This is a genomic window from Pseudoduganella sp. RAF19, assembly GCF_052114165.1.
Taxonomy (GTDB): domain Bacteria; phylum Pseudomonadota; class Gammaproteobacteria; order Burkholderiales; family Burkholderiaceae_D; genus Rugamonas.
The window spans coordinates 278076-391965 of sequence record NZ_JBFREF010000001.1 but is presented as its reverse complement, the minus strand read 5'-3'; the positions used below and the strand labels follow the sequence as shown (position 1 = coordinate 391965).

The following is a 113890-nucleotide window of genomic DNA, read 5'->3' as shown; positions in this document are numbered from 1 at the left end:
GCGGCTCATCATGCACCAGTGTCGCGCTGTCGGCCATTGCTTCCAGGCTGCGCGCGAACAGCAACTGAATCACGGTCAGCTCGCCATCGGTCGGCATCTTGGCCCAGTCAACGAACACCCAGTCACCCGGCAGGCCTTCCAGCATGCCATCGGCGTTGCGGCGCGCCAGCACGAAATCCATCAGCGACACCATGCGCGGATAGATGCTGCGCACGAAAGCCTCATCGCCGGTGTAGCGGTAGTAGTCCTGGATGCCGATGAACCAGTACAGCGAATAATCGAGGATGGTGTTGATGTGCATGTCCACCGGATCGGCGCCGCGCAACGCCCAGGCGGTGCGCTTGACGGCATCGCCATCGAAGAACGAGTAGTAGTTCATCAGGTAGGCCTGCAGCGCATCGCCGGACCACAACCAATGATCGCGCTTGACGCCATCGATGAAGAATTCGCGGGTATTCAGCTGCAGCGAACGCAGCGACACGTCCCAGATCCGGTTCAACTCCTCATCCGAACTGCGGAAGCTGCCGCGCTGCGTGAGCGGCAGATATTCATACATCAACGACACGTCGTCCACGCTCATGCCTTCGTCGAGCTGGATGTTCACGTAACGCATGGCGCGGGAATTGGTGGCGGTGAAATCGCCGGCACTGTGCACGCTATAGCGATCCAACGTTTCACAGGCGTCAGTAGCCTGCGCTTCCTCCAGGGATTCGCCGTAGTACAGCACGACCTTGCCGGTGCCCTGGAGGTTTTTCAGTTTGACGAAGCCGGTGGTCTCACGGCCGAAATCCACCAGCAGCCCGCGCGGGTTGCGCTGCATGCTCACGGCCGGCACCTCGCGGGTAGGCAACCGATAATGCGAGGGAGGGGTATCGGGAGCGTTGAAATTCCAGCTCGCGGCTTGAATAGGCGCACCATTCACCGGCTTGTAATGCGGTGTCGGTCCCAGCGTCCACGTAGCGTCCGAGCCGATGGTCTTGCCCCGCACCAGAATGGCAGGCGGCGACGCGGCATTGTAGACTTGGACATTGATGGTGTGCTTGCCGGCAGGTAGCGCAATGTGCTGTTGATCGCCCTGCACGAATTTGCCATCCACAACCACGCTGTATCTGCCCTCGGCAGTCAGGCTCAGTTCCTCGGGAGCGGCCAGCTCGACCTGCCTGGAGAAGTTCACCTGCGGCTGGTGGCTGTAGAAGCGCCAGAACGGCATGAAGGGCGCATCACGCTCGACGCGCTTGACCTGCATCTGGTTGCTCAACCAGATTTCGAAATCACCCGGATACCAGATCCAAGTGGCCGGACTGGCAGCGGCAGCCCAGCTGCTATATAAAAAAACGAGGGCCATCATGGCCGTGCGAAGGAAGTGCGTTCTCATAACTTCTCATACTATCCAGGCGGTCCTGCCCTCGCGATTACTTTTACTACCGAAGCAATAACCATTTCGATATCAGATTCTTTAGAATTTTTGGCCTAAGACGACTGATATCACGATTGAGGAGGCGTCGCTTGTATGCTCGCGTCTCCTCGTCACATCACCATTAACATTTCTATCTCTGTCGCCATCATGGTCTGCGTGTTGATCGCCAGCATCCGGAATACCGCGCACTTCAACGCTGCTGTCTACTTGGAGGCAACCGTCCGGAATGATCGTCACGCCGCCTTTGTCCCCAACGCTGCGCCGCAAAAGCCAGGTGCGGCGCCCCGGCGCCGGGGCCGTGCTCCAGATAATCGCGGCCTGGAACACAATGCCTGCAGGTGAGCCCTGGTCGCTACTGGGGCGAGACTGTAGCCGCCCCACGCATAAGGGTGTGCCCTAGGATGAAAACCCATGAAACCGACAAATCTGTCCGCTCCGCCACGTCAGCTGCTGGTGGTGGGCTCTCAGTCGATTCATTGAGCCCGTGGCGTAATAGAAGCCCTTGGGTAAGAGCGGATGTTTGACGCGCAATTCAAATTTGCCGCGCCGTTGGGTGATCGCTGCTATGCTGCCTCCATGACAATTGGTGGCAAATCGCCAGGTACCGCACTGATGGGTCAACTCGTATAGACGCCCAACCGAGGCCGTTTTGCGGCGGTTTGACCGCCCGAACCGGGCGGTTCTCAACGGTGTCGAGGCCATTGGAACGCAAAAAAGCCCGGAAGTTCCGGGCTTTTTCGCATGTAACCACATGATGTTATGGAGGCGAGGACGGGAGTCGAACCCGTCTAGACGGCTTTGCAGGCCGCTGCATAACCGCTTTGCTACCTCGCCAGAGAAGTCTGGGCTAGATCGGCAGCTGGTTACTTTCTGCCGTCTGGAATTCTGGAGCGGGAAAAGAGTCTCGAACTCTCGACCTCAACCTTGGCAAGGTTGCGCTCTACCAACTGAGCTATTCCCGCATTGGGTGAACTACTGGAGCGGGAGAAGAGTCTCGAACTCTCGACCTCAACCTTGGCAAGGTTGCGCTCTACCAACTGAGCTACTCCCGCTTGGAGTTACAACTATCTTTACTACTGACTGCCCCAGCGAACTGGAGCGGGAGAAGAGTCTCGAACTCTCGACCTCAACCTTGGCAAGGTTGCGCTCTACCAACTGAGCTACTCCCGCATTTCGAAGGAACCGTATTATCGCAGAAACATTCCTAACTTTCCAGCGATTGTTGCTGATGACCTGGAGCGGGAGAAGAGTCTCGAACTCTCGACCTCAACCTTGGCAAGGTTGCGCTCTACCAACTGAGCTACTCCCGCATCGCTCTTTACTGCTCGCCGTCATCAACAGCAGGCCAGCATTATAGAGGATACAGATGCCCTGTCAAGGGCAACATTGGCATTTAGCTCAAGTTCCCCGCTTTTTCTTTAATGAGCGGCCAGGCCTTCTGCAGGTAGTAGCACATCGACCATACCGTCAGCACGGAGGCCAGCCACAGCAGCTTCTCGCCCCAGTAGCGCGTGTCGATGGCGCCAAACACCACTTCGTAGTACAGCAGCATCGGAATCGCGACCATCTGGGCCGCAGTTTTGATCTTGCCCAGCGAGCTCACCGCCACCGATTTGGACGCGCCAATCTGCGCCATCCATTCACGTAGCGCGGAAATCGTGATCTCGCGGCCGATGATGATAAAGGCCAGGATGGCGTTGCAGCGGTCCAGCTGCACCAGCACCAGCAAGGCGCCCGTGACCATCAGCTTGTCGGCGACCGGGTCCAGGAAGGCGCCAAAGGCGGACGTCTGGTTCCAGCGGCGGGCCAGAAAGCCGTCAAACCAGTCGGTAATGGCGGCGATGATGAATACGAGGGTTGCCGCAAAATTGCGGTCGTGCAGGGGAAGCCAGTTTTCGGGGAGGTAAAAGACGCCTACTACCAGGGGAATCAGTGCTACGCGGAGCCAGGTCAGCAGAATCGGAATATTGAAAGGCATAGGCGATCTTATTGAATTGTAGTTATGCGCCGCTAGTGTATAACGGCGATGCCGCCAATGCCAGTTTAGTGCAGTTGTTTGTAGATTTCCTCGGCCAGCGTGCTGCTGATGCCTTCAACGGACATCAAATCCTCCACACTGGCGTTCATCACGCCGCGCAAGCCGCCGAAGCGCGCCAGCAGCTTCTGGCGCCGTTTGACGCCAATGCCTTCTATCTCCTCCAGGCGCGAGGTCTGGCGGGCCTTGGCGCGCTTGGCGCGCATGCCGGTGATGGCGAAACGGTGGGCTTCGTCGCGGATCATCGCGACCAGCATCAGCGCCGCGGACTCTTTGCCCAGCTCCTGCGGCGCGCGGCCGTCGACGAAGACCAGCGTCTCCAGGCCCACGCGGCGCCCTTCCCCTTTGGCTACGCCGACGATCAGGCTGATGTCGAGGCCCAGTTCCACAAAGACCTGGCGCGCCATTTCGACCTGGCCTTTGCCGCCGTCGATCAGCACCACGTCCGGCATCACGCCATCGCCGCCGGCCACTTTTTCGTAGCGGCGCGTGAGCACCTGCCGCATCGCAGCATAGTCGTCGCCCGGCGTGATGTCGTTGATGTTATACCGGCGGTATTCGCCGTTTTGCATCTGGTGGTGATGGAACACCACGCACGACGCTTGCGTCGCTTCGCCTTGCGTGTGACTGATGTCGAAGCATTCCACGCGCAGCGTATCGAGGTCTTCGTTTTCGAGACCCAGCACATCGGCCAGCGCGCGCGTACGCGATTGCTGCGAACCCTGTTCGGACAGCAGCCGCGCCAGCGAAATCTCGGCGCCCTTCTGCGCCAGCTCCAGCCATTGCCGGCGTTGGCCTTGCGGCTGGAAGATCAGATTGATGCGGTGGCCGCATTGCTCCTGCAGCGCGATGATCAGCTCCGGCTGATCGAACTCGATGTTCAGGATCAGCGTGCCGGGGATGTATTTCTCCGTGTAGTGCTGGACCAGGAAAGCTGCCAGCACCTCAACTTCAATCGCGTGTTCGGCCACGGCTTCCGCATCCATCACATGGGCCGGGAAGTAGGCGCGGTCCCCCAGGTGGCGCCCGCCGCGCACCATGGCCAGATTGACGCAGGCGCGGCCGCCCTGCACCACCACGGCCAGCACATCGACGTCCTGATCGCCGGTCGTCTCCATGCTTTGCTGGTGCAGCACTTTGGACAGCGACTGGATCTGGTTGCGCACCGATGCCGCCTGCTCGAACTTCAGGTCCGACGCATAGGCGAGCATCTTCTGCTCCAGTTCTTCCATCACCTCGGTCTGGCGGCCACGCAGGAAGCGCGCGGCGTTATTGACGTCGTTGCGATAGTCCTCCGCGGAGATCAGGTCCACGCAAGGCGCGCTGCAGCGGCCGATCTGGTGCAGCAGGCAGGGACGCGTGCGGTTCTGGTACACGCTATCTTCGCAGGTGCGCAGCAGGAAGACCTTCTGCAAGATCTGCATCGATTCCTTCACCGCCCACGCGGACGGGAAAGGCCCAAAGTATTGGTTCTTCTTGTCGACCGCGCCGCGGTAGTAGACCATGCGCGGGAAGTCGTCGCCCGTGATCTTCAGATACGGGTAGGACTTGTCATCCCTGAACAGGATGTTAAAGCGCGGCTGCAGCGTCTTGATCAGGTTATTTTCCAGGATCAGCGCTTCGGCCTCGCTATGCGTGACCGTCGTCTCCAGGCGTGCGATGCGCTCGACCATCATCGCGATGCGCGGGCTGGCCAGATTCTTCTGGAAATAGCTGGATACGCGCTTCTTCAGATCGCGCGCTTTGCCGACGTAGAGCACTTTGTCTTCTGCGTCGAAATAGCGGTAGACGCCCGGCAGGTTGGGCAGCTTGGCCACGGTGGCCAGCACCTGCTCGCGCGAATCGTTGCTCTGTTCAGTCATTCGCTTGCTCGACGATCGCGTAGGCGACCGCGTAATCCTCTTCATCGCTAACGGAGACATGCGCCGTCAGCCTGTGTTCCTTCATATAGCCGGCCAGCGCGCCGCTGAACACCATCACCGGCTTGCCGTTGTCCGCATTCAGCATCTGCGCCGCATGCCAGGACATCGGCGGCGTCAGGCCCAGGCCGAGCGCCTTCGAGAAAGCTTCCTTTGCCGCGAAGCGCGTCGCCGCGTAGCGCACGCCACGCACGGGATTGCGCTCGCAGCGCTCGAAGTAGACCTTGATTTCGTCCGGACCGAGTATCTTGCGCGCGAAGCGCTCGCCGCTGCGTTCCAGCGCGGCGGCAATGCGTGGAATCTTGCAGACGTCGGTGCCGATCCCGTAGATCATTTTGCTCCCAGGCGGGTCGACACCATGATGGCCTTCATCTCGCGCACGGCGTTTTCCCAACCGGCGAAGATGGAATGGGCGACGATGGCGTGGCCGATGTTCAGTTCCGCGATGTCCGGGATGGCGGCAATCGCCTGCACATTGGTGTAGTGCAGACCGTGGCCGGCGTTGACCTTCAGGCCTTTCTCGACGCCCCAGCGCACGCCGTTCTTCACACGCTCCAGTTCCTTCAGCTGCGCTTCGCCTTCAGCGTCGGCATAGGCACCGGTGTGCAGTTCGATCACAGGTGCGCCGACATCGGCGGCGGCGGCGATCTGCTGCTCATCGGCGTCGATGAACAGGGACACGCGGATGCCCTCCCCTTGCAGCTGCTTGACTGCAGCGGCGACTTCCTTGTGATAGCGGATCACGTCCAGGCCGCCCTCGGTGGTCACTTCGGTGCGCTTCTCAGGCACCAGACACACGTCGGCCGGCTTGATGCGGCAGGCGAAGTCGATCATCTCCTGCGTCACGGCCGCTTCCAGATTCATGCGGGTGATCAGCTGCGGCGCCAGCGCGATCACGTCGGCGTCCTTGATGTGGCGGCGGTCTTCGCGCAGGTGCAGGGTGATGCAGTCGGCGCCGGCCTGTTCGGCCAGCAGCGCGGCACGGATCGGGTCTGGATACACGGTGCCGCGCGCGTTGCGCAGGGTGGCCACGTGGTCGATATTCACGCCCAGGTCGATCACCGGGCCGGATGGGTGCAGGAAGCTCATATTCTTTTTACAGTTGCATCAGGTCGATCAGAATCTGGCGCGTGTTCAATGGCGCGCCACCCAAATGGTGGGCCAGCAGGAAGCGCATCAGCTGCTTGCTTTGCGCTTGCGTGGTGGCGTCGTGGTAATCCTCGCGGTCCATGTCCAGCAGGGTCTGGCCCAGCACACGCGGTGCGTTATCGCTGGCGCGTTCGGGACGGGGGCCGCGTTCGGGGTCCACAACGTACTGTACATCGGCTTGCACTTTTTCGCGCGAGTCGATGCTGCGTGTAAGGTCCGCCGCCACGCCCGTAGCCCTAAGTAAGGCCATTTCGAATTTGCGCAAGACGATGGGCGCAGGTTCGTTGTGCGCCAGCTGGTTCAGCGTGGACACGTAGTGATCGAACAATGCCGGATGGGCATCGTCGCGCGCAGTCAGCTTGACCAGCAGTTCGTTGAGGTAGAAGCCGCACAGCAGTGCGGTGCGTTCGAGGGGCAGCATGCCGCCGACCCATTCGGCATCGGTCAGCGTGCGCAGTTCGTTCTTGCCGGTCCAGCTGGCGGACAGCGGCTGGAAGGTTTGCAGCACGCCGCGCAGCTGCGAGTGCGGACGCTTGGCGCCCTTGGCGATCAATGCCACGCGGCCGTAATCGCGCGTGAACATGTCGACAATGAGGCTGGTTTCCTTGTAGGGATAGCTATGCAGCACGAAGGCCGGCTGGCCCTGAACGCGGGTACCGACCGTGCGTTCCGCGCGCGCCGGCGCCTTGCGCCTGGTCGTCGCAGCCGAGCCCGTGTCTCCTTTGGCGCCTGACCCCAGATTCACATTGGGGTCAGGCGCTAGATGGGACACGGGCTCGGCAATTGCGTCGGACATTATTCGTAGCCGTAGGCGCGCAGGCCAGCCTCGTTGTCAGCCCAGCCGGATTTGACCTTGACCCAGATTTCCAGATACACCGGACCGCCAAAGAGCTTCTCCATGTCCAGGCGGGCCTGGCTGCTCACCTCTTTCAGGCGCGCGCCCTTGTTCCCGATGATCATGGATTTGTGCGAGTCGCGCTCCACCAGGATGGCGGCAAAGATGCGGCGCAGATTGCCTTCCTGCTCGAACTTCTCGATCAGCACCGTGGAGGTGTAAGGCAGTTCATCGCCTACAAAGCGGAACAGCTTTTCGCGCACGATCTCGGACGCCAGGAATTTCTCGCTGCGGTCGGTGATGTCGTCTTCGCCGAAGATCGGATCGTTCTCCGGCAAGAAGCGCTTGATCTCGTTCTGCAGGCCGTCCAGCTGGAAGCGCAGCTTGGCGCTGACCGGCACGATGGCGGCGAAGTTGAACTTGGCCGACAGCTGCTGCGCAAACGGCATCAGCACGGCTTTGTCCTTCACGCGGTCGGACTTGTTGATCACCAGGACCACCGGCACGTTTTTCGGCAGCAGGTCCATCACCTGCTGGTCGGCCTGGCCGAAGGTGCCCGCTTCCACGATGTACAGAATCACATCGGAGGAATCGAGGGTATTGGTAACGGTCTTGTTCAGCGTCTTGTTCAGCGCATTCGAATGGCGCGTCTGGAAGCCCGGCGTATCGACGTAGATGAACTGCGCATCGCTCACGGTCTGGATGCCGGTGATGCGGTGGCGCGTGGTCTGCGCCTTGCGCGAAGTGATGCTGACCTTGGCGCCGATCAGGGTGTTCATCAGCGTCGACTTGCCCACATTCGGGCGGCCGACGATGGCAATGTATCCGCAGCGGAAGCCGGCGGGAGTAGGTGCATTCGTCATGATACGGACTCTTAAATTATTTATTCGCCAGCTGCTTCTTTTCCGCCGGCTGGTCGCTCTGGACCGTGGCGATGCCGGCCAGCTTCAGCTGCGTAGCGCGCGGCTTGGATTTGCGCGTGGTGCCAGGTGCTTTTTGCAATGCCTGTTCGGCCACTTCCAGCGCCAGCTTGGCCGCCGCCTGCTCGCCTGCGCGGCGGCTGCCACCGCGGCCATACACCTGGATGCCCAGCTTGGGTACCAGGCACTCGATCTCGAATTCCTGGCTGTGCGCGGCGCCATGGGTGGCCACGACATTGTAGGTCGGCAGCGAGATCTTTTTCGATTGCAGGAATTCCTGCAGCAGGGTCTTGGCGTCCTTGCCCAGGGTCTGCGGATCGACGGAATCGAGAATCGGGATGTAGAAGGAACGGATCGCTTTGGCGGCATTATCGAAGCCGCCATCCAGGAACACGGCGCCCAGCAGGGCTTCCAGCGTGTCGGCCAGGATCGAAGGACGGCGGAAGCCGCCCGATTTCAATTCGCCCTCACCCAGGCGCAGGAACTGCGACAGCTCCAGCTTCTGGGCGATTTCGTACAAGGATTGCTGCTTCACCAGGTTGGCGCGCAAGCGGGACAGGTCGCCTTCGTCGATCGCGTTATAGCGTTCGTACAGGATCGAGGCGACCACGCAGTTCAGAATGGAGTCGCCCAGAAATTCCAGGCGTTCGTTATGCAAACTGCTATGGCTACGGTGCGTCAGGGCCTGCTGGAGCAATCCAGCATCCTTGAACGTGTAGCCTAATTTGGTTTGCAATAACTCTAATTTCATTGTGTCTTATTGGTCGTTTTTAACTGGTGGTCCGTTCTTGGCCGTGGAACCGGAATATTCCAGCAGCAGGCTGGCAGGCCCGAACAGCGGAATTTTCTTCTCGTAAGCGAAGCTCACTTCCGTCTCGCCATTCTCGCGCGAAATGATCAGGTCACGCCCTGTCAAGGTACTGATGTAGTTTACTTCCGCGCTGCGATCGAAGGAATCCTGGATCGCCTTCGCCGAATCGCCGGCCGACTTGGCCTTGACGATTGCCGACGAAATCGCACGGTACTCGCTGTAGGTCGGCACGATCTTCATGGCCAGCACGCCGAGGAAGCCAAGAATGGCCAAAACGACGATCAGACCCACCAGAGAAATGCCCGCCTGCTGCTTCAGACCCTTAACTTGCATAAATCCACTCTCCCCGCTGATAGTGAAATTAATGAATGCTGCCAATTCGTTTGATATTGCCCAGGCTCGTGTTCATCCACACGAAAAATGCCTTGCCGACGATGTTCTTGTCCGGCACGAAGCCCCAGTAGCGGCTATCGGCACTATTGTCCCGGTTATCGCCCATCATAAAGTAGTTTCCGGGCGGAACGACGCACGTAAAGCCTTCATACCGGTAAGTGCAGGCTTCGTGATGCGGGAAATCCTTCACTTCGCTCAGATTCAGCGTTAATGCACGCTCATCGTTAAGCACGCGATGGGCCACGCCGTTCAGGTTCTCGGTGAATTGCTTTTTGTAAACAAGACTTTCATCGTCCAGATAGTCGTCGAGCGGGGTGTAGCTGACTGGCTGGCCGTTGACCGTTAACTTCTTGTTTTCATAGGTGATTTTATCACCGGGAACTCCGACCACCCGCTTGATGTAATCCTGGGTCATATCCATCGGATATTTGAACACCATCACATCGCCGCGCTGCGGGTCGTTGATCTGCACGATCTTCTTGTTGATGATCGGCAGACGAATGCCGTAAGTGTATTTGTTGACCAGGATGAGGTCGCCCACCAGCAAGGTCGGCACCATCGAGGACGATGGAATCTTGAACGGCTCCCACAGGAAGGAGCGCAGGAAAAACACCAGGGCAATCACCGGGAAAAAGCTACCCGAGTATTCGATCCAGGTCGGCTGGCGCAGCAGTGCCGCTTCGATCTGCGTGCGGCTGGCCGCGCCCTGGTCGGTCTTGATGCCATCGGCGGTCAGCTTGGCGTGGCGCGAGTCGAACTCGGCCAGCGCCTTGTCGGCTGCGGCGCGGCGCTGCTTGGCCAGGTAAAACACATCGAGACACCAGATGACACCGGTGACCACCATCAGGACGAACAGGATGAGTGCGAAATTGCCCAGGATGGATTGCAGTGTCATTTCTCTTCCACTTGAAGGATTGCCAGGAATGCCTCTTGTGGGATCTCCACAGAGCCCACTTGCTTCATGCGCTTCTTACCTGCTTTCTGCTTCTCCAGCAGTTTCTTCTTACGGGTGATGTCGCCGCCGTAGCACTTGGCCAGCACGTTCTTGCGCATCGCCTTCACGTTTTCACGCGAGATGATGTTGGAGCCGATCGCCGCCTGGATCGCCACGTCGAACATCTGGCGCGGGATCAGTTCGCGCATCTTGGCCGCCACGGCGCGGCCGCGGTATGGCGCGTTGGCGCGGTGCACGATGATGGCCAGCGCATCGACCTTTTCGCTGTTGATCAGCATGTCGACCTTGACCACGTCGGCGGCGCGGTTTTCCTTGAACTCGTAATCCATCGAGGCGTAGCCGCGCGAGGTCGACTTCAGCTTGTCGAAGAAGTCCAGCACGATCTCGGCCATCGGGATCTCGTACACCAGCTTGACCTGGCGGCCGTGATAGCTCATGTCCATCTGGATACCGCGCTTGGCGATACACAGGGTGATCACGGAACCCACATACTCCTGCGGCATGTACAGGTTCACGGTCACGATCGGCTCGCGCACTTCGTTGATGTGGCTTGGGTCCGGCATGCGCGACGGGTTGTCCACGTGGATCACGCTGCCGTCGCGGCGCTCGACCTCGTACACCACGGTCGGCGCCGTGGTGATCAGGTCCATATCGAATTCGCGTTCCAGACGCTCCTGCACGATTTCCATGTGCAGCAGGCCCAGGAAACCGCAGCGGAAGCCGAAGCCCAGCGCCTGCGAGACTTCCGGTTCGTACTGCAGCGCGGCGTCGTTCAGCTTCAGCTTTTCCAGCGAGTCGCGCAGTGCGTCGTACTGGTTGGCCTCCACCGGGAACAGGCCGGCAAACACCTGCGGCTGGACTTCCTTGAAGCCCGGCAGCGGTGCCGGAGCCGGCTTGGCCACGGAAGTGATGGTATCGCCCACGCGGGCGGCCTTCAGTTCCTTGATACCGGCGATAACGAAGCCCACCTGGCCTGCGCTCAGCGCCGGCAGGGACACGGAGCGCGGCGAGAAGATGCCGATGTCTTCCACCAGCTGCACCGAGTCGGTGGCCATCAGGCGGATCTTTTCTTTCGGACGCATGGTGCCGTTCACCACGCGCACCAGCATCACCACGCCCACGTAGGCGTCGTACCAGGAGTCGATGATCAGGGCCTGCAGCGGCGCTTCCGGATCGCCCTTCGGCGGCGGGATCTTGGCGATGATCGATTCGAGCACGTCTTCCACGCCGAGGCCGGTCTTGGCCGAGCAATGCACGGCATCCTGCGCCTCGATCCCGATCACATCTTCGATTTCGGCGATGGCGGTTGGCGGGTCGGCGTTCGGCAGGTCGATCTTGTTCAGCACGGGCACCACTTCCACGCCCAGGTCGAGCGCGGTGTAGCAGTTGGCCACGGTCTGGGCTTCCACGCCTTGCGAGGCGTCCACCACCAGCAGCGCGCCTTCGCAGGCGGACAGCGAACGGCTCACCTCGTAGGAAAAGTCCACGTGGCCGGGGGTATCGATCAGGTTCAGATTGTAGATTTCGCCGTTGCGCGCCTTGTACTTCAGGGCTGCAGTCTGGGCCTTGATGGTGATGCCGCGTTCACGCTCCAGGTCCATCGAGTCGAGCACCTGCGCTTCCATCTCGCGGTCGGACAAGCCGCCGCACAGCTGGATAATGCGGTCTGCCAGCGTGGACTTGCCGTGGTCAATGTGGGCGATGATGGAGAAATTGCGAATGTTATTCATTAAAATTCAAAACGAGCTATAGCAAAAAAGCGCCCTGGCGAGCGCCTTTTGTGACAATCGATGCAAGGGTAATCTGTCACATTTTACCGGATTTCAGAGGGGAAAGCCCGATTTCTGAGGTAAGGGACAGGAAATAATGTTGAAATACTAATTATTTCGACAACAGTGTGCGCACTTTGTCTACATCCAGAAAATAGTGGCACAGCTCAGGCTCATTCAAGTCGGCGAATAAAACCGGCACCAGCTCATCATATTTCGCCACCAGGGCCTGGTCCGCATCGACGTCGATGACTTCGACGGTAAATGGCTTTTCCGGGGTTTGCAGGGCGTTGAGGGCGTTGAACATGTCCTCGCAGAGGTGGCAATAAGTGCGCGAATAGAGCGTGAAGTGCATCAGGGTGGCTTCGGGTTCGGAGCCTGCCATTGTACCGCGCCGGGCGGGGATGACGATGACTATCGGCTGGGCCGCCGATGCCGCCGCTGGCTCTGTTTCCACTTGCTTCGTTGTCAATCTCAGGCGGTGGGATATCGGACGCCATCTTCCGACTATACGCGCGCCGCCGTGCCGCGATTTGAGGCGCGGCAAGCGGCGACGGAGTGGATTACTTCGTTGCGGCGGCTGGTTTCACCGAGATGAACTGCGACTGCTCGCCGCGGCGCACCAGCACGACGGCGGCCTTGCTGCGGTCCAGCTTGGCCACGGCGGCGTTGAACTGCTTGGCGTCGGTGACTTCCGTGTTATTCAGCTGCAGCAGCACATCGCCTTCGCGCAGGCCGGCCGCTGCCGCAGGGCCATCGGCATCGTCGATGATCACGCCACCGCTCACGCCCAGCTCCTTCTTCTGCGCGGCCGTCAGATCGCTGACCTTGAAGCCCAGTGCGTTGGCGGCGACCTCAGGCTTCGGCTTCACGCCGCGCTCGTTGCGCGCTTCCTTGGCAGGCTTGTCGGCATCGGCCTCGCCTACTACCAATGGCAGGTCGACAGACTTACCCTTGCGCCACACCGTCACATTCGCCTTGGTGCCGACTGCCGTGCCACCGACCATGCGCGTCAGGTCCGACCATTTATCGATATCGGTGCCATTGAACTTCAGGATAATGTCACCGGCGCGGATGCCCGCCTTATCGGCTGGACCGCCAGCCTCAACCTGGGACACTTCCGCGCCCTTATTGTTCTTCAGGCCCAGCGATTCGGCCACATCCTTATTCAGCTCGCTGATTTGCACGCCGATGCGGCCGCGGGTTACCTTGCCGGTTTTCTTCAGCTGCTCGGCCACGCGCATGGCCTCATCGATTGGTACCGAGAAGGAAATGCCGTTATAGCCGCCGGACAGCGTCGCGATCTGCGAATTGATGCCGATCACCTCGCCGCGCATATTGATCAGCGGACCGCCTGAGTTACCGGGATTGACCGCCACATCGCTCTGAATCAGCGGCAGGTAGTCGCCCGTATCGCGCGCCTTGGCGGAGATGATGCCGGCGGTCACCGTGCTCTCCAGGTTGAACGGCGAGCCGATCGCGATCACCCACTCGCCCACGCGAATCCTGGACGAGTCGCCAATGGTCAGATAAGGCAGCTTGCTGCCATCGATCTTCAGCACGGCCACGTCGGTACGCGTGTCCTGACCCAGCACCTTGGCCTTGAACTCGCGCTTGTCGGTCAGGGTCACGTAGACTTCATCGGCGCCATCCACCACGTGGGCATTGGTCAGCACAAAGCCATCGGCCGAGGTAATGAAGCCGGAGCCGACGCCACGCTGCACCTCTTCACCAGGGGCACGGCGCCCGCGTGGCGTCTGGCCGCGCGGAATTTGCGGCATCTGGCCGCCGAAGAAGCGGCGGAAGAATTCCTGCATCTCGTCGTCGCCCATCTGGTTATCGCGTTGCTTGATGCGCTCGGTGGTGCGAATATTGACCACGGCGGGACCAACGCGGTCGATCAGGTCAGTGAAATCAGGCAGTCCGGCAACGGCGGCGGGAGCTGCCTTGGCAGGCGCCAGGCCCGTTACAGCAGGTAATCCGAGGGAAGCTGCGCTAAGCAGCAGGACCGGCAATACTTTAGCGCCAGCAGAGAACATGTTTTTCATGGGTGCTTTTGTAAAAGTGAATGAATACGCGCAATAGTAGACCATAACTTGCGTCCGTTGCGGCGCATTTCAAGACACTACAGCAGCGGCCGGCGCGGAAACCTCCTCATCCAGCCGTGCGGCCAGACGTTCGCTGAAGCCAGGGCCAGGCGCTACCTCCTCCGCCCCGTCGCGCAAGGCTGCGCCGATGGCCTGCCAGACATCCCAGTTGGCCTGGGCCTCCTCGTCGGCAAGTGCCGCCAGAGCCAGATCAACATCGTCTTGCGGCAGCTCGCCATCCATCAAGGCCGATAATTTTTCCATATCCCCTTCCATTGAATGAGTGTTGGCTGGCTACCAGCGCTTGTCAACCGGCAAATCGAGAAGCGGACGCAGCTTTTTCGCAATCGCCTCGCGCGCCCGGAAAATCCGGCTGCGCACCGTGCCGATCGGGCAGCCCATGATTTCGGAAATCTCCTCATAGCTCATGCCTTCGATTTCCCGCAGGGCGATGGCGGTACGCAGGTCGATCGGCAAGGCATCCATGGCCGCGTTGACGGTCTCGGCGATCTGCTTGCTGGCCAGCTCGGACTCGGGCGTATTGATATCGCGCAAGCGGTCTTCGTCCGGCGGCTCCGCCCTCGCCACGGTTGGCTCGATTGGCCCCGTCGCATGCCGTTTGCGGTTCAGCAAAGCGTTCTTGGCCGTATTGATGCCGATCCGGTACAGCCAGGTGTAAAAGGCCGCGTCGCCGCGGAAGTGCGGCAAGGCTTTATAGGCCTTGATGAAGGTGTCCTGCACCACGTCTTCCGCTTCAGTCTGGTCGTTCAGCAGGCGCGCGAGCAGCCGCATCAGCCGGCGCTGATACTTTGAGACGAGCTCGTCAAATGCGGCCCGTTCGCCTGCCCGGGCGCGCTCGACCAGCAGCTGATCGCCTTCGCGGTCTGTCGTCACACTCGGTCCTTTTCTTGGATGGCCCGCGCCTCCGGAAGGTTCAAGCTTTTTCAGCCAGGGCCAGCACTGCAACCGCCAGCCGCCGCCTCGCATCGGCCGGCGCGCTATCCGGCAGCACGGCCAGCCAGCGCTGGCGGCCACCCTCTTCCGCCAGGCGCAGCAGCATCAGGCCCGGCCACACCGTGCAGCCGGGTAGCAAAACCGCAGCCCTTGTCTGCTGGTATACCGTCAGCCGGATTTGCCCGACACCGGAAATATCAATGCGACAGGGATTGACTTCGCGTCTTTGCCATACGAGCCCCGCGCCCGCCGCCAGCATCAGCGCCGGCCGCATCAGCAGCAGGCCCGCCGCCAGCACGGACGTGCACAGCCCCGCCTGCAGCAGGCGCAGGCAAAGCGATGGCCGAACGACGACAGAAGCCGCAATCGACATGGCGCACAAAGTGAAAGTGGAAAGCAAAAACGCCCGCGGCTGCGGGCGTTCTTAGCGCTCACCCCGGTTGTGACCGAGGCGAGGCAGGAAAGTTCAAACTAAATTAAACCTTGCCGAAGACCAGGCTGCCGTTGGTGCCGCCGAAGCCGAAGGAGTTCTTCACGGCGTACTGGATCTTGGCATCACGCGCGATGTTCGCGCAGAAGTCCAGATCGCAGGCAGGGTCCTGGTTGAAGATATTGATGGTCGGCGGGATCACCTGATGGTGGAGCGCCAGCACGGTGAACACTGCCTCCAGGCCGCCCGCGCCACCCAGCAGGTGACCGGTCATCGACTTGGTGGAGCTCACGACCAGATTCTTCGCATGGTCGCCGAAGGTGCGCTTCACGCCCTGCACTTCCGCCACGTCGCCCAGCGGGGTCGAAGTGCCGTGTGCATTCACGTATTGCACCTGGTCCGGATTGATGCCGGCGTTGCGCAGGGCGGCGATTGCCGACTTGCTGCCACCGCTGCCATCTTCCAGAGGCGAGGTCATGTGGTATGCGTCCGCGCTCATGCCAAAGCCATGCAGTTCTGCATAGATCGTGGCGCCGCGCGCTTTCGCGTGTTCGTACTCTTCCAGCACCATGACGCCGGCGCCTTCACCCAGCACGAAGCCGTCGCGGTCCTTATCCCATGGACGGGACGAGGTAGCAGGGTCATCGTTACGAGCCGACAGCGCACGAGCCGAAGCGAAGCCGCCCAGGCCCAGTGGCGACACGGTCGATTCCGCACCGCCTGCAACCATGACGTCAGCGTCGCCGTACTCGATCAGACGAGCCGCCGCGCCGATGCAGTGCAGACCGGTGGTGCAAGCCGTCACGATGGCCAGGTTAGGGCCACGCATGCCGTACTTGATCGACAGGTTACCGGAGATCATGTTGATGATCGAAGACGGTACGAAGAACGGCGAGATACGGCGTGGGCCGCGCTTGTCGTAGTCTTCCTTCTGCTCTTCAATCATCGGCAGACCGCCGATGCCGGAGCCGATGATCACGCCGATACGGTCGGCGTTCTCTTCGGTTACGGTGATACCGGAATCCTGGATCGCCTGGATACCAGCCGCCATGCCGTAATGGATAAAGATATCCATATGGCGCGCTTCCTTGGCGTCGAGATATTGCTCGACGTTGAAGCCTTTGACTTCACCCGCGAAACGGGTGGAGAAAGCCGACGCGTCAAATCGGGTGATGTTAGCGATCCCGGATTGTCCCTCGGTGATTGCTTTCCACGCATCGGCAATCGTATTGCCGACCGGGGAAACGCAGCCGAGGCCGGTAACCACTACACGACGGTTTTTAGAACTCAAGCGAATCTCCTGGAGTGGATCAATCAGGCGATCAGGCCTTTACGTGTGCAGTTGCGTAGTCGATCGCTTGCTGCACGGTGGTGATCTTTTCAGCCTGTTCGTCAGGGATTTCCATCTCGAACTCGTCTTCCAGTGCCATTACCAGCTCAACGGTGTCGAGGGAATCGGCGCCCAGGTCGTCCACGAAGGAAGACTCGTTCTTGATGTCTGCTTCAGCGACGCCCAGTTGTTCAGCGACGATTTTCTTAACGCGTTGTTCGATATCCGACATGTTATGGCTCCATTTTGTTTGTTACGGAAAGCGCGCATTTTAGCAGGTTTGCGCGCCGAAAAACTAATTTCAGTGATTACATTGATCTACACCGAAACTACTACTAAAAGATTCGATCACGCGGCAATTATGCCGCATGAGCTCATCAATTCATATACATACCACCATTTACATGCAGGGTGGTGCCGGTAATATAAGCGGCTTGCGGCGATGCCAGGAAGGCCACAGCTGCTGCAATATCTTCAGGCTTGCCAAGACGGCCCAGCGGGATCTGCGTCAGCAGTGCTGCATGCTGATCATCGCCCAGCACCTTGGTCATATCGGTGTCGATGAAACCAGGCGCAACACTGTTCACGGTGATGTTGCGGCTGCCGATTTCACGTGCCAGCGCGCGGGTCATGCCCTCCACGCCTGCTTTCGCCGCGGCATAATTCATCTGGCCGGGATTACCAGCCGATGCCACCACCGACGTAATGTTAATAATACGCCCGGTCTTCGCTTTCATCATGCCGCGCAGGACAGCGCGTGCGAGGCGGCCAACCGCAGTCAGATTGGTGGAAATAACGCTATCCCACTCTTCATCCTTCATGCGCATGGCCAGCTGATCCTGGGTGATGCCCGCATTGTTGACCAGAATGCCAACCGCGCCGAATTCTTTGGCGATCTCATCGATCACAGCGGTGCAGCGCTCAGCATCGGTCACGTTCAGCACGATGCCTTTGCCGGCGTCGCCCAGGTATTCGGAGATGGCTTGCGCGCCAGCTTCAGTCGTCGCGGTGCCGATTACTTTGGCGCCCTGCTTTGCCAGTTCCTGCGCGATGGCCTTGCCGATGCCGCGCGATGCGCCCGTTACCAGGGCGACTTGATTTGCCAGAGTCATTGTCATTCCTATTGTTATTTGAGTGTTGCCAGCAGACGTTCCAGCGATGCCTGGTCGGTGATCGCGTCGCCCACCAGGTTGGCATCGATACGCTTGGCCAGGCCCATCAGGACCTTGCCCGGACCGCATTCGATCACATTGGCGATGCCGTCGGCAGCGACCTTCTGCATGGTTTCAACCCAGCGTACCGGGCTTGCAGCCTGGCGCACCAGCGCATCCTTGATGGAAGCCGGATCGGTCAGCACGGCCACGTCCACGTTGTTGATCAGCTGGATCTGCGGTGCGTTGAAATGGATGTTGGCCATGTAGTCGCGCAGACGATCCGAAGCGGGCTTCAGCAGCGAGCTGTGGAACGGCGCCGACACCGGCAGGCGCATGGCGCGCTTGGCGCCTTTGGCTTTGGCGATTTCGCATGCCTTGTCGACGGCGGCGGTGTGGCCAGCGATCACAACCTGTGCTGGCGCGTTGAAGTTCACGGCCTCCACCACTTCACCAGGCACGGCGGCCAGCGCTTCAGCGCAAGCGGCGCGCACATCGTCGTCGGACAGGCCCAGCACCACAGCCATGGTGCCCTGGCCTACCGGCACCGCTTCCTGCATCGCTTGCGCGCGGAAGCGCACCAGCGGCACAGCGTCTTTGAAATCGATCACGCCAGCAGCGACCAGGGCGGAGTATTCGCCCAGGCTGTGGCCAGCCACTACGGAAGGCACGGGACCGCCGGCGGCGATCCACGCACGGTAAGCGGCAACAGCAGCGGTCAGCATGACCGGCTGGGTGTTGGTGGTCAGGTCCAGTTCTTCTTTCGGACCTTCAGCCATCAGCTTGCCGAGGTCGAACTGCAGTGCGTCCGATGCTTCAGCGATGGTCTGTTCTACGACGGGGTTGCCCGCGAAGCCGTCCATCATGGCGACCGCTTGCGAACCCTGGCCTGGAAATACGAATGCGAATTTGCTCATTGATTAGAACTCTTATTCTAAAAACGCACGAATTTTACACGCTCGGCTTACATGCGCGCCAGCACGGCGCCCCAAGTGAAGCCACCACCCACACCTTCCATCATCACCACGTCGCCTTTCTTCACGCGGCCATCGCGCACAGCGACGTCCAGCGCCAGCGGAATCGAGGCAGCGGAAGTATTGCCGTGCTGATCGACAGTCACCACCATCTTTTCAGGCGACATGCCCAGCTTCTTCGCCGTGCCGTTCATGATGCGGATATTGGCCTGGTGCGGAATCAGCCAGTCGATCTGGTCGGACGTCATGTCCGCCGCTTCCAGCGCTTCGTATGCAACCTTCTCCAGCACGCTGACTGCCAGCTTGAACACCGCCTGGCCATCCATGTACAGGTAAGCAGAGCCAGCCACCGCGCCACCAGCCACGTTGCCTGGGATGCTCAGGATGTCGGAATGGCGGCCGTCCGCATGCAATTTGCACGAGAGAATGCCCGGCTCTTCTGACGCGGTCATGACAATCGCACCAGCGCCATCGCCGAACAGCACGCAAGTGGTGCGGTCTTCGAAGTTCAGGATGCGCGAGAACACTTCAGCGCCGATCACCAGCACATTCTTGTGCATGCCGGATTTGATGAAGGAATCCGCGCTGGCCATGGCGTAGACGAAGCCGGAGCAAACCGCTTGCACGTCCACTGCTGCGCAGTTGTTGGTCATGCCCAGCTTCTTCTGCACGATGCAGGCGGTGCTTGGAAAAGAACCGAAGAAGTCAGGCGTGGAGCTGGCAACGATGATGAGATCGATGTCATCAGGCTGCAGTCCAGCCATCTCCAGTGCTTTTTTCGAGGCCAGCACGCCGAGGTCGGACGAAGCCTGTTCCGGCTCCGCATAGTGGCGCGCGGAGATGCCGCTACGCGACACGATCCACTCGTCCGAGGTCTCGATGCCTTTAGCCGCCAGCTGGGCGGCCAGTTCATTGTTCGTTACGCGCTTCTCAGGCAGGTAGCTGCCCGTGCCGATGATTTTGCTGTACAGGGTCATGCGTGTCTCTTCCGCCGTTTGACGGCTCAATTAGGTTTTCCTGTGGCATAAGTTCGGCAATCATTGCCGACAAATGCTCTTGTACGTCATTTTTTGCAGCATCATACGCCCTGCGGATGGCCCACTCATAGCCTTCCGCATCCGCCCCGCCGTGCGACTTCAACACAAGGCCACGCAAACCAAGGAGGCTGGCGCCGTTATAGCGCGACGGATTCAGGCGTTTGCCAATCATGTTCAACGCACTCTTGGCAATCAGCGCACCCAGCATGGTCAGCGGGTTGCGGCGGAATTCGGTGTTCAGCACATCTTTCACGAAACGCGCCAGGCCTTCCACTGCCTTCAGCGTAACGTTGCCGACGAAACCGTCGCAGACGACGATGTCGGTGGTGCCTTTGAAAATATCGTTGCCTTCCACATTGCCGTGGAAGTTCAGGGCGCCGCGGTCGTGGTCAGCCTGCAGCAGCTTGGCCGTCGCCTTCACGACTTCGTTACCCTTGATGTCTTCGGTGCCGACGTTCAGCAGGCCGATGGTCGGGCGTTCGATGCCCTCCACCGCTTGCACCAGCACATAACCCATGATGGCGAACTGGTGCAGGTGGTGCGGTTCGCAATCCACGTTGGCGCCCAGGTCCAGGGTGTAGGTTGGCTTGCCTTGCTGATTCGGCAGAATGGAGCAGATGGCCGGGCGGTCCACGCCAGGCATGGTCTTCAGGACGTAACGCGACACCGCCATCAGCGCGGCAGTATTACCGGCGGACACGCAGGCGTGGGCCTTGCCGTCCTTGACTTGTTCGATCGCCACGCGCATCGACGAATCCTTCTTGCGGCGCAAAGCGACCTCAAGCGGGTCATCCATGGTGACCTGTTCGGATGCGTGAAGGATGGAGATACGCGGCTGCGATTCGGCGTGGTGCTTCTTCAGTTCAGCGCGAACGACGTCTTCCAGGCCGACAAGGATCAGCTCTGCGTCAGGTTCATGCTTGAGAAAGGAGAGTGCTGCGGGGATGGTGACCGACGGGCCATGATCGCCACCCATGCAGTCGATAGAAATTTTGATTGTCATTGCTGGATTGCTTAAAACCTAAAGAAAAAGCGGCGCGACGACAGAAAACCTGCGCAGCACCGCTTTGTCTAGGCCGAAGCAAAAACGTCGATTACTCGTCGTTTTTGGTCTTCAGAACCTTGCGACCACGATAGAAGCCGTTCGGGCTGATATGGTGACGCAGGTGGGTTTCACCGGTGGTTGGCTCAACGGCCAGGTTCGGTGCAACCAGGAAATCGTGCGAACGGTGCATGCCGCGCTTCGATGGGGACTTCTTGTTCTGTTGAACTGCCATGATGACTCCTAATACTAAAGTTCTAAGATTTTAACACATCCGATGCGCAAAAACATGCGTATCGAGTATCCAAGCGGCAAATCGGCCGCCACGTACTGCTACTCCCATGCCAATACTCGATGACTACACGCGTTTTGACACGTTCTTTACATGGCGGGTCAATGACCCGCCCTACAAAATACTTATTGATCCGCTTTCAAACCCTTGAGGGTGGCGAAGGGCGACTCCTTCGCGCTTTTCGCTTTGTCGAGCAGCGAAGTGTCAGGACAGACTTCGTGCTTCGGCGCTTGCGGCAAGGCCAGCAGGGCCTCGTCTTCAATCAGATCCATCAGGTTCATCGAACGGGTGCCGACGATAACGTCGATGCTTTCGTCGTCGATGATTGCCTCGATTTCGTCGGCTTCCTCATCATCTTTACCCAGCATCAGCAGGGTGGAGGAATCCATTTCGTATTCAAACGGGGTCATGCAGCGCTGACACACCAGTCGCACTTTGCCGGCAACGGTCAGGCGCAGCTGCGGGTAACCCTGTTTGCTTGTGCCGCCTTCAGCTTTCCAGGAAATCTCACCGGAAGTGTCAGCACAATCCTTGCTCAATCGGGTCATTTCAGCCACAGGCGTTACGCCTTCGCGGGTGCTGTTGGTCCGACAGAATTCAAAAGCGTCGATCTCAAAAGCGTTCATTGGCTAAATTTTCCCTCGAAAACCTGCGATAATAACAGGATTTTCCCCGCCACGTCAAAGACTTGCGCGATTTTTCGCGGCATTTGGACGGCGCAGAGAGCATATAACATTTCCCTGATGAAAACAACTCAACTCATCCTCGCTTCCAGCTCGGCTTACCGCCGTGAGCTCTTGTCGCGGCTACAACTGCCGTTCGAAGTGGATGTGCCGGATATCGACGAATCTCCCCTGCCCGGCGAGACCCCATCCGCCACCGCCCTGCGCCTGGCGCGCGAGAAGGCAGCCGCAGTAGCAGCGCGCCATCCGGACGCCCTCGTCATCGGCTCCGATCAGGTCGCGACACTGGATGATGAACAGATCGGCAAGCCCGGTAATCACGCCGCCGCCCTGGCCCAATTGCAGAAAATGCGTGGCCGCGAAGTCATCTTCCATACCGCGCTGTGCCTGTGGGATGGACGCAACAACACACACCAGCTACAAGACATCCGGACCGTGGTGAAGTTCCGCGACCTGCCGGATGAGGAGCTGGATGCCTATCTTCGCATCGAACAGCCTTACGACTGCGCCGGCAGCGCCAAGAACGAGGCGCTCGGCATCGCGATCCTGGAACGCATCGACTCGAACGACCCGACCGCCCTCACCGGCCTGCCCCTGATCGCCCTGACCGGCATGCTGCGCGCCGCTGGCGTGCGCTTTTTCCAACCCAAGCAAACCTAGTGGCTGCCACATCGTGGCAGCCACTTTGTTTCGGTTTACCTAAATAAAAGAAATGACCGGCACACTCTTCCTGATTCCCAACACCCTCGGCGCCACCGAAGCGCTGAACCACGTCATTCCCGAGCACGTGCAGGCTCTGACCGCGCAACTGCCCTACTTCGTGGCCGAGAACGCCAAGACTGCGCGCGCCTTCCTCAAGCTGGTCGGCGCCGTGCATCCCCTCGCCCGCCCGCTGCAGGAAATCACCATCAACGAGCTGAACGTCAATACGCCGGCCAACGCACTGGCAGCACTGCTGGAGCCGATCAAGGCCGGCCAGGATGCCGGCCTGCTGTCCGAAGCTGGCGTACCGGCCGTAGCCGATCCCGGCGCGGACCTGGTGCGCCTGGCGCATCAGCACGGCATTCCCGTGCGCCCACTGGTCGGGCCAAGCTCAATCCTGATGTCGGTAATGGCCAGCGGCCTGAACGGCCAGAGCTTTGCCTTCAACGGCTATCTGCCGACCGACGCCGCTGCGCGGGCCAAACGTCTCAAGGACCTGGAAGCGCGCTCGCGTAACGAAAAGCAGACCCAGCTCTTCATCGAAACGCCCTACCGCAATGCGGCCATGCTGGAAGCGCTGGTGAACAGCTGCAATGGCACCACGCTGATCTGCGTCGCGACCGATATCAGCCTGCCGTCGGAAAGCATCCGTACGATGACGGGAGCGCAGTGGAAAAGCCTGCTCACCGCAGGCAAGGCGCCGGACTTCCACAAGAAGCCGACCGTGTTCCTGCTACTGGCGCAATAACTGGATCAGCGCACACCCTGAGCGTAGTCATTGACCCACTCAAAAGCCGCGACCTGAATCGCGTATAGCTCGGAAGGCGCGAGCTCAAGCTTGTGCAGGATGCCGGTCAGCTCCGGCCCTTCCTGCGCACGCTCGATCATCTCGATGAGGTGCAGCACATCGCCGTAATCGCCATCGCGCTTCAGCAAGGCATCGCGCACTTCATCCAGCACGTTCACGCAATCGAGAATCTCCTGCATGCGCACGGAGAACAGCGCATCCATCAGCGACATGATGCCCACCGTGAAGGCGATGTCAGCGGCAACGCGCTGCTGCGGCTTCAGCTTCTCCATCATCAATTCCATGGTTTTGCCGCGCGTGGTGGCCATTTGCAGCAAGGGCGAATCGAACTCGGCGCCCTTTACGTACAGCAGAATCTGCAGCCAGCGCTGCAGCTGCCGGCGCCCCAGCACGATCAATGCGTGCCCAACTGAGTTGATGCGGAAGCGCGCGCCGACGGCCGGCGTATTCACCAGCCGCAGCAAGTTCAACGAGATCAGGGGATCGTGCTTCACGCTGCGCTCGACCTCGCGCTGATCGGCATCCTTGCTCAGCAGGTTGAGCAGATTCATGATGGTCATCTGCGACGGCGCAATCTTCTTGCCGCTCAGGATAACGGGACGCGAAAAGTAATAACCCTGGAAGTATTCGAAGCCGAGGTCCATGCATTCGCGGAATTCCTCGACCGTTTCAACTTTCTCCGCCAGCAGTTTCTGGCCCGGCATTTTCAGCGCGCGCGCCAGCACAGGCAGGCTGCCCGGTGCGATCTGCTTGATGTCCACCTTGATCACGTCCATCAACGGACGCAGCTTTGCCACAGCTTCGGTTTCAGTGGCCACATCATCTAATGCAAACTTGAAGCCCGCCTGCTTCAGTTCGTTCAAGCGGGCCAGCACATCGGGCGTGGGCTGAACGGTTTCCAGCACTTCAAGGATGACTTTATCGTTCGGCAGGAAGCGAATGAAATCGCTCATCAGCCCCGCCGTATCGACGTTGACGAAGGCCAGCTGATCGCCCACCACCTGCTCCATGCCCAGCTCGGAGGCGTGCGCGATCACGGACGCGGTGGCGTGCGTGCCGTTGGTAATGCGGGCTTCGGAGACTTCAGCGTTGCGATACAGCAGCTCGTAAGCGACGAGCCGCTGGTTTCGATTGAGGATAGGTTGCCTTGCCAGGAAAAACTGATTGGCATAAGGCATCGGGACTGGCGCTAACTCTTGTTGCAATGTCGCTGTCATGGGTTTCCCCACTGCTGGACTCATTACCCCCAGACTAAACCCGATTTACAGTCTTGACAATGTTTTTATGCGCGCTTCGCATCGCCTTTGCGACTTGTGGTCACTTCGCCACTCTCCAGCGTGAACTTGGCGCCCGAATCGCGGCCCAGCACCTTGACCAGGTAGGGCATCACTTCCTTCAGGATCGGCTCCAGCGTGTACGGCGGATTCAGCAGGAACATGCCGCTGGTGTGCAGCGCGATGCCATCCGGCGTTGGCGTGCTGATGCACAGCGTCACGTTCAGCCACGACTTCGCGTCCAGATGCTTCATGCGCTCGGCAAAGTTGCGTGCCTCGATGCGCTGCAGCACCGGATACCAGACGGCATAAGTGCCGGTCGGGAAGCGCTTGAGCGAATCGCTCAGCATATCGGTGACTTTCTTGTAGTCCTGCTTGTCTTCATACGGCGGATCGCACAGCACGAAGCCGCGGCGCGACGGCGGCGGCAGCAGCGCTTTGACGCCCAGGAAGCCGTCCGCCTTGTTGACGATCACGCGCTTGCCGCGCGCTGTTGGACGCTTGCCTTGCGCCGCTTCGTGCCTGGCCAGGTTATTGAAATTGTCTTCCAGGATCTTGGCGTCGGACGGGTGCAGCTCGAACAGGCGGATGCGGTCTTCTTCGCGCGCCACTTTCTCCGCGCAGTAAGGCGAACCCGGATAGAAGCGCATCTTGCCGCTCGGGTTCATGTCTTTAATCAGCTTTACGTACTCGGCCAGCGGCGCCGGCAGGTCATCACGCTCCCACAGCGGCGCGATACCCGTTTCGAATTCGCCCGTCTTGGTGGCTTGCGCACTGTCCAGCGTGTACACGCCCGCACCGGCGTGGGTGTCGATGTAGGTATAGGCGACGTCCTTCTGGTTCAGGTACTGGAGCACCTGGATCAGGACGAAATGCTTTAGGACATCGGCATGATTGCCGGCGTGGAAGGCGTGGCGATAACTGAACATGAATAAGGCAGAGTGATGATTCGACCTACCATTATCTCACGAGCGGCGCTGGCGCGCGGTCCAGCCGACGAGGGCCAGCCCTGCGAGCAGCATCGCGTAATGCGCCGGCTCGGGCACCGGATCGAGCGTGCCGGAGCCCGCGTACATCCACATTTCCATCGATACCCAGCCCGCCTGCTGCTGGTCGGTGCGGTTCAACCAGGAAGTCTGCACCAGATCGAGGCTGTCACGCGTTTCGCTGAAACCGCGCGCGCTTTCCAGCCGGAAGTCCTGCAGGTCCAGGTCCACGCCCAGCAGGCCATCCGGCTGCTTGGGATCTTCAATCGCCAGCCAGAACAGGGCGAAGATATCGAACCAGTCCTGGCGCTGCTGCGGCGGCGTGACGCTGGCCTCGATCTGCACCGTGCTGTAGAAGGCGACGCCGGTATTCGGCGTCAGCGTGAAATGCGCCTGGTCGCCTTCGATCGATGTGTTCAGGCCGCGGCTTTCGCTCAGGCTGGTCACGATGTGCGCCTCGCCTTCCACGCTCTGCTTCCAGGAGTCATCCCTGCCCAGCACAGCGACGTGCGCGGTCTCAACGTTATTCAGGTTATAGCTGTATTCCCACGGCTGGGGCGTGGCGGGTGGATAGAACTGCTCCCAGTAATTGCCGCTCGGCGTGCTGGCCGAGATATAGCCGTAGTCATTCTCGTAGCGCGTGCCCACATGGGTCATGGTCAGCGCCGGCGTGATGCCATCGTTCGGATCGAGATCAATCAGCGTGAAGCCGATATTGCCCATGCGCGCCTGGCCGCTGACGTCCGCCGACGCGGCGCCATGCCACAGCAGGCCGCCAAGCAAAGCAAGTGCTGTCATTGAATGCTTCATCGTATCCTCCGTAATGTTGTTGGTATGGGAGGCATACGGTAGCAGCGCGCAACGCGCGCGAGATACACAGAAAATCACTAGTAAAAAAGGCCCGGCAACCAAGGATCGCCGGGCCTCAGGACAGGTCAGAGACCTGTCATTGCTTATGCTACTTTCTTCTTGTCGTCAAAGAATTGCTCGTCTTCAGTCGAACCATGCAGGGCGGTAGTCGACGACTGGCCTTGCTGGATGGTCTGGGTCACGGCGTCGAAGTAGCCGGTGCCGACTTCGCGCTGGTGCTTCACGGCGGTGAAGCCCTTCTCCGCTGCGGCGAATTCGGCTTCCTGCAGTTCCACGAAGGCCGACATCTGGCGGCGTGCATAGCCGTGTGCCAGGTTGAACATGCCGTAGTTCAGCGAGTGGAAGCCAGCCAGCGTGATGAACTGGAACTTGTAGCCCATGGCACCCAGCTCTTTCTGGAACTTGGCGATGGTTGCATCGTCCAGGTTTTTCTTCCAGTTGAAGGACGGCGAGCAGTTATAGGCCAGCATCTTGCCAGGGAACTTGGCGTGCACGGCGTCGGCGAATTTCTTGGCGAAGACCAGGTCCGGCTTGCCGGTTTCGCACCACACCAGGTCGGCGTAAGGCGCGTAAGCCAGGGCGCGCGAGATGGATTGCTCCAGGCCGTTGCGGACCTTGTAGAAGCCTTCCACGGTGCGCTCGCCGGTGCAGAATGGCTGGTCGTTCTCGTCCACATCGGAAGTCAGCAGGTCGGCTGCTTCCGCATCGGTACGGGCGATCACCAGGGTCGAAGTGCCCATCACGTCGGCAGCCAGGCGGGCTGCGACCAGCTTCTCAACCGCTTCACGCGATGGCACCAGCACTTTGCCGCCCATGTGGCCGCACTTCTTCACGGAAGCCAGCTGGTCTTCAAAGTGCACACCGGATGCGCCCGCTTCGATCATGGACTTCATCAGTTCGAATGCGTTCAGCACGCCGCCGAAACCGGCTTCCGCGTCGGCCACGATTGGCGCGAAGAAGTCGATATCGTCTTTGCCTTCGGACCACTGGATCTGATCAGCGCGCTGGAAGGTGTTGTTGATGCGGCGAACCACCATTGGCACCGAGTTCGCCGGGTACAGCGACTGGTCCGGATACATTTCGCCAGCCAGGTTGGCGTCGCCCGCCACCTGCCAGCCGGACAGGTAGATCGCTTTCAGGCCGGCCTTCACCTGCTGCATTGCCTGGTTGCCGGTCAGCGCGCCCAGGGCGTTGACGAACGGTTCGTTATTGACCAGATCCCACAGCTTCTCAGCGCCGCGCTTGGCGATGGTGTGTTCGATCTGCAGGGAGCCGCGCAAGCGCACCACGTCTTCCGCGGTGTACGGACGGGTGACGCCTTTCCAGCGTGGGTTGGTGTCCCAGTCTTTTTGCAATGCTGCGATTTGTTCTGCGCGAGTTGTCATGATCTTCTCCTTGGTAGCTAGATGAAAAACGAAATCCGTTAGAGACATCATATGCTTTGTTGTTCAGCGCAACAATAGTCTTATATAAGACATATGAGCAAATATTTTCAACAAATAATCAATAACTTACGTTTTAATTTCCATGATACGGAACGCCATTTCTAGGCATGAAAGCAAAATCGCTGCTTAATTTTGTGCGCTTTTCAAAGCGTGAGATCAGCATTTTGCATCGTGAAAAATGCACAAATTAAGGGCAGAAAAAACAATGCCCCGACTCGCGGGGCATTGTTTTGTGGGGGATCAAGCTCAGGCTAGTTGCTGTTCTGCGACAAGAATGCCGTCGGCATCGGCATAAATCCAGTTGCCGGGGCTCACCGGCACACCGGCGATGTCCACGCGCAGATTGCGTTCGCCCTCGCCTTTCCGATTGCTACGCTGCGGATGCGTCGCTAGCGCGCGGATACCGACCGCGCAGGCATTCATTTCATCAGCATCGCGCACGCAGCCGTTGACGATCACGCCGGACCAGCCATTGTTTTGCGCCAGCACGGCCAGCTGTCCGCCAACCAGGGCGCGGCGCAGACTGCCGCCGCCATCCACCACCAGCACGCTGCCATTACCCGGCGTTTCCAGCGTGGCGCGCACGAGGACATTGTCTTCAAAGACTTTCAGCGTGACCGCCGGGCCGGAGAACTTGATGTTCTGGCCGAAGTGCTTGAACACGGGCGGCAGCACGGCGAGGCGGCCATCTTCCAGCAGGCCGGGGTTGTCGTCGCAGATATCGGTGGTGGCGAAGCTCATGGTCAGTCCTGTTTAGCGTTAAGAATGCCTTCGATTCTAAGCACTTTTCAGGCGCGTGGATCGAGTATTGCCTCCAACGCCTACCGCCGTGGCAATCGCCATGAACTGGAACAGGGCGATGCCGACAAAGACCATGGCGGGACGTCCTGCGTCCATCATCAGGCCGAAGATCAGCGGGCCGACCGACAGGCCGCTATCCAGGCCGGAATACACCACGCCATACACACGGCCGGTCGCATTCTTCGGCGCGGCAGCGCGGATCATCAGGTCACGCGATGGACCCGCAATGCCGGAGAAGAAACCGATCAGCCCCATAAGGATCAGCGCCATCCATGCAGGCGGCGCTCCACTCGCCAGCACCAGCGCCAGCAGCGCGGCCAGCGCAAAGGCGGCAGCGATGGTGCGGTCGTGATTCTGCGTGCCTGAGCCGACGAAACCGCCCAGCACCATGCCGCCGGCGGACGCCAGCATATACGCCGTGTACGCGCTGGTTGCCATCGTCAACGACATGCCATACATCTTCACCAGTCCGGTGGATGCAAAGCTCTGGATACCGCCCAGCGCCAGCGCCGTCAGGAAGAAGAAGGCAAAGCACATCCAGACCGATGGCAGCTTCAGGAAAGCCAGCGTGCCGCCCTGCTGTTGCGAGGCGGCGTGTGCGCCGATCGGATCGGGGCGGATCGCGTCGCGGTTGATGAACAGGATGGCCAGCACAATCAGCGGCAGCGCCGCGGCGCACAGCAAGGCCAGGCGCCAGCTGCCCGCAGCCGCAATTGCCGTCAGCAGAATCGGCGAAGCGGCCCAGCCGATATTGCCGCTGATGCCGTGCACCGAGAAGCCATGCGCCAGACGCGCCTTCGATACCCGCTGGTTCAGGATGGTGTAGTCCGCCGGATGGAAGATGCTGTTGCCGACGCCGGCCACCAGCGCGCCCAGCATCAGCGCCGTATAGCTGTTGGCCGCCGACAGCAGCACAGCCGACAAACCCAGCACGCCGATACCGAAGAACAGCACGCGGCGCGCGCCGACGCGGTCCACCACGAAGCCGGCCAGCGCCTGTCCGATGCCGGACACGATGAAGAACACCGTCATCAGCATTGCCAACTCCGCGTAACTCAGATTGAAGGCAGGCTTCAGCCACGGGAATAGCGCGGCAAGAATCAGGTGGTAGAAGTGAGAGGTGCCGTGCGCCAGGCCGACCAGGCCGATCACGCGGGCATCCTGTTTGAGGAGGGCTTTATCTGTATTCATCCGTACAGTTTAGGCAAGAGCGCTGCGTCTGGTTTAAGATAGCCTGACATCATTTGTCGAGAATCTGCCATGCCAGCTGCCAGCCGCCATGTAGGAGTCGCACCCAGCCGCGAAGAGCCGACGGATACCCGCCCCGTCACTGTGGTGGCGCGCGAACTGGATGCCGCGGAATTCACCGGCGCCCACGCCCACACCTGGGGCCAGTTCACTTACGCGCTGGAAGGCGTGCTGCGCGTGTCCGCCGCCAACAGCAGCTGGATTGTGCCGCCGCTGCGGGCGATCTGGATCGAAGCCGGCACCATGCATGAGGTGACCGTGCTGGAAGCGGCGAGCATGCGCCTGCTGTGCGTGGACATGGCGCGCTCGCCGTTCGCGCGCAATCTGGAGGTGGTCGAGGTGTCGCCCCTGCTGCGCGAGTCGATCGAGGCGCTGGAGCAGATGGGCTTTGGCGACGAGTCGCCACGTTCCCGCTTGCTGTCCGAGCTGATTCTGGACGAGCTGCCGCGCAGCGCCACACGCCCGATCCGCGTTCCCCTGCCCTCCGACAAGCGCCTGAAGACGCTCTGCGCCAGCCTGCTCAACGAGCCCGGTTCGCCGCAAACGCTGGAGCACTGGGCACGCCAGGTCGGCGCCTCCGAGCGCACGCTGGCCCGCCTGTTCGAACGAGAGCTGGGTTTAAGCTTCAGCCAATGGCGCCAGCAAGTGCGCCTGGCGCACGCTGCGCCGCTCATCGCCCGCGGCGTGCCCTTGTCGCAAGTCGCCGATCAACTCGGCTACGCCAGCCAGTCCGCCTTCTCCGCCATGTTCAAGAAAACCTTCGGCTCCACCCCGACCGCCTTCTTCCACAAGCGCGCCTGAATCACATCGGCTCGATTTTAAGTGTGGTATGCAGCAGCCTGCTGAGTTGATCTTTCAGCGGCCTCGCCGCCGGCGCCTCCTTGGCAACCCGCTTTCCATCCCGAATGACGTGAAAGGCAAACTGGACGTGATCGATGAGCGGACCGCGGTCCGGTGGCGAGTTATCGCGTTCAGTAACGCTAACAATGCGGTTAGCCTGGCAGGCGACTTCTTTTGCTTGTGCAGACGTCGCCTTGATCACGGTGACCATCTCGGCGCGATTCAATTGGTCGTCTTTGACATAGCGAAAGAGCTGATTTCGCTGCGGACGCTTCGGCGGCCTGGGCGGCTTGCCGTCGTAGCTGAAACCATCGACCGCGATAAAGATGGCGCGGTCGAAATCGTAGGCCAGCCAGGTTTTGTACAGCGCCCCGACGAGCGCGATGGAAATGGTGTAGGCAATCACGCCATTTTTGATACGCGTGATTTCTGGCGGATATTTCTGCCCCTCCTTCTCCATGCGCGCATCGGCTTTGGACAGCGTCAGCGGAAATGGCCGCGGGTCGCAATCCTGCGCAGCCGCGCCGCCGCAAGCAATCAGAAGCGCCAGCGCAAAAAGCCGCATCATGTTCACGAACCGCCAACCGGTTCTTGCTGCATCTGATGATCGACCAGCTTTTTCATCGGACTCTCGCATCAACAGGACCGGATAAATATACCGGTTCGCGGACGCCAGAAGTGCGCGGATTGTCACACGTCGCGCGAGTAGCGCAGGATGGCCTTGGTGGTCTGGTGATGGATTGGCGCCGAGGTGTGCTCGTGGATGACTTGCCAGCCGTCGCCGTGGCGGCGCATGGCGACCGTGAGGCGGTTGCTCAGCGAGCGCAGGGTTTCGCCGGACGTAGAGCGCGCGGTGTAGGTCAGGATGGCGGTGCCGATACAAAGATCGGCGCCTTCGGTGCAGGAGATTTCGTTGGCCGCCACCACCACGGTCTCGTCCTCAAGCGACGAGAACCACTGCTCGGCCATGCCGCGCCAGGCTTCGATGCCTTGCTGCGACCAGTTGCTCCACATGTCAAACACTTCCACGTCATCATCGTACAGCGCGGCAAAAGCCTGGACATCTTTCGCCAGTACGGCGGCGCAGTAAGATTCGATGAATTGATGAACGGGAGTCATGCGGAAGGTTCCTTATGCTGGCGCGTACGAACGTGATGCCGCGTCTCTTCGTCGATCAGCGCACGCAGCTCATCGAACACGGGCCTGCCTGTGGTGTACTTCGTGCCGTAGCCCAGATTCCAGTCATAGTCGAAATCCGGCGGATTCGCACCCTGGTTATGCTGGAGCATTGTCTCCAGTTTGTCAAAGGCCTTCACCGCACGCGCTTCGGGCGTGGCCGCCGCTTCGTATTCATCCCATAGCGACAGGACTTCCGCGCGCATGGCTTCATCCAGCGATGAGCTTAACAATAGCAAGTCTTCGCGCTCCTGCGCGCTCTTGTCCGGATGGGCGTGCTGCTCGATGGCGGGAATATCGCCGTGAATCGCCTCACCAAGGTCGTGGACGATGCACAGCTTGAGCACCTTCAGCATGTCCAGATCCGGCAGCTGGTCGGCAAAGGTCAGCGCCATCAGGCACAAGCGCCAGCTATGTTCGGCCGTGCTCTCGCGGCGGCCACCGGAGGTGTGGCCGCTGCGCAGCACGTTCTTGAGACGCTCCGCCTCGCGCAGGAACGCGAGGCGGGCTGCCAGGTCAGGCCTTGGCGAAGACAAGCTCGTTGCCCTGGGCGTTGACGCTGATCGTATCCTTCGGGCCGAAGCGTCCTTCCAGGATCAGCTTGGACAGCGGATTCTCGATCTGCTGCTGGATCGCCCGCTTCAGCGGACGCGCGCCATACACCGGATCGTAGCCCGCCTCGGCGATCTTCTGCAGTGCGTCTTCCGTCACCACCAGGTCCATATCCATGCGCTTCAAACGCTGCTCCAGGATATGCAGCTGGATCTTGGCAATCGCGCCGATGTTCTTGTCGTCCAGTCCATGGAACACCACGATCTCGTCGATACGGTTGATGAACTCGGGGCGGAAATGTCCGCGCACCTCGGCCATCACAGCCAGCTTCACCACGCCCGGATCGGATTCATCCAGCGACTGGATCTTCTGCGAACCGAGGTTGGACGTCATGATCACCACCGTGTTCTTGAAGTCCACCGTGCGGCCCTGGCCATCGGTCATGCGGCCATCATCCAGCACTTGCAGCAGCACGTTGAACACGTCCGGGTGTGCCTTCTCGATCTCGTCCAGCAGGATCACGCTGTAAGGCTTGCGGCGCACGGCTTCCGTCAGGTAGCCGCCTTCGTCATAGCCTACGTATCCCGGCGGCGCGCCAATCAGGCGGGCCACCGAATGCTTCTCCATGAACTCACTCATGTCGATGCGGATCAGCGATTCCTCCGTGTCGAACAGGAAGGACGCCAGCGCCTTGGTCAGCTCCGTCTTACCGACACCGGTCGGGCCGAGGAACATGAAGGAACCATACGGACGGTTCGGGTCCGCCAGGCCGGCGCGCGAACGGCGGATGGCATCTGCCACCGCGTTGATCGCCTCGTCCTGCCCTACCACGCGCTCGTGCAGCTTCTCTTCGATATGCAGCAGCTTGTCGCGCTCACCCTGCATCATGCGCGACACAGGAATGCCCGTCGCACGCGACACCACTTCCGCAATCTCTTCCGCGCCCACCTGGGTGCGCAGCAGCTTCGGCTTGTCGCTGGCCTGTGCATTCGCGCCGATGGCCTCGGCCTGTTTCAGCTGCGCCTCAAGCTGCGGCAGCTTGCCGTACTGGAGTTCGGAGACGCGCTGCCAGTTCGACGCCCGCGTGGCCTCTTCCATCTGCTGCTTGATCGCTTCGATTTCCTCCTTGATGTGCGTGGTGCCCTGCACATTGGCCTTCTCGGCCTTCAGGATTTCTTCGTAGTCGTTGTACTCGCGCTGCAGCTTGGCGATTTCCTCGTCGATCAGGTCGAGGCGGCGCAGCGAAGCTTCGTCCTTCTCACGCTTGACAGCCTCCTTCTCGATCTTCAGCTGGATCAGGCGGCGTTCCAGCTTGTCCATCACCTCCGGCTTGGAATCGATCTCAATCTTGATCTTGGACGCAGCTTCGTCGATCAGGTCAATCGCCTTATCGGGCAGGAAGCGGTCCGTGATGTAGCGATGCGAGAGCTCGGCCGCCGCGATGATGGCAGGGTCGGTGATCTCCACCTTGTGGTGCAGCTCGTACTTGTCCTGCAGGCCGCGCAGGATGGCGATGGTCGCCTCCACGCTTGGCTCGTCGACGAGAATCTTCTGGAAGCGGCGCTCCAGCGCAGCATCCTTCTCGATGTATTTGCGGTACTCGTCCAGCGTGGTCGCGCCGAGGCAATGCAGCTCACCGCGCGCCAGCGCAGGCTTGAGCATATTGCCCGCGTCCATGGCGCCTTCGGCTTTGCCCGCGCCAACCATGGTGTGCAGTTCGTCGATGAAGACGATGGTCTGGCCTTCGTCGTGCGCCAGTTCCTTCAGCACGGACTTCAGGCGTTCCTCGAATTCGCCGCGGTACTTGGCGCCGGCCAGCAAAGCCGCCATATCGAGCGACAGCACGCGCTTGCCGCGCAGGGAATCCGGCACCTCGTTGTTTACGATACGCTGGGCGAGGCCTTCCACGATGGCGGTCTTGCCCACGCCCGGCTCACCGATCAGCACCGGGTTGTTTTTGGTACGGCGCTGCAGCACCTGGATGGCGCGGCGGATCTCGTCGTCACGGCCGATCACCGGGTCCAGCTTGCCCATGCGGGCGCGCTCGGTCAGGTCGAGGGTGTATTTTTTCAGCGCTTCACGCTGGCCTTCCGCTTCCTGCGAATCGACCTTGCCGCCGCCACGCACGGTGTCGATGGCCGCTTCCAGCGATTTGCGGGTGAGGCCTGCTTCGCGCGACAGCTTGCCCGCTTCCGACTTGTCGTCGGTCAGGGCGAGCAGCACCATTTCGCTGGACACGAACTGGTCGCCGCGCTTCTGGCCTTCCTTGTCCGCCAGGTTCAGCATGTTCACGAATTCGCGGCTGACCTGGGTGTCGCCGCCCGTGCCGGACACTTTCGGCAAGCGGTCCAGCGCCGATTTCAGCGCATTGCTCAGCCCCCCCACGTTGACGCCCGCGCGCTGCAGCAGCGAGCGCGCGCCGCCGTCGTCCTGGTTCAGCAGGGCGACCAGCAGGTGGACCGGTTCGATGTATTGATTGTCGTTGCCGACCGCCAGGCTCTGGGCGTCGGCAATCGCTTCCTGAAGCTTCGTCGTTAGTTTGTCTTGGCGCATCTCACGCTCCTAAATTATCTCTACGACAAAATTGGGCTGAGCGACGAGTTTTCAAGAGGAATTTGTGACGAGAATCACATTTCCCATTTTTTCAGCGCCTGATCGTCGCTGACGCGGGCGTCCACCCAACGTGCACCCTCCGGCGTCTGCTCCTTCTTCCAGAACGGCGCCTCGGTCTTGAGGTAGTCGATGATGAACTCGCAGGCCGCGAAGGCTTCTCCCCGGTGGGAAGTGGTCACGGCCACGAGCACAATCTGATCCAGCGGCTTCAGCGGGCCGACGCGGTGAATCACCAGCGCGTCATAAATCGGCCAGCGCGCTTTCGCCTGCTCGATGATGGCCTCGATCGACTGCTCCGTCATGCCAGGATAGTGCTCCAGCTCCATTTCGGAAACGTTGGCGCCCTCGTTCAGGTCGCGCACGGTTCCCACGAAGGTGACTATACCGCCAACCTTGCCGTTCCCGGCGCGCAGTTGTTGGACTTCCTGGGCGAGATCGAAGTCTTCGGTCTGAACGCGTACGGTCATCGGTTGCCCTCCACCGCACCGATGCGGCGGAAGAGCTGCTCGATGCGGCTGGCCGTGCGCGCATCGGCCAATGCAGGCATGGCGCACAGGGCCAGGAACTGGGCCGCGTGGCTGCCCGGCTTCTGGCCGGATTTGAGGGACGATTGCAGCACTTCCACCTGCATCTTGAGGCGGTCGCGCGCGAACTCCGGACCGCTGTCGATGCCGGCCGCAATTTCCAGGCGCAGCACTTCGGACAGCAGACGCGAACGATTGGCTTCCAGTTCGCCGGCATAGGCCGAGCGGGCCGATGCGCCCTCGCCTGCCGCTTTCAAAGCCGCATCGAAGCGGGAACGCAGAGTACGCTCGTAATCGTTTGGCAGCGCAGGCTGGTCTTGCCAGCGCTGGTTCCAGTCGTCGGCATTCACATCGTCCGGTGCGGCGATGGCGGTTTCCAGCGACTGAGTCAGGCGCAGTTTTTCGCGCAGCGCGTTGGCCTGAGCGGCGCCGGCCTTCTTGCGCAAGCCCTCTACCTTCGATTGCAGCGCCGATACTGCGGCACGGTAGCGTGCTTCGATCTTCTGCTCGGCGGCGCGCGGCACGCTGCCGGATGCATGCCAGGCTTGCGACGCATCCTTCAGCGCCTTGGCGATGGCGGCCTGCACGGCTTTGTCCTCGCCTTCGAAGGTGGCCGATTCCAGCCCGGCGCAAATCGCCTCGCGCTCGTGCAAGTGGGCTTTGCGTTCGTGGTCGGCAGCGTGGGCGGCTTCCTTGCGTTGGGCGAAGATGGCGTCGCAAGCGGCGCGGAATTTCTGCCACAGCGCTTGCTCAGCCTTGCGTTCCAGCGGCAGCGCGCGGGCGTGCTCCTGCCAGGCTTCCTGCAAGCCGCGCAGAGTGTCGATGGTGTGACGGTCGGCCGGATTCAGCTTGCCGACTTCTTCAATTAATTGTTCACGGCGAGCGACTTCAATGCGGCGCTGGGAATCCAGCGGCGACATCAGCGTATCCATGGCCTTGTTGAAGGCGGTGTCGAGACGCTTCTTGTCCTTGCGGTCGATGGTGCCGAGCCTGCTCCAGGCCTGGCGCAGACGCTGCGATGCGGAGGCCAGCGTGCGCCAGTCGTGCGTGTGCGGCAGCTGGCCGCTGGCCGCGTCGCGCCTGTCGGCCTGGTCGCCGCCGGCGGCTTCGCGCTGCGCGGCGTCTTTGGCGACCAGGGCGTTGGCTTCATCGACCAGGGCTTGCGCCTTGGCTGCGTTGGAATGGCGCTCGTCGGCCAGATGCTTGAAGTGGGCGGCTGCCGGTGCGTAAGCAGCGGTGCAGGCGGCGTCGAATTTTTCCCACAAACTCTTGGGCGCCGCGCCGGACACGCCATCCAGTGCCTTCCAGCGTTCACGCATGGCGCTGACCTTTTTGGCCAGTTCGCTCATCGGCAAGCCCTGCTTCGGCAGTTCCTCCACCGCCTTGACCAGCTCTTCGCGCGAGACATTGCCGCCCCAGCGCGCCCAGTCGTTCATGCGCTTCAACTCGGCGCGCACATGGGACAGACGGTCGGCCTGATGCGGGTTCAGGCGGCCGGTCTTGGTTTCCTTCAGCTTCTTGTCGAGGTCGGCGGCGGTGTGCAGATGACCCTGCTCCAGCGCTTCGGCCAGTTGCTCGACTATGTCCATAAAGTGCTTGTTGGCTTCCTTCTCGGCCACGCTCGGCTTGTGCTTTTCGCGCGGTTGGCGCGGCGCGGCAGGTGCGCCGCCCGTACCTTCAGCCGTTACAGGCGGGTGTTCGTCTGGCGCATGTTCGGCAGCGGACCCCGGCCCAGGCGTGGCTTCCACGCCAGCAAGCTCCGCGCCGGTGCGCGCAGCCGCCGGCTCATCCGCTACGTCTGCCGCAGCAGCCTCGCCTGGCTTGGCCGCTGCTGCCGACTCCACTGCCACGGCCGCTGCCGGTGAACGCTGCGCGCCGGAGGCGCCATGCGCCGCTTGCGCCGGCGCGGGCACAGGCTGGCGCGGCGTCAACGCCGTACGAGCTGCACCGAGCGCCTGCTCGAAATCATTCAACAGATGACGTGGCAGCGAGGAGTGCTCCGGCGCAGCCAGTTGCGCTTCGTGTTCGGTAGCCAGGCGTTCCAGCTCAGCCAGCGCAGCCTCGCGGTCAGCGGCTGACGATAACTTCTTTAGCGCAGCCAGCGCATCGATCATGCCGCGCTGCAGATTCACTTGCGCCTCCAGCCGCTGCGCCAGCGCCTGGCGCACCCCGGCGAACTGCGCTGCCGGTTCCGGCGTGGCTGCAATCACCTGCCATTGACGATCCAGATCCACTACCTGATTCGGCGCGAGCTTTTCCTCCTGCAACAAGCGCTGCGCAAGAGCAATGCACGCCTCGGCCTGCTTCTGTTCAGCCTGCTGGTGGCGCAGCGCATCGAGACGCCCCTGCGCCAGCTTGGCCACGCGGCGGTCCGTATTGCGCATGGCCTGCTGCACTTTTTCCAGTGCAATCTGCGACATCACATGCTCGGCCGCAGCCAGCCGCACATCGGCAAATTCGCTATTGAGGATCAGTTCGACGGCAGCGTCTTCATTGCCCGCCAGATTGCGCGCAAATTCCGCTTGTGCAGCGCGCCTGTCCGCTGCGCCGTTCGGGCTTGCCGCGCCATTCCCTGCAGCTTCCGGCCCCTGGGGCTGGGCATCTGCCTGCGCGTCGGCGCCCTTGTCGCCGGGCCGCTTAAAAAGGAATTCGAACATGATAGGCTATGGATGGATCAAAACCACCATCATAGCGCAGCGCCGGCTTCTTTGTCGGGCGCCGGGGCGCGGAACGGCCGATGGCCGTCCGCTTAGCGAATCAATGATCCGCTTGTGCGCGTTCAACCGGGCGCTGGTGACGGTGGTAGCGCAGCTCCGGCGCAGGTTCAAGCTCCTCCGATTCTTCACGCACGGCTGCCAGGGCGCGGCGCGCATCGGCCAGAGCTTTCCTGTTCGTCGGAGGCAATGAAGGCTGGCCGCTTTGACCGCGGCGCGCCTCAACCATCTGCGCATCATGCGCCAGGAACTGATTGGCGATGGCAAACCAGGCCTCGCCGCTGATGGCGCTGCGTGCCAGCGCAAACAGTTCCTTCTCTTCCTTCTCCAGCCGCTGCAGCATGGCAGCGCAGAAGGCTTCGATTGCCTCGCAAACTTCGGTCACCTGCTGCTCGCTGCGCATGCCGGCGCTGTCAAGCTCCCCTTGCAGCCGGCGGATCACGCTCAGCGCATTCTGGTTCAGGCGACTCAATTCGTCGAGCAATTGGTTGGCCTGCTCGGTGGCCTCGCGCAATGCGGGAATCAGGTAGAGTTCGATCTTTCGCCAGTGGCAGGCCTGGTACAGGCGCTCCAGGGTTTCGCATGCATATTCGAGCTGGGACAGCGTAAGGCTTTGCTGGCGCAGGAAAGTCGATTGCACGTATTTCTGGAACGATAGCAGGCTGAGGCGCACGTTGGCCTGTTCTACCGACAGGGCAACCAAGGTGTAAGTGGCCGTTAACATTCTTGCTCCCAAATGACGCTGTGGCGGAACGGAAGTACAAGTGTAAATAAGCCCGACAGATCCACCCTTGATCTAGCTCAAACTTCTGCGGGTGGCGTGCTAATAATTTACGGTGCTTTCGGCTGCAATTCAAGACGAAGATCTACCATACCAGCTTCTGCCGATGCCGTCACGCGCCCGCCGTATCTACGCATAAGCTGTTGCATTCCTGCATTCTCCGCCAGCGCTTCGCCATGCAATTCACGTGTGCCGCGGCTACGGAAATAATCGATCAACTTGCGGAACAGAATGTTGCCGAGGCCTAGTCCTTTCAGATCGGAACGCACAGCGATGGCGAATTCGGCGGCCTGATTGTCCGGGTCGGCGATAGCGCGCACGACACCTAAAGTCTCGGGCTCGCCATCAGCGCCCGTACGGGTGGCGATGAAGGCCATGGCGCGGTCGTAGTCGATCTGGGTCAGGCGCGCCAGTTGGGCGGGCGGCAGCTCCTTCATTGCTGAAAAGAAGCGCAGCCGCACATCATCCCGATTCATCTGGCTGAAGAAGCGCACGTGGGCCGGTGCATCTTCGGGACGAATGGGCCGCAGCAGCAACGGCGCGCCCTGCCAGCTGATCTCCTCTTCCTGCTCCTGCGGATAGGGGCGAATGGCCATTGCCGATTCCGGCCTTTTCGGCCCCAGCGCAATGCGTGCTGAGCGCGGCGACAGGCCGTTTTCCGCCGCCACCAGCGGATTGATTTCCAGGCTGGCGATTTCGCCGATGTCGGCCACCAGTTCGGCGACCTGAATCAGCATGCGGCACACGGCGTCGCTATGCGCGGCCAGCGCGCGAAACACGCGCGTGCGTTCGAGCATCTCGCGCGCCAGCACCATGTTCAGCGGCGGCAGGCCGACGGCACGATCGTCCACCACTTTCCCGGCGCTGCCACCGAGGCCGAAGCTGATGACGGGACCGAACACGGGATCGACGGCCATTGCGATCCGTAGCTGCAGATTGCCACAATCGATGCTTGCACCTTCTTCCAGCACGACGCCATAAGCCGCCAGCACGGCACGCAAATCTTCCGGCGCCAGCTCTTTGGCGCCGCCGGCCTGTGCTGCTTCGACTGCAGCACGTGCGGCCTGCCGTTCCGGCGCGCTCGCCACCGGCGCTTGTCCCGGCACCTCATTCAGCAGCAACTGGTTGCGGTGATAGGCCACGACCTGGCTGAAGGCGCGCACCGCTTTTTCCGGCGTGTCGTAGGCAGGCAAACCCGCATCCGCAAACACCTGGCGCGCGCCTTCAACTGCGCCACCGCCCAGCCAGCAAGTGAAGACGCTACGGTTGCTGGCCTTGATGATCGGCGCCACGGCTTGCGCTACTTCCATGCTGCCGGTGGCGGACGTAGGGCCGTGCACCAGCAGGAAGCCATCGGCCTGCGGCTCCTTCAGCAAGGCTTGCAGCGCCGCGGCATGGCGTTCGGCGCTGGCTTCGCCGCCGATGTCGATGGGATTGGTCACCGCCAGACCTTCGGGCAGCACCGTCTTCAAAGCACGAGCCACCTCCGGCGACAACGGCGCCAGGCTGCCCTTGACCCAGGACAGCGCATCCGCAGCCAGCTGGCCCGGCCCCCAGCCATTGCAGATGATGCCCAGCCGCTCGCCGCGCGTCGGCCGCGCATTGGCCAGCGTCTGTACCGCGTCGAACAAGTCGGACGAGGAAAACACGCGCAGCATGCCCGCGCGGCGGATCACGGCGTCATACACGCGGTCATCGCCGCTGCGGCCCGCTTTCAGCACCACGACGGGTTTTCCGCGCGCAGCCAGCCTAGCCGCCGACAGGAATTTGCGCGCGCAGCTCACGGATTCGATATGCATAAGGATCGCGCTGGTATCGTCATCGGCTGCGAGAAAATCCAGCATATCGGCCAGGTCGATATCGCCGCCCTCGACCAGCGACACCACGCGCGAAAAGCCGATGCCGTGCAGGCGCGCCCAATCCAGCACGGCCGTCATCACGGTGGCAGATTGTGAAATAAAGGCCAGCTTGCCCGGCTTGGCGCCGACATGGGCAACGCTGGCATTCAATCCCGCTGATGGCGCTATCAGGCCGATGCCGCCCGGTCCAAGAATCCGCATCAGATAAGGCCGCGCGGCCTTCAACAGAGATTGGCGCACGTTGTCCGATACCGGCGTCAGCACCAGCGCGCCGCGCGTGCCGCGCTTGCCCAGATCCGCGATCAGACCGGGAATGCTATCCGGCGGCGTGCAGATAATGGCGAGGTCCGGCACACCGGGCAGCGCCGAGAGCTTCGCGTAGCAAGGAACGCCCAGCAGCTCGCCATACTTCGGATTGACCGGCCAGATGGCGCCCGCGAAACCGCTGTCCGCCATATTGTTCATGACCTTGGTGCCCATGCGGTCCGGCCGCTGCGAGGCGCCAAAAATGGCCACGGAAGACGGTTCGAACAGACTGTCCATATTCCTGATGCTCATGTCTGCCCTTTCTTACCAGCGCGAGTAGTGGTCCTCCGTCACGCCCGCCAGCTGCGTGACCATGCGTTTCGGTTCATTCGGGCCGCTGCGCACCCAGCCGCTGAACGTGCCGATAGGCTGAATATAGCGGCTGGCTGCTACAACCATATTACGGTTCTGCCGGCGTGCGCCTTCCGGCGTGAAGAACAGTTCGAACTGGTCGTCTTCTGTAAAGATATGCCAGCGTTCCATCGGATCGTCGGGATCATAAATGAAATGCGCGGGCGCCAGCGGCAGCACCTGTCCATCCAGCCACAGCGCGTTTTCATTCCCGCCGAAATAGCCTGCCTGCAGATTGAAGCCCATTTCCAGATTATGCCCGGAAGCCCAGCGCCACGAGGTTTCCCGCGCCAGCAGACCGTTCGAATAGTCGAAACTGGCCACGCCGCCTTCCAGCTTGTATTCATCGCGCCAGGTGCGCACTTCGCCGGTCAGCGGCATGCCGGGCGACTTCTGCGTGCCATGCAGCGCCCCACCCTGCACCGGCCCAGTAGCCAGCAGCAGCGGGCCAATCGGCGGCCCCATTTCGGCGTCGATTTCCAGGTAGGGGCAACGCAAGGTGAGGCGGAAGCGGCCGCCGTCCAGCGGTTCGATGTCGATGCGCGTGCCGCGCGCCTTGAACCAGCTGCCACCGTCCACGTTGTCCGCCACGCCGACCGAGAGACGGCCCGGCAAGCCATCCTGGGAGAAGTTGGCAACGATGTCGCCGTCGTTGCGGTCGTAGGCGTAGGCGAAACAGGTGCTGGTCCAGCCCAGGTCCACGATGGCGACCGCCGCCATCACCTGCTCGCTGACCAGCGACAGGTAATGCCATTTCTTGTGATGGAAGCGCCGCCACAAGGCGCCGCGTGCATGAGGTTTGGACAGCAGGTGCCAGTCGAAGGCCTGGGTTGCACCGGCAAAGCGGCCCAGCGCCGGCTGGCCGTCCGCGCCGACGACCCGTAGAGGAGCTGCGGAGAGCATCATTGTTCCACCGCCTGTCCATCCAGCGCCGCCTGCAGCAGCTCGGCGAAAGGAGCAGGTTCGGAGCGCGCCACCTGCACTTGCGGGCACTCGTGCCAGTTGGCCAGCCGCTGCAATGCCCCTGCTACATCGCGCGTAAAGCGGTCCGTGACCTTGACGCCCGGCTCCAGCGCAACGAACTTCACTTCAAAGATTCCGCTGCGGCGATGCGCTTTCGCGTCCAGCCGTCCGACCAGCGCGCCGCGGCGCAGGATCGGCAAAGTGAAGTAGCCGTAGCGGCGCTTTTCGGCGGGCGTGTAGCACTCCAGCCGGTAGTCGAAATTGAACAATTCCTGGGCGCGGCGGCGGTCCCACACCACCGGGTCGAACGGCGACAGGATCGTGGTCGCGGTGGCGGACAAGCTGCCGTCGGCCGCAGCCTGCGCCAGGTCGGCCAGATCCGGATGGATGTAGACCGGCTCCTTCCAGCCGTCGACGCGGGCGCGCAGCAGCGCGCCGTCATCAACCAGCGCTTCAAGATCCAGGCGCGGCGGCTTGGTGCGGTAATAGTCCGCGACCCAGGCGGACTTCGCCAGGCCGAGCGCCCGCACGGTTTTCAGCGCCAGTTCGCGGCGTGTTTCTTCCATGGCGGGCATGCGCTTGTCGTCCCAGCCCGGCAGCACGCGCTCGGCCAGATCGTAGACGCGCTGGAAGTTGTGGCGGCGCGCGATCATCAATTCGCCGGTCGTGAACAGCACTTCCAGCGAGCGCTTTTCAGGCTTCCACTCCCACCAGCCGCCGGCCTGGCCATCCTTGCGCTCGAAATCCGAGGAACGCACCGGCCCTTTTTCGCGCACGTGCGCCAGCACGGAGTCCACTTCCTGTCGTCGCTCTTTCAGCCACTTTTCGTTATACTTCCAGCCCATTGCGGACGGGTCCACCATGCGGTGACGCATCAGACGGTAATCCTCGATCGGCACGAAGCAGGCTTCGTGCGCCCAATACTCGAACAGCGCACCTTCGGCCAGATGTTCCTCCAGCCAGGGTTGGGGATAGTCGCCGAGGCGGCTCCACAACACCAGGTAAGGACTGCGGGCCACCACGTGAATGGTGTCGATCTGCAGCACGCCCATGCAGCGGATCGCTTGCAGCACGTCGGCCTTTTGGGCCTTGCGGCGGCGGGGCTGGAGCAGCCCCTGGGCAGCCAGGTGCAGGGCGCGTGCGGCGGGCAAGCTGAGAGTAAGTTCGGTCAAGTCCGGAATCCCGTAGAAAACGAACGACTATTCTAATGGCGAACTGCCCACTTTTTGTTACTTTCTGCACAGTCCCATGGCAGAATAGGCACACTGGACACCGTTCCACGCCACCTGGGGCCAAGGTCAATTGAGTAAGATTATTTCCCCTGCCCGACGCACGCTGCGCAAGCTGTATCGCGTGATACTGCTGCCGTCCTTTACCCTGGCCTTACTGGTGGGGATGTGGTTCGACCTGTTCTATCAGCTCAACCTGGAAAAAGACGGCGCCCATCACGAGGCCGTGCAGCAGAGCCAATCGCTGGCGCGCACGCTGGCCGAACACGCCAGCTACCTGTTGCGCCAGGGCGACCACGCAACCCAGCTGTTCAAACTCAAATACGAAGAAACCGAAGGCACTCTGCGCCTGGCTGAATTCACGCGCCGCGGCGGCCTGCTGGATTCCGTGATGCCGGCGCGGCTGGAGCTGCCGATTGCGCTGATCGACGCCGACGGCCAGCTGGTGGAAAGCCGCAATGGCCTGTTCCATGACAATTTTGGCAATCAAAGCTTCTTCCGCACGCTCTCCACCAGCATGGAGGACGTGGCCCTGGTCACCAATCCCATGGTCGATCCGGTCACCAAGAAATGGCAGATCCAGATTGCGCGCCGCCTGAATAACCGCGCCGGCGCCTTCGAGGGCATCATCCTGCTGATGGTCGACCCGGCGTATTTCGTGGAGGATTACGACCGCATGCAGGTCGAGCCGGGCGGGCTGGTGATGCTGGTCAGCCGCGATACCGGCCTCGCTGTCGGCCGTGTCGACGAGCGTCTTTTCATCAGCGACACCGTCGATTACGTGGCGCCCGCCGATCCCGTGCAGTCGCCCGATGAACTGGTGCTGAAGCGCCCCATTGATGGCATTGACCGCATCTACAGCTTCCGCGACATGCCGCGCTTTTCGCTGACGGCAGTTGTCGGCAACACCACCGAATTTGCGCTGGCGCGCTTCGACCGCCAGCGCCGGCTGTATCTGGGAGCGGTGATTCTTGGCTCGCTGGTAGTGCTGGGCTTTGCCGCCCTGCTCACCCAGCAGGCGCGCCGCCTGCGCTCCAGCATGCGGGCCGCCAACGAGGCGCAGGAAAAGCTGCGTGCCGCATCGGACGCCAGCCTGGACGCCTTGTTCCTGCTGCGGTCCTGCCGCAACGGCGCCATGCAGAACGAGGTCAGAGATTATGTGCTGATGGACGTGAACGAACGCGGTGCGGCCATGCTCGGCCATCCACGCAAGGAAGCCATCGGCCAGCGCATGGGAGAAATGATGCCGGAGTGGCGCAGCGCCGGTTTCTTCGACAAATGCATCTCGGTGATGGAAACGGGCCAGCATCTGGAAGAGGAATTCGAATCGGAGCTGGGCGGCCAGATGGTCTGGCTGCGCCACCAGATCGTGGCGATTGAAGACGGCGTGGCGGTCACCATCCGCAATATCACGGAACGCAAACGCGCCGAACTGGCGGTGCGCAAGAATCAGGCGGAGCTGGCCGCCGTCAACGACGCCTCGCCACTGGGCCTGATCCGCGCCGACAGCCAGGGCATGTGCACTTATGTCAATCGGACCTTTGAAGCGATCACCGGGCTGTCGCGCCAGGCGGCGCTGGGCAAAGGCTGGCTGCGAGGCGTGCACCCGAACGACCGCGACATGCTGCAATCGGCGCTGCTGCAGCTGTATCACAGCCAGCAATCCTTCCAGGAGACGCTGCGCTGCGTGCACCCGGACGGCAAGATCGTGTGGACTTCGATCAAGGTCGCGCCCATCGTCATCGATGGCAAGATCGACGGCTACGTCGGCACGCTGGACGACATCACGCTGGTGCGCAAGTCGGTGATGGCCCTGCGCGAAAGCGAATCGCGCCTGCGCACCATTGCCGACACCCTGCCAGCGATGATCGCCTACATCGACTTCGAGGAAGTCTACCGCTTCCACAACCTCGCCTACGAGCGCGAATTCAGCAAGACCGGCGTGCACGTTACCGGCAAGACGATTCACGAAGTCGTCAACGAGCAGCGCTACGCCTTCCTGCAGCCCTATATTGCACGCGCACTGTCCGGCGAGACGCTGAATTTCGAGGAAGACGACGACAGCGAAGGCGCCACACGCACTTTCGAGGTGGTCTACATTCCGCAGTTCGACGAGGACGGCATCACTGTGATCGGTTTCCACGTCATGCGCCAGGACATCACGGCGCAGAAGCGCGAGAAGCAGCGCCTGCTGCGCCTTTCGCAGGTCGACGCGCTGACGGGCCTCACCAACCGCGCGGGTTTCCTGCAAAAGCTGAACGACAGCATGGCCTACTGCCGCGACAACGATGCGCTGATGGCTGTGATGTATCTGGACGTCGACCGTTTCAAACCTGTCAACGACACCTACGGCCACGCGGTGGGCGATGCCTTGCTCAAGGCTTTCTCCGCTCGCCTGTCGCATGCCATGCGTTCCAGCGACACGGTGGCGCGCCTGGGCGGCGATGAATTCACCGTTATCATGGAGCGCATCCACAAGCCGGAAGACGCCATGGCTGCCGCCGCCAAGATCGTAACGACCATGCAGTCGCCGTTTGAGCTGGACGGCATGATTGTCAATGTGTCCACCAGTGTGGGGCTTACCTTCTATCACAGCGAAGACGTGAGCGCGGCAGAACTGCTGAAACGCGCCGACCTGCTGCTTTACGAAGCCAAGCAGGCCGGCCGCAACACCTTCCGCAGCGGGAAGCTGCTGCCCGAAGGGCGTGCCGCGTAGGGCGGACCATCGATCCACCGCAGCGTGCCGCCCACATTGGCAAAGATCAAGCCGCGCGCAATCCGGATGCGTTATATTGTGCGCTTCCTACGCGATTCGAACTCCCATGCGTCTGCTGCACACCTCCGACTGGCATCTTGGCCAGTCGCTCCACAATTTTGACCGTCACTACGAGCACCAGCGTTTCCTCGACTGGCTGCTCGATACGATCGTGGCCGAGAAGGCCGACGTCCTGCTGATTGCGGGTGATATCTTCGACAACGCCAATCCATCGGCGGCGTCGCAGAAGCAGCTGTACGGCTTCCTGCAACAGGCCCGCGCACGCGCGCCGCAGCTGGAAGTGGTCGTCATCGCAGGCAATCACGATTCGCCGGGACGGCTGGAGGCGCCAGGTCCGCTGCTGGAAGTGCACGGCACGCAGGTGATCGGCGCCGTGCAGCGCCACGCCGACGGCGCAATCGACGTATCACGCATGGTCTTGCCGCTGAAGCGCCGTAACGGTGAAATCGCCGCCTGGTGCCTGGCCGTTCCCTTTCTGCGCCCCGGCGACGTGCCGCGCATCGCCCCCCCGGCAGCGGAATCCACCGGCGATGCACCCCACACCGCCGCACTGACCGCAGGCTCCGCAGAATCCGCTGAATCCAGTCACGCCGATAATGCGCCACTGGCCGCCGATCCTTACCTCGCCGGCATCGCCGAGCTGTACCGGCTCGCGCTCTCGCACGCGCAGACGCTGCGCCAGCCGGGCCAGGCCATCGTCGCCATGGGCCACTGCCATATGGTCGACGGCCAGATGTCGCACGATTCCGAGCGCCGCATCGTCATCGGCGGCACCGAGATGCTGCCCGCGGGGATGTTCGCGCCGCCGATTGCCTATGCCGCCCTGGGCCACCTGCACCTCGCCCAGCAAGTGGGCAGCCACGCACATCTGCGCTACGCCGGCAGCCCGATTCCGCTGTCCTTTGCCGAAGTCGATTACAAGCACCAGGTACTGCGCATCGAGCTGGATGGCGAATCCGTCCGCGAGATCGCGCCAATCCACATTCCACGCGCCGTGCCGCTGCTGCGCGTTCCCGCGCGCCCTGCGCCGCTGGCGCAAGTCCTGGAAGCCCTAGCCGCGCTTGAGCTGCCGGACGCGCCAGCGGAAGCCCAGCCTTTGCTGGAAGTACGCGTGCGGCTGGACGCCCCGGAACCCGGCCTGCGCGCCCGCATCGAAGAAGCCCTGCAAGGCAAGCCGGTACGGCTGGCAAAGATTGAAACCTCCAGTGCGGCCCGCGCTACGCTGGAAGAAGCGGCCGTCTCGCTCGACCAGTTGGACCGGCTGAAGCCGGACGACATCTTCCGCCGCCTCTATCAGCAAAAATACGGCAACGAAGCGCCGCCCGACCAATTGAGCGCCTTTGCGGAGTTGATGCAGCCATGAGAATCCTGCGCATTGGCGGCAAAAATCTCGCCTCGCTGGCCGACGAATTCTCGGTCGACTTCGAAAGCCAGCCGCTGGCATCGTCCGGCCTGTTCGCCATCAGCGGCCCCACCGGCGCCGGCAAAAGCACGCTGCTGGACGCCCTGTGCCTGGCCCTTTACGACGCCACACCTCGCCTGCTGAACGCCACCGGCAAAACACCGGACGTCGGCGACCACATCTCGTCGCAAGATCCACGCACCCTGCTGCGCCGCGGCGCGGCCGAGGGTCACGCCGAAGTCGACTTCGTCGGCAACGACGGCCTGGCCTACCGTGCGCGCTGGAACGTGCGCCGCGCCCGCACACGCGCTGCCGGCGCGCTGCAGCCGACCGGCATGTCGCTGCATAAGCTGCCGGAGCTGCAACCGATTGGCGGCACCAAGACTGAGGTGAAGGCCGAGATCGAACAGCGCATCGGCCTGTCGTTCGGCCAGTTCACGCGCGCCGTCCTGCTGGCACAAAACGAGTTTGCGACCTTCCTTAAAGCGGCCGACGATGAACGCGGCACCCTGCTCGAAACGCTGACCGGCAGCGCGATCTACAGCGATATATCGATCCGTGCCCACGAACGCGCCAAACAGGAGGCCCAGGCCTTGCAGCGCCTGTTGGGACGCCTGGCCGACCAGAAGCCGCTCGATGCCGACACGCGCGCGCAAACCGAGTCGCAAAGCACGTCCGCCGAAGCCGCACTGGCCGCTGTCGACCAGCGCAAGGCCGTGCTGGAGGCGGAGCTTCGCTGGCACCAGGAAGCCGCGCGCCTCGCCACCGGCGTGCAGCAGGCGCACGAAGCGCTTGTGGCCCGCTGCGCCGGCGCGGAAGCTGCAGCACCGCGCCGCGCGCGCCTCGCAACGCTGGAAGGGGTGCAGGAAGCGCGTCCGTTGAATGACGCGATTATCCGCATCGCCGCCGAGCGCACGACAGCGCACGCCGCGATGGAGCAAGGCCAGCACGATGCCGCCCTCGCGGGAGAACGCCAGCAGCAACTGGCAGCGTCCGCCGCGCAAGCCGTTGAAACACTGGCCGTAGCCGAAGCAGCCCAGCGCGACGCCGCGCCGCAGCTCGACCAGGCCAAGGCACTGGATGTCCGCATCGACGGCATGCAAGCCAATCTGCGGCAACTGAATGCCGCGCGCGACACCGCCGCACAGGCCGATGCCGGCGCACTGGCGGCCCTGCAAGTCAAACAGTCCGTGCATGCAACGCTACAGCAGGAACAAGCCGCCGGCGATGCCTGGCTCACCGCACACGCCGGCTGGGCGCTTCTGGCGCAGGAATGGCCGCGCTGCGAGGTCCTGTTCCAGCAAGCGGGCCAGGAGGCGGCGAAAGCCGGCAAGCTGTCGCAAACCCTGGACGGCGTCGCGCAAGCAGGCGCGCGCCTGCGTACGGACGAAACGCACGCCCGCGCCGGCGCCGCCTCCGCCACCGAGCGATTGCAGTTGGCCGAGCACCAGCGCCAGCTTGCCAATGACGCGCTTTCCGGCTTCGATGCAGATGCGCTGCAAAGCGAGCGTTCCTCGCTTGAGCAGCGGCGCGAATTGCTGAGTGATGCCGAGAAGGTTTGGCTGGAACTGTCGGCGGCGCAGTCGCGCCAGCAGGCGCTGGACGCACACGCCGTCCAGCTGGAGCAGGCGCGCAGCAAGGCCGATCAGCTGGCGTCCGAAGCGCAGCGCGTCAATCTTGAACTGGTGGCCGCGTCCACGCAGGCCGAGCGCTCGCTCAAGCTTGCCGAGGTGGCGTGCGGCGAAAGCGTCGAAAAGCTGCGCGCTTCGCTGGAAGACGAGGCGCCCTGCCCGGTTTGCGGCGCGACCGACCATCCCTATCGCCACATGGACAGTGCGCTGCAATCCATGCTCGACACCTTGCGTGCGGACGTCGCGTCCACCCGCGAGCGACTGCACCGGAACACGCAGCATGAAGCCAGCCAGCTCGCAACGGTGCAGGCCAGCATCGAGCAGCTGGCCACCATCGCCAAAGAGCGCCACACGCTCGACGACACCCTCGCCCGCCTCGCCCCACGCTGGCAATCCGCCGCCGACGCATTGGCCGCGTTCGCGCCGCTGCCGAGCGTCGCCAAGGTCGCCAGTGACGACGCCAGTGCCGGCGCTGCATCCTTCGCCGCGGCGGAGCGCGGGCCGTGGCTGGCCGGGCAGTTGAGCGCTGCGCAAGCCGCACTGCGCGATCTCGAATCGCGCGAAAAGGAACATCGCCGCGTCCTGGGTCAGCGTGAGATCGCCCAGCAGGCTTGCGAACAGGCTGCGTCCGAACTTGGCAAGCAGCAGCAAAATCTGCACGCTGCCCATACCGCGCTGGCGCAGAACACTGCCCAGCGCGAGGCGCTCGAAGGCCAGCGCACCGATACCGCCCTGCACCTGGCCGCCTTGCTCGATGAGCTGGACACTGCCTTCAACCACGCCGACGCGCCGCACGAAGGCTGGCAGGATCAGTGGAAGGACGGTCCCGCGCGATTCTACGAGCAGCGCAAGGCCGAAAGCACGCAATGGCTGGCCCGGCGCGCCGCGCACGCCGAATGCGCGGCCGCCATCTCGGCCGCGGCCATCGAGCTGCAAGCCTTGCAGACGGCCCAGTCGCGCACCGCAGCGGAATTGTCCGCCACCCAAACCGCGCACGACACCGCCGCCGCTGCACTGCGCGACACGCAGTCGCAACGGCTGGCCTTGTGGCACGGCGAGCCGGTGCAGCAAGTCGAAGCACGGCTGCGCGACACTATCACAGGAGCACGCAACGCGGTCGACACGCAGCAAGCGGGCTTGCAACAAGCGGCCCAGCAGCGCGTCCGCGCTGACGAGGCACTGGCACAGGCCCGCACGCGCATCGCCACGCTGGACGAAGCGGCAGCCAGCGCCAGCGGACAGCTCAGCGCCTGGCTGGACGCGTTCAACGATAGCCAGCGCGGTGCGGCAGACGATCAAGCGGCGCTCTTCGCGAGTGGCGAGAACGCCTTTACCGGCGCGGGCGGCACGCTGACGCAGGTGGTCGACGCGCGCGACGCGACGAACATCACAAGCGGCGCGGGCTGCAAGTTGACGCTGGACGGGCTGGGTGGCCTGCTGGCAGAAAGCCAGGACACCATCCGCGCCGAGCGGGAAGCCCTGCGCGCGATCGATGACGCACAGGCCACCGCGCGTACGGTGCTCGCCGAGCGCGAGGCGCAGCGCGCGCAGCATGAACAAAGCGCAGCCCCGGGCGAACGCCGCAGCGCGGACGACGTCGCGAGCGCCGTGGCAGCCATCGCTGAAGAGCGCAAGCAGGCACACGACCAGGCAACAGCATTAAAACTCCAGCTGGCGCAGGACGATGCGCGCCGCCACGCGGCTGAATCGATGATGGAAGAAATCGGGCAGCAACAGAAAATCGAGCGCCGCTGGGCGACGCTCGATGAGCTGATCGGTTCCTCTGACGGCAAGCGTTTCCGCAACTACGCCCAGCAATTCACGCTGGACGTGCTGCTCGGCTACGCCAATGCCCACCTGGCGCACCTGGCGCCGCGCTATCAGTTGCAGCGCATCGACAATCCCGCCCAGCCTTCGCTTGGGCTGCTGGTGCGCGATCTGCATATGGGCGACGAAATGCGTTCCGTGCACTCGCTGTCGGGCGGCGAATCCTTCCTGGTATCGCTGGCACTGGCGCTGGGACTGGCGTCGTTGTCCTCCAACCGCGTGCGGGTGGAATCGCTGTTTATTGACGAAGGCTTCGGCAGCCTCGATGCGGAAACCCTGCGCGTCGCGATGGACGCGCTGGATGGTTTGCAGTCGATGGGACGGAAGGTCGGTGTGATCTCCCACGTGCAGGAGATGACGGAGCGGATCTCGACACGAATCCTGGTGCAACCCGCGGCCGGCGGCCGCAGTGTGGTGTCAGTCAGTTAGACGGTACGGAGCTTCGCCCCGCTCCTCCCTGCACATCTCCCACCCGAGCTCACGCCGGATCTGCTGCGGGTCTGGCGGCGGACGATGCTCCACGAGCCGCGTCTGCAGCCATTGGCGGACAGCTTCCTTGCTCGGTTGCTTGCTTTGATCCATGTCGTACTCCTTGCGGCTCACTGGATAAGCCTTCAACGCGGGCCTGTGGCTTCAGTTGACGTTTGCGCGGCGTCAAATTGAAACAATTTGCTATAGTGGTTTCATGAGCATTGGCGCCATTTCATCTGCCGGAAGCAATCCGCAGGCGGCCCTTCAGGCCTCCGCTTCGGTGACGCGCGACTATTCGAAAGAGGACCAGGCCAAGCTTGATGAACTCAAGGCCACCGATCTGAAGGTGCGCCAGCACGAACAGGCCCACCTTGCTGCCGCGGGCGGACTTGCGACTTCCGGCGCCAGCTACACCTACACACGTGGACCGGACGGCGTCAGCTACGCCGTAGCCGGCGAAGTCAATATCGACACCTCGCCCGGCCGCACGCCGGAGGAAACCCTGGAACGCGCCCGCACCATCCAGGCTGCCGCTCTGGCTCCGGCCGATCCGTCGGGGCCGGACCGGGCCGTGGCCGCCCGCGCGGTGCAAATGCAGCAGGAAGCGCAGTCCGAACTGGACGCCAAAGTCCGCAGCGCCTACGGGGTTAACCAAAAGCAACCGACAATCAACGTCTTTGCCTGATAAAATCGTCCTTTTGCCGCAAAAAAGATCATGCTGAAAGCTCCCCGTACCCTCACTTTCAAATGCGTAAAGTGCTCCAAAGCAGTTAAAGTTTCCATGCAAAAAGTATCAGCTTGCTCACACATTACGCCTTACTACGGTGTATGCACCTGCGGGGAAGTCAAACTGCACGCCATCGGCCAGGCAGATGCAGTAAAGTCCTACCTCGAATCCAACGGTTTGTGGACGCACCACCATTGATCTGCCTCAAGAAATTCGCAGGTCTGCCGTAACTGACGGTATGAACTCTCTTAATCCTCTGGGCACCCGCCCCTACCAGAATCTGACTCCTGCGACGTCGCAGGATGCTAAACAGACACGTACGGCTCCGGTGAAGAACGCGGACGCGGGCAGCGCTGTGTCGCTGTCGAGCCAGGGGATCGATATGCAAAAGCGGGTTGCCGACCTGGGCAATTCGACCGTGGACCTGGCGCAGAATCTGCTCGGTTCCTTCGCCCAGAACCTGTTCGGCGACCAGGCCAAAGGCGCAACGATTTCTTTCGATTCGGTGACGCTGGAATCCAGCTCGACGCTCGCTGCGGGCGTGATGCACAGCGAAGATGCGAACGGCGTCACCGACGCCGCTGCCATGAGCCTGACCGACAGCTCGCATTTCCTCGGCAAGGGCACGATCACCACGGCCGACGGCCGCAAATTCGACTTCGAAGTCGAGATCAAATATCAGGCGTCGGCACAGGCAGGCGCCGCAGCGACCAGCGTGCCTTCGCGCCGCGCCGAGATGGCCGACCAGAATCCGGCCATGCCGCTGCCGACCGTCGAGTTCCCGGACATCGACTTCCCAGGCTCGCTGGCCGACCTGTTCAAGCTGATGGAGCACAATCACGACGTCTCCATCCAGCAGAAAAAGGACAGCGGCGATGGCGCCGACGAACTGGGCAAGCTGTCCATGCGCCTGCTGAAGCTGGTCAACAGCGACAGCAAGCTGGATACCTACGCACCGGCGAACAAGGCCAAGGAAGTCGCCAACGCCTATGGCGCCACCGCGCAGAAAGCCGACGCCCCTGCCGCGGCGCCAGCCCCGGCACCAACTCCTGCACCGGCTCCAGCGGACGCAACGCCAGCGCCCGCCCCTGCCCAAGCTGCGGCGCCCGCACCGGCAGCCGAGGCGGCGCCAGCCGCAACACCGGCCGCCGGCCAGGCCCAGCCACCTTCTGCATAAAAAAAGCGGCTCCGGCCGCTTTTTTATTGTCACAAATCCGGTGGCTTGCACGTCTTAGGTGCATGAACCCTATCCTGATCTACCGCCATCCGGACTGCGAGCGCTGCGCGCAGTATGCTGCCATGCACCATCGCTTCGACTGGCTCCGGCTGGTCAGCGACACCACCGAGCCACCGCCCGGCCGGCCGCCCTTGCGCAAGGGCGAGATCGTGGTGCGCAAGAATGGCTGCCTGCTGGAAGGGCTGGACGCCGCGCGCGCCATCATGCGCGCCATCCCACTTTACTGGCTGTTCGCGCCGCTGCTGCTCATCCCGCAAGCACGGCGCAGAATCGATGCCGATGCGCGCGGAGAGCTGGGCGCCTGCGATATATCGGCTGGGCCGGGAGGCGACGCAGGCGGGTGCGTATAATGGCGCCCCATGCAAGCATCTCAAGAACAACTGATCCACTGGACCGAACAGGGCGAACCGCGCTCCGCGCGCTGGCATTCGGAAGCCGGTAATCCGCCGCCCAAGCGCGTGCAGGTCGCCGATGACACCATGAACGCCGACACGGCTTATCGTCTTGCCTGCGAAGGCACGGCGCTGCTGTGGCGTGGCGACTTCCAGAACGCGCGCCAGCTGCTGCAGGCGCTGGCCCGTCGCGCCGACCACAAACACGGCAAGGGCAAGAAGAAGGCCGCGAAAGCGCCCGCCTCGCCCACCGAAGCTTTCCACCTGCATCGCCAGGCGCAGTCACAGCGCGCGCGCACGCTGGCCATGCTGCTGATTCCTTTCGAACCTGGCTACGTCATTCCGCTGCGCCGCGCGCCGGACGTGAAGCTGGCCTGCAATGAAGCCTACGGGCGCGGCGAAGACGCCTTCGTGATTTCGCTACGCGAGCTGCAAGGCCTGATCGGCGCGCACGAATGGCGCAAGGCCGGCGTGGCGATTCCCGCGCTGGACGGTGAGCACATTCACCCGCACTACGGCGTGTTCTCGCCGGTGCGCGGCGAATACGTGCAACTGGTAGCCGATGCGCCGCTGCCGAAAAATACGCAACTGGCCTTTGATATCGGCGCGGGTACGGGCGTGCTGTCCGCCGTACTGGCCAAACGCGGCATCCCGCACATCGTGGCCACCGATATGGACCAGCGCGCGCTGAGCTGCGCCCGCGACAATATCGCCCGCCTCGGCCTGCACGACCAGGTCGAGTTGATCGAGGCCGACCTGTTCCCGGAAGGACGCGCACCGCTGGTGGTGTGCAACCCTCCCTGGGTGCCGGCGCGCCCCAGCTCATCGATCGAATACGCGGTGTACGACCCGGACAGCAAAATGCTGCGCGGCTTCCTCGCCGGACTGAAAGACCATCTGGAACCTGGCGGCGAAGGCTGGCTGGTCATGTCCGACCTGGCGGAGCATCTCGGCCTGCGCCCGCGCGAACAATTGCTGGGATGGATCGCCGCTGGCGGCTTGAAGGTGCTGGGCCGCACGGATGTGCGTCCGGTGCACCCGCGCGCTGCCGATCCGTCCGATCCGCTGCATGCCGCCCGTTCCGCTGAACTGACCTCGCTCTGGCGTTTGGGCATTGCCTGAAATCCGACCTTGCGGAAGCTGTGAGCACGGTATATAATGCTTGCCTCAGACGCGGGGTGGAGCAGTCTGGCAGCTCGTCGGGCTCATAACCCGAAGGTCACAGGTTCAAATCCTGTCCCCGCAACCAAATTCAAAAAGCCGCTGGTTTCAGCGGCTTTTTTCATTTCCAGCAACCTTGGCAGGAAGCAAGCTTGTCATATAATGGCCAGCTCACCGTATCACCAAGGACCCGCAATGAATGACCAGCCAAGCAAGCCTTCCCGGCGCCAGATTTTCCGCGCCGCAGCCGCCACCGGTATTGCCACTGCCCTGCCAAGCGCGATGGTGGAAGCCAAACCGGCGCCGAAGCACACTTCGCTGGACGCCAAGCTGAAGGCCAACGTCAAACATGTGGTGGTGATCTATCTGGAAAACCGCAGCTTCAACAATCTGTTCGCCGACTTCCCTGGCCTGGCCGCGCCGATGTCCGCACTGAAGCCGGCCGACTACCAGCAGCGCGATTACGATGGCAGCATCCTGCCTACCTTGCCGAAGATCTGGGGCGGTCTGGTGCCGACGCCGCAGGACATCGGCGGCAAGCGCTATGAAGTGAAGGAAGAGCACATCCAACATCTGCCGAACGCGCCGTTCAAGCTGAGCGATGCGGAAGGCAAGCCGCTGCCGGAATCCGTGATCACGCGCGACCTGTGGCACCTGTTCTACCAGAACCAGATGCAGATCAACGGCGGCAAGAACGACGGCTTCGTCGCCTGGGGCAATACCGGCGGCATGGTGATGGGCCACTATGGCGAAACCAGCAAGAACCTTGGCCTGTGGCAGGTGGCACGCGAATACACGCTGTGCGATAACTTCTTCATGGCGGCATTCGGCGGATCTTACCTGAACCACCAGTTCCTGATTTCGGGCCGCACACCGGAATATCCGGACGCGGCAAACAGCGTCGCGAAGAAAAAGATTTGCGCACTGTCCGATGGCCCAACCGGCACGCGTCTGGCGGTTTCGCCCGACAATCCCAAGTCCGCACTGGATGGCAAGCCGGTGTACGTCAACGACGGCGCCATCACGCCAGACGGCTTTGCGGTCAACACCATGGCCCCGCCCTATCAGCCGAGCTATATTCGTCCGGCTGCGGGCGGCGATACCACGCTGGCCGATCCGAACGATCCGGCCGTGCTGCCGCCACAGACTTACGACACCATTGGCGACCTGCTGTCGCGCAAAGGCGTGAGCTGGGCATGGTATGGCGGCGCCTTCCAGGCTGCGCTGGACGCGAAAGGCGGCGGTCCCAAGCCGAACTTCCAGTACCACCACCAGCCCTTCAATTACTTCAAACAGTTCGGCCCCGGCACATCGGCCCGCTCCGAGCACCTGCGCGATGGCGGCCTGGGAGACAGCCCGATCTCGAACAAATTCCTGGCCGATGTGGTGGCAGGCAAGCTGCCTGCGGTCACCTTCTACAAGCCGCAGGGCAACCTCAACCTGCACGCAGGCTACTCGGATGTGGAGTCCGGCGACCAGCACGTGGTCAATGTGCTGGAGCATCTGAAGAAATCTCCGCAGTGGAAAGATATGGTCGTGGTCGTTACCTTCGATGAAAACGGCGGCTGGTGGGATCACGTGGCGCCGCCGAAGGGCGACCGCTGGGGTCCGGGTTCGCGCATTCCGGCGATCATCGTGTCGCCGCATGCGAAGAAGGGCGCGGTGGACCACAGCTTCTACGACACCACGTCCATCCTGCGCTTCATCACGCGCCTGCACGACCTGCCGCTGCTACAGGGTCTGGACGTGCGCAACAAGGCCTTCGCCGAGCGCAGCGCCCTGCCACCGGGCGACCTGACAGGGGCGCTTGCCTTCCGCTAAAGCAGTTGCCTGTGTTACACTGCGGTCCGATTTTGTAATCGAATGGCGGCGATACCCAGCGCAGTAAATGGGGACGTCACACATTTCAGAAAATGTGTGACGTCCCCATTTACTGCGCTGGGTATCGCCCCATTTTGTTTTCTGTGGCGGCAAATGAGAGATAAAAAAGACAACGCGACCTTGGATTTGCCGGGCTTTGGCCCTGCTGAGCCAATGGAGCCGGAGCTTAAGCGTCCGCCGCCGCCGCGCAAGCGCAGCAAGGCGATGAAACAAGAGCAGATGGAACTGCTCGAACCAACCGATACCACCGGCCTGCCAATCTGGCAGAATGATCCCAATCTTGACTTAACGGGCCTACCTGTCTGGCGCCGTGACTAACGCCATGACTTCTTTCTCTACCCTGCCCCTGTCCGATGCCTTCCTGGCGAACCTCGATTCGCTGGGCTATAAGGAAATGACGCCAATCCAGGCGCAAAGCCTGCCGCCGGTGCTGCAAGGCTGCGACCTGATTGCCCAGGCGAAAACCGGCAGCGGCAAGACCGCCGCTTTCGGTATCGGTCTGCTGCAAAAAATCAATCCCGCGTGGTTCGCGACCCAAGGCCTGGTGCTCTGCCCTACCCGCGAGCTGGCGGATCAGGTGGCAAACGAACTGCGCCGCCTGGCGCGCAGCGTGGGCAATGTGAAGATCCTGGTGCTGACGGGTGGCGCGCCAATGCGTCCTCAGATTGCCTCGCTAGAGCATGGCGCGCATATCGTGGTCGGCACGCCCGGCCGCATTCGCGATCACATCTCGCGCCAGACCATCGATCTCTCGACCGTGCAGATGCTGGTGCTGGATGAAGCGGACCGCATGACGGATATGGGCTTCTACGATGAGATCGCGGGCATCGTGAGTGCCTGCCCGAAACGCCGCCAGACCTTGCTGTTCTCCGCCACCTATCCGGACGATATGCGCGCGGCCACCGAAGCCTTCCTGTATGAGCCGGTGGAAGTGATCGTGGAAGCGCAGCACACTTCTTCGCAGATCGAACAGCGCTTCTATGAAATCGGCTTCAATGAACGCGACGCTTCCGTAGCGCGCCTGCTGGGCCATTACCGCCCCGCCTCCGCCATCGTGTTCTGCAATACAAAAGCGCACTGCCGCGAGCTGCTCGATACGCTGCGCGCCGACGGCTTCTCCGCGCTGGCTTTGTACGGCGAACTGGAACAGCGCGAACGTGATGAGATCCTGGTGCTGTTCTCGAACCGCAGCTGCTCGATCCTGATCGCGACCGACGTGGCCGCGCGCGGCCTCGATATCTCCGGCCTGGAAGCCGTGATCAATGCGGACGTGTCGAAGGACAGCGAGGTGCACATCCACCGCGTGGGCCGCACCGGCCGCGCCGGCGAACAGGGCCTGGCGCTGACGCTGTGCGCGCCCAACGAGAAGAAGTGGGTGAAAGCGATCGAGGAGTATCAGGGCTCCACCGTCGAATGGCGCGATATCAAGGAACTGTCGGCCGAAGATGAACATGGCGATCCGGCGCCGATGATGACCCTGTGTATCGCGGGCGGCAAGAAGGACAAGCTGCGTCCCGGCGACGTGCTGGGCGCCCTCACCGGCGACGGGAAGCTGATGAAGGAGCAAGTCGGCAAGATCAATGTGACCGAGTTCCAGACCTACGTCGCGCTGGACCGCCGCATCGCTTACGACGCCTTCTCGCGCCTGAACGCCGCCAGCCGCATGGGCGGTGATTTCGGCTCCTTCAAGGGCCGCAACTTCAAGATGCGCTTCATCGAAATCTGATCATGCTCATCATCACCATCAAACAGGGCAAGGAAAAAAGCATACTTGCCGGCGACCCGCTGATCTATGTATCGGCCATCGAAAAAGTCGATGGCAAGCCGCAGGAGCGCAACAAGCCGGGCGCCACGGCGATCGTGCAGACTTCGTCGCGCCAGTTCCTGGCCCGCGCAGCGTACAACGCCAAATCGCAGGTCGCGGCGCGCGTGTGGAGCTTGCACGAGGATGAGCCGGTCGATCACGCGCTGATCAAGCGCCGCGTACAAGCGGCTGTGCAGCTGCGCGCCGATGCGCTGAACAGCGCAGATCCGCAGGCGCTGATTCAGCTGATCGATGGCGACAAGGACGGCCTGCCAGGCCTGCTGGTACACAGCTACGGCGGCACCGACGGCTATCTGGTCTGCCAGTTCAATGCCGGCGGCGTCGACTTGTGGAAGGTCGCTATCGTGCAGGCCCTGCTCAAAGCCACCGGCTGCCGCAACGTCTATGAACGCTGCGATCAACTGATACGCAAAGGTGAAGGGTTGCTTGTCGCGCCGGGTGCGCTGGCAGGCGACGAGCCACCCCAGCGGCTGATGGTGCGCCAGGGCGGCAAGCTGCTGCCGATGGATATACGCACCGGCTTCACCTACCCTCGCTAAGACAGCAAGGCCACCAGCGCGGTTGGGTGGAAGGGCAAGCCAAACAGACCGCAAATGCCCATGAAGATGCCAAACGCCGTAGGCACCATCGACAGCCAGAATAGCCAGCGCTGCCTGGTCAGCGTGGTGATCGCCAGCAGCGCGATCGCGATCGCCAGCATGGCGTCGGACAGGTCGAACTGGTCGTCCTTGAAATTCAAGGCGTCGTAGGTCTTATCGTCCTGCTCGGCCTGGGCTTTCAGCTCGTCCTTCTTGCGCTTCTGATCCGCAGCCAGCTTGACGTAATTGGCGATGGCCTCGTCGTAAGCCGGCTGCTCGCTCGCCGGACGCCCGCCCTTGGCCAGTTTGAGCTGCACGATCGTCGCATTCGCGACCTCTTCACGGATATTGCGCGCCTGGTAGAAGGACCAGTGGTCCACCTTATTCGCCTGCGCCTGCTGCATGGCCTGATTGATGTTATCGTCCTTGACCTTGCAGATGCCCATGAAGGTCGCGAGGATGGCGACCACCACGGCCACACGCATATTGAGGGGATTGTTGTCGTCTTTCTCGTCCATGCCCTAGTGTTACCAAAAGACCTTAAGCCCTCATTAATTACTTCACTGCCAGTGATACGGAGGCGCGAAATTGTGGGGCGCGGCGGGCCATGGTGGCTTGTTCGTAGGCGTAGGCCATCCCGATCAGCGAGGCTTCGCTGAAGGCGGTGCCCACGAAGCTCAGGCCGACGGGCAGGCCTTGCACGTGGCCCGCGGGGACGGTCACGTGGGGATAGCCAGCAACGGCGGCAGGTGAAGAGAAGCTGCGGCCGTAATGGTCGCCGTTGATGAAGTCAGTCAGCCATGCGGGGCCGTCGGTGGGGGCGATCAGCGCGTCGAGGCGGTGTTCTTTCAGGACCTGGTCGATACCCTCTTCGCGCGAGTAGCGGCGGTTGTTGGCCAGCGCTTCAATATATGCCTGGCTGTCCAGGCCTTCTTTGGCTTCGGAGCGCTCGAGGTATTCCTGGCCGAAGTATGGCAGTTCGAGTTGCGCGTTGCGCTTGTTGAAGGCGATCAGGTCGGCCATGTTCTTGACCTGCGCGTCCGGCGCGTAGTTCTTCAGGTAGGCCGCGAGGTCGGACTTGAACTCATACAGCAGCACTTCGGTTTCGCTGTCGCCGTATTTCTCGGTATTCGGCACCTTCACGTCGATCAGCTCCGCGCCGAGCGATTTCAATGCGGCGAGCGCCTTTTCCATTTCCGCGTCGATGGCATCGCTGCCGCCGAAGAAATTGCGTGCGATGCCGAGGCGCTTGCCCTGCAGGGCGTTCTTGTCCAGGGCCTTGGCGTAATCGGAGACTTTGCCTGCGCCGTCCTGCGTAATGGGGTCGTTCGCATCGGCGCCGGCCATCACGCTCAGCATGAAGGCCGCATCGGCTACATTGCGCGCCATGGGGCCTGCCGTGTCCTGCGAATGTGCGATAGGAATGATGCCGCTGCGGCTCACGAGTCCGATCGTGGGCTTGATGCCGACCAGGCCGCAGATCGACGCGGGCGATACGATGGAGCCATCCGTCTCGGTGCCGACTGCCAGCGTGGCCAGGCCGGCCGCTATCGCAGCGCCGGAACCGGAACTGGACCCGCTGCAGTTGCGGTCGAGAGAATACGGATTGCGCGTCAAGCCGCCGCGCGCGCTCCAGCCGCTGACGGAATGCGTGGAGCGCATATTCGCCCACTCGCTCAAATTGGTCTTGCCGATGATGACCGCGCCGGCAGCGCGCAGTTGCGCCGCTACATGCGAATCCTTCGCGGCGCGCACGCCAGCCAGCGCCAGCGAACCGGCAGTGGTGCTCATGCGGTCTGCTGTCGCAATATTATCTTTCAGCAGAACGGGAATGCCATGCAGCGGACCGCGCACACGGCGCGCCAGCCGCTCGCGGTCCATTTCGCGGGCGATCTTGAGCGCTTCGGGATTGATTTCAATGATGGCATTGATGCGGGGGCCGGCTTTATCAATGCTGTTGATGCGGGCAAGGTATTGCGATGTCAGCGAATGGGAGGTCAGCTTGTTCGCGGCCATCAGCTCCTGCTGCTGCTGCACGCCGGTGTCGAGAATGCCGCCTGGACCGGGCTTATTTGCCGCGAACGTGCTTTCTGTGCGCGCAAGCGTCGCCGCCCCGCCGACGGCCAATCCCATCCGAACAAAATTCCTGCGATCCATGCCATCCCCGCTGATGAATGATCCTGCAATATTGCCGAAAAGTCGCAAACCGGTAGCATACCAGTGACTGTAGGTAAATTGCTATCAAAAAACTAAAAATATTTCTTGACAGCATATTTCTGTGGGGAGGACACTACCAACCATCTATGCTTGTACTCTTTGCAATATGACCCCGAACCGGCTTACCCTCGTTGAACCGCAGGTCAAAGCGACTAATGCGGCAACTGCCATTTCCGGCAATGGACGCTATTTTGTCTTTACGAGCTCGACCCCACTGGCCGCCTCGGACACAACCATTGGCGACGACGACATCTATATCCACGACCTGCAGACCGGTACGATTAAGCATGTGTCGACGCCAGCGACGGGAACGCTGGGCGGCGTCAGTGGCGAACCCGCGATCAGTAACGACGGCAACTTCATCGCATTCGAAAATACTCAGCCGCGCGCAGCTACCACACTTCAACTGAAGAATATGACCAGTGGCGCGATGACCGCCATTTCGACAGATAGCACCGGGGCCATCGCCAATGGCAAAAGCTTCGTCGCACCAGGACCTGCTGCTGGCGTTTAGCGAAAGCCCTGAAAACAAAGCCGCTCTGGTTGGAGTGATGGACGCCGGTTTCGCCTATCTGCGTGGTTGATTGAACTGAACAGGCAATAAAAAAGCCCGCGGTTGCGGGCTTTTTTGCGTTTCGGGGATGCCGAAATTAGTTGCGAACAACTTTCTTGAATTCGTTGGTACGCGTGTCGATCTCGATCACGTCGTCCTGGCTCACGAACAGTGGCACCTGGATGGTGAACTGCTTGGCTTCGATCGCGTTTTCGATCTTGGCTTCTTTCATCACGTTACCGGAGGTGTTGCCCTTCACTGCTGGCTCCGAGTAAACGATCTGGCGAGCGATGGTGATTGGCAGTTCAACGGAGATTGCCTTGCCGTCGTAGAACACGGCTTCGCATCCCATGCCATCCTTCAGGAAGTTGATGGCTTCGCCCATGTTTTCTTCTTCGATTTCGTACTGGTTGTACTCTTCGTCCATGAAGACGTACAGCGGATCAGCGAAGTACGAGTAGGTCACTGGCTTCTTGTCCAGAACTACAACGTCGAACTTGTCGTCGCCGCGGAACACGTTTTCCAGCGGAGCGTTGGTCAGCAGGTTCTTCATCTTCCACTTGTAGGTGAAGCCGGTACGGGAGGAACCGTTGACGTCGGAGCGCAGCACGATGAACGGCTTGCTATCGACCATGATGATGTTGCCGACACGAATTTCTTTTGCTGGTTTCATAAAAACTCTACGCTTATAAAGGGGGGTTGCAGTAACCGATCATTATAGCTCACTTTTCTCATTAGGCGTACTGGAGGGATCGGGCAAACTCCAGTAAATTAGTGGCGAGGTCCCCATGGGACCGCATCTGTTGCTGCCAGTCGACAGCGCGCTGGGACAAGGGTCCCAGGTCGCCCATCAGGGCGCTCCACAGCGCCTGCCAATCGTGGCCTTCGCTGGCGCCGTTCCAGGCAAGTGAGAATTCCGGCAGGCTGGCATTTCCAGCCGCATAAGGTTGCAGGAAAGCCCGCAGCTTCTTGTGGTGCAGATTTTCGTCCTGGAAATATATGTGCCAGACAAAGGGATGACAAGCCCACTGCGCGCGCACCCAGGAATCTTCCCCACGCACGAAGTTCAGATCGCACGACCACAGCAGCTTGTCGTACTCAGTCTGCGGCACGAAGGGAATCACACGCACCGTCAGCGCGCCATGCGTGCGTGCTGCGCCCGCGCTGGCGTCCCCACCGAGGTACTGGCGCACGGCCGCATCGGCCACGCCTTCAGGCACCAGACAAGTGATGGCATCGCCGCCCGCCGCCCAGGCAGCGAACAACTCAGCGACCGGCGCGTGCGGATAGCAGAACAGCGAGACTTTCAGCGCGGCCTGTTCTTCCGACGTAACGCCTAGGCGCGACAGCAAGGCGGTCGCGTCGTCGGCCGACCAGGCGGCGCGCTGCGCAGCGAGGTCACGCTCGACCAGCAGCCCACCGGTTTTATCGGTAAACCCGGGGAAGAAGAAATGCTTGGTCAGCGGGAAGCGCGGGTGCATGGACGGCAGGCGGTGGCAGCCCTCCACCCACTCCTCAGCAGTCAGCCCTTCCAGGTTGAACCAAACGGGCTTGCTTGCGCGCTGCGCCATGGCTTCCACGTAGCCGGGCGGGATATCGACGGCAAAGAATTCGATGACGATGTCGGCCACATCGTCCGGCGTGAAGACGCCATTCTGATCAAGCCAGTGGCGCACGGTCACGCCATGTACGGTTTGCGTTTCAGCGGCGGTATCGACTTCCGGGCAGATGCGGCGAAAGCTTGCCAGATCGTCCACCCACAACGTGACGGCAACGCCGTGCTCATGCCGGAGCTGCTTCGAGAGCCGCCAGCAAATACCGATGTCGCCAAAGTTGTCGACAACTTTGCAGAAAATGGCAAGAGTGTTGGTCAATGCGAGAGGAAGGAAGTGTTTTGGCGTCCCCACGGGGATTCGAACCCCGGTACTCACCGTGAAAGGGTGATGTCCTAGGCCTCTAGACGATGGGGACCGGGACGTGCACTACGCTGATAGATTTGACTTGGCGTCCCCACGGGGATTCGAACCCCGGTACTCACCGTGAAAGGGTGATGTCCTAGGCCTCTAGACGATGGGGACGTCGTAAAAGCGTGGCGGCATTGTAGCAGCATGCCTCCCGCAAATCAAGATTGCGTTCAATCAGCTGAAGAACGCTTGCCGGATCAGATAAGTGTAATCGGATTCCATTGCCATCAGCGCGCATAACACCAGCAGCGCTGCCGGCGGGACGAGAATCACACAGATCAGGGCGACCCGCTCCCATTTCAGGTGCATGAAGAAGGCGACAATAAAACCCGCCTTCAGCACCATCAGAATCAGGATCAAAGTCCAGCGCAGATAGCCCTGCACGTGAAAGAAGTCGACCAGGTAGGAGAAGGTGCTCAGCACAAAGAGCAGAATCCAGATCTTGAAGTAGATGCTGATCGGGTGCTGGGTTGTCGTTGCGCCGGACATGATCGCCTCCTACCACAGATAGAACAATGCAAAGATGAACACCCATACAAGATCGACAAAGTGCCAATACAGGCCCGCAATCTCGACGATGTCATAACCCCGCTTCTCGTAATAGCCCGACATCACGCGCTTCGCAACAATCGACAAATAAATCACGCCCGCCGATACGTGCAGCCCGTGGAAGCCGGTAATCATGAAGAAGCAGGAACCGAATTGCGCCGCGCCCATGGGATTACCCCACGGCCGCACGCCTTCGTGAATCAGCTTGGTCCACTCGAAGGCCTGCATGCTGACGAACATTGCGCCGAACAAGGCCGTCACCAGCATCAGCACGCCCGCTTTCTTGCGGTCGCGCCGGTAGCCATAGTTGACCGCCATCGCCATGGTGCCGCTGCTGGTGATCAGCACGAAGGTCATGATCGCAATCAGCAGCAAAGGCAAATCGGTGCCGTTGATGTTGAGCGAGAAGACTTCGCTGGGATTGGGCCAGGCCGCCGTTTCCGCCATGCGCACCGACATATAGCCGGTGAGGAAAGTGCCGAAGATGAAGGTGTCGCTGAGGAGGAAGATCCACATCATGGCCTTGCCCCACGGGACGTGGAACGCGACCTTGTCGCTCGCCCAGTCGTTGACAAAGCCCTGCCAGCCGCTACCGGCCTGCGTTTGCGGTTCCATGACTCACCTCACTGGAATGCCAACCGTCGTGCAGAATGCCCGGACCACATCGGGCGTCACGTAGAACAGCAGCGCGAACACTGCCAGCCACAGGAAGAACAGGAAATGCCAATACTGGGCGCACAGTGCAATGCCCTCGCCTACCCGCTCGGTAGCGCGGCCGCTCAGGAACCCGCCTGCCACCAGCAGGCCAGCCAGCATGCCGCCCATAACGTGCAAGCCATGCAGGCCCGTGATCAGGTAGAAGAAACTGTTGGCGGGATTGGCACGCAGGCCGTATTCGGCAGCCGTCATCGCCTGCCACGCGGCGAGTTGCGACGCGATGAAGGCCAGCGCCAGCAGCAGCGCCAGTGCACTCAGCTTGCGCGCGGCTTCGCGGCGTCCACTCGCAGCATTGCGGCGCGCCACTTCCCAGACCAGGCTATCCGCCAGCAGCAGGCCGGTGCTGAGCCACAGCTGCCACGGCACATACGTCAGATTGCGCCAGTCCTCGTACGCCATACGCATGACGTAGGCAAAGGCGAACAGCAGGAACAGCGAGCTGACCACGGCCATGAAAACCCACAGCCCGACCTTGCGCGTGCCGTGCGGCGCATCCGGTCCGCCGTTGCGGGCGCCCCGCCCGTCCGGCAAGCCTGGGAAGCCATTGGTGGTGCGCAGCGTCGCGCCGCTCATTTCGGCACCTCTTCATCTTCGCGGTGCGGCACTTGCGGCGGGCGTGGCGGCGGCGTGTGCGGCGGTGCGCCATGCTCGTTTTCTTCCGGCCCCACACTCTGCGGAATGTAATCTTCGCCATTCGGCGCATCAGCGCGGCCGTAGTCGTAAGCGCCGCGATAGGCCACCGGCAGTTCCGGCCCCCAGTTGCCGTGCTGCGGCGGGGTCTGCGGCGTGAACCATTCCAGGCTGGCCGCGCGCCATGGATTGCCTCCGGCCGGCTTGCCGCCCTTGATGCTCCAGAACAGATTGAACAGGAAGACCAGCTGCGTCACACCGACAATCAACGCCGCCACTGTGATGAAGGCATTCATCGTATGCGCGGATTCGGGGATGAATTTGTAGTTCTCATAGGCGTAGTAGCGGCGCGGCATGCCGAGAATGCCCAGGTAGTGCATGGGGAAGAAGATGGCGTAAGCGCCGATGAAGGTGACCCAGAAATGCAGCTTGCCCAGCACTTCGTTATACATGCGCCCCGTGGCCTTCGGATACCAGTGATAAATCCCGCCAAACACCGCCAGCACAGGCGAAACGCCCATCACCATGTGGAAGTGCGCCACCACGAAATAAGTGTTCGACAGCGGAATATCGATACCGACGTTGCCGAGGAAGAGTCCCGTCAGGCCGCCGATCAGGAAGGTCGAGATGAAGCCCAGCGCGAACAGCATGGGCACGGTCAAGTGGATGTCGCCGCGCCACAAGGTCAGCGTCCAGTTATAGACCTTCAACGCGGTTGGGACCGCGATAATCAGCGTAGTGGTGGCAAAGAAGAAGCCAAACAGCGGGTGCATGCCGCTCACGTACATATGGTGCGCCCACACCACAAAGCTCAGTGCGCCGATGATCACGATCGCCCACACCATCATGCGATAGCCGAAAATCTGTTTGCGCGCATGGACGCTGATCAGGTCCGAGATCACGCCAAACGCAGGCAGCGCTACGATGTAGACTTCCGGGTGGCCGAAGAACCAGAACAGGTGCTGGAAGAGCAAAGGGCTGCCGCCCTTGTAGCCCAGCTGCTGCCCCATCGACATAATCGCCGGCATGAAGAAGCTGGTGCCCAGCGTTTTATCGAGCAGCATCATCACGCCGCTGACGAACAATGCCGGGAAAGCCAGCAGCGCCAGCACGGTGGCGATGAAGATGCCCCATACCGTCAACGGCATACGCATCAAGGTCATGCCGCGCGTGCGCGCCTGCAGCACGGTTGTCACGTAGTTCAGGCCGCCCATGGTGGCGGCCACGATGAACACGATCAGGGAGATCAGCATCACGACGATGCCGCCCTCCACGCCGGGCGTGCCGGGCAGAATCGCTTGCGGCGGATACAAGGTCCAGCCCGCGCCGGTCGGCCCGCCGGGCACGAAGAAGCTGGCGCACAGGATCACCACCGCCAGCAGATAGAACCAGTAGCTGAGCATGTTCAGGAAGGGGAATACCATATCGCGCGCCCCCACCATCAGCGGGATCAGGTAGTTGCCGAAGCCGCCGAGGAACAGCGCCGTCAGCAGATAGATCACCATGATCATGCCGTGCATGGTAATGAACTGGTAGTAGCTGACCGGATCAATGAACTGGAACTTGCCGGGGAAGCCCAGCTGCAGGCGCATCAGGTCGGACAACACCAGTCCGATCATGCCCACGAAAATAGCCGTCATCGAATACTGGATGGCGATGACTTTATGGTCCTGGCTCCAGACGTACTTGGTCCAGAAACTCGTTGGGCCGTGATCGTGCTCATGCTCCGTTGCATGCTCTTCGCCGTATGCCATGCGCTCTCTCCTCAGCGGACCGTCTTGATGTAATCAACCAGCGCCGTCAGATCTTCTTCGCTCATTGGTGTCGTCGGCATCACCGGCGCGAAGCCCTTGACGATCTGCGCCTTCGGATCGGTGATCGAATGCTTCAGATAGGCTTCATCGGCCGTGACGATGCTGCCGCCTTCCAGATTTTCGGTTTTACCGAACAGTCCTTTCCAGCTTGGGCCTACGCCTGGCGTGCCGTCCACGCTGTGGCAGGCCACGCAGCCTTTGGACTGGGCAATCAACCTGCCCTGCTTGCCCGGCTCGGCGGGACCGCCAATGCCGCCCGGCGTTCCGCCTGCAAAAGTCGGCTGCCTGGCGAGCCAGGTGGCGTAAGTCGCCGCGTCTTCCACCACGACGGCGCTGCGCATATTCGAGTGGCCCACGCCGCACAACTGGGCGCACAGCACTTCATAGCGGCCTGCCTTGGTTGGCGTCAGCCAGAAGTGGGTGACCAGGCCGGGCACCATATTCATGCGGGTACGGAACTGGGGTACGTAGAAGTCGTGCAGCACGTCCTGCGAGCGCAGGTTGGCTTTGACGGGTTTGTCGAGCGGCAGGTGGATTTCCTGGCCCTCGACCAGCACATCATCCTGTCCATCGGGATCGTTGGGGTCGATGCCGAAGGGATTGGTCGGATTCATGAAGCGCACGTCCGTCTTGCCCAGCTTGCCGTCCTTGCCCGGCAGCCGGTAGTGCCACTGCCATTGCTGGCCCATGACTTCGAACACCATCGCATCCGGCGGCGGCGTAATCAGCTTGGCGTACACCGACAGGCCCGGCGCCAGCATCGCAATGATGCCGACCGAAGTGCCGCCGATCAGCCACCATTCCAGCTTGCGGTTGTGCGACTCCGCCGCAGCGCGATGACCCTCGCGGTGCTTGAACTTGACCACGGCGTAAGCGACGAAGATGTGGAGGACGACAAACAGCGCGGCCGTGATGACCAGGGTGATCATCAACGCATCATCCATCGCCTGCCAATTGGAGGCGATAGGTGTCAGCCACCAGGGGCTGAAGAAGTGAAAGATAAGCGCGCCAAGGACAATCAGAATGAGTGAAATTGCCAACGCCATGATGAATGAGCCCGATAAGTTATAGGGAAACTACGGGAACGCCCCGCTCGCAGGCGGGGCGCAAGGGGCTACATTTATTCAGGTCTTATCTGGCCGTTCCAGCAGTCGGTAGAACCAGGCGGCGCAAGCGCCAAACGCGATATGGCCAATAAAGACAGGCCAGCCGCGCAGATCGGCAAACCAGGAGAAGGCGCCGGACATGCCATAGAAATTCAGTACGTACAGCAGAACGCCGAACGCTGCGCCTGTGATGATGACCATGCGGTTGCTCGAATCCAGATGGAAGGGAGCGATGATGGCCGCCAGCATCAGGGCGAAGGTAATGCCAAGGACGTAGTGCACAACAAGGGCTGCAATCACAATGCCAAGACTGTATCCGGAGGTTTGCAGGACTTCCCAGCCCATCACCATGGCTGCAACCATGCGTGACACGAGCCAGGGGTCGCCTTTATTCATGGCGGTGTAGAACAGCTCCAGCAACATCAAGATACCGCCGGCTCCGAAACCGGCGATGGCAGCGGCGGTCCAGTCTCCCTGGCGCGCCACCCAACGATGCGAATGCATGTGAAGTTCCATGACTTCCTCCTCTGCGGGTCCGTTAGATCATCTTAGTACGGATTTCGCAACATGCAAAGGAAACAAGCTTGATGATAATTTAGGCAGCTTTGCGGCAGACCAAAGGCCAATGTAGGAAGGAAAAAGCTGGCGTCCCCACGGGGATTCGAACCCCGGTACTCACCGTGAAAGGGTGATGTCCTAGGCCTCTAGACGATGGGGACCTGATGGACTGTTGTCTCTGTGCCGCATTTTTGGTGGAGGTAAGCGGGATCGAACCGCTGACCTCTTGCATGCCATGCAAGCGCTCTCCCAGCTGAGCTATACCCCCGCTGGCACAGAATAATCTAACTGGCGTCCCCACGGGGATTCGAACCCCGGTACTCACCGTGAAAGGGTGATGTCCTAGGCCTCTAGACGATGGGGACCTGTTGGACTGGTGCTACACACTACTTCAATCCGTGCTGCTTGGTGGAGGTAAGCGGGATCGAACCGCTGACCTCTTGCATGCCATGCAAGCGCTCTCCCAGCTGAGCTATACCCCCGTATGCGGGCACAGATTGTTACTGCTCTTGGCGTCCCCACGGGGATTCGAACCCCGGTACTCACCGTGAAAGGGTGATGTCCTAGGCCTCTAGACGATGGGGACCCTGGACTTGCTATTACTTACTCTTCGCTGAACTGGTGGAGGTAAGCGGGATCGAACCGCTGACCTCTTGCATGCCATGCAAGCGCTCTCCCAGCTGAGCTATACCCCCGTTTTGCGAAGAGACAGAAGTATAGCAGCCCTTCAGTGAATTGCAAATGCCAATTTGCAAGATTGACTAAAAAATTCAAGCCCACTGAAAACCAGCGGCGTAAAGCGAGTGGCAGGCACATCGTGCCTGCCACTTGGTTTTGCTTTGGGGGTGAAGATTAAACGTAAGCAGCCAGTCGCGCGGACACGGTTTCGCGCCCGAACAACTGCAGCACGGCGTCGATGGCCGGCGTCTGCAGCTGGCCGGCAACAATCAGGCGCAGGGGCATCGCCAGCTGCGGCATCTTCAGGCCGTTTGCGGCCAGCACTTCCTTGATCATGGCGGCGATGGCTTCCTTGCTCCACTCCACGGTCTTGATGCGGTCAGCAAACATCGCCACGGCAGGCTTCACCGCGTCGGTGTAGTGCTGAGCCAGCAGCGCGGCATCCGGTTTCGGCTCCCGGTAGAACAGCATGGACGCATCGGCCAGCTCGTTGATGGTATTGGTGCGGTCCTTCAGCAGCGCTAGCACGGACGCCAGGTCCGGGCCGATTTCCAGCTTGCCGCCGTCAGCCAGCAGCTTCGGCTTGACCAGTTCGGCCAGGCGCGCGTTGTCGGACTGCTTGATCCAGTGGTTGTTCAGCCAGGCCAGCTTTTCGTTATTGAACTGGGCCGGCGACGCGGTCAAGCTCTCCAGGTTGAACCACTCGCAGAACTGCTGCATCGAGAAAATCTCGTCGTCGCCGTGCGACCAGCCCAGGCGGGCCAGGTAGTTCAGCATGGCTTCCGGCAGATAGCCCTGCGCCGGATATTCCATCACGCTGACCGCACCGTGGCGCTTGGACAGCTTGGCACCATCGGACCCCAGGATCATCGGCAGGTGGCCGTATTCCGGCAGCGGAGCACCGATCGCGCGCAGGATATTGATCTGGCGCGGCGTATTGTTCACGTGGTCGTCGCCGCGCAGAACGTGGGTGATTTTCATATCCCAGTCGTCCACCGCAACGCAAAAGTTGTAGGTCGGGGTGCCGTCCGGACGCGCAATCACCAGATCATCCAGCTCCTTGTTGGAGATGGTGATCGGGCCTTTGACCACGTCATTCCAGGTCACATCGCCGTCCAGCGGATTCTTGAAGCGCACCACCGGCTTGCGGTCGGCAGGAATCGCCGGCAGGGTCTTGCCCTCTTCCGGACGCCAGGTGCCGTCATAGCGCGGCTTTTCGCCGGCCGCGGTGGCCTTGTCGCGCATGGCCTGCACTTCTTCCGGCGAAGAGTAGCAGTGGTAAGCGGTACCGGCGGCCAGCATCTGGGCCACGACTTCGCGGTAGCGGTCCATGCGCTTCATCTGATAGAACGGGCCTTCGTCGTGGTCCAGGCCGAGCCACTGCATGCCGTCCAGGATGGCCTGTACGGCTTCCGGGGTCGAACGTTCCAGGTCGGTATCCTCGATGCGCAGCACGAAAGTGCCGCCAAAGTGACGGGCATAGGCCCAGGAATACAGCGCCGTGCGGGCACCGCCCAGGTGCAGGAAGCCGGTCGGGCTCGGTGCGAATCGGGTACGGACTGGAGTAGCTGGTGCGGTCATTTCTATCAGCGTGAGAAAAGATGTAAAGGCGATATTTTACCCGCAAAGCCCTTATACTCGAACCGGACAATAAAAAGGAGCCCGACTTGAAACATTCCTCCCGCCTGATCGCCTCCGCCAGCCTGCTGGCCGCCCTCCCCGCCTTCGCCCAGCCGGACCGCGTTGCGGCCGTCGAACAGGGCTTGCTGCCCGCCGTTGTGATCCAGGGCACGATGCCGGTCAAGCGCAAGCTGGCCGACGAGATGGCACGGCTGGGCGTTCCGGGAGTGAGCGTGGCCGTGATCCACGGCGGCGGCATCGAATGGGCAAAAGCTTATGGTGCGGTGACGACGGGCGGCGCGGCCGTCACGCCCACCACACTATTCCAGGCCGCTTCCATCAGCAAGCCGGTGACGGCGATGGCCGCGCTGAGCATGACCGAACATGGACAGTTCGCGCTGGATCAGGACATCAACAGCTACTCCCAGCACTGGAAACTGCCCAACAATAGCGTGACCGGCACACCGGCCACGCTGCGCGAGCTGCTGTCGCACACCGCCGGCACCACGGTACACGGCTTCCCCGGCTATGCGAGCGGCACGCCGGTGCCAACGCTGGTGCAGCTCCTGAACGGCGCGCCGCCATCGAATACGCGCGGCGTTCACGTCAGCACCCGTCCCGGCAGCGTCTGGCGCTATTCCGGCGGCGGCTATGAAGTGGTGCAGTACATGATGCAGGAGCGCAGCAAATCCACCGACTTTGCCGCGCTGATGGATGCCGCTGTGCTGAAGCCGCTGGGCATGCGGGACAGCACCTACGCCCAGCCGCTGGCGCCGGCGCTGTTGTCGCGCGCAGCCCTGCCGCATGACGGTAAAGGCAAACCGATTGCGGGCGGTCCGCACACCTATCCGGAACAAGCGGCAGCTGGCCTGTGGACTACGCCAAGCGACCTCGCGCGCTTCGCCATCGAAACGCGCCTGTCGGCCGCTGGCCAATCGAACAAGGTGCTGTCGCAATCGATGACGCAGCTGATGCTGTCGCCGGTCATGTCCGGCTTTGGTCTTGGCCTGCGCATCGACGGCGATGGCCAGAGCCAGACCTTCAGCCATGGCGGCTCCAACGCCGGCTACCGCGCCACGATGGTCGCTTACACGGAACGTGGCGATGGCGTGGTCGTGATGACCAATGGCGAAAACGGCGACGAGCTGGCGGGAGAAGTAGTGCGCGCCGTGGCGGCTGAATACAACTGGCCTACCCAGCGCATGAAAGAGAAGCGCGCCTTGCAGCCAACGGCCGAACAGCTGCGCGCCCTGCCCGGCAAATACGAAGTTGCGGGTGCTGGCGACTTCACCATCCGCCGCGCCGGCGACGGCCTGGTGGTCGAGCTGACCAGCGACAGCAGCGAGCCAATCTACGCGGGACCGGGCAACAGCTGGTTCATCCTGTCGCGCGATCTGGAAATGCAGTTCGAAGGCGCGGGCAACGGCCGCATCGTCGGCAACGGCGTCGACATGCCGTTCACCCGCACCAAATAAGGCTTACTTGACCGTGACGTGAATGGTCTTGCTCAGGCCTTCGCCGTAGGACTGGTGAGCGCCATTCGCGAATTGCATGGTCAGCTTGTACTGGCCGGGCGGCAGTTTCACTTCGGTTTCGGTCTGGCCTTTGCCGAAATGCATATGCTGCTCGTCGACCGGGATCACTTCGCCCGACTTCATGCTTTCGGCGTTGATGAACAGGTGATGATGGCCGGTGTTGGCGCTCATGTCGCCCGCCGGCTTCACATCCATGCCATTGACGGCGAACTTGACCTTGAACGGGCTGGTCACGGTGGCGCCGTCCGCCGGCTCGACGAAGGATACGGATTGCTGCGCGGACGCCGCGAAGGCAATACCACTCAAGGCCATAGCCAGCATGGCGCGCTTAACGATTGCTTGCATGTGTCTCTCCAAGAATTGATGGTCCTACGTACTTCATGACGAGCCCCTTCGGGCCAACTACCCAGCCCGCGCCAGGCGACGCGAAACTGACTGCATTGATTGGCGTGGTATCCAGAACCGTCCAGCTCTTGCCCGCGTCGCGCGAGATGCCCGAGCCGGCAAGGCCGCCAGCCACGAAGACCTGCGGCGCGCCAGGCACCGCGGCGACCGCCGACATATAGCCGACCGGTTGCACCGCAGCCGCTTGCCAGGTCGCGCCGCCGTCTTCGCTGCGCGCGCCGTTCAGCGTTCCCAGCGTGGTTTCCTTGTAGTCGCCGCCGACCGCAAAGCCGGTGCGCCCATCGCGGAAGCCAATAGAGAAGCCGCCTTTGGTCGATGCGCCGGCAGGAATCGGCAGCGCCGAGGCGTGCCAGTGCTGGCCGTGGTCGGTGGAATGAAACACGCGCGAAGTCGCAGCCGCGCCGCCGGTGACGAACCATGCATCGCTGCTGCCTGCTACGGTCAGGCAGGTGCCGCTGGCAGCGAAGGCGCCTTCGTCCTTCTGCGCCGCAAGGCCTTGCGGGTCGGTCACGCGCTGCCAGGAATCGCCGCCGTCTTTGGTGGTGAAGATGGTGAAAGCGCCGTTGACTGCGTCGCCGAAGACGATGCCGTTGCGGGCATCCCAGAAAGCGATGGCGTCCCAGAAGCCGGTCTTGTCCGGATTGACAATCAACTGCTGCCAAGTCGCGCCGCCGTCTTTGGTTCGGTACATGCGAGATGCTTCGCCAGGACCGGCGGACATAATGATGGCCGTGCTCGCATCGAAGGCCTGGATATCGCGGAAGTCCAGCGCATCCGCATCAGGCACGGGGAGGCGCTTCCAGGTCTTGCCGCCGTCCAGCGTACGCAGCACCGTGCCTTTGGCGCCACTGGCCCAGGCCACGTTGGCGCTGATGGCGGAGATGCCGCGCAACTCGGCCTCGCTGCCGCTGGTTTGCGGCGCCCACGACAGCGGAGCGCTTACCGGCGCCGGGCCGGCAGCGGGAGCCTGCTGCGCCTGGACGTGCCGCGCAAGCCCAATCACGCCGGCCATCGCGGCAACAAACGTCGCCGCCACGGCGGCCACCCCATGATGCAAGCGGCGCGCGCCCATCAATCGTTTTTAACCACGATGGAGGGGAACTTGCTGGTCATGTCTTTTGCCTTCTCCGCGACCTTCACGGCGATCTTGCGGCCGATCTCTTTATAGATTGCCGCCACAGGACCATCCGGATCCGCGACCACGGTCGGCGTACCGGAATCGGTCTGCTCGCGGATCGACAGCTTCAGCGGCAGCGCGCCAAGGAATTCGACGCCGAAGTCCGCGCACATCTTCGCGCCGCCGCCTTCGCCGAAGATCGCTTCGGTATGGCCGCAGTTCGAGCAGATATGGGTGCTCATGTTTTCAACCACGCCAAGGATCGGGATACCGACCTTCTCGAACATCTTCAGGCCCTTGCGCGCATCCAGCAGCGCGATGTCCTGTGGCGTGGTCACGATGACAGCGCCGGTAACCGGCACTTTCTGCGACAGGGTCAGCTGGATATCGCCGGTGCCCGGTGGCATATCGACAATCAGGTAATCCAGGTCGCGCCAGTTGGTCTGTTCCAGCAGCTGCTGCATGGCCTGGGTCACCATCGGACCGCGCCATACCATCGGCTCGTCCGGATCGATGAGGAAGCCCATCGAGGTCACCTGCACGCCGTGGTTCTCCATCGGTTCCATGGTCTTGCCGTCGGCGGTGGTCGGACGGCCGCTCACGCCCAGCATCATCGGCTGCGACGGACCGTAGATATCGGCATCCAGCACGCCAACCGACGCGCCTTCCGCAGCCAGCGCCAGCGCCAGGTTGACCGCCGTGGTCGATTTGCCAACGCCGCCCTTGCCGGAAGCGACAGCGATGATGTTCTTCACGTTCGGCATCAGCTTCAGGCCGCGCTGAACGGTGTGAGAAATGATTTTGGTGTAGACGTTCAGCGTCACCTTGCCGCCCAGCGGCGCCAGGGCGGCCAGCACGGCGGCGCGAATGCCGTCGATCTGGCTCTTGGCCGGGTAACCCAGCTCGATGTCCAGCGAAATATCGCTGCCTTCGACCTTCAGGTTGCGCACGGATTTGGAGGACACATAGTCCTTGCCGGTGTTGGGGTCCAGGACGTTGGCCAGTGCGGCCTTCACGTCTTCTACAGTGATGCTCATGTGATTCTCCGTAAGTGATGCCGCAGTCTAGCGCAAAATGGACAGAAATACATCGCAAGACCCCACGAGATGCCCGGGAGTCCCGTCCGCTGGTAGAATGCTCTTTTTAGCCACCTTATTAGCGCATTAACCATGACCCGCAAGCTGTTTGTCACTACTGCCCTGCCTTACGCTAACGCTGCCTTCCATATCGGCCACATGATGGAGTACATCCAGGCCGACATCTGGGTCCGTTTCCAGCGAATGCAGGCCGAGGGCAATGGCCTGCGCGAGGTGCATTTCGTGGGCGCCGATGATACGCACGGCACCCCGATCATGATCGCCGCCGAAAAGGAAGGCATCACCCCACAGGAGTTCGTGGCCAAGATCGCTGCCGGCCGCCCGCAGTACCTGGATGGTTTCCATATCGCTTTCGACAATTGGTACTCCACCGATTCGCCGGAAAACGTTGAACTGTCCCAGGGCATCTACCGCAAGCTGCGCGATGCGGGCCTGATCCAGACCAAAACCGTTGACCGCTTCTTCGATCCGGTCAAAGGCATGTTCCTGGCCGACCGTAATATCAAGGGCGAGTGCCCGAAATGCGGCGCGAAGGACCAGTATGGCGACAACTGCGAAGTGTGCGGCGCGGCTTATCAGCCGACCGACCTGGTGAATCCATACTCGGTGTTCACCAATGCGACGCCGATCCTGAAGCCTTCGGAGCAGTATTTCTTCAAGCTGTCCGACCCGCGCTGCTTCGAATTCCTGCGCGACTGGCTGAACACGCCGGGCCGCCTGCAGCCGGAAATGGTGAACAAGGTGTCCGAATGGCTGGGCGAAGCCGGCGAGAAGCTGGCCGACTGGGATATCTCGCGTGACGCGCCCTACTTCGGCATCCCGATTCCGGACGCACCGGGCAAATACTTCTACGTCTGGCTGGACGCGCCGGTGGGCTACCTGGCTTCGCTGAAGAACTACTTCGGCAAGAAAGGCATCGACTACGACGCCTTCCTGCGCGATCCGAGCGCCGAGCAGATTCACTTCATCGGCAAGGACATCGTATCCTTCCACCTGCTGTTCTGGCCTGCGATGCTGAAGTTCGCCGATCATCCGACCATCGAGCGCATGCGCGTGGCGGTGCACGGCCACCTGACTGTGAACAATGAAAAGATGTCCAAGTCGCGCGGCACCGGCATTTCGCCGCTGCGCTACCTGAACCTGGGCATGAATCCGGAATGGCTGCGCTACTACCTGGCTTACAAGCTGAACTCGCGCGTCGAAGACCTGGACTTCACCGGCGACGACTTCGTGGCCCGCGTGAATTCGGACCTGATCGGGAAGTACGTGAACATCGCGTCGCGCTGCGCCGGCTTCATCGCCAAGAAGTTCGATGGCAAGCTGGCTTCTTCGCTGTCCGATTCCTCGATGGAGTGGATCAAAAAGGCGCTGCTGGCTGCCGACGGCACCGAGCGCCAGGCGACCATTGCCGCCAACTTCGAGTCCCGCGAGTTCGGCAAGGCGCTGCGCGAGATCATGGAAATCGCCGACGTCGCCAACCGCTTCGTGGACGAGAACAAGCCGTGGGTGCTGGCCAAGGACGAGTCCAAAGTCACTGAACTGCATGACGTCTGCACCACCGCGCTGATCCTGTTCCGCCAGCTGTCGATCCTGCTGTCGCCGGTGCTGCCAGGCGTGGCCGCCAACGTGCGCAGCTTCCTGAACGACGCGCAGTTCGTTTGGGCGGATACCGATTTCGCTTCCGGCGCTGCCTGGAAGCCAATGCTGGGCCGTACCATCGGCGCTTACAGCCACCTGATGACCCGCGTTGACGCCAAGATGATTGAAGACCTGTTCGAGCCGGCGCCTGCCGCTGCTGGCGCACCTGTTGCCGCTGCTCCGGCCGCTGCCGAAACCGCAGCCACCGCACCTGCCGGCATCGAAGAACTCGCGCCTGAAATCTCGATCGACGATTTCGCGAAAATCGACCTGCGCATCGCTAAAATCGTTAACTGCGAACTCGTGGAAGGCGCCGGCAAGCTGCTGCGCCTGACGCTGGACGTGGGCGAAGGCCGCCACCGCAACGTCTTCTCCGGCATCAAGTCCATGTACAAGCCGGAAGACCTGGTGGGCAAGCTGACCGTGATGGTTGCCAACCTGGCGCCGCGCAAAATGAAGTTCGGTATTTCCGAAGGCATGGTGTTGGCCGCTTCCGCAGCCGATGAAAAAGCCAACCCGGGCATTTACATCCTGAATCCATGGCCTGGCGCCGAACCGGGCATGCGTATTCGTTAAGCCATGGACTTATTGGTTCGGGAAGCGACTGCCGACGACTGCCAGTTAATTGCCGACCTCACGCGCGCCGCGTGGGCCGGCAAAGTCAGCGTCACTTCCAGCGGACATCGTGAAACCGCCGTCGTCGTTTCGGATCACCTCCGGGACGGCGGCGGTTTTATTTTGCAGGACGGCGACTGCCCGATTGGCTCGGTACGCTGGCTGCCCCTGGATTCCGAACCCGATGTGTGGGAAATCCTGCGCATGGGGGTGTTGCCCGACTACCGCGGCACCAATCTGTCCCAGCATCTGCTGGAAGCCATCATTCACCATGCGCTGGCGATCGGCGTCGAGGAAGTACGCCTCGCGGTCCGTAGCGACCAGCCGCAGCTGATCGATTTTTATACCGCCTTCGAATTTCAGCTGGCCGAGGAGCTCGAATACTCCCACGCCAATCCGCTGGAGCCGCCACCGCTGGTGATGCGCCGCCGTCTTCGTTAGATCGGCTCAATCGGCCACTGGAAATGGCGCAGCAGGACCGACTGGAAGGGATTGGGCTGCGGGCTTAGCCCAATATATGAGTCGCCCTCCATCTCGATATCAAGCCTGACCTCCAGATCGACAATAATCTGCTGACGCTTGTCGGCCAGGGCCATCTCCAGCAGGGGCATGGGAACGAAGCCCGGCAGATCGACGTGCACGGCGCGCGACTTGTTTTCCTCGTTAATCAAGGTGCGTAACTCCGTATTCGATCCAAGAATCGTCGGAACGGATGAATTATTGAGGAACTGCAGCGCAGTCTGGCGCAGGAAAAGATGGCATTTAGCCCATTTATCGTCGGCGGCCCAGATCGAATCATAAAAGCCGGTCCAGCCATCAATGCGCCCAAACAATTCCACCCAAGGCCGGGAACGCCAGCGGTTATTTGCGGACGATGGTAATCGGCTTGGGTCGAGAATAAAGGTCGCAATGGCGCCGATATTCCGATGAATAAGCGGATCGCCGCCATAATTAATGTTTCCGAAGAGATGCAGGCCATCCGATTCGAATTGCCTCTGCAAGCCACCATCATTGGAAAAGGCCTCGGTCTTGGCCCACCAGAACATGCCATCCGGTGGCGGCAGAATAATGATGTCATGAAGATTGGGGCCGTCCATCATATGTGCTTTGGACAAGGTCGTGTGCGAGATCTGCTCCGCCAAATCCCGATATCGGGCTTTCGTGAGCATTTCGCTGATCGTCGTTGCCCGCGAATAAAACTCCGGTGCCAGCTTCTTGAGACTTTGCCGCAACTCCTCTTGCAACGCCGCACGCTCATCCTTGTGTAAGGATTCCGACGCCGGCAACTGACCGAAAAGTTTCTGCGATTCACGCCGCCAGGCGTTTAATTTTTCATGCGGCAAGTCCTGAAAATAATCGTTGCATCTCGTCGTGGCTGAGTATTTCGCCTGAGCGCGTTCACCTTCCCGCATCACGGCTGCAAGAGCCGCATCTGTAATCGACAGCGCTGCCGGTGCAAAGTCGTTCATTTTCGCCTCCTAAATGGCAATTCACACGAATAAGCATTTACTGCGAATCGCTATATGCAACATTCAGGCCAAATGATGAGTTTCAGGCGCAGCGGAGTATGACCGTTAAATTTAGCGATGCGAGCTGAACTATGGCGCGTTCACGCCAACAGTTGGCACGGGATGCACTGCGACAGGCTTGGGCGGCTTAGGGACGGGCTTCTGGCAAGCTGCCAGCAGCGCGGCGCCTAGCGCAATTGAAAGGATGAGTTTTCGCATAAGACCTCCTGATGGAGGCCAAATTATCAGATCGCGCCGCAGAGCGGCGCACGGGATTATTTGCGCGAGGACACGATAATGCCGCTTACGATGAGAATAAATGCTAGCGCATGATATGGCTGCGGCGCCTCATGGAGAAACAAAGAGGAAAATAGCGCGGTAAACAAAGGCGTCAGATTAACAAAAAAAGCGCCAATGGACGGACCAGCCTCTTGCACGCCAGCGCCCCAGCAGCGGAAAGCAATAATTGCCGGACCGATTGCGACGTACGCCAGGCCCGCAATTAATGTCGAGTTCCAGTGAATGGCTGCGGTAGATAATGTCCATTCACCCGCTGCAAATGCGCCCGACCAGATTGCTCCAAATCCGACTTGCGCCAGCAGAAAATTAGCCCAGTGGCTGCGGATATCTGCTGGACCCGTCGTACGGATTAGCAGCCAGCTATAAAGCGACCAGGCAATCGTCGCCAGAATCATAAACATATCGCCGGCAACCAGGCGCAATTCCATCAAATGCGCGAATTCGCCGCGCGCCAGAACGACCAATACGCCGGCAATGGACAATATTGCGCCAATGATTTGGCGGCGAGAAACACCGGCACCAAAAAACAGCCAGCCGGTAAGCATCATCCAGACCGGCATTCCGGAGGCAACCAGCGTCACATTAATCGGCGTCGAACTTTGCAAGGCGAGATATTGCAAAGCGTTGTACATGCCAATGCCGAGCAAGCCCAGAATCGCAAAACGCCGCCAATGCGGCCATAAAGAACTTCCAGGACGAAATATCGGCCCCGCCAATGGCAGAAGCAGGACTAAAGCAATCGCCCATCGCAGGAAATTCAGCAGAATCGGCGGCACCAGTTCATGCAGCATACGTCCCACAATGGCATTCCCCGCCCACAGGATGGGCGGGATGGTCAACAGGATGGCGGCGCGTGGCGTCAGTCGGTAGTGCATAGCTTCACTGCATAAACAAAATTGCAAGCAAGCATACGCCATCCGTGGCGAACTCGCACAAGGCGGCAGATTCGGCCACGTTTTGCTTGTGAATCAAACGGGGCACGCGGACAATTGGACGAACTGACAATATTGGAAGTCCCTTATGAAAAACAAGCTGCTGGCGGCAGGCTTCCTCATTCTTCCCACTCTCGCATGCGCCCAAGGCACGGGCGTCACCATCTACGGCGTGCTCGACGCCTTCGCCGGACGCACCGCGTCGGCATCGGCGCCGCAAAGCGTGAATGTGCTTAACAGCGGCGGCATGGTCACCTCCTACTACGGCTTCGGCGGCACCGAGCAGCTGGGCGGCGGCTTGCGAGCACAATTCGCGCTGGAAGGCTTCATGCGCATCGATACCGGCGAGTCCGGCCGCTTCCCCGGCGAATCCATGTTCTCGCGCGCGGCCAACGTCGGCCTGGGCGGCGACTGGGGCCTGGTGCGCGTGGGCCGCATCGGCAACCCGATGTTCGTGGCGATCGGCCAGATCAACCCGTTCGGTCCATCCACCCGCCTGTCACCGGTAATTGACCAGATGTTCACGGCCGCCGGGGGCAACGCCACCTTCGGCGACACGGGCTGGAGCAATTCGATCAACTACACCTCACCCACGGTCTACGACACCACCTTCGTGGCGCAATACTCCCTGGGAGAAGTGCCCGGCCAGCATGCGGACAACTGGTCCGCCGTGGCGAAATACGTCGGCCCTACCCTGGCCGTCACGCTGGGCGGACAGAACGTGAAGAACGGTCCCGGCATCGCCGTTACCGGCCCCAGCCAACGTACCTACCTGACGGCGGCGGCCTACGACTTCAAAGTGGTGCGCGTGTTCGCCTCCTACAGCTACCACGACACCGAGGTCAGCAACCGCAACGACCGCATCAAGCACGCCGGTTTTACTGTTCCTGCCTACAGCGGCCTGGGCCGCATCATGGTCGCGTATTCGCGTATGAACGAAACGGCAACCGGCAAGCCCGACTTCCACCGCGACACCTACGCCGCCGGCTACGACCACAATATTTCCCCGCGTACCGACCTCTACACCGTCTTCCTGCGCGACTCACTGAGTCCTGGCAGCAACGGTAATACTTTCGTCGCAGGCATTCGGCATCGTTACTGACGGCAAAAGACGGTAAAATACCCTTTGCTGAACCTTTTCATTTCGCGATATGAACTTCCTGAAACAGAACCACAAGTACGAGTCCGATCACACCTTGTTCATCAAGCAACTGAAGGAAAAGAATCCTCAGATCGAAGCTGGCCAGCAATTCGGCCGTTCGCTGCTGTGGGACCAACCTTCCCGCACCCTCGACGAGCAAGAGCGCGTCCGCACCTCGAGCGTCAAGCAACAAGCTTACGTGTACCAGAACAAGGTATAAACGAGCCCCGGACGGCATAGCATGTCGCCAAAAGACGCGGCGCAGGACGAGAACGCGGAGCCAGTCTCCGCAGAGCTTGCCATCGCTGCGGATTTGCCGCCAGACGCAGGCGGCGATGCCAACCCGGCCGAACCTCCAGCGGCCGGGACGGAAGCCCCATCCCCCGACGATGCCAAGGCTGCCGAAGCCGAAGGCGCTGCATTTGCCCGTCTCTACGGCGAGCCCCTGCTGCGCCTGCCGAACGATCTCTACATTCCGCCGGATGCCCTGGAAATCTTCCTGGAAGCTTTCGAAGGCCCGCTGGACCTGCTGCTGTACCTGATCCGCAAGCAGAACTTCAACATTCTCGATATCCCGATGGCCCAGGTCACGCTTCAGTACCTGAAGTACGTGGACCAGATTCGCCTGTCCAACCTGGAGCTGGCAGCGGAATACCTGCTGATGGCGGCGATGCTGATCGAGATTAAATCGCGCATGCTGCTGCCGCAGCGCCAGCACGATATCGAAGTTGAAGCGGAAGACCCGCGCGCCGAGCTGGTACGCCGTCTGCTCGAATACGAACAGATCAAGCTGGCGGCCTACGATCTCGGCACCATGCCGCAGGCGGGACGCGATTTCGTGCGCACCCAGATCTTCATCGAGCAAAGCCTGGTGCCGATCTGGCCGGACGTGGACGTCAACGACCTGCAAGCGGCCTGGCGCGACCTCATGAAGCGCGCCAAGCTCAAACAGCACCACAGGATCACGCGCGAGGAACTCTCGGTGCGTGAGCACATGACGGCCATCCTGCGCAAGCTGCAGTCCAGCCGTTTCGTGGAGTTTGCCGACCTGTTCGACGTGGAATCCACCCCGCCCGTCGTCGTGGTGAACTTTGTGGCCATGCTGGAACTCGCCAAGGAAACCCTGATCGAAATCACCCAGGCGGAGCCATTCGCACCGATCTACGTGCGGCTGGCCTATTCGCCCGCATAACATCTAAAAACTATGAAAATCATCTCGAATATCGAAGAGCTGCGCGACCAGCTAAGCGGCCAACTGCGCACCGCGTTTGTGCCGACCATGGGCAATCTGCATGAAGGCCACCTGTCCCTGATGCGCCTGGCGCGCAAGCATGGCGACCCGGTGGTGGCGTCCATCTTCGTGAACCGCCTGCAGTTCGGCCCGAACGAAGACTTCGACAAATACCCGCGCACCTTCCAGGCTGACGTGGAAAAGCTGGAGAAAGAAGGCGTCTACGTGCTGTTCGCGCCGACCGAGAAGGACCTGTATCCGGAGCCGCAGGAATACCGCGTGCAGCCGCCGGATGGCATCGGCAATATCCTGGAAGGCGAGTTCCGTCCGGGCTTCTTCAATGGCGTGTGCACCGTGGTGACCAAGCTGTTCTCCTGCGTGCAGCCGAAGGTGGCCGTGTTCGGCAAGAAGGATTACCAGCAGCTGATGATCGTGCGCGGCATGGCGCGCCAGTTCGCGCTGCCGACCCAGATCATCGCGGCGGAAACCTGGCGTGCGGACGATGGACTGGCGCTGTCGTCACGCAATATGTACCTGTCGGCCGAGGAACGCGCTGAGGCGCCTTTCCTGTACCAGACCCTGAACGCCGTCGCCAACGAAGTGCGTGCCGGCCATCTGGATGTGTTCCAGCTTGAGCATCAGGCGATGGACAGCCTGCGCGCGCGCGGCTGGAAGCCGGATTATGTCTCGATCCGCAAACGCGTTGACCTGCAACCGCCAAACGCAGGCGATCTGGCGCAAGGCACGGAACTGGTCGTGCTGGCAGCGGCAAAGCTGGGCACCACACGCCTGATCGACAACCTGGAAATCTGAAAATTAAATGGGGACGTAACACATTTGCCGCCCGACGGCGGAAAATGTGTCGCGTCCCCATTTGAATTCAGGCGGTGACGTTCTGCGTCCAGGCCAGCGCCGACAGGTGGGCCTTGTTGACTTCTTCGGGCGAGAGTCCGAGCGAGGAGGCCAGCGAGCTGACCAGGTTGGAATTCAGTTCGCAGGCTTCAGCCAGCGCCAGGTAAGGACCATATTTGCCGCCGCGCGTCAGCAGTGCGTGCACCACTTCTTCCGACAGCTGGATGGTTTCCAGCACTTCCGACATCGGCAGCCCCAGCAAGCGATCCAGCAGCGAGAACATGCCGGCCACGAAGATATTCTCCGCATCCGCCTTGCCCAGCGCTTTCTGGCCCAGCAGCTCGGCCAGACGACCGCGCACCACGGCAGTTTCCAGCAGCACCGGCGAGAAGCCGCTCGTGCTGGCCGTGGCCAGCAGCAGCGTCAGCCAGCGGTACATCGGCTGGTAGCCCAGCAGCTGGATAGCCTGCTTCAGCGACTGGACTTCACGACCCGCGCCGAAACCGGCCGAGTTAATGTAGCGCAGCAGCTTGTACGACAGCGCCGCATCGCGTTTCAGCACGCTCTCAATCTGCGCCACATCGGCGTTCGCATTCACCATCTGCATCAGTTGCAGGATGATGGTCTGCGAGGGATTCAAGCCCTGCCCTTCCGTGCCGGGACGCGGCGTCAGGTGCAGCTTGCCGACAAAGGCGTCCAGCCCCAGCAAGGCGCAAGCGTCGAAGTCGGCCCAGGTCGTGACCGGACGGCCCACCATGCGCACGTTCGTTGTCCGCAGCGCCGCGTAGGTGCGCGCCTGCGAGGCCACATCGGCGCCGGTGAAGCGCACCTCCACATAAGAACAGATCGTACCAAGGCGGCTGCCCACGCGCGCCAGATCGGCCTCGCGCAGCAGAATACCGACTTCGCCCGCGCGCAGTGCCTGCACGGCAGCCAGCGTATCGGGATTGGCCAGTTCGGAGGTTTTGATCGAGAGCACCGTGTGCTCAGGCGGCATATCGTACAGGGCGTCCGTGGACAGCATGCCCGGTACGGCCTGCAGGAATAAGGTCTTTTCTTTCAGCAGCCAGCCCTTGTCCGGATCGTTGACCTGGCCGGCGACAAAGCCGACCAGACCTTCCAGTTCCTCAAGGGAGGGCTTGTGCGCCGGGTCTTGCTGCCACGTGATTTCGTAGCCGACCACGCGCTGCTGGGGGTCCAGCAGCGGTTCGCGCACCAGGTAGTGTGTTTGATGCATAGATTAGAAGCCGAGGCTATCGAGCAGATCGTCCACCTGGCCCTGGTCGGCGACCACGCCTTCCTTGGTGGTGTCAATCTGCGGCCCGTTCAGCAGGCCGTTATCGATTTCCTTCTTCAACTGTTCGGGGGCAAAGTCGATCAGCGTCTGCACCAGCTGCTTCTCCAGGTTTTGTGCAATCGATGTGACCTTCTTGATCACCTGGCCGGTCAGGTCCTGGAAGTCCTGGGCCATCATGATATCCATCAGATGGGCCTTGGTAGCCGTGGTGTTCGCTTGGGCGGCACCCAGCGCGGACACAGTCCGGATCGCCAGTGCACGCCAGTCTTCCTCGCTGGGATTCCCGTTCAGCAGGGTTTCCCAGGAAGCGCTCAACTCCTTCGCATCGTTACCGATCTGATCCTGCAGCGGACCAGCCTCGTCGGTGGCGTTCAGCACCTTTTGCGCCGCGTTTTCGCTCAGGCGCGCCACGTAGTCGAGGCGGTCGCGGGCATCAGGGATGTCCTCGGCTGCCTTTTCGATCAGCTTGTCCAGACCCAGGGCACGCAAGTTCTCATGCAGCGCACGGGTCATGTGGCCGATGCGTGCCAGGAACTCCTCGTTCGGGTCCATCGACGGCACGATGGTCCCGGCTTGTTGCTCACCCATGCTCATCAGGCTCCGAGCTTCTCGAAGATCTTGTTCAGTTTTTCATCCAGGGTGGCTGCGGTGAACGGCTTCACCACATAGCCATTGGCGCCTGCTTGCGCAGCCGCGATGATGTTTTCCTTTTTCGCTTCGGCGGTCACCATCAGCACCGGCAGTTTGGCCAGGGCGGGGTCGGCACGAATGTTCTGCAGCATGGTCAGGCCATCCATGTTCGGCATATTCCAGTCGGACACGACGAAATCGAACTGCTCGGAGCGCAGCTTGGCCAGCGCCATCACGCCGTCTTCAGCCTCGTCCACATTGGCATAACCCAGTTCCTTCAACAGATTTCGGACGATACGACGCATGGTCGAAAAATCGTCCACAACCAAAAACTTCATCTTTGGATCAGCCATGAATTACTCCGTTGTTTCTACTTACGCGGTTATAAATAAAGTTGGTGGTTCCACCAAGTTGTAGGATAGCATTTCTGTTGCTCCAAAGCGAACAAACTACCCCTAACTAGCGCTGAACCGTATCAAACGCGCAATGCGCGGGAACCGTGCTGGGCCAGATAACCCAGAACCATGCCCGGCAGCGCCTGCAGCGCCCCTACTTCGTGCGTGGCGCCGACCGCGATCGCTTCGCGCGGCATGCCAAATACGACGCAGCTGGCCTCATCCTGCGCAAAATTATACGCCCCGGCGTTCTTCATCTCCAGCATGCCCGCTGCGCCATCCTTGCCCATGCCGGTCAGGATCACGCCCACGGCGTTTTTGCCCGCATTTTGCGCTGCGGAACGGAACAGCACATCCACCGAAGGACGGTGGCGGTTCACCGGCTCGCCCTGGTCCAGCTTGGTCATATAGTTGGCGCCCGAACGTGCCAGCATCAGGTGCGAGTGGCCCGGCGCGATGTAGGCGTGGCCGGGCAGCACACGCTCGTTGCCTTCCGCTTCACGCACCGAAATCTTGCACAGGGAGTCCAGACGCTTGGCAAAGGAGCGGGTGAAGCCCTCCGGCATGTGCTGGGTGATCAGGATGCCCGGGCAGTCGGACGGCATCTGCATCAGGAATTCACGGATCGCCTCCGTGCCGCCCGTGGACGCGCCCACGATAATCAGTTTTTCGGAAGACATCAGCGGATTGCGCAATTGTGGCAGTTGTGCGCCACCCTCGGCGCCCGCTTGCGGCAGGGTGCGCGCCCGGATGCGGGCCTTGGACGCGGCGCGGATTTTGTCGGAAATCAGCTCGGCGTACTCGCGCATGCCGCTCTGGATGGAGATCTTGGGCTTGGTGACGAAATCGACCGCGCCCAGTTCCAGCGCGCGCAGCGTGATTTCCGAACCGCGCTCGGTCAGCGAGGACACCATCACCACCGGCATTGGCCGTAGGCGCATCAGGCGTTCCAGGAAATCCAGCCCATCCATCTTCGGCATTTCGACGTCCAGCGTCAGCACGTCCGGGTTGGTCTGCTTGATCAGTTCGCGCGCCACCAGGGGATCGGGGGCCACGCCCACTACTTCCATATCGGGCTGCGACTTGATGATTTCGGTCATGACGCTGCGGATGAGCGCAGAGTCGTCCACAATCAGGACTTTGATCTTGTTCATAGCTTGTTACCTTCGTTTCAGAACAGCTCGACTTCGCCACCGACCGGTTGCACCTTGAGCCGGCTGGCGTATTCGATTTCCCGTTTGGCCAGGGTATCGTTATGGGTTTGCATCAGCTTCTTCACCAGCACCTTGCCGGTGCGCGGGAAGAAGTACACCTTGCGTGGATAAATATCGTTCAGGTCTTCGGCCATGATGCGGATCTTCTCATTGCGCAGGAAGGTCTGCACGAACGCCGCATTACGTTCGCCGACGTTAATCGCGGTGAAGCCTTTCAGCACCGCACCGCCGCCAAAGACTTTCGCTTCCAGGTTCTCGCGCCGCGCACCGGCCTTCATCAGGTCGTTGATCAGCACTTCCATCGCGTAGGTGCCGTAGCGCGCGGAGGCGGAAATCGGGCTGTTCCCGTCCGAGCCGCCATCCGGCAGCATGAAATGGTTCATGCCGCCCAGGCCCGATACGCGGTCGCGGATGCAGGCCGACACGCAGGAGCCCAGCACCGTCACGATCAGCATGTCCTTGTTGGTGTAGTAATACTCCCCGGGCAGGATCTTGGCCGCGTCGCAGTCGAACGTCCGGTCGTAATAGACGTTGGTGGCGAATTGTTCTTTGTCCATGTCATTCTCACTATCGTTGTGCTGCTTTGAAGCCTGTGGCCTTGCGTTCATCCAGTTCGTACACCGTCTTGCCACGCAGCTTCAAAGAGTCGGACACGTAGAGGAAATTCTCCGAATGGCCCGCGAACAGCAGCGCATCCGGCTTCATCAGGGGGACAAAGCGCGCCAGGATTCTGCGCTGGGTGGCCTTGTCAAAATAAATCATCACATTCCGACAGAATATCGCATCGAAGCCGGGACGGATTTCCCACGACTCGTCCAGCAGATTGATCTGGCGGTAGGTAATCAGCTTGCGCAGTTCTTCGCGCACGCGCACGAAGCCGGCTTTATCGCCCTTCCCGCGCAGGAAAAAGCGCCGCTGGCGTTCCGGCGACAGCTTTTCGATCCGCTCGATCGGGTAGACGCCGTTGGCGGCCGTGGCCAGCACATTGGTGTCGATATCCGTCGCCAGGATGTGGACGTTGGGCGTCAGCGTGTTGAAAGCCTCGCACACCGTCATGGCGATCGAATAGGGTTCTTCGCCGGTGGAACTGGCGGAACACCAGATATTCAGGGCTTCGCCGCCACGCTTTTTCTGCACATGTTCGGCCAGCAGCGGGAAGTGATGGGCTTCCCGGAAAAAAGATGTCAGGTTGGTGGTCAGCGCGTTGGTGAAGGCTTCCCATTCGGCGTTGCCGAGCTTTCCGCCCTCCAGGTCGTCGAGGTATTTGACGAAGGAGTTGATGCCGGTGGCGCGCAAGCGGCGCGCCAGGCGGCTGTATACCATTTCCTGCTTGCTGTCGGCCAGCGCAATGCCGGCCCGCTTGTAGATCATCGCGCGGACACGTTCAAAATCTTTGCCGTTGAAGTCAAACTCTTTAACGGTATCTTTGGTCAGCGCCATTTTGTTCTTCTTCCCTAAACGTCAGACGGGCGCCGCACACAGCATGCGGCGCCCGCCGGGATTAAAACTCTTCCCAGTCGTCGCCCGAAGGCGCGGCAGTGGCCAGCTTTTTAGGCTGGGCTGCCGGTGCCGGGCGAGTCGCCACGGCGGTAGTCTTCGCCGGCGCCCGGACTACAGGCTTCGGCGCGATGCGCTGCTTGTTGAATTCATCACCCGCCAGCTTGAAGATGGACACCGCTTCCGCCAGATGGTCAGCCTGCTCCTGCATGCTTTCCGCGGCGGCAGCAGCTTCTTCCACCAGGGCCGCGTTCTGCTGCGTCATTTCGTCCATCTGCGTGATGGCCTGGTTCACTTCCTCGATGCCGTGGCTTTGCTCCAGCGTCGCGGCGGTGATCTCGCCCATGATGTCGGCCACCTGCTTGATCGATGTCACGATCAGGCCCATGGTCTGGCCGGCTTCATCGACCAGACGGCCGCCCGCGTCCACCTTTTGCACGGAGTCGTCGATCAGGGCCTTGATCTCTTTTGCCGCGGCAGCGGAGCGCTGGGCCAGATTACGCACCTCAGATGCTACCACCGCAAAGCCGCGGCCCTGCTCACCGGCGCGCGCCGCTTCCACCGCGGCATTCAGCGCCAGGATATTGGTCTGGAAGGCGATGCCGTCGATGACTCCAATAATATCCACGATCTTGGTCGAAGACTCCTTGATCGAGCCCATCGTGTCCACAACTTGCGACACTACCGTGCCGCCCTTCACCGCCACCGACGATGCCGACACCGCCAGCTGGTTGGCCTGGCGCGCATTGTCCGCGTTCTGCTTCACGGTGGAAGTCAGTTCTTCCATCGACGAAGCGGTTTCCTCCAGCGAGGAAGCCTGCGATTCGGTACGGGCCGACAGGTCGGCATTGCCGGACGCGATTTCATGCGAAGCCGTGGTGATGGTCTCGGTGCTGGAACGCACCTGGCCCACGGTCTTCACCAGGGAATCGTTCATGTCCTTCAGGGCCTGCAGCAACTCGGAAGTTTCATCCTTGCCTTCCACCTTCACTTGCGAAGTCAGCTCGCCGCTGGCCACTTTCTGCGCCACCGACACGGCAAACTTCAGCGGCCCGATGATCGAACGGGTGATGAACAGCGCAAACACCACGCCCACGGCGACCGCTACGGCGCTCAGCACGAACAGCATGGTCATCAAGCGGCTGTCGCTGGCGTTCGAGCTTTCCTTGAACGAGGCGGAAGCGGCGTGCTGCATGTCCACCAGCTTGTTCAGGGCGGTCAGGGTCTGCTGGTTCAGCGGGTCGATGCGGGTCGCAATCACCTTGGCCGCGCCTTCGCTGTTAAACGCCAGCACCTGGCCCAGCGCTTCCTTGAAGGCCGCGTCCACATCGCGGTCCAGCGCGGTGATATCGTCCAGCACCTTCTTTTCGGTGTCGCTCAGGCCCAGGCCCTGCAGCTTGCCGCGCGCCGCGTCGTAGCGCGCGCGGTTGGCCTTGACCTTTTCTTCTTCCTTCTGCATCAGGCTGACGTCCGACTGCAGGCCGATATTGCGCATGGCGATACCGGTTTCCAGCATGGCGCTCTTCATGGCCTGCGCCTGCATGCTCTTGGCCGTCGTCAGATCCAGCCCGGTCATCAGCTGGGACTTGTTACGGTAGTTCAGTACATTGGCCAGCAGGACCACGCCGACCAGAATCAAAAGAATGACGCCGAAACCAAAACCGAGTCGCGTACCAATCTTGTAGTCGCGAACATTCATAGTTATCTCCCGTTCGTTAAGTGGTGCCCGCCCCGCTCTTTTGGCGGAGTCGGGTCGGTCGCCTGCGGGTTAAGCGGCGATCTTGTCGATCAGGCCCATTTCTGGGCTGGACATCAGGCGGTCGATGTCCACCAGGATAAGCATACGCTCATCGATGGTACCGAGACCGATCATGTACTCGGTGCTGAAGGCCGTGCCCATTTCGGGTGCGGGCTTGACCTGTTCCGGGGTAAGCGTCGTCACGTCCGACACCGAATCGACCACCATGCCTACCACGCGGCCGTTGATGTTGAGGATGATGACTACGGTGAATTGGTCGTACACCGGCTCGCCCAGCTTGAATTTGATGCGCATGTCCACCACCGGAATGATGATGCCGCGCAGATTGATGACGCCCTTGATGAATTCAGGGGCGTTGGCAATACGGGTCACGGCTTCGTAGCCGCGGATTTCCTGCACTTTCAGGATGTCGATGCCATATTCCTCGGAGCCCAGTTTGAAGGCCAGGAACTCGCGGCCGGCGATGTCGGCTCCAGCGTTGTTTGCGTCAGTCATGGTATTCGTCCTTTACGAAAATATCGATTCATCGACCAGTTGGCGCGAAGAGCGGATCAGCGCCGCCACATCCAGAATCAAGGACACACCGCCGTCACCCAGAATGGTGGCGCCCGAAATGCCCGCAACCTTGCGGTAATTGGATTCAAGGTTCTTGACCACAACCTGTTGCTGCCCCACCAGTTCATCCACGAACAGGCAGGCTTTCTTGCCTTCAGTTTCAACAATCACCAGGATGCCCTGGCACGGATCGGTAAAGCGCGGCACGATATCGAAGATCTGGTACAGGGGAATGAGCGGCAGGTATTCGCCGCGCACTTTCACCACCCTGCCCTTGCCGCTGATTTCCTTCACATCTTCCGGCGCCGGCTGCAGCGATTCGATCACGAAGCCGAGCGGCAGGATGTAGATCTCGTCGCCGCTGCGGATCGTCATGCCATCCAGGATCGCCAGCGTCAGCGGCAGCGAAATCGAAATGGTGGTGCCGAAGCCCTTGGCCGAACGGATGTCCACCGTACCGCCCATGGCCGTGATATTGCGCTTCACCACGTCCATGCCCACGCCGCGGCCGGAAACGTCCGTCACCTGATCGGCGGTCGAGAAACCCGGCGCGAAGATCAGCTGCCAGACATCGGCATCGCTCATATTGTCGTTAAGCGGCAGACCGTTCTGCCTGGCCTTGGCGAGGATCTTCTCGCGATTCAGGCCGCCGCCATCGTCCGATACTTCGATGACGATATTGCCGCCCTGGTGGGAAGCCGACAGGAACAGGCGTCCCGCGTCGGTCTTGCCGGCGGCGCGGCGCACTTCCGGCATTTCGATGCCATGGTCGATACTGTTGCGCACCAGGTGGGTCAGCGGATCGACGATGCGTTCGATCAGGCCCTTGTCCAGTTCCGTCGCGGCGCCGCTGGTGATGAAGTCCACCTTCTTGCCCAGCTTTGCGGCCAGGTCGCGCACCATGCGCGGGAAGCGCGAGAACACGAAGTCCATCGGCATCATGCGGATCGACATCACGGCTTCCTGCAGGTCGCGCGTGTTGCGGGTCAGCTGGGAGATGCCGTTCAGCAGGCGCTCGTGCACCATCGGGTCCAGCGTGCCGGCGCGCTGTTCGATCATCGCTTGCGTGATCACCAGTTCGCCGACCAGGTTGATCAGCTGATCCACCTTTTCGACGGACACGCGAATCGAGGACGATTCGGCGCTCGGTACATGGGCCGCCTTCTCGGCTTCCTTGCGTGCCGCCTTGCGTTCCTGTTCTTCGCTGAGCTTTTGCTCCACCTGCTGCGGCGCATCCTTGATGCCTGCGGCGGCGCGGATCTGGTCCAGCGGCTGGAAGAAGCCATAGCCCTGCGCGTCGTCCACGGCGGCCGACGCGTTGGCGCGGATTTCGTCCAGCGGCTGGAAGAAACCATAGCCCTTGCCTTGCTCGCCCTGCGCCGCGCCTCCCTCGGCGCCGGCAGCGCCTGGGGTGAGCGGATCGAAGAAGCCGTAGCCCTGTTCCGCTTCCTTGCGCGCACGCTCGCCGCTTTCGCGTGCTTCCTGCGTTGGCGTCAATGCAGGCAGTTCGGTGACCTTCATCTGGTCCGCGTCGATGACGAAGGAGCAGATGGCGATGATGTCGTCCAGGCTTTCGTGGGTGGTGACCACCATCGCGTGGCGCTCGGCGTCCAGCGGCGACAGTTCGACCTTGCCCAGCAAGCCCAGTTCGGCCGCCAGCGCTTCCACTTCACGGTGCACCATCTTCGGCAGCTCGAGCCGGTAACGGCGGCCGCCGGTGTGGTCCACCACTTCGGTTTCCTGCGTGTTGAAGGCCGGCGCGACAGGCGCCATGGCGGCAATGTGCACGTCCTGCGCCAGCTCCTGCAGCATCATGCGCACGTCGCCCACCGCTTCCTGGTCCACGGCGGAACCCAGACGGTGGCCGTCCAGCTGCATCTTCAGAATATCTTTGGCGGCGAGGAAGGCATCCACGTGGGTCGACGTGAGCGCCATTTCGCCCTTGCGAATACGGTCGAGCAGCGTCTCCAGCACGTGCGTGACTTCGCTCATATCGCTCACGCCGAAGGTGGATGCGCCACCCTTGACGGAGTGCGCCGTGCGGAAGATCGCGTTCAGATCCTCTTCGCCCGGCGAGTCGACGTCCACCGCCAGCAGCAGCCGCTCCATTTCCGCCAGCAGCTCCTCGGCCTCGTCGAAGAAGACCTGGTAGAACTGGCTAATATCGATGGTCATGGCGCGACTCCATCAATTACTAAGCACATGGCAGCCCCTTAGCCGATGACCTTCTTCACTACCTCAATCAGACGTTGCGGGTCGAAAGGCTTGACCAGCCAGCCGTTGGCGCCGGCAGCGCGGCCCTTGGCTTTCATCTCATCGGACGATTCGGTGGTCAGCATCAGGATAGGGACCTTGGCGTAGGCCGGCTGTTCGCGCAGCAGCTTGATCAGCTGCAGGCCGTCCATGCGCGGCATGTTCTGGTCGGTCAGCACCAGGTCCACGGTTTGCAGCTTGGCCTTTTCCAGGCCGTCCTGTCCATCGACCGCCTCCACCACCTGGTAACCGGCGGCTTTCAGGCTGAACGCCACCATCTGGCGCAGCGAGGAGGAATCGTCGACTGCAAGAATTGTTTTAGCCATCTTTTGATCTCTCTTTGGTAGGTATATTTTCAGAACAGTTCGATGTCGCCGCTTTCCAGATGCTTCTGGCTGACCGCTTTACGCAGCACGCTGCGCAGCTCCAGGCTCTGGATGGCGAGCGCCATGCTGACCTTGCCGAGCAGGTCCACAATTTCGTCGCTGCCGCTGTCGGGCATCACTTCGGCGCCATGGGTGCCCAGCGTGCCGAGGAATTCGCGCAGGCCGGTCACGCGCTTCAGGGTACGGTCGATCAACTGGCTGGTCATGTCCTGGAACTGCATGCTGGTGATCGCCGCATTCACATAGCTGCTGACCTGCTCGTTCATGGCCTGCAGCTTTTCCTTTTGCTCGGGGGTCGGATTGCCGCCGTCCAGCAGCATCTGGATGGTCGTTTGCTGGGCATTGACGGCGTCGTGGATGGCCATGAAATTGCGCGTCAGCTTGTCGATCGCTTCTTCCAGCAGCAGATTGGTCTGCAGCAGGTCGGTTTCGACTTCAGTCAAATGGCGCTTGCCGTGGTCCGATACGCCGGACAACAGGCGCTTCACATGGGAGCCCAGGATCTTTTTTCTCGTCATGACAGTCTCAGGTGTTAGGCAGGGCTCTGCTTATTTCTTTGCCGGCGCCGCTGCAGCAGGTGCTGGTGCTGCGGCTGGCGCCGTCTTGCTTAGCGCTTCGCGCGTGGCCTCGGTGTCGGTCCCGACATTCATCTGGCCACCGTCACGCAATACGTTCTCTTCCGTCTTCTTGTTCATCACAATGATGCTGATGCGGCGGTTGATCGGATTGAACGGATCGACGCGGTCCAGCGGTGCGGCCCCTGCCAGGCCGACCACACGCAGGATCTTGTTGTCGGCCAGGCCGCCTTGCACCAGAGTACGGCGCGAGGCATTGGCCCGGTCGGCGGAGAGTTCCCAGTTACTGTACCCCGTTTCGGTGAAATACGGCGTCGAGTCGGTGTGGCCGGACAGGCCGATCTTGTTCGGCACTTCGTTCAGCACCGGCGCGATGGCTTCCAGGATTTCGCGGGTATAAGGCTGCAAGTCGGCCTTGGACAAGGCAAACATCGGACGGTTCTTTTCGTCCACGATCTGGATGCGCAAGCCTTCGCTGGTGAAATCGAGCAGCAGCTGGTTCTTGAATTTCTGCAAGGCCAGGCTGGAGTCGATGGTCAGCTCGATACGCTGGCGCAGCTGTTCCAGGCGGTTCTTCTCTTCCGCTTCGAGCGCGGCCTTGGCGGCCGACAGGTTGAAGGTCTTCTTGACGGACGGTTCGTCGGTAGCGCGCACCTGGCCCTGGCTGCGGCTCAGGTCATTGCCGCCGCCCTTGATGACGGACGACGAGTCGCCGCTACCGGTGCCGCCTTCCATGGCGACCTTGAGCGGCGTCTTGAAATATTCCGAGATCCCGTTCAGGTCGCCCTTGGTGGTCGAACCAAGCAGCCACATCAACAGGAAGAAAGCCATCATCGCGGTCACGAAGTCGGCGTACGCGATCTTCCAGGCGCCGCCATGGTGACCGCCGCCATTCTTCTTGACGCGCTTGACGATGATTGGCCGCAGTCCCTCTTCAGCCATGGCGATTCCTCGTGTCCATCATTACTTCGACTTCGATTTCTTGATATGGTCTTCCAGTTCGGCGAAGCTCGGGCGCTCGGTCGAGTACAGCACCTTGCGGCCGAATTCCACGGCCAGGGCCGGGGCGTAACCGTTCAGGCTGGCCAGCAGCGTGACCTTCACGCACTGGAACATCTTGGTGGACTCTTCCAGCTTCTGCTCCAGCAGGCTGGCCAGCGGACCGACAAAGCCGTATGCCAGCAGAATACCGAGGAAGGTACCGACCAGCGCATGCGCGATCAGCATCCCCAGCTCGGATGGCGGAATGCCCACCGATTCCATGGTGTGCACCACGCCCATCACCGCCGCCACGATACCGAATGCCGGCATGCCGTCGCCCAGTTTGGCGATGCAATGCGCAGGCACATGGCCTTCCTGGTGGTGCGTGTCGATCTCGTTGTCCATCAGATTCTCGATCTGGAAGGCATCCATATTCCCCGACACCATCAAGCGCAGGTAGTCGGTCATGAATTCCACGATATGGTGGTCTTCCAGGACGGACGGGTACTTGCTGAACAGCGGGCTTTCTTCCGGCTTGTCGATATCCCCTTCAATGGACATCAGACCTTCCTTGCGCACCTTGGACAGCACATCGAAGAGCAGCGACATCAGCTCCATGTACAGGTCCTTGGTATAGCGCGAGCCCTTGAACAGGCCAGGGATCGCCGCCAGAGTAGCCTTGATGGCCTTGCCGTTATTGCCGACGAGGAAAGCGCCAACTGCGGCGCCGCCGATCATCAGAAGTTCCAACGGCTGGAACAGCGCTGCGAGGTGTCCCCCAGACAACGCAAAGCCCCCGAAAACGGAGGCCATAACAACGACGTAACCAAGAATAACTAACAAGCGCCCCGACTCCCTTCTTTCCAGTAAGTGCAACAATATTCCACAGTGGAACTACAATAGCGTGACAAACGCTCTCAGGCAAGTAAAACGCGCCTAAAACTGCCAGGAGTATAAGAGTGGGCCACCCTCTGTGGTAAGGATGGTCTTGACGGATTGCCCAGCGGGGATCTCAAATTCGTAACTAACTAGCAGACTGCTATTTTGCATTTCGGCCTTGGCCTTGGCCCACAGGCCCGGCATGGCGGCCGGCGACAGGTAGGCGAACACCAGATCGTAGTCGCCGAAGTCCAGCTTTTCATAATCCCCGCGCACGAAGCGGGCGCGGCTGCCGGACAGCCTGGCGCGCAGCCGGGACACCAGCCACGGCACCGGCGCCAGCTCGATGCCCTCCACTTGCGCCAGCGGACGCGCCTTGGCCAGGTGCATGGCCATGCCGCCCAGGCCGCTGCCGATGTCGATCACGCGCAGCGGCTTATCGCGCGGCAGCATGTCCTCCACCGCGCGCCACACGGCTTCGTTCGATGGGTAGTACGGCACTTGCGTGCGGAAGGTGGACCAGTACCAGCCCAGGAGAATCAGGAACAAAGCGAGGAAAATCCACGGCGGCAGATGCAGCGCACTGGCCGCCAGCACGGCGATCGGAAACAGCAGCTGAATGGGCCGCCACCAGCGCGCCAGGCCCAGCTTCCAGGTGATGGCCATGGCAAGCAGGCCCTGGATCAGTGCCGCAGTGAGGATGGTGGGTTCGGCGCCGAAGGATTCCAGCGCGAAGGACAGCGCCGCCGTCGGCAGTAGCGCGAGCAGCTGGATCAGCAGCGCCTGGACGGCCGGTGCGCGCAGGATGCGCGGCGCCGTCATGGCCCGCTCCGGGCCGCGCCCATATCGGCCATGACGCTGGCGTAGCAGCGCGGAAGGCTGGCGCCGGCCAGGGCGCCGCCGCCGCGCAGTGCGGCGCGGCTGGGCGCGGCCGCAGGATGGCGCGGACCGCGAGGCTCGGGAACAGTGGCGGCGAGGATCAAGCGGCGGCCGCTTCGGCTTCCTTGGCCTTGCGGGTCTTGCCAGCGCGGGACGGCATATGGCACAGGCCGCAGCGGTAGTCGGAGTTCAGGTCCATGGCATCGACCACGAACTTGCCCTGGCAGCAGCGGCAGGACTTCAGCTCCAGCATTCTGGTATTGGCGAAACGGGTCAGGGTCCAGGCGCGGGTCAGGGACAGCAGCGGCTCTTCGCCCGGCTCCGGCGGCATCTGCTCCAGATACAGCTGGTAAGCCTTCATCACCGCGCGGACACCACTGGCGCCAGCGTGTTCGACCAGGAAGTTATGGATATTCAGGAACAGCGAGCTGTGGATGTTCGGCTGCCAGGTCAGGAACCAGTCGGTGGAGAAAGGCAGCATGCCCTTCGGAGGAGAGACACCTTTCAGTTCCTTGTACAGCTTGAGAAGGCGCTCACGGGACAGCGACACTTCAGTTTCCAGCAGTTGCAGGCGGGCGCCCAGATTGATCAGCTCGATGGCCAGCTGGATTTCCTGGGCTTCCGTTACCACGCTCTTTTTAGTCATTTTTTCCGCTCCCCGTGATGACGCAAAACAACACTAATTAGACAATTTCCTCTACGCCCTGGCCGGCCATCAGGATGGCGGCGTGGGACTGGGCGAGGGAGCGGTCCTTGTTGTAGTTGGTCAGCATGCCGAGGATGGCGCTGTCGTCGAAGCGGAAGCGGGCCAGCATCATGTTGCCACCAGCCAACTTCAGAATCTGGGCATTGCTCATGCCTTCGATCAGGTCAGCGATGTCGGCCGAGATGCCGAGACGGAAAATTGCGGTGACCTTGTCCGCGCGGATCATCTGCTGAGCCAGCATCAGGTAGCTCAGGTTTGCATCGCGGATTTCAGCCATCATGTCGTTTGCAGTCATTTCCATCTCTCCTGTGGGTTCTATCTTGCTAGCAGCGCAATTGCGTTGCCGTTGAGATACATTCTGCTGGAGAGGCACAGAAACACAAAGAGGCCACACTCTGTATTTTGCGTCGGAATAGACACGGGACGTCCTGTCAGATTTTGTCTGACAAACGTCGGGCGATAAGGGCTAAACCCCTGAAAACATGCGGGTTTGCGAGGTGTTCAGGCACACCGAAAAGCCAGCAGCCTGAGGTAAAAACGCGATGTCGCTGCGATGCTTTTTTGCGACATCTGAACTGTTATCGGCAGGGTTTTGGAGAACTTTAGGGTTCAACGCAAAAAATTTTAATATTTTTTGCCCCATCCAAACTTCCGAACAGCAAGCCTTTTACCGGGCTTCTGAAAGCGGTAACGGCAGGACTTTGGGGAACTTTAGGGTTTTTCGAAAAAATTTTTAAAAATTTTTCGGTGAGGGGCTTCACCCGGCCGAAGCCCCTGCAAAAGTTGCTACACTCTCACTTTCTTTAGGTTTCAAGGAAATCATGATCTCCCGCACCGACTGCCTGGCGCGCGACGCCGCAGATCCCCTGGCTCCCCTGCGCGAGCAATTCGACCTCCCCGCCGGCGTGATTTATCTGGATGGCAACTCTCTGGGCGCCCGCCCGAAAGCCGCCCTCACCCGCGCCACCGAAGTCATCGCCAAGGAGTGGGGCAAAGACCTGATTACCAGTTGGAATACCGCCGGCTGGTTCGACATGCCCAAGCGCCTGGGCGACAAGCTGGCCCCGCTGGTCGGCGCCGAGGCAGGCGAAGTGGTGGTCACCGACACCACCTCAATCAACCTGTTCAAGGCCCTGGCCGCCGCCATCAAGCTGCAGGACGGCTCCGGCCGCCGCACCATCGTCAGCGAGCGCAGCAATTTCCCGACTGATATATATATGGCGCAGGGCCTGGCCGGCTGGCTGAACCAGGGCTACCGGGTCAAGCTGATCGACTCGCCGGACGAGCTGCACACGGCCATCGGCCCGGACACCGCCGTCCTCATGCTGACCCACGTGAACTACCGCACCGGCTACCAGCACGATATGGCAGCCGTCAGCGCCCTCGCCCACCAGCATGGCGCCGTCATGGTCTGGGACTTGTGCCATTCCGTCGGCGCGGTGCCGGTGGATCTGCATGCAGGCGGCGCCGACTTCGCGGTCGGCTGCACCTATAAATACCTGAACGGCGGTCCCGGCTCGCCGGCCTTCATCTGGGTGCCCAAGCGCCACCAGGCCAGGTTCGCCCATCCACTATCCGGCTGGTGGGGCCACGCCAATCCTTTCGCCATGGCGCCGGACTTCGCGCCGACCGAAGGCATCGGCCGCGCCCTGTGCGGCACCCAGCCCGTGACCTCGCTGGCGATGGTGGAATGCGGCCTGGACGTCTTCGCGCAAACCACCATGTCCGCCATCCGCGAAAAATCACTGGCACTGACCGACCTGTTCATCGCCCTGGTGGAGCAGCGCTGCTCCGGCCATCCGCTTGGGCTGGTCACGCCGCGCCACCACGCACAGCGCGGCAGCCAGGTCAGCTTCACGCACCCGCATGGCTACGCCGTGATGGCGGCCCTGATCGCACGCGGCGTGATCGGCGACTACCGCGAGCCGGAAATCATGCGCTTCGGCTTCACCCCGCTGTATACCAGCTTTGCCGACGTGTGGGATGCGGTGGAAATCCTGAAGCAGATCCTCGACGACAAAGCCTACGATATTGCCGCCAAGCGCGGCGCTGTAACCTGAAACATCATGACCGAACCAAAGAAACCCGCCGAATGGCATGGCGCCCAGATGGACTTCAGCAAGTCCATGAGCTACGGAGACTACCTGGGCCTGGACCAGATCCTGAACGCCCAGCATCCGCTCTCGCCCAATCACAATGAGATGCTGTTCATCGTGCAGCACCAGACCAGCGAGCTGTGGATGAAGCTGATGCTGCACGAGCTGCATGCCGTCTGCGACCATCTGCGCCGCGACGACCTGCCGCCGGCCTTCAAGATGCTGGCCCGCGTGGCCCGCATCATGGACCAGCTGGTGCATGCCTGGGATGTGCTGGCAACCATGACGCCGCCTGAATACACGGCGATCCGCCCTTACCTGGGTGCTTCCTCCGGCTTCCAGTCGCACCAGTACCGCGAGATCGAATTCATCCTCGGGAACAAGAACGCCAATATGCTGGCGGTACACGAGCACACGCCAACCCACGCGGCGCTGGACCAGGCCCTGCGCGCGCCTTCGCTGTACGACGAAGCCGTGCGCCTGCTGGCCCGCCACGGCCTGAAGATCGACGCCGCACGCCTGAACGGCGATTGGACCCTGCCAACCAGCGCCGACGAATCGGTGAAGGAAGCCTGGCTGGAGGTCTACCGCGACACCACCAAATACTGGGCGCTGTACGAGCTGGCCGAAAAGCTGGTGGATATGGAAACCGCTTTCCGCTTCTGGCGCTTCCGCCACGTGACCACCGTGGAGCGCATCATCGGCTTCAAGACCGGCACCGGCGGCACAGCCGGCGTGAGCTATCTGCGCAAGATGCTGGACGTGGTACTCTTCCCTGAACTGTTCGCCTTGAGGACCGCCCTGTGAAAATCCGCATCGCCCTTCTCGCCGCCGCCAGCCTGCTCGCTTCGTCCGCCTTCGCGCGCGACGATCGGCCCGGTCAATTCGATTACTACGCCATGTCCCTCAGCTGGTCGCCGGAATACTGCGCCAGCCGCGACGATCCGGTGCAGTGCGCGAGCGGCCGCCAGCTGGGCTTTGTGCTGCATGGCCTGTGGCCGCAGTTCGAGAAAGGCTATCCAGATTCCTGCTCGCGCCAGAAGCTGCCGGCCGACGTACGCGACCGCTATGCCGATCTCTATCCCGCGCCCAAGCTGATCATCCATGAGTGGCAAAAGCACGGCACCTGCTCCGGCCTGGCGCCGCAGGATTATCTGACCTTGTCGGCTCGCCTGAAGGAAGGCCTCAAGATTCCGGCCGAATTCCAGCGCCCTTCGCAGCCGGTGCGCGTTACGCCCGGCCAGTTTGAAGACGCCTTCAAGAAAGCCAACCCCTGGCTGGCCAGGGATTCCGTGCTGCCTTTCTGCACCGGCGGCGGACGCTTCCTGCGCGAAGCCCATGCCTGCTACAGCAAGGACGGCGCGTCGCGCAGCTGCGCGATGGACGAAATCAAGCGCTCGCAGAAAAGCTGCGGCCAGGCTTCCTTCCTCCTTAAAAACGTACGATGACGACTGTCCTTACTCTCTCCGGCCTGTGGGATTCAGGCCCGCAGCATTGGCAAACGCACTGGGAACGCAAGCACGGCTGGCGCCGCGTGGCGCATCGCGATTTCGAAACGCCTGACCGTGAAGAGTGGGTACGCGAACTCGATGCGGCGATTGCCGCATGCAGCGAGCCGCCTGTGCTGGCGGCGCACAGCCTGTCCTGTACGCTGGTGACGTGGTGGGCACAGTCCAACAGCAAGCACCGCGTCGCCGGCGCCTTCCTGGTGGCGCCAAGCGACGTCGATGCGCCGTCCTATCCGGCCTGCACCACAGGCTTCCAGCCGATGCAGCTGCAGCGCCTGCCCTTCCCTTCGGTGGTCGTGGCCAGCAGCGACGACATCTACGTCAGCGAGCGGCGCGCACGCCAGTTCGCCGAAGCCTGGGGCAGCGTGTTGCACGTGATCGGCCCGGCAGGACACATCAATGGCGACGCCGGTTTCGGCCCTTGGCCGGAAGGCGAAAGCTTGCTGCTGGACCTTTGTTCTAAGACGCAACGCTAACTTCCTCGTCGTATCGTGCGCACGGGCCTGCCTTCATGGCAGGACAATGCCAGCCTCGCTTTCGATGAAAGGAGACTGCGATGAAACCTGTGTTTGCAAAAGGGCTAGCTCTGCTGGCCATCAGCGCCGCCTGCGGGGGCGCCTGGGCTGATCCCCTCACTTACACCGCCAATCTCAACGGCGCTTCCGAGGTCACGCCAAATAGCTCGTCCGCTATCGGCGCAGCAATTGTGACCTTCGACATCGACACGCACAGCCTGCGGGTGCAAAGCATCTTTGCGGGACTGGACGGTACGACCACCGCTTCGCACATCCATTGCTGCACGGCGGATGCCGGCAGCGGTTCGGCTGGCGTCGCGACCATGGTGCCCGCCTTCACGGATTTCCCCACGGGGGTGACGGCCGGCACGTATGACCACACGTTCGATACGTCGGCGTCCTCGTTCTGGAATTCCGCATTCCTGACGGCGAACGGCGGCTCGACCAGCACAGCGGAATCCACACTGCTGACTGGCCTGAACAGTGGTACTTCCTACTTCAACATCCACAGCTCAGCGTATCCGGGTGGGGAAATCCGTGGTTTCCTGACGGCTCCCACCGCACCAGTCCCTGAGCCAGGCATGGCAGGCATGCTGCTGCTGGGCATACCCGCCGTACTTGCGATCGGACGCCGTAGAGCCAAGCGGAAGGATTAAACGGCATGGATTACGGGGTCTCGCCCGAAGGCTCGCAGTGGGGATGGCGCGCATTGCCTCCTCCCACTGCGGGCCGCCCGCACACGGCCCGTTAGACTTACCGGGCCGGCGGTTTGGGATACGTCGGCGGATCTTACAACTCGACACCGGATTGTGTGCAATCCCGGATTGCCTGGCATGCGCGCCTGCGGCGGATAGAGGCGGCACGATAAATGCGTGGCGGGAAACGGGCATGTGCCCGGCTTTTGGGAGAATCCGCCATGAAAACGCCAATCCTGCTGCTGTTGCCAATGCTCTTTTGTGGCGTGCCAGCGATGGCCGACACCATCTTCGACAACGGCGCCCATCCGCCCACCAATTTTCCATTTTCAGATCTTGGGGCAGGCCAAATTCTCGCCGATGACTTCACCCTGGCGCCGGGACAAAACACGATCGCTGACGTCCACTGGAGTGGCCGCTACCTGGATGGAGCGCTGCCCGCCGATGCTTTTCAAATCTATCTCTGCGACGATGTGGCGGGCGCGCCCGGCAATTGCGCCGCACTCACACTGGCTGCCGTATCCCGCACGGCAGCCGGCGCATATTTCGACTACACGGTCGACGTCACGCCGTTGATGGTCCCGGCTAACACGGTGCACTGGCTTTCCATCTTCAACAATACTTCCAGCTGGTTGTGGGGTGATCAGGTCGGTGTGGGCGGCAATTCCATGCAGACAAATAACTTCTTCGGCACGACACCCACCTGGACACTGGCCAGCAACGGCGCGGCAATGGACTTTTCGCTAAGCGGCCCCGCCGCGGTTCCGGCGCCCACCTCGTTCTTATTGTCCGGCATTGGACTGGCCGCACTCGGCTTCGGCCGGCGCAAGCCAGCGCCGGCTCAGGCGAGTATGGCGGCGAGCTTGTCCGGATTGCGAATGACGTAGAAGCCTTTGATTTGCTGGCCGTCGGACTCGATGTATTGCACCGACTCCAGTTTGCCGCCGATGTAGCGCAGCAGGCCGGGCTGGCCGTTGAGCAGGACCAGGCGGTATTCGGTTTTGCCGGCCTGCGAGAACTTGGCGTACAAGCCTGCAATGAGGTCCGGATCGCGCACCACCTGGGGGAAGGCCGGCATCTTGCCGCCACCGTCGCCCACGAATTGCATATCGTCTGCGATGAAGGCGCGCACCGCATCCTGTTGGCCGCTGTTGATGGCGGCCACGAAGCGCTGCAGCAGCTGCTGGTGATCGTTGCGGCTGACTTCGAAGCGCACTTTCTCCTGCTGCACGCGGTCGCTGGCGCGGCTCACCATCTGGCGGCAGGCCGCTTCGCTCTTGCCCAGCATCTCGGCCACTTCGGCGTAGTCGTAATCGAAGACCTGGCGCATCAGGAAAGCCGCGCGCTCTTCCGGCGACAGCCGCTCCAGCACCCACATGAAGGCCACCGACAGGTCGCTCGCCAGTTCCGCCTGCGCCTCCGGCGTGTGCTCATCCAACGGCTCGATCATAGGTTCCGGCAGCCAGAAGCCGGTGTAGCTTTCGCGCTCGGCCTTCGCCGCACGCAGGCGGTCGATGGACAGGCGGGTCGCCACGGTCACCAGCCAGGCTTCCGAGGACAGCACGCCCTCTCGGTCGGCGGAATGCCAGCGCAGCCAGGCATCCTGCACCACATCCTCGGCATCGGCCCGCACACCCAGCATGCGGTAGGCGATGGAGAACAGCCGTCCACGGTGGGCGGCAAAAACTTCTGCGTCCGTTTGACTCATTGACTCGCTTCCAAGGTGATCGATTGCGCCACCCTGGATAATACCTCGCGCAACTCGCGCAAGCGGGGTGGCTTGCTGAGCACATAGTCTACGTTAACCGGCAATTCTCCGCTGTCGGGAATAAGACGCTGGCCCCAGCCGGTGAGCAGGATCACCGGCATGGATGGCGCCAATGACTTGATGGTCTCCGCCACACGGCGCCCGTCCACATAAGGCATGCCAAGGTCGGTGAAGATGGCATTGAATTGCGGCGCACCTTCCAGCGAGGCGCGGAAGGCATCGATACCCGCCTGTCCGCCGTCGGCTGCCGTCACCTCGTGGCCGTCGCGCAGCAGGATGGCGCGCAGCGATGCCAGCACGGTCGGATCATCATCCACGATCAGCAGGCGCATACGCACCAGCGGTGTAGCGGCAACGGGCGGCTGCGCTTCCTTGTCCGGCGATTCGGCGACCGGGAAGCTGATGCGCACCGTAGTGCCCTGCCCAGGCTGGGATTCAATCGCAATCTGGGCGCTGTGGCGCTCCACCATGCTGTACACCGTGGCCAGGCCCAGGCCCGTGCCCCGTTCTCCCTTGGTGGTAAAGAAGGGATCGAGACAGCGCTTCAGCGTTACCTCGTCCATGCCGAAGCCGGTGTCGGCGACTTCCAGCACCACGTAGCCATCCTTATGCAGCGTGCGCACGGTCAGCGTGCCGCCTTCCGGCATCGCATCCACGCCGTTGAAAATCAGATTGGTCAGGGCCTCGCGGATTTCGCCCTCGGCGCCCAGCAGCGGCGGCAGGGCCGCGGTCAGCTCCTGCTTCATGGCGATCACCACGCCGCGCTGCTGCGGCATATCGCTCCAGCGTGCGCGGGTCAGGTCGACCACTTGTGGAATCAGGGTGTTCAGGCCGACCGCGCCCAGCGCCAGTTCCGGCTCGCGCTGGCGATACAGCTCGCGCATGCGCGCCACGGTTGCCGCCACATCGTCGATGGCGCGTGCAATCACCTGCAGGCAGTTGCGCCCACTCTCGCTCAAGCCGGGTTCCGTTTCCAGCAGCGACTCGGTGTACAAGGCGACCGGCGAAATCGCGTTGTTGATGTCGTGCGCGATGCCGCTCGCCATCTGGCCCAGTGCGCGCAGGCGTTCCTGCTTGGTGACGGACTGCTGCGTCTCGTGCAGCTCGTTGTAGGCACGCTGCAGGTCGGCGTACAAGCGCGTCTGATTGGCCGCCAGCGCCACGTGTTCGCTCAGCTGGCGCAGGAATTCGCACTCGCCGCTGCTGAAGCTGTTCGGGGCACGCCGTGCCACGATCAGCACACCGAATACCGTGCTCTCCGCCAGCAATGGCGCCAGGACCAGCGCCGCCAGACCGCCGCGTGCCAGCCGTTTCGGGAAGGGGAAAGGCAGCTCGGTGATGTCCGGCTCATAGACCAGCTGGCCGCGCACGCAGCGCGACAGGCCGTTTTCATCGATCGGCACATGCGCATGCTCGCGCATCGACAGCTCGCTCGACAGCAGCTCGCTGGCCAGGCCCACGCTGCTGACGATCAGTTCATCGTCGCGGTACAGGCACACGCAGCCAAAGTCCACCGGCAGCTGGTCTTCCAGGCTGCGCACCACGACCTGGAAAATGCTGCGCAAATCCTGCCGGTCGCCGATGGAGCGCGTGATCTGGTGCAGCAGCGACATGCGCGCCAATTGCAGATGCACCTTCTGTTCGGTATCCCTGCGCACCGACATCTCGGCGTGCAAGGCTTTGTTGGCCTGCCCCAGCTCATCGCGCGACACCGTGGTCTGGCGCAGCTTCTCCGTCATGCTGTCGAAGGCGCGCGCCAGCTCACCCACTTCATCCACGGTTTCCACGCCGAGCGCAAAATCAAGCTTGCCCGCGCCGACCAGCTCCGTGCCATGACGCAGCCGCTCCAGCGGACGCGCCACGCTGCGGATCGTCATATACAGTGCGCCCAGCACCGCCAGTGTGAGGATCACACCCATCGCGCCCGCCGCGTAGTTGGCGCGCCGCTGCGCCGCCAGTGCCCCTTCGCGGCTGCGCGCGGCCAGGTCTTCGGCATCGCTGATCATGGCCTGGGCCTTGTTCATGATCAGGCCAAACAGCCGCCCCTCCAGCCGCTTCAGCACATCTTCCTTCTCAGGCGACCCGTGCAGCTCCTCCTGGATCTGCAACGAGTCGTTGAAGTATTTGTGCAGATTGGGCAGCTGCTCGCGCAAGCCGCGGTAGATTTCCGCTTCCGGACCATCACGGAAGTCTTCGTCTCTGGCCAGCAGGGCCGCCAGCGATTCCTTGCGCAGCACCCACTGCGAGCGCGTGCGCTTCTCGTGACCTATCGCATATTCCATTGCGAGGTAGCGCAGCGACACCACGCCGCGCAGAATCTCGCCCGCCTTTTCGTTGCGGGCCAGTTCATGCCGCATCTGCGCCGTGGTCACCAGCAGCACGATGCCCACCGCAGCAGCGACGATAATGCACAGCAGCTGAGCGAGCTTGAGGCGGGTAATGATTCTCACGTTGCACCCTTAATGGATGATGGTAACGGCTGCCGGCTGCACCGACGACATGCCATCCAGGTAGATGTACTCAAGGAAGTTCGGCATCTCGCTACTGGCCGCCATCTTGTTGCGGATAGCCCAGCGCGCGCGGTCTTCCAGCGCCAGCACCAGGCCCTGATCCAGTTCCATCTCGAAGTGGTAAGAAGGCCAGGCTGCCAGCACGGCCTCCTTGCTCTGCCCTGAAGTGGCGGCCAGCAGCGGCTGCATCGCTTCCGGATTGGCCCGGCAGTAGTTGCTGCCCTGCTCCAGCGCACGCAGCATGCGGCGCACCGTGTCGGGATGGGCTAGCACATATTGCTGCATCCCCACCAGGTTGTAGATGCTTTCGTAGACATCCTCGCCGGAGAACGACACAGCGTTGTCGCCCAGCCGCTGGCGGATATTGGTCAGAAATGGTTCCCAGCCCGCCACTGCATCGACTTCGCCGTTGGCCAGCGCATCCGGCAGCGCTTCCGGCTTGTAGTTCACCATGGTGATGTCGTCCGCCGTCAGCCGCTGCCAGTTGAGGAAGACATCCAGCGTGAAGTGGCCGGAGGTACCCTGCGTGACGCCGACGCGCTTGCCCTTCAGGCTGGCGGGGCCGAGAATACCGTGATCGCGCCGCCCCACCAGGCCATGGTCCTTCTCGGTGCGGAAGAATGTAGCCAGCACGCGCACCGGCGTACCGGCAACGGCGGCAAACATCACAGGAATATCGGCTACCGTTGCCAGGTCGGCACGACTTTGCAATAAGGCCTGCATGGACTCCTTGCCGCTGGTGTAAGGCAGCAGGGACACCGACAAGCCCTCCTCGGCAAAATAACCCTGGCGCTGCGCCGCCACGATGCCGCACACGCCCACGTACTCCGTATTGGTCGCGATCACCAGCTTTTCCTGCCGCGCCGGCGGCGCGGGCTTGCGCTGGCTGGCGACAAAGCCGGCGGCCAGCAGCATGGCAATCAATACGGCAGCAATGGCAATGCGACTACGCATGTTCGGCCTCCGCGACACTATTGGAATGCAGCCCCAGTTCGACCCAGAACGTGCTGCCCTGCCCCGGCACACTTTCCACGCCTATGGTGCCCCGCATGGCTTCCACCACGCGCTTGGTCAGGGTCAGGCCAAGGCCCGTGCCCTCTTCGGCGTCTTCACGGCCAAGGCGATTGAAGGGCTGGAAGATGGCTTGCAGCTGTTCGCGGTCCAGGCCTGGGCCGGTGTCCTGCACGGATACGCGCACGCGTTCCGCATTCACGAGCCGGCAATCCAGTACCACCTTGCCGCGCTCGCGGTTGTATTTGATCGCATTCGACAGCAGGTTTATCAGCACCTGCACCAGCCGTGTCTTGTCGGCGAAAACGTTGACGCCGATATTACAGCGGAAGTCGAGCGAGATACCGCGCCCTTCCGCCTGCGGTGTCACCATCATATGGCATTCCTGCACCACGCCCGCCAGTGACACGCTCTCCATCGCGAGGATGATCTTCCCCGCTTCCACCTTGGCCAGGTCAAGGATTTCATTAATCAGCTTGAGCAGGTGCTTGCCCGACTGGACGATGTGCCCTGCGAACTTGCGCTTCTCCTCCGGCGTGGCTGGCAGCGAATCCGACGCGAGAATTTGCGCGAAGCCGAGAATGCCGTTGAGCGGCGTGCGCAGTTCGTGGCTCATATTCGACAGGAAGTGCGATTTCTCCGTGTTGGCGCGTTCCGCTTCGGCGCGCGCCAGATCCAGATCCCGGTTGGCTGCCGCCAGTTCTTCCACGTGCTGATGCAGCTGATGCTCCAGCTCCGCATTGTGCTGGCGCAGCGCGCGCGTGGCGAGGGCACGCGCCAGCGTCGGCAACAGAGCCGATGGCTTGAACGGCTTGACGATGTAGTCCAGCGCACCGCTCTGCATGGCGCGCACAGCAGAGGCGATACTGCCTTCGCCGGTCATGATGATGCAGGCCAGATCGCCGTCGATCGCGCGCGCTTCCTCCACCAGTGCGATGCCATCGATGCCCGGCATATTGAGGTCGGCCAGCAGGATGTCAAAACGCTCCTTGCGCAGCCGCGACAACGCTGCCTCACCCGACGCGAAGCCTACCGTGTCGTACTTATATTGGCGCAGAATGTCGCACAAGGCACCCATATGGGCAGCCTGGTCGTCGACGATCAGAATACGGGGCTGGTTTCCGTCTACCGTCATGCAAGTCCTCGCCTCTGCGATGCCTTCGCCCGATTATGCCGCCGATTCCGCCGGGAATACTCTCACAATCTAACAGCACCCCAAAAAGAATCGGGACCCGCGGGTCCCGATTCTTCTTTTATTTCAACAGCATCTCATTCAGCCGTTTGACGAAGGCCGCCGGATCGCTCAGCGTGCCGCCTTCAGCCAGCATGGCCTGGTCGAACAGGATGTGTGCCCAATCCTTGAACTTCGTGCCGGCTGCGTCTTCGTACTTCAGGCGCGTCACCAGCGGGTGGTTCGGATTGATTTCCAGGATAGGCTTGGACTCCGGTGCGTTCTGGCCGGCGGCCTTCAGCATGCGCAGCAGATTACCCGACAGCTCGTGCTCGTCCGTCACCAGGCAGGCCGGCGAATCGGTCAGACGGAAGGTCACGCGCACGTCCTTGGCCTGATCGCCCAGCGCTTCCTTCATCTTCGCGACCAGATCCTTGTACTCGGTCTCGGTTTCCTCATGCTGCTTCTTCTCAGCCTCGTCTTCCATCTGGCCCAGATCCAGGCCGCCCTTGGCCACGGATACCAGTTCCTTGCCTTCGAATTCGGTCAGGAAGGACATCATCCACTCGTCCACGCGGTCGGCCATCAGGATCACTTCCACGCCCTTCTTGCGGAAGATTTCCAGATGCGGCGAGTTCTTCGCAGCCGTGTAGCTGTCGGCGGTCACATAGTAAATCTTGTCCTGGCCTTCCTTCATGCGGCCCACGTACTCTTCGAACGACACGGTCTGTTCCGCGCTGTCGTTGTTGGTGGTGGCAAAGCGCAGCAGCTTGGCCAGGCGGTCCTTGTTGGTGAAGTCCTCGCCCACGCCCTCTTTCAGCACCTGGCCGAATTCCGTCCAGAAGGTGTTGTACTTGTCCTTCTTTTCCTGCTCGTCCGAATTCGCCAGTTCTTCCAGCATGCCGATCACGCGCTTGGTCGAGCCTTCGCGGATCGCCTTCACATCGCGCGACTCCTGCAGAATTTCGCGCGACACGTTCAGCGGCAGGTCGGCCGAGTCGATCACCCCTTTCACGAAGCGCAGATAGGTCGGCATCAGCTGCTCGGCATCGTCCATGATGAACACGCGCTTGACGTACAGCTTGATGCCGCCGCGCTTGTTGCGGTCCCACAGATCGAATGGCGCCTTGGCCGGAATGTACAGCAGCTGGGTGTATTCGCTGCGGCCTTCCACCCGGTTGTGGGTGTGGGTCAGCGGCGCCGCGAAGTCGTGCGACACGTGCTTATAGAACTCGTCGTACTGTTCCGGCGTGATGTCGTTCTTGTTGCGGGCCCACAGGGCGCTGGCCTGGTTGATGGTTTCCAGCTCGTCCTTCAGGACGTTTTCCTTCTTCTCCTCATCCCATTCTTCCTTCTGCATCTGGATCGGCAGGGAGATGTGGTCGGAGTATTTACGGATGATGTTCTTCAGCTTCCAGGCGGACAGCAGCTCATCCTCGCCTTCGCGCAGATGCAGGATGATGTCGGTGCCGCGGCCGGTTTTCTCGATGTCTTCGACGGTGTAGTCACCCTCGCCGCCCGATTCCCAGCGCACGCCCTGATTCGCATCCAGGCCGGCGCGGCGCGATTCCACGGTGATCTTGTCGGCCACAATGAAGCCGGAATAGAAGCCCACGCCGAACTGGCCGATCAGGGCGGCATCCTTCTGCTGGTCGCCGGACAGGCGGCCGAAGAATTCCTTGGTGCCCGACTTGGCGATGGTGCCGAGGTGCGCGATCGCTTCGTCGCGGCTCATGCCGATGCCGTTGTCGGAAATGGTAATGGTGCGCGCATCCTTGTTGAAGCTGACCTTGATTTTCAGCTCGTGGTCGTTGCCGTACAGCGCGTCGTTGTTAATGGCTTCGAAGCGCAGCTTGTCGGCGGCGTCGGAAGCATTCGAAATCAACTCGCGCAGGAAGATCTCCTTGTTGGAATACAGGGAGTGAATCATCAGTTGCAGCAGTTGCTTGACTTCAGCCTGGAAGCCCAGGGTTTCTTTATGATCAGCCATTTTTACTCCAATAGTCTTGTCGAAATCGCCATATTCCTGTCTGGCGCACTGACGCCAGTTGGGGCCGGCTTGTACCGTTTCAAGGGCAGCGTTACGAAAAAACAACCATATGTAGACAATCCGTCAACCGGCAGCTTAAACTCGGAATCAAATTAGCAGCAAAACAACAAAGCTGTACGCTGGGGTGAGCGCGTGGATAACGACAAGGATACTTCCGATGCCGCCATGGTCAGGTGGATGCGCCTGGTACTGGCCATCGCCTGCCTGCTGACTTTGGTCGTCGACCCCGCCGTCGTCGGTCGCCGCAATACTGTCTCCCTGCTGGTCTTCGTCGCCTATGCCCTGCAAAGCGCCACCCTGCTAATCCTGGCCAGCCGCGCGGTCCTTGTGCACAGCAAGATCGTCTCCTGGCTGGATGTAGGCTGGTTCACCCTGATGACCTATTTCACGGGTGGCGACAGCAGCTTCTTCTACCTGCTGTTCTTCTTCGCCGTGCTGACCGCATCCTTCAGCCACGGCCATGAGGAAGGCGCGCGCATCACCCTAGTCGCTTCCGTTGTGGTGGCAGTCAGTTCCGTGGCGGCGCAAAGCGATGTCGATCTGGCGCGCGTGATGCTGCGCGCCACCTTCCTGCTGGCCCTGGGATATATGATCGCGCACTGGGGCGGCATGGCGATGGAGCAGCGCCAGCGCATGGGACTGATGCATGCGGTGAGCCAGTTGTCCAATCCGCGCTTCGGCGTGGACCGCACCATTGCCAGCGTGATGGATCACACGCGCGAGTTCTACAAGGCGGACAGCTGCATCCTGCTGATGTGCGATAACGACGCGGATGGCTGGTCGCTGCGCACCGCCAGTGCCGAGAGCGCGGACCGGCCGCTGCACGCCAGCCACCTGAGTGCGGAAGCGGCCCTGCCCCTGCTGGTGGGCGAGGCCGACGACATCCTGCTGCTGCGGCAACGCCGCCGTCCCTGGCTGCGCCACATGCCGCAGCTGATCGCCTACAGTGCGCCGGGCACGCGCTGGATCGAACGCGATCCGATGCCGGGCCAGACACTGGCAGAATTGCTGGATGCCTGTTCCCTGATTGCCGTACCGGTACCGCTGCGCCGTGGCAGCGGCCGCTTGTACGTGGTGTCGGAGCGGCGCCAGTTCAGCAAGGCCGACGCGCTGTTCATGCACCAGATTGCAGCGCAAGCCTTCCCCGTCATCGAAAACATCGAGCTGCTCGACCGCATGGCATCGGAAGCGGTGCTGCGCGAACGTGAGCGCATCGCGCGCGACTTGCACGACACCACAATCCAGCCCTATATCGGCCTGCGCCACGGCGTCAGCGCCATCCGCAAGAAAGCCGAGCCGGGCAACCCGCTCAATGAGGACCTGGACAGCCTGGTCGATATGACGCAGCAAGTCATCCGCGACCTGCGCAACTACGCCAAGAGCTTGCGCGGCGGGCTGGAAATGAAAGAGCCCGAATTGCTGATCGCCCTGCGCCGCCAGGCGGCGCAAGTGCGCCAGTTTTACGACGTGCACATCGCGGTCGATACCAAAGGCGAATTGAATATGAGCGACCGTCTGGCAGCCGAGGTGTTCCAGATCGTCAATGAGGGCATGAGCAATATCTGCAAGCACACCACGGCGCGCCACGGCTACATCGAACTGGCCTGCGACGCCGGAAAATTATCTGTGCACATTGAGAACGAATGCAAC

At 61.5% G+C, this 113890-nt stretch carries 107 protein-coding genes, 14 tRNA genes and 1 pseudogene (2 of these 122 only partly in view); 31 read left to right on the top strand and 91 right to left on the bottom strand.

The genetic code is table 11. The annotated features are described in order from the left end of the window. From AB4Z19_RS01960 to AB4Z19_RS01820, 29 genes are all read right to left on the bottom strand, one after another. Nucleotides 1-1375, bottom strand: the 5' portion of a protein-coding gene (locus tag AB4Z19_RS01960) for an alpha-L-rhamnosidase-related protein (protein ID WP_442034073.1). The gene continues 785 nt to the left of window position 1, outside the view; the window shows 1375 of its 2160 coding nt (coding positions 1-1375); its start codon is at nt 1373-1375; its stop codon lies off the left edge, out of view. An 802-nt stretch (nt 1376-2177) separates the two neighbouring features. Further along, nucleotides 2178-2251 (bottom strand) — tRNA-Cys (locus AB4Z19_RS01955). 52 nt (nt 2252-2303) lie between these two features. After that, nucleotides 2304-2379 (bottom strand) — tRNA-Gly (locus AB4Z19_RS01950). A 14-nt stretch (nt 2380-2393) separates the two neighbouring features. Further along, a tRNA-Gly gene (locus AB4Z19_RS01945) sits at nt 2394-2469 on the bottom strand. Nucleotides 2470-2511: 42 nt separating this feature from the next. Continuing rightward, nucleotides 2512-2587: transfer RNA gene (locus AB4Z19_RS01940), tRNA-Gly, on the bottom strand. Between the two features lie 64 nt (nt 2588-2651). Further along, a tRNA-Gly gene (locus AB4Z19_RS01935) sits at nt 2652-2727 on the bottom strand. 83 nt (nt 2728-2810) lie between these two features. Then, nucleotides 2811-3395 (bottom strand): CDP-diacylglycerol--glycerol-3-phosphate 3-phosphatidyltransferase, encoded by a 585-nt coding sequence (gene pgsA, locus AB4Z19_RS01930; protein ID WP_442026456.1) that lies wholly within the window; start codon nt 3393-3395, stop codon nt 2811-2813. Between the two features lie 65 nt (nt 3396-3460). Continuing rightward, the gene (gene uvrC, locus AB4Z19_RS01925; protein ID WP_442034071.1) at nt 3461-5314 is read right to left on the bottom strand and encodes an excinuclease ABC subunit UvrC; all 1854 of its coding nucleotides are present in this window, start codon (nt 5312-5314) and stop codon (nt 3461-3463) included. Further along, on the bottom strand, nt 5307-5705 hold the full coding sequence (gene acpS / locus AB4Z19_RS01920) for a holo-ACP synthase (protein ID WP_442026464.1): 399 nt from the start codon (nt 5703-5705) through the stop codon (nt 5307-5309). Before acpS ends, uvrC begins: the two co-directional genes overlap by 8 nt. After that, complete coding sequence (pdxJ, locus tag AB4Z19_RS01915; RefSeq protein ID WP_442034069.1) at nt 5702-6460, bottom strand: pyridoxine 5'-phosphate synthase; 759 nt, start codon at nt 6458-6460, stop codon at nt 5702-5704. The genes acpS and pdxJ overlap by 4 nt, the downstream gene beginning before the upstream one ends. Nucleotides 6461-6467: 7 nt before the next feature. After that, nucleotides 6468-7316, bottom strand: a complete 849-nt coding sequence (gene recO, locus AB4Z19_RS01910) for a DNA repair protein RecO (protein ID WP_442026459.1) — start codon at nt 7314-7316, stop codon at nt 6468-6470. Beyond that, a complete protein-coding gene (gene era / locus AB4Z19_RS01905) occupies nt 7316-8218 on the bottom strand; it encodes a GTPase Era (protein WP_442034068.1) in 903 nt (300 codons plus the stop codon). The genes recO and era overlap by 1 nt, the downstream gene beginning before the upstream one ends. 16 nt (nt 8219-8234) lie before the next feature. After that, nucleotides 8235-9026: a ribonuclease III gene (gene rnc / locus AB4Z19_RS01900; RefSeq protein ID WP_442026461.1), complete on the bottom strand. Its 792-nt coding sequence runs from the start codon at nt 9024-9026 to the stop codon at nt 8235-8237. A 6-nt stretch (nt 9027-9032) separates the two neighbouring features. Then, entirely contained in the window at nt 9033-9419 is a 387-nt protein-coding gene (locus tag AB4Z19_RS01895; protein ID WP_442034066.1) for a DUF4845 domain-containing protein, read from the bottom strand. Between the two features lie 28 nt (nt 9420-9447). After that, nucleotides 9448-10374 carry a signal peptidase I gene (gene lepB / locus AB4Z19_RS01890; protein ID WP_442034065.1) on the bottom strand — a complete coding sequence of 309 codons (927 nt, stop codon included), beginning with the start codon at nt 10372-10374 and terminating at the stop codon, nt 9448-9450. Beyond that, nucleotides 10371-12164, bottom strand: coding sequence for a translation elongation factor 4 (gene lepA, locus AB4Z19_RS01885; RefSeq protein ID WP_442029297.1), 1794 nt, complete (start codon nt 12162-12164; stop codon nt 10371-10373). The genes lepB and lepA overlap by 4 nt, the downstream gene beginning before the upstream one ends. Nucleotides 12165-12315: 151 nt before the next feature. Beyond that, nucleotides 12316-12660, bottom strand: a complete 345-nt coding sequence (locus AB4Z19_RS01880; RefSeq protein WP_442034063.1) for a glutaredoxin family protein — start codon at nt 12658-12660, stop codon at nt 12316-12318. Between the two features lie 106 nt (nt 12661-12766). Further along, complete coding sequence (locus tag AB4Z19_RS01875) at nt 12767-14242, bottom strand: DegQ family serine endoprotease (RefSeq protein WP_442034439.1); 1476 nt, start codon at nt 14240-14242, stop codon at nt 12767-12769. A gap of 78 nt (nt 14243-14320) precedes the next feature. After that, the gene (locus AB4Z19_RS01870; RefSeq protein ID WP_442026971.1) at nt 14321-14554 is read right to left on the bottom strand and encodes an RseA family anti-sigma factor; all 234 of its coding nucleotides are present in this window, start codon (nt 14552-14554) and stop codon (nt 14321-14323) included. A gap of 30 nt (nt 14555-14584) precedes the next feature. Further along, nucleotides 14585-15184: an RNA polymerase sigma factor RpoE gene (gene rpoE, locus AB4Z19_RS01865; protein ID WP_442026970.1), complete on the bottom strand. Its 600-nt coding sequence runs from the start codon at nt 15182-15184 to the stop codon at nt 14585-14587. Between the two features lie 40 nt (nt 15185-15224). Further along, nucleotides 15225-15644 (bottom strand): protein YgfX, encoded by a 420-nt coding sequence (locus AB4Z19_RS01860; protein WP_442026969.1) that lies wholly within the window; start codon nt 15642-15644, stop codon nt 15225-15227. Nucleotides 15645-15720: 76 nt separating this feature from the next. After that, complete coding sequence (fabF, locus tag AB4Z19_RS01855; protein WP_442034061.1) at nt 15721-16965, bottom strand: beta-ketoacyl-ACP synthase II; 1245 nt, start codon at nt 16963-16965, stop codon at nt 15721-15723. Nucleotides 16966-16996: 31 nt separating this feature from the next. Continuing rightward, a complete protein-coding gene (acpP, locus tag AB4Z19_RS01850; RefSeq protein ID WP_028104092.1) occupies nt 16997-17236 on the bottom strand; it encodes an acyl carrier protein in 240 nt (79 codons plus the stop codon). A gap of 145 nt (nt 17237-17381) precedes the next feature. Further along, a complete protein-coding gene (gene fabG / locus AB4Z19_RS01845; RefSeq protein ID WP_442026966.1) occupies nt 17382-18116 on the bottom strand; it encodes a 3-oxoacyl-ACP reductase FabG in 735 nt (244 codons plus the stop codon). Nucleotides 18117-18130: 14 nt separating this feature from the next. After that, nucleotides 18131-19072 carry an ACP S-malonyltransferase gene (gene fabD / locus AB4Z19_RS01840; protein WP_442026965.1) on the bottom strand — a complete coding sequence of 314 codons (942 nt, stop codon included), beginning with the start codon at nt 19070-19072 and terminating at the stop codon, nt 18131-18133. 47 nt (nt 19073-19119) lie between these two features. Next, nucleotides 19120-20106 carry a beta-ketoacyl-ACP synthase III gene (locus tag AB4Z19_RS01835; RefSeq protein ID WP_442034059.1) on the bottom strand — a complete coding sequence of 329 codons (987 nt, stop codon included), beginning with the start codon at nt 20104-20106 and terminating at the stop codon, nt 19120-19122. Further along, nucleotides 20060-21169 (bottom strand): phosphate acyltransferase PlsX, encoded by a 1110-nt coding sequence (gene plsX / locus AB4Z19_RS01830; RefSeq protein WP_442029097.1) that lies wholly within the window; start codon nt 21167-21169, stop codon nt 20060-20062. The genes AB4Z19_RS01835 and plsX overlap by 47 nt, the downstream gene beginning before the upstream one ends. A gap of 91 nt (nt 21170-21260) precedes the next feature. Further along, nucleotides 21261-21443: a 50S ribosomal protein L32 gene (gene rpmF / locus AB4Z19_RS01825; protein ID WP_028104096.1), complete on the bottom strand. Its 183-nt coding sequence runs from the start codon at nt 21441-21443 to the stop codon at nt 21261-21263. A gap of 182 nt (nt 21444-21625) precedes the next feature. Beyond that, complete coding sequence (locus tag AB4Z19_RS01820) at nt 21626-22126, bottom strand: YceD family protein (protein WP_442029098.1); 501 nt, start codon at nt 22124-22126, stop codon at nt 21626-21628. A 117-nt stretch (nt 22127-22243) separates the two neighbouring features. Between AB4Z19_RS01820 and AB4Z19_RS01815 the strand changes: the two genes are divergently transcribed. Both AB4Z19_RS01815 and AB4Z19_RS01810 read left to right on the top strand, forming a co-directional pair. Beyond that, nucleotides 22244-22843 (top strand): Maf-like protein, encoded by a 600-nt coding sequence (locus AB4Z19_RS01815; RefSeq protein ID WP_442029099.1) that lies wholly within the window; start codon nt 22244-22246, stop codon nt 22841-22843. 52 nt (nt 22844-22895) lie between these two features. After that, nucleotides 22896-23633, top strand: a complete 738-nt coding sequence (locus AB4Z19_RS01810) for an SAM-dependent methyltransferase (RefSeq protein ID WP_442034057.1) — start codon at nt 22896-22898, stop codon at nt 23631-23633. A 5-nt stretch (nt 23634-23638) separates the two neighbouring features. Here AB4Z19_RS01810 and AB4Z19_RS01805 read toward each other — a convergent pair whose 3' ends face one another. From AB4Z19_RS01805 to AB4Z19_RS01780, 6 genes are all read right to left on the bottom strand, one after another. Continuing rightward, complete coding sequence (locus AB4Z19_RS01805; RefSeq protein WP_442034056.1) at nt 23639-24910, bottom strand: EAL and HDOD domain-containing protein; 1272 nt, start codon at nt 24908-24910, stop codon at nt 23639-23641. Nucleotides 24911-24975: 65 nt separating this feature from the next. Then, complete coding sequence (locus AB4Z19_RS01800; RefSeq protein ID WP_442029197.1) at nt 24976-25896, bottom strand: 23S rRNA (adenine(2030)-N(6))-methyltransferase RlmJ; 921 nt, start codon at nt 25894-25896, stop codon at nt 24976-24978. Between the two features lie 36 nt (nt 25897-25932). After that, the gene (locus AB4Z19_RS01795; protein ID WP_442029198.1) at nt 25933-26751 is read right to left on the bottom strand and encodes a PEP-CTERM sorting domain-containing protein; all 819 of its coding nucleotides are present in this window, start codon (nt 26749-26751) and stop codon (nt 25933-25935) included. Nucleotides 26752-26906: 155 nt separating this feature from the next. After that, nucleotides 26907-28208: an isocitrate lyase gene (gene aceA, locus AB4Z19_RS01790; RefSeq protein ID WP_442034054.1), complete on the bottom strand. Its 1302-nt coding sequence runs from the start codon at nt 28206-28208 to the stop codon at nt 26907-26909. A 306-nt stretch (nt 28209-28514) separates the two neighbouring features. Then, the gene (gene rraA / locus AB4Z19_RS01785; RefSeq protein WP_442034052.1) at nt 28515-29009 is read right to left on the bottom strand and encodes a ribonuclease E activity regulator RraA; all 495 of its coding nucleotides are present in this window, start codon (nt 29007-29009) and stop codon (nt 28515-28517) included. A 36-nt stretch (nt 29010-29045) separates the two neighbouring features. Next, nucleotides 29046-30260: an MFS transporter gene (locus tag AB4Z19_RS01780; RefSeq protein ID WP_442034050.1), complete on the bottom strand. Its 1215-nt coding sequence runs from the start codon at nt 30258-30260 to the stop codon at nt 29046-29048. A 69-nt stretch (nt 30261-30329) separates the two neighbouring features. On the opposite strand from AB4Z19_RS01780, the gene AB4Z19_RS01775 reads away from it, so the two are divergent. Continuing rightward, a complete protein-coding gene (locus tag AB4Z19_RS01775; protein WP_442034048.1) occupies nt 30330-31118 on the top strand; it encodes an AraC family transcriptional regulator in 789 nt (262 codons plus the stop codon). 1 nt (nt 31119) lies between these two features. Here the strand turns inward: AB4Z19_RS01775 and AB4Z19_RS01770 are convergent, their stop codons facing one another. The 10 genes from AB4Z19_RS01770 to AB4Z19_RS01725 form a co-directional block, all read right to left on the bottom strand. Continuing rightward, nucleotides 31120-31851 carry a hypothetical protein gene (locus AB4Z19_RS01770; RefSeq protein ID WP_442034047.1) on the bottom strand — a complete coding sequence of 244 codons (732 nt, stop codon included), beginning with the start codon at nt 31849-31851 and terminating at the stop codon, nt 31120-31122. Next, the gene (locus AB4Z19_RS01765; protein WP_442034046.1) at nt 31848-32276 is read right to left on the bottom strand and encodes a YybH family protein; all 429 of its coding nucleotides are present in this window, start codon (nt 32274-32276) and stop codon (nt 31848-31850) included. Before AB4Z19_RS01765 ends, AB4Z19_RS01770 begins: the two co-directional genes overlap by 4 nt. Continuing rightward, nucleotides 32273-32869, bottom strand: coding sequence for an HD domain-containing protein (locus AB4Z19_RS01760; RefSeq protein WP_442029041.1), 597 nt, complete (start codon nt 32867-32869; stop codon nt 32273-32275). Before AB4Z19_RS01760 ends, AB4Z19_RS01765 begins: the two co-directional genes overlap by 4 nt. Continuing rightward, nucleotides 32850-35438 (bottom strand): ATP-dependent chaperone ClpB, encoded by a 2589-nt coding sequence (gene clpB, locus AB4Z19_RS01755; protein WP_442034045.1) that lies wholly within the window; start codon nt 35436-35438, stop codon nt 32850-32852. The genes AB4Z19_RS01760 and clpB overlap by 20 nt, the downstream gene beginning before the upstream one ends. Before the next feature lie 74 nt (nt 35439-35512). Beyond that, nucleotides 35513-35965 carry a molybdopterin synthase catalytic subunit MoaE gene (moaE, locus tag AB4Z19_RS01750; RefSeq protein WP_442029506.1) on the bottom strand — a complete coding sequence of 151 codons (453 nt, stop codon included), beginning with the start codon at nt 35963-35965 and terminating at the stop codon, nt 35513-35515. Next, complete coding sequence (locus AB4Z19_RS01745) at nt 35962-38679, bottom strand: DUF349 domain-containing protein (protein ID WP_442034043.1); 2718 nt, start codon at nt 38677-38679, stop codon at nt 35962-35964. The genes moaE and AB4Z19_RS01745 overlap by 4 nt, the downstream gene beginning before the upstream one ends. A gap of 100 nt (nt 38680-38779) precedes the next feature. Further along, entirely contained in the window at nt 38780-39460 is a 681-nt protein-coding gene (locus AB4Z19_RS01740; RefSeq protein ID WP_442028052.1) for a hemerythrin domain-containing protein, read from the bottom strand. 107 nt (nt 39461-39567) lie between these two features. Then, nucleotides 39568-41934, bottom strand: a complete 2367-nt coding sequence (locus AB4Z19_RS01735; RefSeq protein WP_442028054.1) for a bifunctional acetate--CoA ligase family protein/GNAT family N-acetyltransferase — start codon at nt 41932-41934, stop codon at nt 39568-39570. A gap of 12 nt (nt 41935-41946) precedes the next feature. After that, nucleotides 41947-42939 (bottom strand): DUF2804 domain-containing protein, encoded by a 993-nt coding sequence (locus AB4Z19_RS01730; protein ID WP_442034041.1) that lies wholly within the window; start codon nt 42937-42939, stop codon nt 41947-41949. Then, nucleotides 42936-44168 (bottom strand): winged helix-turn-helix domain-containing protein, encoded by a 1233-nt coding sequence (locus AB4Z19_RS01725; RefSeq protein ID WP_442029683.1) that lies wholly within the window; start codon nt 44166-44168, stop codon nt 42936-42938. Before AB4Z19_RS01725 ends, AB4Z19_RS01730 begins: the two co-directional genes overlap by 4 nt. Before the next feature lie 130 nt (nt 44169-44298). Between AB4Z19_RS01725 and AB4Z19_RS01720 the strand changes: the two genes are divergently transcribed. The 13 genes from AB4Z19_RS01720 (at nt 44299) to AB4Z19_RS01660 (ending at nt 60094) form a co-directional block, all read left to right on the top strand. Then, nucleotides 44299-46941 carry a diguanylate cyclase domain-containing protein gene (locus tag AB4Z19_RS01720; RefSeq protein WP_442034040.1) on the top strand — a complete coding sequence of 881 codons (2643 nt, stop codon included), beginning with the start codon at nt 44299-44301 and terminating at the stop codon, nt 46939-46941. Nucleotides 46942-47047: 106 nt separating this feature from the next. Further along, nucleotides 47048-48364 (top strand): exonuclease SbcCD subunit D C-terminal domain-containing protein, encoded by a 1317-nt coding sequence (locus AB4Z19_RS01715; RefSeq protein ID WP_442025981.1) that lies wholly within the window; start codon nt 47048-47050, stop codon nt 48362-48364. Further along, the gene (locus tag AB4Z19_RS01710; RefSeq protein ID WP_442034038.1) at nt 48361-52290 is read left to right on the top strand and encodes an AAA family ATPase; all 3930 of its coding nucleotides are present in this window, start codon (nt 48361-48363) and stop codon (nt 52288-52290) included. Before AB4Z19_RS01715 ends, AB4Z19_RS01710 begins: the two co-directional genes overlap by 4 nt. 256 nt (nt 52291-52546) lie before the next feature. Further along, nucleotides 52547-53017 carry a putative metalloprotease CJM1_0395 family protein gene (locus AB4Z19_RS01705; protein ID WP_442025983.1) on the top strand — a complete coding sequence of 157 codons (471 nt, stop codon included), beginning with the start codon at nt 52547-52549 and terminating at the stop codon, nt 53015-53017. Between the two features lie 30 nt (nt 53018-53047). Next, entirely contained in the window at nt 53048-53257 is a 210-nt protein-coding gene (locus tag AB4Z19_RS01700) for a hypothetical protein (RefSeq protein WP_442025984.1), read from the top strand. Between the two features lie 40 nt (nt 53258-53297). After that, nucleotides 53298-54236, top strand: coding sequence for a hypothetical protein (locus AB4Z19_RS01695; protein ID WP_442034037.1), 939 nt, complete (start codon nt 53298-53300; stop codon nt 54234-54236). Nucleotides 54237-54298: 62 nt separating this feature from the next. Continuing rightward, the gene (locus AB4Z19_RS01690; RefSeq protein WP_442028252.1) at nt 54299-54646 is read left to right on the top strand and encodes a hypothetical protein; all 348 of its coding nucleotides are present in this window, start codon (nt 54299-54301) and stop codon (nt 54644-54646) included. Nucleotides 54647-54655: 9 nt separating this feature from the next. Next, nucleotides 54656-55810, top strand: a complete 1155-nt coding sequence (locus tag AB4Z19_RS01685; protein WP_442028253.1) for a methyltransferase — start codon at nt 54656-54658, stop codon at nt 55808-55810. Between the two features lie 50 nt (nt 55811-55860). Beyond that, nucleotides 55861-55937, top strand: a tRNA-Met gene (locus AB4Z19_RS01680). 107 nt (nt 55938-56044) lie between these two features. Further along, nucleotides 56045-57670 carry an acid phosphatase gene (locus AB4Z19_RS01675; RefSeq protein WP_442034035.1) on the top strand — a complete coding sequence of 542 codons (1626 nt, stop codon included), beginning with the start codon at nt 56045-56047 and terminating at the stop codon, nt 57668-57670. Between the two features lie 153 nt (nt 57671-57823). Then, the gene (locus tag AB4Z19_RS01670; protein WP_442034033.1) at nt 57824-58048 is read left to right on the top strand and encodes a hypothetical protein; all 225 of its coding nucleotides are present in this window, start codon (nt 57824-57826) and stop codon (nt 58046-58048) included. Nucleotides 58049-58052: 4 nt separating this feature from the next. After that, on the top strand, nt 58053-59456 hold the full coding sequence (gene dbpA, locus AB4Z19_RS01665) for an ATP-dependent RNA helicase DbpA (RefSeq protein WP_442029846.1): 1404 nt from the start codon (nt 58053-58055) through the stop codon (nt 59454-59456). A gap of 2 nt (nt 59457-59458) precedes the next feature. Continuing rightward, nucleotides 59459-60094, top strand: coding sequence for an SAM-dependent methyltransferase (locus tag AB4Z19_RS01660; RefSeq protein WP_442034031.1), 636 nt, complete (start codon nt 59459-59461; stop codon nt 60092-60094). On the opposite strand, the gene AB4Z19_RS01655 is transcribed toward AB4Z19_RS01660, so the two are convergent. Together AB4Z19_RS01655 and AB4Z19_RS01650 are read right to left on the bottom strand one after the other, a co-directional pair. Beyond that, nucleotides 60091-60651 (bottom strand): DUF4337 domain-containing protein, encoded by a 561-nt coding sequence (locus AB4Z19_RS01655; protein WP_442029707.1) that lies wholly within the window; start codon nt 60649-60651, stop codon nt 60091-60093. The two genes, AB4Z19_RS01660 and AB4Z19_RS01655, sit on opposite strands and share 4 nt — an antisense overlap. 37 nt (nt 60652-60688) lie before the next feature. Beyond that, nucleotides 60689-62290 carry an amidase gene (locus AB4Z19_RS01650; protein ID WP_442034029.1) on the bottom strand — a complete coding sequence of 534 codons (1602 nt, stop codon included), beginning with the start codon at nt 62288-62290 and terminating at the stop codon, nt 60689-60691. Between the two features lie 166 nt (nt 62291-62456). Between AB4Z19_RS01650 and AB4Z19_RS01645 the strand changes: the two genes are divergently transcribed. Then, nucleotides 62457-62864, top strand: coding sequence for a hypothetical protein (locus AB4Z19_RS01645; RefSeq protein WP_442034028.1), 408 nt, complete (start codon nt 62457-62459; stop codon nt 62862-62864). A 136-nt stretch (nt 62865-63000) separates the two neighbouring features. Here the strand turns inward: AB4Z19_RS01645 and AB4Z19_RS01640 are convergent, their stop codons facing one another. The 17 genes and pseudogenes from AB4Z19_RS01640 to gltX form a co-directional block, all read right to left on the bottom strand. Continuing rightward, nucleotides 63001-63576, bottom strand: coding sequence for an elongation factor P (locus tag AB4Z19_RS01640; protein ID WP_442034026.1), 576 nt, complete (start codon nt 63574-63576; stop codon nt 63001-63003). Between the two features lie 61 nt (nt 63577-63637). Then, the gene (gene earP, locus AB4Z19_RS01635; RefSeq protein ID WP_442029174.1) at nt 63638-64777 is read right to left on the bottom strand and encodes an elongation factor P maturation arginine rhamnosyltransferase EarP; all 1140 of its coding nucleotides are present in this window, start codon (nt 64775-64777) and stop codon (nt 63638-63640) included. A gap of 21 nt (nt 64778-64798) precedes the next feature. Then, a tRNA-Glu gene (locus AB4Z19_RS01630) sits at nt 64799-64874 on the bottom strand. A gap of 31 nt (nt 64875-64905) precedes the next feature. Next, nucleotides 64906-64981: transfer RNA gene (locus AB4Z19_RS01625), tRNA-Glu, on the bottom strand. Nucleotides 64982-65041: 60 nt separating this feature from the next. Further along, entirely contained in the window at nt 65042-65356 is a 315-nt protein-coding gene (locus AB4Z19_RS01620; protein ID WP_442029173.1) for a cytochrome C oxidase subunit IV family protein, read from the bottom strand. Nucleotides 65357-65365: 9 nt separating this feature from the next. Beyond that, nucleotides 65366-66031 carry a heme-copper oxidase subunit III family protein gene (locus tag AB4Z19_RS01615; RefSeq protein ID WP_442034024.1) on the bottom strand — a complete coding sequence of 222 codons (666 nt, stop codon included), beginning with the start codon at nt 66029-66031 and terminating at the stop codon, nt 65366-65368. Nucleotides 66032-66151: 120 nt separating this feature from the next. Further along, nucleotides 66152-66532, bottom strand: a pseudogene (locus AB4Z19_RS01610) (cytochrome c oxidase subunit 3); the annotation flags it as partial. A 170-nt stretch (nt 66533-66702) separates the two neighbouring features. Further along, nucleotides 66703-68517, bottom strand: coding sequence for a cytochrome c oxidase subunit I (ctaD, locus tag AB4Z19_RS01605; RefSeq protein ID WP_442034022.1), 1815 nt, complete (start codon nt 68515-68517; stop codon nt 66703-66705). An 11-nt stretch (nt 68518-68528) separates the two neighbouring features. Then, on the bottom strand, nt 68529-69623 hold the full coding sequence (locus AB4Z19_RS01600; protein WP_442029092.1) for a cytochrome c oxidase subunit II: 1095 nt from the start codon (nt 69621-69623) through the stop codon (nt 68529-68531). A gap of 78 nt (nt 69624-69701) precedes the next feature. Beyond that, entirely contained in the window at nt 69702-70199 is a 498-nt protein-coding gene (locus AB4Z19_RS01595) for a hypothetical protein (protein WP_442029091.1), read from the bottom strand. A 127-nt stretch (nt 70200-70326) separates the two neighbouring features. Beyond that, nucleotides 70327-70402: transfer RNA gene (locus AB4Z19_RS01590), tRNA-Glu, on the bottom strand. Nucleotides 70403-70433: 31 nt separating this feature from the next. After that, a tRNA-Ala gene (locus AB4Z19_RS01585) sits at nt 70434-70509 on the bottom strand. Nucleotides 70510-70530: 21 nt separating this feature from the next. Next, a tRNA-Glu gene (locus tag AB4Z19_RS01580) sits at nt 70531-70606 on the bottom strand. A gap of 41 nt (nt 70607-70647) precedes the next feature. Beyond that, a tRNA-Ala gene (locus AB4Z19_RS01575) sits at nt 70648-70723 on the bottom strand. Between the two features lie 28 nt (nt 70724-70751). Next, nucleotides 70752-70827 (bottom strand) — tRNA-Glu (locus tag AB4Z19_RS01570). A gap of 33 nt (nt 70828-70860) precedes the next feature. Next, nucleotides 70861-70936, bottom strand: a tRNA-Ala gene (locus tag AB4Z19_RS01565). Between the two features lie 157 nt (nt 70937-71093). Beyond that, on the bottom strand, nt 71094-72500 hold the full coding sequence (gltX, locus tag AB4Z19_RS01560; RefSeq protein ID WP_442034020.1) for a glutamate--tRNA ligase: 1407 nt from the start codon (nt 72498-72500) through the stop codon (nt 71094-71096). A gap of 86 nt (nt 72501-72586) precedes the next feature. Between gltX and AB4Z19_RS01555 the strand changes: the two genes are divergently transcribed. Continuing rightward, nucleotides 72587-74014: a serine hydrolase domain-containing protein gene (locus tag AB4Z19_RS01555; protein WP_442026052.1), complete on the top strand. Its 1428-nt coding sequence runs from the start codon at nt 72587-72589 to the stop codon at nt 74012-74014. Between the two features lie 3 nt (nt 74015-74017). Here the strand turns inward: AB4Z19_RS01555 and AB4Z19_RS01550 are convergent, their stop codons facing one another. Genes AB4Z19_RS01550 through apbC form a run of 3 tightly spaced genes read right to left on the bottom strand, consistent with a single transcriptional unit; the run spans nt 74018 to nt 76633 of the window. Continuing rightward, complete coding sequence (locus tag AB4Z19_RS01550; protein ID WP_442026053.1) at nt 74018-74419, bottom strand: DUF4399 domain-containing protein; 402 nt, start codon at nt 74417-74419, stop codon at nt 74018-74020. Then, the gene (locus AB4Z19_RS01545; RefSeq protein ID WP_442026054.1) at nt 74403-75551 is read right to left on the bottom strand and encodes a WD40/YVTN/BNR-like repeat-containing protein; all 1149 of its coding nucleotides are present in this window, start codon (nt 75549-75551) and stop codon (nt 74403-74405) included. The genes AB4Z19_RS01550 and AB4Z19_RS01545 overlap by 17 nt, the downstream gene beginning before the upstream one ends. Beyond that, complete coding sequence (gene apbC / locus AB4Z19_RS01540) at nt 75551-76633, bottom strand: iron-sulfur cluster carrier protein ApbC (RefSeq protein WP_442026055.1); 1083 nt, start codon at nt 76631-76633, stop codon at nt 75551-75553. Before apbC ends, AB4Z19_RS01545 begins: the two co-directional genes overlap by 1 nt. A gap of 132 nt (nt 76634-76765) precedes the next feature. Here apbC and metG point away from each other — a divergent pair, with 132 nt between their 5' ends. Next, nucleotides 76766-78907: a methionine--tRNA ligase gene (gene metG, locus AB4Z19_RS01535; protein WP_442034018.1), complete on the top strand. Its 2142-nt coding sequence runs from the start codon at nt 76766-76768 to the stop codon at nt 78905-78907. A 3-nt stretch (nt 78908-78910) separates the two neighbouring features. After that, on the top strand, nt 78911-79387 hold the full coding sequence (locus tag AB4Z19_RS01530) for a GNAT family N-acetyltransferase (RefSeq protein ID WP_442026057.1): 477 nt from the start codon (nt 78911-78913) through the stop codon (nt 79385-79387). On the opposite strand, the gene AB4Z19_RS01525 is transcribed toward AB4Z19_RS01530, so the two are convergent. From AB4Z19_RS01525 to AB4Z19_RS01515, 3 genes are all read right to left on the bottom strand, one after another. Next, a complete protein-coding gene (locus tag AB4Z19_RS01525; RefSeq protein WP_442034016.1) occupies nt 79384-80415 on the bottom strand; it encodes a hypothetical protein in 1032 nt (343 codons plus the stop codon). The two genes, AB4Z19_RS01530 and AB4Z19_RS01525, sit on opposite strands and share 4 nt — an antisense overlap. A 129-nt stretch (nt 80416-80544) precedes the next feature. After that, the gene (locus AB4Z19_RS01520) at nt 80545-80673 is read right to left on the bottom strand and encodes a hypothetical protein (protein WP_442034015.1); all 129 of its coding nucleotides are present in this window, start codon (nt 80671-80673) and stop codon (nt 80545-80547) included. Between the two features lie 56 nt (nt 80674-80729). Further along, a complete protein-coding gene (locus tag AB4Z19_RS01515) occupies nt 80730-81629 on the bottom strand; it encodes a DMT family transporter (RefSeq protein ID WP_442034013.1) in 900 nt (299 codons plus the stop codon). Nucleotides 81630-81774: 145 nt separating this feature from the next. On the opposite strand from AB4Z19_RS01515, the gene AB4Z19_RS01510 reads away from it, so the two are divergent. Genes AB4Z19_RS01510 through panC form a run of 4 tightly spaced genes read left to right on the top strand, consistent with a single transcriptional unit; the run spans nt 81775 to nt 84871 of the window. Next, nucleotides 81775-82788 carry a porin gene (locus AB4Z19_RS01510; protein ID WP_442029209.1) on the top strand — a complete coding sequence of 338 codons (1014 nt, stop codon included), beginning with the start codon at nt 81775-81777 and terminating at the stop codon, nt 82786-82788. A gap of 49 nt (nt 82789-82837) precedes the next feature. Further along, nucleotides 82838-83047, top strand: a complete 210-nt coding sequence (locus tag AB4Z19_RS01505) for a DUF3460 family protein (protein ID WP_442029208.1) — start codon at nt 82838-82840, stop codon at nt 83045-83047. A gap of 21 nt (nt 83048-83068) precedes the next feature. Next, nucleotides 83069-84019: a segregation and condensation protein A gene (locus AB4Z19_RS01500; RefSeq protein ID WP_442034011.1), complete on the top strand. Its 951-nt coding sequence runs from the start codon at nt 83069-83071 to the stop codon at nt 84017-84019. Nucleotides 84020-84031: 12 nt separating this feature from the next. Further along, on the top strand, nt 84032-84871 hold the full coding sequence (panC, locus tag AB4Z19_RS01495) for a pantoate--beta-alanine ligase (RefSeq protein WP_442028450.1): 840 nt from the start codon (nt 84032-84034) through the stop codon (nt 84869-84871). A gap of 67 nt (nt 84872-84938) precedes the next feature. Here the strand turns inward: panC and AB4Z19_RS01490 are convergent, their stop codons facing one another. From AB4Z19_RS01490 to flhD, 16 genes are all read right to left on the bottom strand, one after another. Then, nucleotides 84939-86147: an EAL and HDOD domain-containing protein gene (locus tag AB4Z19_RS01490; RefSeq protein ID WP_442034009.1), complete on the bottom strand. Its 1209-nt coding sequence runs from the start codon at nt 86145-86147 to the stop codon at nt 84939-84941. A 3-nt stretch (nt 86148-86150) separates the two neighbouring features. Beyond that, a complete protein-coding gene (cheZ, locus tag AB4Z19_RS01485; RefSeq protein WP_442028452.1) occupies nt 86151-86795 on the bottom strand; it encodes a protein phosphatase CheZ in 645 nt (214 codons plus the stop codon). A 5-nt stretch (nt 86796-86800) separates the two neighbouring features. Continuing rightward, nucleotides 86801-87190 (bottom strand): chemotaxis response regulator CheY, encoded by a 390-nt coding sequence (gene cheY, locus AB4Z19_RS01480; RefSeq protein WP_131144818.1) that lies wholly within the window; start codon nt 87188-87190, stop codon nt 86801-86803. Between the two features lie 122 nt (nt 87191-87312). After that, complete coding sequence (locus AB4Z19_RS01475; RefSeq protein ID WP_442034007.1) at nt 87313-88386, bottom strand: protein-glutamate methylesterase/protein-glutamine glutaminase; 1074 nt, start codon at nt 88384-88386, stop codon at nt 87313-87315. Nucleotides 88387-88403: 17 nt separating this feature from the next. Continuing rightward, nucleotides 88404-89003: a chemoreceptor glutamine deamidase CheD gene (gene cheD / locus AB4Z19_RS01470; RefSeq protein ID WP_442034006.1), complete on the bottom strand. Its 600-nt coding sequence runs from the start codon at nt 89001-89003 to the stop codon at nt 88404-88406. Between the two features lie 10 nt (nt 89004-89013). Continuing rightward, nucleotides 89014-89886 (bottom strand): CheR family methyltransferase, encoded by an 873-nt coding sequence (locus AB4Z19_RS01465; RefSeq protein WP_442030433.1) that lies wholly within the window; start codon nt 89884-89886, stop codon nt 89014-89016. Between the two features lie 61 nt (nt 89887-89947). Beyond that, on the bottom strand, nt 89948-91642 hold the full coding sequence (locus tag AB4Z19_RS01460) for a methyl-accepting chemotaxis protein (protein ID WP_442034004.1): 1695 nt from the start codon (nt 91640-91642) through the stop codon (nt 89948-89950). 69 nt (nt 91643-91711) lie between these two features. Continuing rightward, a complete protein-coding gene (locus AB4Z19_RS01455; RefSeq protein WP_442027711.1) occupies nt 91712-92197 on the bottom strand; it encodes a chemotaxis protein CheW in 486 nt (161 codons plus the stop codon). A 12-nt stretch (nt 92198-92209) separates the two neighbouring features. Beyond that, complete coding sequence (gene cheA / locus AB4Z19_RS01450; RefSeq protein WP_442034002.1) at nt 92210-94432, bottom strand: chemotaxis protein CheA; 2223 nt, start codon at nt 94430-94432, stop codon at nt 92210-92212. A gap of 38 nt (nt 94433-94470) precedes the next feature. Then, nucleotides 94471-94836 (bottom strand): response regulator, encoded by a 366-nt coding sequence (locus tag AB4Z19_RS01445; protein ID WP_028104148.1) that lies wholly within the window; start codon nt 94834-94836, stop codon nt 94471-94473. A 29-nt stretch (nt 94837-94865) separates the two neighbouring features. Continuing rightward, nucleotides 94866-95414, bottom strand: a complete 549-nt coding sequence (locus AB4Z19_RS01440; protein WP_442027708.1) for a chemotaxis protein — start codon at nt 95412-95414, stop codon at nt 94866-94868. Nucleotides 95415-95444: 30 nt separating this feature from the next. Continuing rightward, nucleotides 95445-96413: a flagellar motor protein MotB gene (gene motB, locus AB4Z19_RS01435; RefSeq protein WP_442027706.1), complete on the bottom strand. Its 969-nt coding sequence runs from the start codon at nt 96411-96413 to the stop codon at nt 95445-95447. A gap of 21 nt (nt 96414-96434) precedes the next feature. Then, nucleotides 96435-97295, bottom strand: coding sequence for a flagellar motor stator protein MotA (gene motA / locus AB4Z19_RS01430; protein ID WP_442034000.1), 861 nt, complete (start codon nt 97293-97295; stop codon nt 96435-96437). Nucleotides 97296-97388: 93 nt separating this feature from the next. Further along, the gene (locus AB4Z19_RS01425; RefSeq protein ID WP_442033998.1) at nt 97389-98153 is read right to left on the bottom strand and encodes a class I SAM-dependent methyltransferase; all 765 of its coding nucleotides are present in this window, start codon (nt 98151-98153) and stop codon (nt 97389-97391) included. A 157-nt stretch (nt 98154-98310) separates the two neighbouring features. Beyond that, the gene (gene flhC / locus AB4Z19_RS01420; RefSeq protein WP_442026410.1) at nt 98311-98856 is read right to left on the bottom strand and encodes a flagellar transcriptional regulator FlhC; all 546 of its coding nucleotides are present in this window, start codon (nt 98854-98856) and stop codon (nt 98311-98313) included. Between the two features lie 37 nt (nt 98857-98893). Then, nucleotides 98894-99211, bottom strand: coding sequence for a flagellar transcriptional regulator FlhD (flhD, locus tag AB4Z19_RS01415; RefSeq protein ID WP_442026411.1), 318 nt, complete (start codon nt 99209-99211; stop codon nt 98894-98896). Between the two features lie 526 nt (nt 99212-99737). Here flhD and kynU point away from each other — a divergent pair. The 6 genes from kynU (at nt 99738) to AB4Z19_RS01385 (ending at nt 104617) form a co-directional block, all read left to right on the top strand. Then, complete coding sequence (gene kynU / locus AB4Z19_RS01410) at nt 99738-100976, top strand: kynureninase (RefSeq protein WP_442026412.1); 1239 nt, start codon at nt 99738-99740, stop codon at nt 100974-100976. A gap of 6 nt (nt 100977-100982) precedes the next feature. Continuing rightward, a complete protein-coding gene (gene kynA, locus AB4Z19_RS01405; protein ID WP_442026413.1) occupies nt 100983-101819 on the top strand; it encodes a tryptophan 2,3-dioxygenase in 837 nt (278 codons plus the stop codon). Then, nucleotides 101816-102460, top strand: a complete 645-nt coding sequence (locus tag AB4Z19_RS01400) for a ribonuclease T2 family protein (protein ID WP_442026414.1) — start codon at nt 101816-101818, stop codon at nt 102458-102460. The genes kynA and AB4Z19_RS01400 overlap by 4 nt, the downstream gene beginning before the upstream one ends. Then, nucleotides 102457-102996, top strand: coding sequence for an RBBP9/YdeN family alpha/beta hydrolase (locus AB4Z19_RS01395; RefSeq protein WP_442026415.1), 540 nt, complete (start codon nt 102457-102459; stop codon nt 102994-102996). Before AB4Z19_RS01400 ends, AB4Z19_RS01395 begins: the two co-directional genes overlap by 4 nt. Before the next feature lie 80 nt (nt 102997-103076). Then, nucleotides 103077-103691: a CHRD domain-containing protein gene (locus AB4Z19_RS01390; RefSeq protein ID WP_442026416.1), complete on the top strand. Its 615-nt coding sequence runs from the start codon at nt 103077-103079 to the stop codon at nt 103689-103691. A 260-nt stretch (nt 103692-103951) separates the two neighbouring features. Then, entirely contained in the window at nt 103952-104617 is a 666-nt protein-coding gene (locus AB4Z19_RS01385; RefSeq protein ID WP_442026417.1) for a PEP-CTERM sorting domain-containing protein, read from the top strand. Here the strand turns inward: AB4Z19_RS01385 and sigJ are convergent. The 5 genes from sigJ to htpG all read right to left on the bottom strand — a co-directional run bounded on the left by sigJ (nt 104572) and on the right by htpG (nt 112180). After that, complete coding sequence (gene sigJ, locus AB4Z19_RS01380; RefSeq protein ID WP_442026418.1) at nt 104572-105438, bottom strand: RNA polymerase sigma factor SigJ; 867 nt, start codon at nt 105436-105438, stop codon at nt 104572-104574. The genes AB4Z19_RS01385 and sigJ overlap by 46 nt on opposite strands. Further along, on the bottom strand, nt 105435-107948 hold the full coding sequence (locus AB4Z19_RS01375; RefSeq protein ID WP_442033996.1) for an ATP-binding protein: 2514 nt from the start codon (nt 107946-107948) through the stop codon (nt 105435-105437). The genes sigJ and AB4Z19_RS01375 overlap by 4 nt, the downstream gene beginning before the upstream one ends. A 9-nt stretch (nt 107949-107957) precedes the next feature. After that, nucleotides 107958-108962 (bottom strand): ABC transporter substrate-binding protein, encoded by a 1005-nt coding sequence (locus AB4Z19_RS01370; protein WP_442026905.1) that lies wholly within the window; start codon nt 108960-108962, stop codon nt 107958-107960. After that, a complete protein-coding gene (locus AB4Z19_RS01365; protein WP_442033994.1) occupies nt 108955-110154 on the bottom strand; it encodes a hybrid sensor histidine kinase/response regulator in 1200 nt (399 codons plus the stop codon). The genes AB4Z19_RS01370 and AB4Z19_RS01365 overlap by 8 nt, the downstream gene beginning before the upstream one ends. A gap of 118 nt (nt 110155-110272) precedes the next feature. Further along, the gene (gene htpG / locus AB4Z19_RS01360; protein ID WP_442033992.1) at nt 110273-112180 is read right to left on the bottom strand and encodes a molecular chaperone HtpG; all 1908 of its coding nucleotides are present in this window, start codon (nt 112178-112180) and stop codon (nt 110273-110275) included. Nucleotides 112181-112372: 192 nt separating this feature from the next. Between htpG and AB4Z19_RS01355 the strand changes: the two genes are divergently transcribed. After that, nucleotides 112373-113890: the 5' portion of a sensor histidine kinase gene (locus AB4Z19_RS01355; RefSeq protein WP_442024941.1), read on the top strand. It continues 126 nt past the right edge of the window; the window shows 1518 of its 1644 coding nt (coding positions 1-1518); its start codon is at nt 112373-112375; its stop codon lies beyond the right edge, outside the window.

Bases quoted from the DNA above. Each gene is read 5' to 3' on its own strand.
- pgsA (WP_442026456.1), bottom strand. From the start codon at position 3,395: ATGCCTTTCAATATTCCGATTCTGCTGACCTGGCTCCGCGTAGCACTG.
- uvrC (WP_442034071.1), bottom strand. From the start codon at position 5,314: ATGACTGAACAGAGCAACGATTCGCGCGAGCAGGTGCTGGCCACCGTG.
- acpS (WP_442026464.1), bottom strand. From the start codon at position 5,705: ATGATCTACGGGATCGGCACCGACGTCTGCAAGATTCCACGCATTGCC.
- pdxJ (WP_442034069.1), bottom strand. From the start codon at position 6,460: ATGAGCTTCCTGCACCCATCCGGCCCGGTGATCGACCTGGGCGTGAAT.
- recO (WP_442026459.1), bottom strand. From the start codon at position 7,316: ATGTCCGACGCAATTGCCGAGCCCGTGTCCCATCTAGCGCCTGACCCC.
- era (WP_442034068.1), bottom strand. From the start codon at position 8,218: ATGACGAATGCACCTACTCCCGCCGGCTTCCGCTGCGGATACATTGCC.
- rnc (WP_442026461.1), bottom strand. From the start codon at position 9,026: ATGAAATTAGAGTTATTGCAAACCAAATTAGGCTACACGTTCAAGGAT.
- AB4Z19_RS01895 (WP_442034066.1), bottom strand. From the start codon at position 9,419: ATGCAAGTTAAGGGTCTGAAGCAGCAGGCGGGCATTTCTCTGGTGGGT.
- lepB (WP_442034065.1), bottom strand. From the start codon at position 10,374: ATGACACTGCAATCCATCCTGGGCAATTTCGCACTCATCCTGTTCGTC.
- lepA (WP_442029297.1), bottom strand. From the start codon at position 12,164: ATGAATAACATTCGCAATTTCTCCATCATCGCCCACATTGACCACGGC.
- AB4Z19_RS01875 (WP_442034439.1), bottom strand. From the start codon at position 14,242: ATGTTCTCTGCTGGCGCTAAAGTATTGCCGGTCCTGCTGCTTAGCGCA.
- AB4Z19_RS01870 (WP_442026971.1), bottom strand. From the start codon at position 14,554: ATGGAAAAATTATCGGCCTTGATGGATGGCGAGCTGCCGCAAGACGAT.
- acpP (WP_028104092.1), bottom strand. From the start codon at position 17,236: ATGTCGGATATCGAACAACGCGTTAAGAAAATCGTCGCTGAACAACTG.
- fabG (WP_442026966.1), bottom strand. From the start codon at position 18,116: ATGACTCTGGCAAATCAAGTCGCCCTGGTAACGGGCGCATCGCGCGGC.
- fabD (WP_442026965.1), bottom strand. From the start codon at position 19,072: ATGAGCAAATTCGCATTCGTATTTCCAGGCCAGGGTTCGCAAGCGGTC.
- AB4Z19_RS01835 (WP_442034059.1), bottom strand. From the start codon at position 20,106: ATGACCCTGTACAGCAAAATCATCGGCACGGGCAGCTACCTGCCTGAG.
- plsX (WP_442029097.1), bottom strand. From the start codon at position 21,169: ATGACAATCAAAATTTCTATCGACTGCATGGGTGGCGATCATGGCCCG.
- rpmF (WP_028104096.1), bottom strand. From the start codon at position 21,443: ATGGCAGTTCAACAGAACAAGAAGTCCCCATCGAAGCGCGGCATGCAC.
- AB4Z19_RS01820 (WP_442029098.1), bottom strand. From the start codon at position 22,126: ATGAACGCTTTTGAGATCGACGCTTTTGAATTCTGTCGGACCAACAGC.
- AB4Z19_RS01815 (WP_442029099.1), top strand. From the start codon at position 22,244: ATGAAAACAACTCAACTCATCCTCGCTTCCAGCTCGGCTTACCGCCGT.
- AB4Z19_RS01810 (WP_442034057.1), top strand. From the start codon at position 22,896: ATGACCGGCACACTCTTCCTGATTCCCAACACCCTCGGCGCCACCGAA.
- AB4Z19_RS01805 (WP_442034056.1), bottom strand. From the start codon at position 24,910: ATGACAGCGACATTGCAACAAGAGTTAGCGCCAGTCCCGATGCCTTAT.
- AB4Z19_RS01800 (WP_442029197.1), bottom strand. From the start codon at position 25,896: ATGTTCAGTTATCGCCACGCCTTCCACGCCGGCAATCATGCCGATGTC.
- AB4Z19_RS01795 (WP_442029198.1), bottom strand. From the start codon at position 26,751: ATGACAGCACTTGCTTTGCTTGGCGGCCTGCTGTGGCATGGCGCCGCG.
- aceA (WP_442034054.1), bottom strand. From the start codon at position 28,208: ATGACAACTCGCGCAGAACAAATCGCAGCATTGCAAAAAGACTGGGAC.
- rraA (WP_442034052.1), bottom strand. From the start codon at position 29,009: ATGAGCTTCGCCACCACCGATATCTGCGACGACAACCCCGGCCTGCTG.
- AB4Z19_RS01780 (WP_442034050.1), bottom strand. From the start codon at position 30,260: ATGAATACAGATAAAGCCCTCCTCAAACAGGATGCCCGCGTGATCGGC.
- AB4Z19_RS01775 (WP_442034048.1), top strand. From the start codon at position 30,330: ATGCCAGCTGCCAGCCGCCATGTAGGAGTCGCACCCAGCCGCGAAGAG.
- AB4Z19_RS01765 (WP_442034046.1), bottom strand. From the start codon at position 32,276: ATGACTCCCGTTCATCAATTCATCGAATCTTACTGCGCCGCCGTACTG.
- clpB (WP_442034045.1), bottom strand. From the start codon at position 35,438: ATGCGCCAAGACAAACTAACGACGAAGCTTCAGGAAGCGATTGCCGAC.
- moaE (WP_442029506.1), bottom strand. From the start codon at position 35,965: ATGACCGTACGCGTTCAGACCGAAGACTTCGATCTCGCCCAGGAAGTC.
- AB4Z19_RS01745 (WP_442034043.1), bottom strand. From the start codon at position 38,679: ATGTTCGAATTCCTTTTTAAGCGGCCCGGCGACAAGGGCGCCGACGCG.
- AB4Z19_RS01740 (WP_442028052.1), bottom strand. From the start codon at position 39,460: ATGTTAACGGCCACTTACACCTTGGTTGCCCTGTCGGTAGAACAGGCC.
- AB4Z19_RS01735 (WP_442028054.1), bottom strand. From the start codon at position 41,934: ATGAGCATCAGGAATATGGACAGTCTGTTCGAACCGTCTTCCGTGGCC.
- AB4Z19_RS01730 (WP_442034041.1), bottom strand. From the start codon at position 42,939: ATGATGCTCTCCGCAGCTCCTCTACGGGTCGTCGGCGCGGACGGCCAG.
- AB4Z19_RS01715 (WP_442025981.1), top strand. From the start codon at position 47,048: ATGCGTCTGCTGCACACCTCCGACTGGCATCTTGGCCAGTCGCTCCAC.
- AB4Z19_RS01710 (WP_442034038.1), top strand. From the start codon at position 48,361: ATGAGAATCCTGCGCATTGGCGGCAAAAATCTCGCCTCGCTGGCCGAC.
- AB4Z19_RS01705 (WP_442025983.1), top strand. From the start codon at position 52,547: ATGAGCATTGGCGCCATTTCATCTGCCGGAAGCAATCCGCAGGCGGCC.
- AB4Z19_RS01700 (WP_442025984.1), top strand. From the start codon at position 53,048: ATGCTGAAAGCTCCCCGTACCCTCACTTTCAAATGCGTAAAGTGCTCC.
- AB4Z19_RS01695 (WP_442034037.1), top strand. From the start codon at position 53,298: ATGAACTCTCTTAATCCTCTGGGCACCCGCCCCTACCAGAATCTGACT.
- AB4Z19_RS01690 (WP_442028252.1), top strand. From the start codon at position 54,299: ATGAACCCTATCCTGATCTACCGCCATCCGGACTGCGAGCGCTGCGCG.
- AB4Z19_RS01685 (WP_442028253.1), top strand. From the start codon at position 54,656: ATGCAAGCATCTCAAGAACAACTGATCCACTGGACCGAACAGGGCGAA.
- AB4Z19_RS01675 (WP_442034035.1), top strand. From the start codon at position 56,045: ATGAATGACCAGCCAAGCAAGCCTTCCCGGCGCCAGATTTTCCGCGCC.
- AB4Z19_RS01670 (WP_442034033.1), top strand. From the start codon at position 57,824: ATGAGAGATAAAAAAGACAACGCGACCTTGGATTTGCCGGGCTTTGGC.
- dbpA (WP_442029846.1), top strand. From the start codon at position 58,053: ATGACTTCTTTCTCTACCCTGCCCCTGTCCGATGCCTTCCTGGCGAAC.
- AB4Z19_RS01660 (WP_442034031.1), top strand. From the start codon at position 59,459: ATGCTCATCATCACCATCAAACAGGGCAAGGAAAAAAGCATACTTGCC.
- AB4Z19_RS01655 (WP_442029707.1), bottom strand. From the start codon at position 60,651: ATGGACGAGAAAGACGACAACAATCCCCTCAATATGCGTGTGGCCGTG.
- AB4Z19_RS01650 (WP_442034029.1), bottom strand. From the start codon at position 62,290: ATGGATCGCAGGAATTTTGTTCGGATGGGATTGGCCGTCGGCGGGGCG.
- AB4Z19_RS01645 (WP_442034028.1), top strand. From the start codon at position 62,457: ATGACCCCGAACCGGCTTACCCTCGTTGAACCGCAGGTCAAAGCGACT.
- AB4Z19_RS01640 (WP_442034026.1), bottom strand. From the start codon at position 63,576: ATGAAACCAGCAAAAGAAATTCGTGTCGGCAACATCATCATGGTCGAT.
- AB4Z19_RS01620 (WP_442029173.1), bottom strand. From the start codon at position 65,356: ATGTCCGGCGCAACGACAACCCAGCACCCGATCAGCATCTACTTCAAG.
- AB4Z19_RS01615 (WP_442034024.1), bottom strand. From the start codon at position 66,031: ATGGAACCGCAAACGCAGGCCGGTAGCGGCTGGCAGGGCTTTGTCAAC.
- ctaD (WP_442034022.1), bottom strand. From the start codon at position 68,517: ATGGCATACGGCGAAGAGCATGCAACGGAGCATGAGCACGATCACGGC.
- AB4Z19_RS01600 (WP_442029092.1), bottom strand. From the start codon at position 69,623: ATGGCGTTGGCAATTTCACTCATTCTGATTGTCCTTGGCGCGCTTATC.
- AB4Z19_RS01595 (WP_442029091.1), bottom strand. From the start codon at position 70,199: ATGGAACTTCACATGCATTCGCATCGTTGGGTGGCGCGCCAGGGAGAC.
- gltX (WP_442034020.1), bottom strand. From the start codon at position 72,500: ATGACCGCACCAGCTACTCCAGTCCGTACCCGATTCGCACCGAGCCCG.
- AB4Z19_RS01550 (WP_442026053.1), bottom strand. From the start codon at position 74,419: ATGCAAGCAATCGTTAAGCGCGCCATGCTGGCTATGGCCTTGAGTGGT.
- AB4Z19_RS01545 (WP_442026054.1), bottom strand. From the start codon at position 75,551: ATGGGCGCGCGCCGCTTGCATCATGGGGTGGCCGCCGTGGCGGCGACG.
- apbC (WP_442026055.1), bottom strand. From the start codon at position 76,633: ATGAGCATCACTGTAGAAGACGTGAAGGCCGCACTGGCCAACGTCCTG.
- metG (WP_442034018.1), top strand. From the start codon at position 76,766: ATGACCCGCAAGCTGTTTGTCACTACTGCCCTGCCTTACGCTAACGCT.
- AB4Z19_RS01530 (WP_442026057.1), top strand. From the start codon at position 78,911: ATGGACTTATTGGTTCGGGAAGCGACTGCCGACGACTGCCAGTTAATT.
- AB4Z19_RS01525 (WP_442034016.1), bottom strand. From the start codon at position 80,415: ATGAACGACTTTGCACCGGCAGCGCTGTCGATTACAGATGCGGCTCTT.
- AB4Z19_RS01520 (WP_442034015.1), bottom strand. From the start codon at position 80,673: ATGCGAAAACTCATCCTTTCAATTGCGCTAGGCGCCGCGCTGCTGGCA.
- AB4Z19_RS01515 (WP_442034013.1), bottom strand. From the start codon at position 81,629: ATGCACTACCGACTGACGCCACGCGCCGCCATCCTGTTGACCATCCCG.
- AB4Z19_RS01510 (WP_442029209.1), top strand. From the start codon at position 81,775: ATGAAAAACAAGCTGCTGGCGGCAGGCTTCCTCATTCTTCCCACTCTC.
- AB4Z19_RS01505 (WP_442029208.1), top strand. From the start codon at position 82,838: ATGAACTTCCTGAAACAGAACCACAAGTACGAGTCCGATCACACCTTG.
- AB4Z19_RS01500 (WP_442034011.1), top strand. From the start codon at position 83,069: ATGTCGCCAAAAGACGCGGCGCAGGACGAGAACGCGGAGCCAGTCTCC.
- panC (WP_442028450.1), top strand. From the start codon at position 84,032: ATGAAAATCATCTCGAATATCGAAGAGCTGCGCGACCAGCTAAGCGGC.
- AB4Z19_RS01490 (WP_442034009.1), bottom strand. From the start codon at position 86,147: ATGCATCAAACACACTACCTGGTGCGCGAACCGCTGCTGGACCCCCAG.
- cheZ (WP_442028452.1), bottom strand. From the start codon at position 86,795: ATGGGTGAGCAACAAGCCGGGACCATCGTGCCGTCGATGGACCCGAAC.
- cheY (WP_131144818.1), bottom strand. From the start codon at position 87,190: ATGGCTGATCCAAAGATGAAGTTTTTGGTTGTGGACGATTTTTCGACC.
- AB4Z19_RS01475 (WP_442034007.1), bottom strand. From the start codon at position 88,386: ATGAACAAGATCAAAGTCCTGATTGTGGACGACTCTGCGCTCATCCGC.
- cheD (WP_442034006.1), bottom strand. From the start codon at position 89,003: ATGGACAAAGAACAATTCGCCACCAACGTCTATTACGACCGGACGTTC.
- AB4Z19_RS01465 (WP_442030433.1), bottom strand. From the start codon at position 89,886: ATGGCGCTGACCAAAGATACCGTTAAAGAGTTTGACTTCAACGGCAAA.
- AB4Z19_RS01460 (WP_442034004.1), bottom strand. From the start codon at position 91,642: ATGAATGTTCGCGACTACAAGATTGGTACGCGACTCGGTTTTGGTTTC.
- AB4Z19_RS01455 (WP_442027711.1), bottom strand. From the start codon at position 92,197: ATGACTGACGCAAACAACGCTGGAGCCGACATCGCCGGCCGCGAGTTC.
- cheA (WP_442034002.1), bottom strand. From the start codon at position 94,432: ATGACCATCGATATTAGCCAGTTCTACCAGGTCTTCTTCGACGAGGCC.
- AB4Z19_RS01445 (WP_028104148.1), bottom strand. From the start codon at position 94,836: ATGGCTAAAACAATTCTTGCAGTCGACGATTCCTCCTCGCTGCGCCAG.
- AB4Z19_RS01440 (WP_442027708.1), bottom strand. From the start codon at position 95,414: ATGACGAGAAAAAAGATCCTGGGCTCCCATGTGAAGCGCCTGTTGTCC.
- motB (WP_442027706.1), bottom strand. From the start codon at position 96,413: ATGGCTGAAGAGGGACTGCGGCCAATCATCGTCAAGCGCGTCAAGAAG.
- AB4Z19_RS01425 (WP_442033998.1), bottom strand. From the start codon at position 98,153: ATGACGGCGCCGCGCATCCTGCGCGCACCGGCCGTCCAGGCGCTGCTG.
- flhC (WP_442026410.1), bottom strand. From the start codon at position 98,856: ATGACTAAAAAGAGCGTGGTAACGGAAGCCCAGGAAATCCAGCTGGCC.
- flhD (WP_442026411.1), bottom strand. From the start codon at position 99,211: ATGACTGCAAACGACATGATGGCTGAAATCCGCGATGCAAACCTGAGC.
- kynU (WP_442026412.1), top strand. From the start codon at position 99,738: ATGATCTCCCGCACCGACTGCCTGGCGCGCGACGCCGCAGATCCCCTG.
- kynA (WP_442026413.1), top strand. From the start codon at position 100,983: ATGACCGAACCAAAGAAACCCGCCGAATGGCATGGCGCCCAGATGGAC.
- AB4Z19_RS01395 (WP_442026415.1), top strand. From the start codon at position 102,457: ATGACGACTGTCCTTACTCTCTCCGGCCTGTGGGATTCAGGCCCGCAG.
- AB4Z19_RS01390 (WP_442026416.1), top strand. From the start codon at position 103,077: ATGAAACCTGTGTTTGCAAAAGGGCTAGCTCTGCTGGCCATCAGCGCC.
- AB4Z19_RS01385 (WP_442026417.1), top strand. From the start codon at position 103,952: ATGAAAACGCCAATCCTGCTGCTGTTGCCAATGCTCTTTTGTGGCGTG.
- sigJ (WP_442026418.1), bottom strand. From the start codon at position 105,438: ATGAGTCAAACGGACGCAGAAGTTTTTGCCGCCCACCGTGGACGGCTG.
- AB4Z19_RS01370 (WP_442026905.1), bottom strand. From the start codon at position 108,962: ATGCGTAGTCGCATTGCCATTGCTGCCGTATTGATTGCCATGCTGCTG.
- AB4Z19_RS01365 (WP_442033994.1), bottom strand. From the start codon at position 110,154: ATGACGGTAGACGGAAACCAGCCCCGTATTCTGATCGTCGACGACCAG.
- htpG (WP_442033992.1), bottom strand. From the start codon at position 112,180: ATGGCTGATCATAAAGAAACCCTGGGCTTCCAGGCTGAAGTCAAGCAA.